Raw genomic sequence first — 115,343 nt, 5'->3', positions numbered from 1 at the left:
CTGAACCTTGCCTTGACGTTGAAGCAGGGCGGCAACCTGATTCTTCTCGATGAGCCAACCAACGACCTCGACGTGGAGACGTTGGGATCCCTGGAAAATGCCCTCCAGAAGTTCCCGGGTTGTGCCGTGGTGATCTCTCACGACCGTTGGTTCCTGGACCGTACGTGTACGCACATCCTTGCATGGGAAGGCAACGTGGAAGAGGGCCAGTGGTTCTGGTTCGAGGGCAACTTTGAGGATTATGAAAAGAACAAAGTTGAGCGTCTCGGTGCTGATGCCGCACGTCCATCTCGCGTCACACACCGTAAACTGACCCGCTAGTCATAGCGATTATGGCCGGTAGTGTACTGCGCTAGTTGATGCCCCTCGGTACTTGATGTGTGATCGGAAAACCGATTCACGAGTGCTGAGGGGCATCGTTGCACATAACACGTGTTACGAGGCTAACATTGTGCAACAGCACACACAGATGAAGAATGATGTGTGCTTTAACCTGATAGAAAACTTTGAGAAAGTAGAGCATGGCGGCAGAATCCACACAACAAGTCCATACAACTACAGTTCCCGTTCGGTGGACTGATTTCGACCGTTTCGGTCATGTGACAAATTCAGCGTATGTTGATTTAGCTCAAGAAGCGCGCACCAGGTGGGCGAATGATGAGTTTTTGGCGCAGGGGCACGATATTCCTGCGGTATTTGTTCGCCGAATTGAAGTGGACTATTTGCGTCCCATCATGCCCAGTACCGCTGAGGTGGAGGTTGAAACCTCCATTGTCCAGATCGGGACTACCTCGTTTACCACTCGTCAAAGTTTGAAGGACTGCGAGGGACACGTGTGCGCGGTTGTGCTCGCCGTGCAGGTAGCAGTGGATCTTAAGACTGCGCGTCCGCGTGAGATTGAGGCCCATGAGCTGCAGGTTCTTACCAAGATTGCAGAATCGGCGCGTTAATCAAGATGAACGAGAGTCTCAGTATTCCCGAAGGCCCGGCAACGGGAATAACGAGCCTGCTGCAGCGCGCTGTTGGCTTAGATAGACACGCTTATGCACGGCTGCAGCAGGTAGAAGACTGCGTGAACGTGTATGTGACTACTCCTTTTGGCGTGGTCGCATCGCGGAGAGTCAGGGGAGAAGCGTCGAGGGATGGCGCGGTTGTACTGGCTACTGACTTGCTGGCACGAGGGGAAGGCAAACCGCATGACGCCTCGTGGGCAGGTGCTCTTCCCCCATTAACGGGCTTTAAGCTTATCGACGAAATTCCCGTAGGTGTTGCCAGCGACCTTGCAGAAAAAGGACGTTCTTTGGCTCGACAGTTTTCCGGCCCGATGGGGCCGCCCGCGAGCCTGTTGGATCAAAAAGTTATGACGGTATCTAATGCAGATAATTCCGTGGAGATTTCGATGCGAATGATCTTTGCCTGCACCTCCTTGGGATTTATCCCTTCGGCTACCGCACCAGCGCATATACCGAGGCATCTCCGAGTATCCAGCACCGGACGGTGGGCACGCATTGATGCTCCGTACGGAACGGTTTATGAGTCTCAAGGACTTTCCCTGTTGCCGTAGGCGCTAAAGCAGTCGGATCGCTACGATTCCTATGAGCATTGCAACTACTCCGAGAATCTGCCGGATTCCACTGTGCCCACCACGGATGCGCTCAATTGCAATGCTTGAGATCATCATCCCGAGTAACGCTGCAACGACGGTAAGGCCCGTTCCGATCTTTGGCACCAATGCCGCGTTAGCAAAAACAAACAATGCCCCGAGGCTTCCTCCAAACCACATCCACCAGGGATGAGAAGACCCGAGGCGTTGTATCCGTGGACGCCACCGTAAAACGATGTTGAGCACAATAAGAGCTGCGGCTCCTACAGAGAATGACACGAGTGCCGCTGTTGCCGCCGAGTGAAGCACAGCGCCAAGCCTGCCGTTGATGGCTGACTGCATGGCGGTAAGCATGCCAAATGAAACGCCGGCAAGCCGCCAGATCCAGTGAATAAAGCTCCCCGATTGAGTCTCAGAACTTTTCGGTTTCCCCACGGTGGCGAGTACTCCGGCAAACACCAAGAGCGCTCCGACTACTCGGAGCGGGGTTATCGAGTTCTGCGGAGCGTCGAATAAGCCCCAATGATCGATGGCTAGCCCCATGAAGATTTGCCCTGAGATAGGCAAAACAACAGTTTGTACTGCGCCGAGCCGGGGGAACATGAAAATATTCGCGGTAAGGGCGATAACCCCCAAAAGCCCGCCAAGCCAAATCCACGCGGGGGCGTGATAAGCAGCTGAGACATTGGGAAGCTGGCCTGTGGCAGCTATGAGAGCTACCGCGAGGGTTAGCGTCCCCACGCAAAAGGAGATCATTGAGGAGGAAAACGGTGTTCCAGTGGATGCGCTGAGCCGAGTATTAACAACCGTTTGGATGGGGATAACCGCCCCGGCGGCGACACCAAGAAGAATCCACAACATGCGAAACTCGACTAAGAAGCGCGGTTGATGAGCATATCGGCTACGCGCTGCATATGATCCCACAGAGCAGCGCGATAGGCGGTAGGCAAAGTCTCTTCATCGAGGGTATCCAGCGCGGATTCCATGAGTAGTAGCCAGCGGTCTGCGGCGGCTTGGTCGATAGGGAAGTGCGCATGCCGCATACGAAGGCGCGGATGCCCACGATTCTCTGAGAACGTTTGAGGACCACCCCAGTATTGGACGAGGAACCAACGGAGTCGGTCTTCCGCACCCTCCCAATCGTCGTGCGGGTACATGGGGCCCAGGATGTCATCGGTGCGGACGAGCTCGTAGAAGCGGTGGACGAATGCACGGAATGTGGACTCGCCGCCCACAGCGTCGTAAAAGGATTGGGGAGTAGACATGGGACTTTCGTTTTCTGAGGGGGTGTTAGTCGGAGATGCGTCGCGAAGCCGCAATGCCTTCAGGATAAGGGGTATCAATGTTGTTGTGCTGGAGAGCAGTGAGGACACGCGCCGTTAGCTCTCGGGTGACATACCATTGTTGATCCGGGAGGGTTGTCACTCGGGCGCGGATCAGCATGTGGTCGAGCCCAATGGAATTAACACCATCGACGATAGGGGAGTCGAGGAGTACGTCGTTAATAGCCGGCTCTTGTGAAGCGGCGTTTACTGCGTCAGTGACAGCTTCAATGGCTGCGCTAGCGTTCTCGTCTAGTGCAACCGGAATATTGATGAGGGCCACGGCATATTCTTGACTGAAGTTACCGATCCTAAGAATTTCTCCGTTGCGGACAAACCACTGGGTGCCGTGAATATCGCGCAATGTTGTGAGTCGAAGGCTGACGTCTTCGACGGTTCCCACGATGTCTCCTACGTCGATAGTGTCGCCAACACCATATTGGTCCTCGATGAGCATAAAGACACCTGATAAGAAGTCTTTGACCAACGATTGCGCGCCAAAACCAAGAGCCACGCCGACGACGCCTGCTGATGCCACGATTGGGGTGACGTTGATCCCCAGGTACGTGAGGACAGCAAGGCACACCCACACCCACACCACGACAGAGACTGCAGAGCGTCCTACCGCTGCAAGTGTGAGCATCCGCGATTGTCTACGTTGTTCCTGAGTCGCGCTGAGGGCCTCAGAAGACTTGTTAGCGGTCTTTCCCCGCAGAGGTAGCACCGAAGAAATCTTCGAGGGCTTTTTGTTGATGTTGATGTGAGCCGCTTTGGTAATGGCTTTCCGCAGAAGCCAGTTTGCGATGAGACCGATAAGGATAGTGATCCCTATCTGGATCGGTTTGTCTATCAGCCATTCTTGGGTGTTTACGGATCCTAACCAAGAGGAGACCGACTCAGTCTGTTCTGTAGCGCTAAAGATTGTCATCGTTGCCCACCGTAGCAGCGCGCTGTGCACTAAAGCTTCGGGAGGGGAGGTTGTGTGTGGAATCCATGAGGAAACCCCCTCGAGGAGAATCCTCTATCCGCAGGAAGTACCAGTTAACGTCCTACGGATAGAGGCGAAACAAAACTAGCGTGCGTCTATTTCACGTAGGCGCAAGGCACGTTCTTGCTCAGACATCCCTTCAGACACCACCCGGCGAACACCAGCCGGCAAAGAGTCCTTGTTAAGGAACGCGTGGGCGTTTTCTACACCTTGCGCGGAAATATCCCAATAAGGATAGATTCCGGACAGCGTCACCAGCGCGACCTCAGAAGACATCTCAGCCCAGATCTTCTCTGCCAAGGCAAAAACTGCGGAGTTAAATTGCGCGAGGTATGGTCCAGATCCTGTGAAAGTAAGACCTTCGAGCTTATGGCGCAAGAAGAGGTTAGAAAGCGTGTTCTTTGTGTCGGTGACCTCATCAAAGATTTCGGCCTTAACATCAGCATCCGGTTGTGCTGCATATGCCCGCAACGCCGCAAGCTCACCGGCTGAAGAACGATCTATGCCTCGTAGTTTCTCTATGCTCTCGTGAACCGCTGTTCCGGTGATCTCACTATGGGCGATGAGCGCTGTGAGCGCCCACCAGCGCAGGTCAGAATCTACTGTGAGACCCGGAATCGAAGTAGAACCTTGCACAATCGCAGCAAATTCGGCGGCAACATCTTTGGTAATGCGTATTTTTGCCAGAGCTTGGACAAACGCCAGCTGTGCGTCAGAACCAGCCTGCGCGTTGCGAGCACCGACCAAGAGAGCGTCGGCAAGCATGTAGCGTCCGGTGCTATCCGCCCACGCAGGATCTACGTAGGACCGTACAGCCTTTGCAGCCTGGCTTAGGATGCGTTCAAGCACTGCAATTTCAGTCTCAAACTGGGCGCCACGTGCAACGAGCGTGACAAAGTCACGAGCGCGCATACTGCCGTCTCTTGTCATTTCCCATGCGGCGGACCAACACAGTGTGCGCGCCATGGGATCAGAGATTTTATCGATGTTGTTCACGATGAAATCCAATGAAGCTGGGTCCAGCTGCATCAAGCAATACGTGAGGTCGTCATCGTTGACCAGAATCAGGTCAGCTTGCGCAAGGCCGACCACTTCTGGAACCGGCGTGGATGTGCCTTCAACGTCAATCTCACATCGATGAGTTCTCTTCACCTGGCCGTCGATAAGCGAATAAAGCCCCACGGCGATCCGGTGGGTACGAAGCTCTCCTGCGCCGGGCGCTGCTCCACTTTGCTGAACGGCGAACTCGGAATAAACGCCATCCTTGACGGTAAAGGTGGGGGAAAGCTTGTTAATTCCAGTGGTCTTGAGCCATTGGTCGGCCCATTGGGAAAGATCGCGGCCGGAGGCCTCTTCAAAGGCTCCAAGCAGGTCATCAAAGGTCGCGTTAGCAAACGCGTGGTTGGCAAAGTGCTTACGAACACCCGCCAGGAAGGCATCTCGCCCCACAAAAGCCTGTAGCTGTTTGAGCACCGAAGAACCCTTGGCATAAGTAATGCCGTCGAAGTTCTGCTCAACGGTTTCAATATCGGAGGCGTCGGCTGTGATCGGATGCGTGGAGGGGAGTTGGTCTTGGTGGTAGGCCCATGACTTTTCCACATTGGCAAAAGTGACCCATGCGGTGGAGTATTCCGTTGCCTCGGCTTGAGAGATCGCCGCGGCCCACGTGGCAAAGGACTCGTTGAGCCAGAGGTCGCCCCACCACTTCATGGTGACAAGATCGCCAAACCACATGTGAGCCATCTCGTGCAGGATTGTGTCGCACCGACGCTCATAGCGGTATTTGGTGACCTTAGACGAAAAGACATACTCATCGCGGAAGGTCACCGCACCGGCGTTCTCCATGGCGCCCATGTTGAACTCCGGGACAAAGATCTGGTCATACTTGTAAAACGGGTACGCCATGCCAAAGTTCTTGTGATAGAACGTGAACCCTTGCTTGGTTTCCCTCAACAAGGTGTCCGCGTCTAAATACTGTGCCAATGATTTCCGGCAGTAGATGGACATTGGAATCTCTAGCGCTGTGGGCTGGTCTGCGGGAGTCTCCGGATGGTGCGTCAGCGCGCCAGACCAGGTGTCTGAGACCTCGTGATAATCACCGGCGCACAACGCGACCAGATACGTGGAAAGCTTGTAATCCACGTGTGCCCTATGGATAGCTTTGTCCGCGGCGGTTGTTATCTGGGTATGCGCGTTGGTGATTACTTTCCACGCTGTGGGTGCTGTGATAGTAAAAGCGTAGGTCGCCTTGAGATCTGGCTGGTCAAAGCACGCAAACATGCGTTTGGCATCAGCTGTTTCAAACTGCGTGTACAAGTAGACTCGCTGATCTTCTGGATCAATAAAGCGGTGAAGCCCCTGGCCTGTATGTGAATAGACGCATGAAGCGGTCACAGTAAGGGAATGCAGTCCTGGAGTTAGCCCTCGTAAAGCGAGTCCCTGGGTCTCATCGTAGCCGGAGGGGGTCAGCGGAACCGCTGCTGCTGTGATGTCTGTGCCGTCGAGAAGCACCTCTGCTACGGATGCTGCCCGCAGGTCAATAAAAGTATCCCCGGCTTCTTTTACCGTGAAAGACACTGTGGTGATAGAAGGAAACTCTTTATCCCCTTCAGTCAAGTCGAGAGCAATATCGTAATGATGCACGTCAAGGATACGGGAACGCTGCTCGGCTTCTGCTTGCGTGAGATTGATGGAAGACATGTGATTAAGGAGCTCCTTTAGCTTGGGATGATGCTAGCCAGAGGGCTAGACGCGAAAAGCTCTGTGGGTACTGCGTTTGATCTGTGGATTTACTTTACAACTGGATGCCACAGTGCAACCGGCTATTGGGCAAAGTCTTTTTTGCAGCAGGACAAACGCAGAAGGACAAGCATGGCGTGGAATGATCGCGTGGGGAGATGCGTTGAAAAGGGCAGTGTTGCGCACTTGAGGGAAGGTTAAGGGCCGAGAACTTCGAAGTGCGTTGGATGAGAAACTCGCATGATGGATTAAAGGAGACTTCTATGACCGAGCACGTGACATTCTGGTTCGACGTGAGCTGCCCCTTTTGTTGGGTGACCTCTCGGTGGATCAAAGAAGTGGAGCAGGTTCGCAACATTCACGTTGAATGGGTGCCGATGAGCCTTTCTGTTCTCAACGAAGGTCGAGACGAGCTGCCGGAAGACTACAAAGAGAAGATGAAGGCGAACTGGGGGCCAGCGCGAGTGTTCGCGGCAGTCGCCTCACAGCACCCCGATAAGCTTGATGAGCTCTATACAGTCATGGGAACTGAGATTCATAACAACGGTCAAGGCGGTAAGCAGGGCTTTGGCGCTTATGACGAGATCATTAAGTCTGCACTGTCCACGGTCGGATTGGATCCCACGTTGGCAGAAGTGGCTAACACTGAAACTTGGGATAAAGAATTGCGTGAATATCATCGCGGTGCCATGGAACTAGTGGGCAACGATGTGGGGACACCAGTGATCAAGCTGGGAGATTCTGCGTTCTTTGGTCCTGTTATCACGCGGATTCCGCGTGGGGAAGAAGCTGGGAAGCTTTTCGACGCCTCCATCGCACTAGGTTCCTATCCCTATTTCTTCGAGCTAAAGCGGTCGAGGACAGAGAGTCCTCGCTTTGACTAACCCCTGTATGAGGCTTTGTACGAGGTGCAGTGCGTCACATGTTTTTTAGTGGTGCACTCGTATGATCTGCGTGTGGTCTGCGTATGATCCCATCCAGCGACTCATATAACGATATATTTCCTTGTTAAGGCCTTAAGGGAAGTTAAGTAGCTAAGGGAAGAAGGTATGAGGTGATTTGTCCCCTTCTTAATGGGGTGCGGTGATGCGATACACTTTGAAACTATGCGCGTTTACCTCGGAGCGGACCATGCAGGGTTCGAAATGAAGAACATTATCGCGGAACACCTCAAGACCAAGGGACATGAGGTTATTGACTGCGGTGCACACACTTATGACGCCCAGGATGACTATCCGGCGTACTGTATTGAGGCTGCTAGCCGCGTGGTTAATGACCCTGGTTCACTCGGCATCGTGTTGGGTGGTTCGGGTAACGGCGAACAGATCGCCGCTAATAAAGTCAAGGGCGCTCGTTGCGCATTGGCATGGTCGGTGGAAACTGCCCGGCTGGCTCGTGAGCACAACAACGCCCAGCTGATCGGTTTGGGCGGCCGGATGCATTCTGAAGAAGAAGCACTCCAGATCGTTGACGCCTTTATTGAACAGGAGTGGAGCAAGGAGGAACGCCACCAGCGGCGCATCGATATCCTCTCCGAATACGAGCGCACAGGAATCGCCCCGGCGCTTCCGGAAGCTTAATTCTTCTCTAGCGCTACAGCTGTCTTTTTACAACTAACGATCCCTGATATCCGAGGCCTCTCTCCGGCCGTGATATCGGGGATTTTTTACTACGTGCAATCGATGAGGTGGAAAGCGATGACGAATATGCATAGCAACAGTCAGCCCATGCGGGCCCCAGTGGAAATCATCACTGCTCGGGAGGTTCCACTCGGGGGATTACGTGCGATGACCGTGCGTCGGACACTACCTCAGAAAAAACGGACGATGATCGGGGCATGGTGCTTTGTAGATCACTATGGCCCCGATGAGGTTTCTCGGACTGGAGGCATGGATGTGGCGCCGCACCCTCACACTGGTTTGCAGACCGTTAGCTGGTTGTTCCGTGGGGAAATAGAGCACCGCGACTCAGGCGGAAACGTTGGCACGGTGCGCCCTGGAGAGGTTAATTTAATGACTTCGGGAGCTGGAATTTGCCATTCGGAGGTATCTACACCAACCACAGAAACTCTCCACGGCGTCCAGCTCTGGATTGCGTTGCCGGATTCAGCCCGGAACATAGCGCCACGCTCCTTCGAACATTATTCTCCTGAACCTGTAGATCTAGGGGAGGGGCAGGCAACTGTTTTTCTTGGCGAGCTCTGCGGCATGAAAAGTCCAGTACAAACGTTTACCCCGCTGGTAGGAGCGGAAATACGTGTCAAGAAGAATTCTTCCCTCGCCATACCCCTCGATCCAGCTTTTGAGCATGGAGTGCTTGTCGACGCCGGAACGATCACGGTAGAAGACGTTGCTATTCCCCACGCGGCGCTTGCTTATGTAGGGGTTGGCACGGAACGCATCGTGATATCCAACCACAGCGATAGCGACGGCAGAGTACTGCTGATCGGTGGGCAGCCGTTTGCGGAAGAGATCGTTATGTGGTGGAACTTTGTAGGACGGTCGACCGAAGAGATCCGCAAGAGCAGAGATGATTGGCAAGCCCAAGAAGATCGTTTTGGCAAGGTCGTCGGGTATCAAGGCCATGGCGGAGTGAATGCTCGGGGCGAGGGGATCAACGCGCAGGGATTAGCGCGAATTGAAGCCCCCACGTTGCCCAACGTGACGCTACGGCCGCGGAGAAACCCGGCGCCGTATGCGCGGCCATAGGCAGGAATAGCAACAAACAAAAGTGAAGGTGCCTGTGCATGGAAGCACGGGCACCTTCACACTTTGCGGAGGGGCTTAGCGGCTAAAAATCGAAGTCAAAGTCGAATCCGCCGCCATCGCCACCGTCGCCGCCGAAGAAACCATCAAAGAATCCACCGTCATCGCCGGAATCTCCTCCGACGTCTCCTATGTCTCCGCCGCCATCGCCACCATTGGCTGCAAGGCCTTCTGTATAGCCCTTATCAAAACCGGACTCAAAGGCATGAGCGCTGTACCCGACGCCAGACATGCCGTTGAACAACGAGCTAAAGAGAAAAACGGATCCGGCAGTCCAGAGGCCACTACGCAACGCGCCCGCCCACCACGGCTCGGAATACCATCCGGCAGGAACCGGGCGGCCGGCAACCATTCCACCAGGGTAGTAATTCGGGGTATCGGGTGTGGCGTGAGGAGAGGCCGTGATTTGTTGGCCTTCGAAGTCGATGGTTCGGTTTTCGGTGACTTTTCCTGCTTGGCGTTGGCCTTCTAGCGGCGGTAGCTCAGGGCCAGCAGGTAGTCCCATGATCTCGCGGGCGGCATTCATATAGTGCAGGCCTTCTAGTGCAGACTCGCGTGCTAATTCTGCTTGGCGCACCGTCGTGGCCGTGCTGATTTGGGAAGATGCTGCGTTGTAGCGCTCTGAGGCGTCGGCAATGGCTTGTGTGGATGCTGCATCGGTGCCTGAGATCGTGAGTACTTGTGACCCTAGTCTTTCGATCCAACGGCGAGCTTCTGCGATTGAGTCTTGGAGATTGTCTGACTCGATTTGCCGGTTACTTTTATTGCCTCTGCTGAGGAAGAAGACGGCACCGCCGACAACGAGGACGACAAGTAATAACGCAATCATTGTGAATGCCTCCGTGGAAATTTGGGGACGTTAATTACTTTGACCAACGTTCCAAGGAAACAAAAAGTTCCTCAGCCTAACCTTGCGGATGGGGGCTGAGGAACGCGGGAAGAGAAACTTTGCGAGATGTGACTTTATACATCTGCGACGGGGTCTTCAGGTTCTGGGTCTTTCATAGCGTTGCGGGCATTGACCCATTCTTTGACTGCTTCGGAATCCCACAAAGTTAGACCATGGTGTTTAGCTACGGGGGAAGGGGCACGTCCTCGACCTGCGTAACTCGTAAAAGTGCCACGAGCCGTGCCCGAGAACTCTGCGCAGTCATTTGCGGTCCACAATTCGCGGCCGGTATCTGCGTCGATGATCTTCGGTTGCATGAAAACATAATAACTCACTAATCAATAATGTGTCTTTTGTGCAGGTTATCGGGCCTTGGTGTTGGGTAAAAGAGGGGTTTGAAGATTTTTGAGAGGTGAAAAACTTTAGAGAAATTATGTAGAAAAATTGGTTTTACTGACAGGCGGGAAAGGGTGGGTGGTGGTACGTGGAATTATGAAAGTTACGGGGAGATGCTGGGGTTTTGTTCTTATCGTGAAAGTCCGCTACTGTTATGCGCACAGCGTTCGACACGCTCAAACGCTAGTGGGAATGTCGTATAGTGGCTAATACCTCAGCCTTCCAAGCTGAAGACGCGGGTTCGATTCCCGTCATTCCCTCCACTTTTAAAAGCCGGTGGCCTTGATTCAAGGTTGCCGGCTTTTTGCGATGTTGTTTGAGTGGGGATTGTCGTTTTTGAGAACGCTGAAAAATTCGAGTGGCGGTTTTGTGTGGCGCATGGTCGCTAGCGTTCTCAAAAACGACAATTCTTGGCTTTTGTGGAGTGGGCGGGGGCAAGCGACGGCGGAAGACTGAAGCGCGAAAAATTTTCCTAACGTGTAGTAGTAATTTCCTCTTTTAGTGCCTTTGAACTGGCGTTTTGGGAAAAACCGATTCTATGGCGTAACTTTTTAGGGGCAGCTTGTACACTGCATGTACGAACTTGGTGCGGAGAATCCGTATTCCATGTTTGTATTGTGTGCGCGTTTGTTTGAAAGTTCGACAACGGGACGTGGCGCAGTTTGGTAGCGCACCTGCTTTGGGAGCAGGGGGTCGCAGGTTCAAATCCTGTCGTCCCGACGTAGATCCCTCCACTTGGTAAGGGTGGAGGGATTTTTTAAATTTATTGAGTACCCAACGATCAGGAGAATGGCTCGTGAAGAGTTCCGTCGAAAAGCTGAGCGACACCCGCGTCAAGCTCAACGTTGAGGTTCCTTTCGAGGAGCTGAAGTCTGAGATCGATCAGGCCTACAAGGCGTTGGCTCAGCAGATCAACATTCCAGGCTTCCGTCGTGGCAAAGCGCCGCGCCAGCTTATCGACGCCCGCATCGGTCGCGGACCGGTTTTGGAGCAGGTTGTCAACGACATGCTTCCTACCCGTTACCAGCAGGCCTGTGAAGAAAACGAGCTCGTGGTCTTGGGTCAGCCTGCTATCGATATCACAAAGATCGAAGACAACGACGTTGTTGAGTTCACTGCTGAGGTCGATGTTCGTCCAGAAATCACCGTCCCTGATTTTGCTGCCTTCAATGTAGAGGTTCCTGCACTCAAGGTTGATGAAGAAGCAGTCGACGCTGAGATTGATCGTTTGCGTGAGCGCTTCGGCGAGCTGAAGGACACCAAGCGCAAGCTGAAGACCAACGACTTTGCCACCATTGATCTTGCGGCTTCCGTTGACGGTGAGGCAATCGAAGAGGCTACAACCGAGGGTATGTCTTACCAGGTTGGTGCTGGCGATCTCATTGACGGCCTAGACACCGCTCTCCGCGGTCTCAAGACCGGTGAGTCCGCAGAATTCACCACCACTCTTCAGGCTGGCGAGTACGCTGGTAAAGAAGCAACTGTCACCGTAACTGTTCAGCAGACCAAGGAGCGCAAGCTTCCTGAAGTCGACGAAGAGTTCGTGCAGATGGCTTCCGAGTTTGACACCGTTGAGGAACTCCGCGAGTCCGTCACCGCACAGGTTGAGGAAAAGGCAAAGGCTGCACAGGCAACTGCTATTCGTGATGAAGTCTTGAAGGCGGCACTCGCAGAGTCCACATTCGAGCTTCCGGAAGGTGTTGTTAACGAGCAGGTTGAGGCTCAGCTGCACCAGCTGCTTGGCCAGCTCGCTCACGATGAGGCCGCTTTGAACGCTGCTCTTGAGGCACAGGGAACCACTCGCGAAGACTTCGACGCAGAGAACCGTAAGAACTCTGAAGAGGCAGTCCGTACTCAGCTGTTCCTCGACGCTCTTGCAGAGCAAGAAGCACCTGAGGTTTCTCAGCAGGAGCTGACCGATCATATCCTCTTCACTGCACAGAACTATGGCATGGAGCCAAACCAGTTTGTGATGCAGCTGCAGCAGTCCGGTCAGATCGCTAACTTGTTCTCTGATGTTCGCCGTGGCAAGGCTTTGGCAGCAGCTATCTGCCGTGTCTCCGTTAAGGACGAGGAAGGCAACGTAGTTGACCCGACTCAGTACTTCGGTGAGGAAGAAGCAGAAGCTTCCGAGGACGAGGCTAAGTAATAGGCTTATACACAAAAGGCCTCAATGAGATGCAACGCTCATTGAGGCCTTTTGCTATGCCGGGATAGAAGTTTTGTCGTTTTTGAGAACGCTAGAAAACTCGACGTGGGGTTTGTAGAACTCGACCCTGCTAGCGTTCTCAAAAACGACAACTGGGCAATACAACCGCGCAACAGGCTGTATCGCTGTGGGATAGTGGCTCTGCTTGTTAGTTTGTCCTACGCTGTGAGCGAACAGGTGCCATGGGAGGACTAATAGGCAGGTAACGTGGGTTGCATTCGATAGTCACGTGGCTGGCTAAAAATGAAAATCTGTAAGGAGTACTGGAATGAGTGACCAGATCCGCATGGCTCAGGGCAGCGCTGGCCTGAACCTGAGTGATTCCGTGTATGAGCGCCTCTTGCGCGAGCGAATTATCTTCCTTGGAACGCAAGTGGATGATGAAATCGCGAATAAGCTCTGCGCACAGATCTTGCTGCTGTCTGCTGAGGATCCGCACCGCGATATTTCCCTGTACATTAACTCGCCGGGTGGCTCTGTCACTGCCGGTATGGCCATTTATGACACGATGAAGTACTCGCCTTGCGATATCGCTACGTACGGCATGGGGCTTGCTGCTTCTATGGGGCAGTTCTTGCTCTCCGGTGGCACAAAGGGGAAGCGCTATGCTCTTCCTCACGCACGCATTATGATGCACCAGCCTTCAGCAGGTGTGGGCGGAACGGCAGCTGATATCGCTATTCAGGCTGAGCAGTTCGCGCAGACCAAGCGTGAGATGGCTGAGCTTATCGCAGAACACACCGGTCAGACTTTTGAGCAGATCACCAAGGATTCTGATCGTGACCGTTGGTTTACGGCTGCGCAGGCTAAAGAATATGGCATTGTCGACCACGTGATTGCGTCCGCTCAGGGTCCGCTTTCTAACTAAGGCAGGAGAATATACATGACTACTTCCGGAATGCAGATGCCCTCTGCTCGTTACGTGCTGCCTTCGTTTATCGAGCACTCTACTTATGGCACCAAGGAGACTAATCCTTACGCCAAGCTCTTTGAAGAGCGCATTATCTTCTTGGGCACGCAGGTGGATGATACCTCTGCCAATGACATCATGGCGCAGCTATTGGTGTTGGAGGGGCTTGATCCTGATCGTGACATCACGATGTACATCAACTCTCCAGGCGGCTCTTTTACCTCCCTGATGGCTATCTACGACACCATGCAGTACGTGCGTCCTGACGTGCGCACCGTCTGCTTGGGTCAGGCGGCGTCGGCAGCAGCGGTGCTGCTCGCTGCGGGCGCACCAGGTAAGCGTGCCTGCTTGCCTAACTCCCGTGTGCTGATTCACCAGCCTGCTACCCAGGGGACGCAGGGACAGGTCTCGGACCTGGAGATTCAGGCGAAAGAAATCGAGCGCATGCGTGCGCTGATGGAGCAGACCCTTTCGCGTCACACTGGTCGTACTCCTGAGCAGGTTCGCATTGATACTGACCGCGATAAGATTCTCACCGCACAAGAAGCCGTGGAATACGGCATCATTGACCAGGTTTTTGATTATCGCAAGCTCAACGGCTAGCAAGTTCTGGTCTTAAGGAAGTCCCCGCCGCACCCTAAATTATTGGTGCTGTGGGGACTTTGCCATAATCGGGAGAGTGATTACACCTGCTTGCGATGCGAGGGGACGTCGAGAAGCTAGCGGCGAGCCCGAGAAGACTGCTCTCCGCGTTTTAGTTATCGATAATTACGATTCTTTTACGTACAACATTGTGGACTATCTTGCGCGCTGCGGGGCTGCGGTCACGGTGATGCGTAACGACGCCCCCCTGGATATCAATCGCATCAGTAAGCAGGGCAGCACGTCCCCTGATGCCTTTGACGCGGTCGTGATTTCTCCGGGACCTGGCGCTCCCACTATTCCTTCAGACCTGGGAGTCTCTGCTGCAGCGTTGGAGCATTCGGAGGTTCCGGTACTGGGCGTATGCCTGGGTATGCAAGCGATGGCTTACGTTGAGGGCGGGAGGGTAGAAAAGGCGCCCGAGCCGGTCCACGGCAGGGAAGATACCATCTGGGTGACATCCACCGGCCCATTGTGGGAAAAAATCGCGGATTCTTTTACTGTGGTGCGCTACCACTCGCTCGTGGTCACGGACGTTCCCGACTCCATGCAAGTGACCGCGAGGAATGCTGAGGGTCTTGTTATGGCCCTAGAACACAGGACAAAACCATGGTGGGGAGTGCAATTTCACCCGGAGTCTATCGGTAGCGAATACGGCGAGCAGCTCATTGCTAACTTTGTGGGGATCGCGGAGCAGCGCGAGACTGGCCGTACCTCTCACGGCAGGTCTGTTGTGGTGCGTGAGTCAGCCGTCCCAGAGGGCGTAGGACCCGTTGACATTTTTGCTGCTCTCGGTGGACAGGGCGTGCTGGTGGAGTTCGAGGGTAAAAGCATCATTGCACCTCATGATGGTGGGAAGATAATTGATTCCCTCGATGCCTTGTCTCTGAGCATGGACGCATGCCCGCAGGTGCACGTTGAGAGCAACGATGGCGCGATCCCTGCGGCACTACCAGGATGGTTCGGCTACGTAGGCTATGAGGCGAACCATCCTGACTTTGGTCCGCAGGCACAGGCACAAGCTCCCGTACTCGGTGAAGCACTAAAAATGTTTTTTGCTGAGCGGATTGTGGTTATGGAACGAGGGCGTTTGCAGCTGGTAGCGCTTGTCTCACGCAATGATCGCGAGACACGGGAAGCCATAGACTGGTGTGACGCTGCGATGGCGCAGATACAAGCTGCGCCCCCCGTGGGGACTTTTGACCCTTCTGCGGTGGGGCGACTGCGAGTGCGGGAATCGCGACGAAAGTATCTGCACAGTATTGCTGAGATTCAAGAGCTCATTAGCCAAGGCGCAACGTATGAGGTGTGTTTGACCACCCAGCTAGAAGCCCCCATTGACGGTGCCTTTGACGCGCCTGCGGCATATCGACGCCTCACAGAGATCGCTCCAGCCCCCATGCGTTCGCTGCTTGTTCTAGGTGATACCCACGTAGTGAGCTCGTCACCGGAGCGATTTTTAAAGATGAGCCAAGGGGTGGTCTCTTCAGAGCCGATCAAAGGCACTCGCGCGCGGTGTCAAGACGAGAAAAAAGATGCCGACATGCGGCACGACTTGGCCACGAATAAGAAAGACCGTGCAGAAAACCTCATGATTGTGGATTTAGTGCGCAATGATCTTGCACATGTCTGCGAATACGGCAGCGTACGGGTAGACGAGTTGTGCCAAGTAAAGACTTTTTCCAGAGCACATCAGCTGGTCTCCACTGTCAGCGGGAAAGTGAGAGAGTCTGCAACCCCCGTGGATGTGATCCGCGCGGCTTTCCCCGGCGGCTCAATGACGGGTGCTCCCAAGTATAGGACGATGGAGATTATCGCTGAGCTGGAAGGACACCCACGCGGGGTCTATTCCGGGGCGGTCGGCTTCATCTCCGTGGACGGGAACATGGATCTGGCAATGACGATCCGTACCGCGGTCGTGCAGGAGCAGCGCCTGAGCTATGGGGTAGGGGGCGCCATTATCGCGTTATCGAACGCCGACGCAGAATGGGAGGAGATAGTCACAAAGTCTGCACCGTTGCTGAGCCTGGTTGCGCAGGGCTTTCCCCACGAAGAGCTTCTGGAATTTGACGGCGCCAGGCTCCAACCGGCACTCCACACGCAACCCCCGACGGTGATTGATTCCTTTTTGCTTGTCGACGGCCACGCCCGCGGCTTTGACTCCCATTGCCGGCGCTTCCGCGCCAGTTGTCTCGAGCTGCAGACAGCGCGAGAAGACGAGATCGATAGATTCTTAGCCGCCGTCAAGCGAGAGCTTCCTCTGCATGGGGAGTGGTTTCCTCGCTTGGAAAGCCTCCCCGGCGGCACGCTGCGCGTGCGGTTTAGGCCTGCGCCGAAGCGTCGAGAAGCTACGACGCTGACTACCGTTATGGTGCAGCCTGGGCAAACTCAACATCCGACGATAAAAGGGCCCGACCTGTCTGAACTGTTAAGGATCAAAAATGCAGTGCCCACCGACGATGCTGTGCTTGTTTCCCCACGGGGAGTACATGAGACGACCACTGCAGCACTCATGGCCTGGAAAGACAATGAACTCGTGTCCATGCAGGCAGAACGCTTAAGCTCAGTAACCGAGCGCATGGTCAAGGAGATTGCTCGGGAATTAGGGTATCGAGTGACCCAGAAAACGTATGACAGCTCAGCGCTTCGTGGAGCGGAGCTGTGGGTTGTCAACGCGTTGCACGGAATTTCTCGGGTGAGTGAGCTTGATGGTGAGCCAGTGCCGTGCGATACCCAACGACTAGCGCGATTCCGTCATATGCTGGCCGGCAAACAGCAGCCACTAATCAGAGAAAACTAAGGGATAATTCTGCTACGGTGGATTGTCTTGTGCCTTGGGGTAAAAAGGCGCTGGGCGCGTACGAGCCCGTTAGTTTGACGTACCCGCTAAAGTGAAGGACAGTCGATTACTAATCCGTTTGGCCGCTGACGGCTGGGAAGAATTGAGAGCTTCAACCTCACCATGACACGTATGCAAGAAAGCGCTGACCTGCTCAAATGCTCCTTCTGTGGAAAGAGTCAGAAGCAGGTAAAGAAGCTGATCGCGGGTGGCGGAGTTTATATCTGCGACGAATGTATCGAACTATGCAATGAGATCATCGAGGAAGAGCTCAGCACTGCTGCTGAGGAGAAGAAGGACGAGGGCACTAAGCTGCCGCGCCCTTCGGAGATTTCCGCGTTCCTTGATAAGTATGTGATTGGGCAAGACGACGCTAAACGAATCCTGTCTGTGGCGGTGTATAACCACTACAAACGGGTGCGTGCTGAAGAATCTCGTGTTCTGAGCACGCGTAAAAATAAAGACGACGAGACAGAGCTGCAAAAGTCCAACATTTTGATGCTTGGGCCAACGGGCTCCGGAAAGACGTATCTGGCACAGACCTTGGCTAGGCTTCTCGACGTCCCCTTCGCCATCGCAGACGCCACGTCACTGACCGAGGCCGGCTATGTGGGTGAAGACGTAGAGAATATTCTTTTGAAGTTGTTGCAGGCCGCAGAGTTTGATGTCCAGCGTGCGCAACGGGGAATTATCTATGTCGATGAGGTAGATAAGATTTCTCGGAAGTCTGATAACCCGTCTATTACGCGAGATGTGTCCGGTGAGGGCGTGCAGCAGGCATTGCTCAAGATTCTTGAGGGGACAGTGGCTTCCATCCCGCCACAGGGCGGGCGTAAGCACCCCAATCAAGATTTTATCCAGCTGGATACCTCAAACATTTTGTTTATCGTTGCAGGGGCATTTGCTGGGTTGGAAAAGGTTATCGAGGACCGTCGTGGCAAAAAAGGCATTGGTTTTGGTGCCGAGCTGACCACAAAAGAAGATATCGACGAGATCGACGTATTCAAAGAAGTCCTGCCAGAAGACCTAGTCAAGTTTGGGCTGATCCCAGAGTTTATTGGCCGGTTGCCGATCGTTGCCACCGTGGGGAATTTGGACCAAAGGTCTCTGGTCAAGGTGCTCACCGAGCCTAAAAATTCTCTGGTAAAGCAGTATCAGCGTCTTTTTGAGATGGATGGGGTGGCTCTGGAATTTGATGATGATGCCCTTGAGATCATTGCTGACCTGGCAATAGAGCGTGGCACCGGCGCACGCGGGCTGCGAGCCATCATGGAAGAACTTCTTGTCCCCGTTATGTACGATATTCCTGACCTAGAAGATGTGGGAGTGGTCACGGTGACGGCAGCATCGGTGCGAGGCGAAGAACCTCCGCAGATGTCTGAACAAGCTGGAGAAGAAAAGACTGCGTAAAAAAAGGATGAAAAAAGCGGTTCCACGGGATAGTGGAACCGCTTTTGAGATACTGATTATTTAAGAAAATGGGTCTGCGTCGACCTGGTAGGAGGCTTCCTCCATGTTGCGTGTGATCGAATCACTGGGGGCCGTCGACGTGAGGTAACTGACGTCATCAGAGCCTTTGAGGTTTGATGTGAGGAATGCCAAAACCGCGTCGACTGCCAGACGTGCCATACCTTGAGTGTTGTCCTCATCCATCATGTCTACGCTGTAGAGGTTGAGCGTAGTGGAGCGAGAATTGACTCGGAAAACCGCTAGCGAGGCGATGAGGGTGAACACATCCTGTGCGGAGATCCCAGGGCGGAACGCGCCGGCGTCTTGTCCCAGCATGAGCAATTTGTCTAGCTGAAGCATGATGGAAGACTGATCGGAGAGTGGGCTCGCCTCTGCGATTTTGCCAAAGTGATGCAGGTTTTCCATCTGCAAAATACGGATAGATTCTGGGTGCATGACATAGGTTCGGAAAACAGCTTCCACGACTTTGCGGACTCCATCGACAGGAACAGGAGTTTCTAGCTGCATTTCCTCCGCTGATGGCCTGAGCCTGCGGACTGCTTCTTCCAAACATCTGCGATAAAGACCCTTCTTATCACCAAAGTGATAATGGATCATTCGTTTAGACATCCCGGATTGCTTTGCGATTGCTTCAAGCTTGGCATCGGAGAAACCGAGTTCGGAGAACATCTCTAGAGCAATTGCAAGCACCGTCTGCGGGGAGACCTCTGGCGTATTATCTACCGACGTATTCTCGATGTGATCCACAGTGCCATTCACGATGTACTCCTATCTCGAACAATGACGTCGAGGACTGATGCATGGGCCGATTAATCCTCGCGAAATATATAGATAAATTAGTGATATTTTTAACTGTTTCCTCCATAAAGATGATCTGCCTTATGACAGTTTGAACGCAGAACGCAGGTTAACCTAGCGGTGGAAACGACAACTTTTAGGGGAAGTAAGAGAAAAACATTACCCCTCGTGGCTAAAGATAGTCGAAAAGTGCTGGGTTTCACTGTTAAAGACTATTCGGGGTTAACGTCTCTGGCTTTTTGGGGGTGTTTGAGATGTTTTATCCGCGTCCTTCTCGATGGTGCTCCAGCGCCGTTGTCGGCGAAACGTTGCTAAAAATGCACTTTCGGGGGTAAAGTAAACCGATTAAAAAGAGTGTTGAAATTCACATGTGATCATTGTCTTGTGTGGGTGACCTGCGTAAACGATGAGTCGACAGGAAAAAAAGTGGCATTGTCATTACTCTTGAGGGTGGTATTTGACGTAGTTCACAGCCGTGCAAAGTAAACGCTTAGTGCCACCGTGGGGTGGGTGCAGTCGTGCGGTGTGAGCGTCGAATAAAGCTAGGTTCTTTATTTGTAAGGAGTACAACTCACGATGAATCACGCTGTGAAGAAGATCGCTGTCACTGGTGCGGCTGGGCAGATTGCCTATTCTTTGCTGTGGCGTATCGCCAATGGCGATGTGTACGGCAAAGACACCCCAATTGAGCTTCAGCTTCTTGAGATCCCTCAGGCAATCGGTGGCGCTGAGGGTGTGGCAATGGAATTGCTTGACTCGGCCTTCCCACTTTTAAAGAACATCACCGTGACTGACTCCGCCGATGTTGCTTTTGATGGTACGAATGCTGCATTCCTTGTGGGCGCAAAGCCACGAGGAAAAGGGGAGGAGCGGGCTGCGCTGCTGACTGCTAACGGTAAGATCTTTGGCCCCCAGGGGGATGCTCTGAGCCGCAACGCCGCAGATGACATTCGCGTCTTGGTTGTAGGAAACCCTGCCAACACCAACGCTCTGATTGCACAGTCTGCTGCTAAAGACATTCCCGCTGACCGTTTCAATGCAATGATGCGCTTAGATCATAACCGCGGTATCTCCCAGCTTGCGGATAAGATTAACCGCGATAAGAACGGCATTGAGAACTTTGTTGTGTGGGGTAACCACTCGGCAGGTCAGTTCCCGGACATTGCTTATGCAACCGTGGACGGAGAAAAGCTGGCTGACTTGGTTGATGATGCATGGTACCGAGACGAGTTCATTCCTCGAGTGGCTAAGCGCGGCGCTGAGATCATTGAAGTTCGCGGAAAGTCTTCGGCAGCTTCGGCTGCGTCCTCGGCAATCGATCATATGCATGACTGGATCAATGGAACGGAAGGCCAGTGGCGTACGGCCGCTATCCCTTCGGATGGTTCCTATGGCGTCCCAGAGGGCCTTATCTTCGGTTTCCCGACTATCGCTGAAGGCGGCGAATGGAAGATCGTCGATGGCCTTGAGCTCTCGGACTTCCAGAAGGAAAGTATCGCTCGTAACGTGAAAGAGCTCGAAGAGGAGCGCGCGGCTGTTGCCGACTTGCTGAAGTAGCCCCTCTAAAAGCCTTATCCAAAATAATGCTCCCGACAGAGCCTTGTGTGGCTCTTGGATCGGGAGCATTTTTGGTTTTATAGATTCGGTGAATAAGGAGAGCGGGGAAGGTCCGAGAGCTACCTAAAAACCCCAGCGTGAAGTGTGCTTGGTGCTAACGCTAAGATGGTCGACGTGACTGCGAATAATGAGAATGCAAACCGCGCTGACCGCCTCCCCGCGAGCTGGGATCCCCAAGCTCATGAGCAGGAGCTTTATCAAAGCTGGGTGGATGCTGGCTACTTCACCGCTAACACCTCTAGCTCCAAGCCGCCGTTCTCTATTGTGCTTCCTCCGCCAAACGTAACTGGCCAGCTCCATATGGGCCATGCTTTGGACCATACGCTGATGGACTCCATCGCTCGACGCAAGAGGATGCAAGGCTTTGAAGTCTTGTGGCTGCCGGGTATGGATCACGCCGGAATCGCGACTCAGACCAAAGTCGAGGCCATGCTCAAGGAAAAAGAGGGCAAGAGCCGGTGGGACTATGACCGCGAAGAATTCATCGGCCATGTCTGGAACTGGAAAAACGAGTACGGCGGAACTATCGGTAAGCAGATGCGAGCTATCGGCGATTCCGTCGATTGGTCCCGCGAGCGCTTTACCCTTGATGAGGGCCTCTCGCGCGCAGTTCAAACTATTTTCAAGCAGATGTATGACCGCGGGATGATTTATCAGGCCAATCGCCTGGTCAACTGGTCACCGGTCCTGGAGACCGCTGTCTCCGACATTGAGGTCGTGTACAAGGATGTTGAAGGCGAGCTTGTCTCCATCCGGTATGGATCCCTGGATGATTCCGAGCCACACGTCATCGTTGCCACCACGCGCGTGGAGACCATGCTGGGTGACGTCGCAGTGGCTGTGCACCCAGAGGATGAGCGCTACAAGGACCTGGTAGGCACCTCGTTGCCACACCCGTTTATTGCGGATCGGCAGATGATCGTAGTCGCTGATGATTACGTTGACCCAGAGTTTGGTACCGGCGCAGTCAAGATCACTCCGGCGCATGACCCGAACGATTACGCGCTTGGTTTGCGCCACAACCTTGATATGCCAACCATTATGGACTCGACCGGCCATATCGCAGGTACGGGAACACAGTTTGATGGAATGGATCGGGCGGAGGCTCGCGTCAAGATCCGCGAGGCGCTTGCGGAGCAAGGGCGCATCGTTAAGGAAATTCGCCCGTATGTGCACTCGGTAGGGCATTCAGAGCGTTCGGGTGAAGCCATTGAGCCGCGTTTGTCCCTCCAGTGGTTTGTCAGCGTGGAAGAACTCGCCGCTATGGCTGGCGACGCCGTACGCCAAGGTGATACGGTCATCCACCCCAAGTCTGCAGAGCCGCGTTACTTTGAGTGGGTTGATGACATGCACGATTGGTGCATTTCGCGTCAGCTGTGGTGGGGTCATCGCATTCCGATTTGGTACGGACCTGAGGACGCCAACGGACAGCGAGACATCGTGTGTGTGGGGCCCGATGAGCAGGCGCCTGAGGGATACACGCAGGATCCTGACGTCCTGGACACCTGGTTTAGCTCGGCTTTGTGGCCGTTCTCCACGATGGGCTGGCCAGAAAAGACACCTGAGCTGGAAAAATTCTATCCAACCTCGGTTCTGGTTACTGCTTATGACATCTTGTTCTTCTGGGTTGCCCGCATGATGATGTTTGGCACTCTTGCTGCTGAGACCACCCCGGAGCTTCTTGGGGAAGGCCGCGATGGTCGTCCGCAGGTGCCGTTTACGGACCTCTTCCTGCACGGTCTTGTTCGCGACGAACACGGGCGCAAGATGAGTAAGTCTTTGGGCAACGGCATCGACCCCATGGACTGGGTGGAACGTTTTGGTGCTGATGCGTTGCGCTTTACTCTTGCCCGTGGCGCCAACCCCGGCGTCGATCTGCCCGTTGGTGAAGACTCCGCGCAGAGCTCCCGCAACTTTGCTACCAAGCTCTACAACGCCACCAAATTTGCGCTCATGAATGGCGCACGCATGGGCGAGCTTCCTGCCCGCGAGGAGCTGAGCGACGCCGACCGGTGGATCCTCGACCGCCTTGAGCAGGTCCGCGCGCAGGTAGATTCTTATTTTGATGCGTATCAGTTTGCTAAGGGAAATGAGGCCCTCTACCAGTTCACCTGGGGAGAGTTCTGCGACTGGTACCTGGAGTTTGCCAAGGTGCAGATTCCACGTGATATTGACTCCGCTACTCCGGAGGAGCGTCGTCGTGGCGAGAACACTCAGATCGTGCTGGGGCAGGTACTGGACGCTGTACTGCGTATGCTGCATCCCGCGATGCCGTTTGTCACGGAAGTCCTGTGGAAAGCTCTGACCGATGGCGAGTCCCTCAACGTAGCGGCATGGCCCACCGAGGCGGAAACAAACGGCGGCGCGCTTATCGACGCCACCGCTGCTCGTCGTATAGCTGATGTGGAGAAGCTCGTCACCGAGGTACGCCGCTTCCGCTCAGACCAGGGCGTCAAGCCGTCCCAGAAGGTGCCCGCACGCGTAGACTTTAGCGCTTGTGACCTGGGCGAGCAGGAGAGCATCGTGCGTTCCTTGGTTCGCCTTGAGACTCCTGCGGAGGACTTCGCGGCGTCGGCAAGCATTGAAGTGCGCTTGTCGCAGGCCACCGTTGTGGTTTCGCTGGATACCTCCGGAACCGTGGATAAGGTTGCTGAGCGTAAGCGCCTGGAGAAGGATTTGGCAGCGGCAACCAAGGAATTGGAGACCACAGCTAAGAAACTCGGCAACGAGGCATTCTTGTCCAAGGCGCCCGAGGCAGTGGTAGAGAAAATCCGCAACCGCCAGAAGATCGCAGAAGAAGAGGTGGCGCGCATCAACGCCCGCCTTGAGGAGCTGAACTAAGTGGTTGACCAGCAGCATTCACATGATGAGGGTGAGCTTGAGCGCACCATTGACGAGACTCTGCACGAGGAGCTTGCCACCCTTGGCATGGGGGAAGTGAAACTCAGCGAGGATGGGCTATCCCTCCCCATCGCCATGCACGCTGAAGCCAACGCGCCGGAATCTCGCGAGGTCACCCCGGAGGACCTTGCATCGCTGGCGCTGGTAGAGGCCGAGCTGGATCAACGGTGGTCGGAGGCCAAGATTGACCCGACGCTTGACCGGGTAGAACTCCTCATGGATCTGCTGGGAAACCCCGAGCGCGCATTCAATACGATTCACGTTGCGGGGACTAACGGAAAAACGTCGACAGTGCGCATGATTGAGGCACTCATGCGTGCTTTCCATCGTCGTACTGGGCGCACCACTAGCCCGCATTTGCAGCTGGTCACTGAGCGTATCGCGATTGACGGCGCGCCGATCCACCCGCGGGAATACGTGCGGATATGGGAAGAAATTAAACCGTATGTGGAGATGGTGGACGCTAAGTCGGAGGCATCCGACGGGCCTAAAATGAGCAAGTTTGAAGTGCTCACCGCCATGGCTTACGCGGCTTTTGCCGATGCGCCAGTAGACGTTGCTGTGGTTGAAGTCGGAATGGGCGGACGATGGGACGCCACGAATGTGATTAACGCCGATGTCGCTGTGGTCATGCCAGTAGGCCTCGATCACACAGACTTCCTGGGTGAAAGCATCGAGGAGATCGCCGCAGAAAAAGCGGGGATCATTAAATCTCGATGGGACGTTGATGATCTGCTCACGCCGCCGGACAACGTAGCGATCGTGGCGGAACAAGATCCCAAAGCCATGAACATAATCCTGGAACAAGCAGTGTCGGTGGATGCCTCGGTTGCTCGATCAGGCGCCGAGTTTGGTGTGATTGAGTCCACCATCGCCGTGGGCGGGCAGCAACTCAGTATCCGCGGACTCGGTGGTGACTACACCGATATTTTCCTGCCACTATCCGGGGAACATCAAGCCCGCAACGCAGCCTGCGCTTTGGCCGCAGTAGAAGCGTTTTTTGGCGCAGGAGCAGGCCGGCAACTAGACCAAGACACAGTGCGCGAAGGTTTTGCCTCAGTGCAGTCGCCTGGGCGCTTGGAAAGAGTGCGTACTGCGCCAACAGTCTTCATCGATGCTGCCCACAATCCACACGGTGCTGCGGCACTTGGGGTGGCATTGGACAGGGATTTCGATTTCTCACGACTCATTGGAGTTGTGGCCGTACTCAGCGATAAAGATTATCGCGGTGTACTGCGGTCGCTTGAACCCTATCTTTCGGAAATCGTGGTGACCACGAACTCCTCGCCACGCGCGCTCGATGCCGAGGAGCTTGCCGACGAAGCCCGAAACATTTTCGGCGAAGAACGCGTCCATGTGGCCTACAACCTGCCTGGTGCGGTCGAACTTGCCGTCGAACTGGCCGAGGATACCGATATTCAATCAGGTGCAGGCGTTATCATCACAGGTTCCGTTGTCACAGCGGGAGAGGCTCGAACCCTTTTTGGAAAGGAACCCGCATGACCCGCTCTTCCGATGAATCAATCGAATACGGGCCACTAGGCCCTGGGCACGAACCCGCCAAAGACCCGATGAAGGGGCTACGCGGCGTCATGGCCGGGACCATGATGATGCAAGCCATCTCCTTCTACCTTGTGCTTACCGTTATTTTGCGTGTTGATAACGGCATCCACTGGACCACCTTTAACTGGGTCTATGTCACCGCCGTGTCCACAGCGATGCTCATCTTGTCTTTCCTGCAGAAGAAACGCTGGGCTCTGAAAGCAAATATCGGCATCCAGGTGTTCGCGCTCGCAGGATTTGTTGTGCATATTTCCATGGGCATCATGGCCGTCATTTATATTGCCGTGTGGTGGTACCTGCTGTACCTGCGTAAGAATCTCATTGAGAGAATGAAGCGCGGGTTGCTCACCACCCAGCACCTTTAACCCCGTGGGGAAACCAAGCAGGTTTCTACTGCGGGGTTTTCTCCATCAATCCGATGGCAACCGCAAGGTCTTGCCAACTCATCCCCGTTCCTTTGAAAATACGTGGGCTGTGTGTCTCTGGATGGGCTGCGCCGGATACCAGCCCTCGGAGGTCAACCAGTCGCTCTGTGCTGAGGTGGCCTTCCTCAATAGCCATGATCACGTCACCGGCCTCACGCAGCGCAGTAGTAACATCTTCTACCACGACGAAGGCCTTCCGGAAGAGAGCTCCGGGAAGTTCGCGGGCGTCTGCTTCGTGGGATCCCATGGCCACGATAATGGCATGGTGTGGCACATCCGAGGCCTCAAATAACGGGGTGCGTGCAGACGTCGCGCACACGATGATGTCTGCAGATCGAACATCCGCCACATCGCCAGCACGGGCAGGGATGCCTTGTTCTTGCAGTTTCCCCACGGAGGAAGCAACCGAGGAGGGGGTCCGGCCGACGATTGCTACGTCGGAAAGCGTACATAGCGCGGCAAAGGCTTCTACATGCCCCAGGCCTTGGGGGCCGGTGCCAAAGACCACGAGGCGCCGAGGGCTGATGGACTCTTGGTCGGTCAATAATAATTCGGTGGCTAGGGCGGACACCGCTGGTGTGCGTAGGGTGGTGAGTGCTTGGCCGTCGATAAGGGCGCAGATCTGCAGGGTCTCTGGTTCCATCAACACGTAGGTTGCGTGGATGCGAGGGAGACCACGTTGCGCATTGTCGGGAGCAAGTGACGCGACCTTAGTGCCAGCCCAGCCGTCGATCACCGAGGGCATGACAAGGAGTTGACCGGCTGGTGCGGGAAGGACGAGGCGGGCTGGATCGTTGGCAGGATCAAAAGAAGTGCTGAGTGCACGTTTAAGTAAGCTGCGGGCTTTCTCCGGGGAGATAAGACGGTTAATGTCCGTGGCTGTAAAGGCACGGGGCTGGCTGGGGGAGTTGACCATGTTTTCTCCTTATAACGTGTGCACCATCTGCGGGAAATCTTTTTCTTAGAGCGTCAAAAGTACTTGGAATTGCCAGGAATTGGCTAGAGTGTGTTCCATGACTGAACGTACCCTGATTCTGATCAAGCCGGACGGCGTCGAGCGCGGTCTGGTCGGAGAAATCATCGCCCGTATCGAGCGCAAAGGCCTCAAACTCAGTGCATTGGATCTGCGCGTTGCAGACACTGAAACAGCTGAGAAGCACTACGCAGAGCATGCAGATAAGCCATTCTTTGGCGAGCTCGTTGAGTTCATCACCTCTGCTCCTCTGGTTGCTGGAGTCGTTGAGGGCCCGCGTGCCATCGAGGCGTGGCGTCAGCTCGCCGGCGGCACGGATCCTGTCTCCAAAGCTACGCCCGGCACCATCCGTGGGGATTTTGCCCTTGAGATGTCAGCCAACGTTGTCCACGGCTCTGATTCCCCTGAATCTGCTGAGCGTGAGATCGGTATTTGGTTCCCGAACCTCTAAAGCGCTGAGGAGTTCTTCAAGGCTTCTGAAAACAAGGAAACCGGCACACCGTGCCGGTTTTACGCATTTTTGGGTGCGGCCTTGGGGTGAGAATGTCGTTTTTGAGAACACAAGACAAAGTGCTCAGGGATTGTCCTGGGATTTTGTAGGCTTAGCCCGGCTGGCGTTCTCAAAAACGACAATGAAGACGAGAATGAGTTAGTGGGCGGTAAACGTGTGATTGCGTGAGGCCAGTGCGCAGCCGATGGGGGTGAGTTCTACGTACCAATCCTTTGGGTTGGTGGGGGATAACGCAGTAAAGGCGGTGATGATGCGGGCGTCGATGAGCGTGTGCACTGCGGGAGTGATGTCTTCCAGAGGAATGCCCGAGATTTTGGCTAAGCTGCCGAGCTGTGCGCGCGAGCCATCTGCGGCTCCGGCGGCGGCGAGAAGTTTCACGATCTGCACTTCCACGTGCCCGAGCGGGGGAAGGCTTGCAAGGGTTGTGGAGTCGACGTCCTTGCCGTGTTGCGCAATGAGAGCTTTGTCTTTAGACAAAGCATCTGTGCTGCCTAAGAAGAGGAACGGCGCAAGCGCTGTGCATAGAGCAAACGTGATAGCGGGGTGGAGATCTCGCAGGAGAGGCGAAACCCATATAGGAAGAACAATGAGGATCCCTAGTGTTCCACCGCGTAACGCTCGGTTAACGGCATTATCACTGACGTTGTCGATATGAATCCTGTGAAGCGTATAGCGTGGGTGCCTCAGGGCTTTGAATAGCAGCAGCGTCAGAAGAACTATGACTCCCACTGCCGAGAGCCATCGGCCGTAGATAAACAGGGTTGCTATCGCACCGACAGCGAGCGAACCCACCAGATAGTGCCACCACGGTGTGGCAGAAGGCGAGGTAGAGCAGGGCATAGAGTCACGTCCTACGCGGAGAAGAGGGGCTCTGTGGAAAATGCAGTCACGCTAATAGTGTAGAGCACTGCGCATGCGGCGACAGTGGATAGCATATGTGCTATGTAGGGGGATTGGGTCGTTTGGGGGACTGCCTCACCCATGTTTGGCTGATGGTGTGCCAGAATGAACAGCGTGGGTGTAATCGTTCGCTTCACCCGCGGTCGTGAGAGATGAATCGTGGGATGTCCGCGTATAGCAAGGCCGCGGTGTGTGAAACGCTGAGCTAGCCCCATAGAAGAACGAAGCTTTATAACTAAAAAATCGAGTCCCTGCATGTCTGTGCGGCGGCGACGGCCTGTGTGCTTGGCGGATAACGCTGGCAGGGCTGTCAGCGCCCGGATTGTGGCAGTGCGATGTCGAAGAGACATTTGAGGAGAAGATTCGTGGCTGAAGGAACCACAAAAAAGGCGCCTGCGCGCCGGGCAACACGAAAGACCGCCGAGAAGCCTGCGGCGCCGGAGATTGTGACGGTACCTATTGATCGTGATGCGATCGGTGAGCGGATTAGGGTGCATGCGCTCGCTAAATTAGCGTCGGTGAGTTCGCGCGAGCTCATCGCTACTCTTGCCACGCTAGGGCTGACCAAGGTTGCGCAGTCGACGCTGACCCGCGAAGAAGCGTTAAAGCTTCTCGACGCCCACCACATCGATACCTACTCAGCTGAAGAAAAGCTGCGCCATCGGGTGGAGAAGAACGTGGAGAATGAGATCCACCAGATTGAGGCAAAGGTCGAGCGCGAGCTTAACCCGGATGCTGAGGCCGCCAAGCTGGATGATCCGGAAGAATCCGAGAAATTGCGCCGGCGGATAGAAAAGAACGTGGAAAATGAGATCCACCAGATCGAGGAAAAGGTCGAGCGCGAGCTGCAAGACCGAGAGGCTGCACAAGCAGAATCTGCATCGGAGACTCCTGCAGATAGAGCAGTAGAAGATCTGGTTGTAGTGGTTACCGAAGACGAGGTAGCGGAGCTTCTTGCGGATATTGAGCCGGAGATTACACCTGCTCCCGCGTCGGAGCAGGCTGTCCCTGCTTTCCCCACACCGTTGTTCATCGCGCCGACCCCAGCAGAAGAATTGGAAACTCATGCCGACGAAGCCATAGAGGACGATGAGGAATCTGCACAGTCGCGCCGTCGTCGCCGTGGTCGCCGGGGTACTGGGAGGGGAAAGAAGACTGAGACTGAGGGTGTTTCTGTTGCCGAGGACTGCGAAGAATCGCTGGACGGCGGGGACACAGACGGCGAAGAACCCAAGGAACTGATCACCGAACCGGTAGCGATCAAGGGATCTACCCGCCTTGAGGCGCAGCGTCGCCGTCGCGCGGAAATGCGAGAGGAATCTCGCAATAAACGCCACATCGTTTCTGAGGCGGAGTTCTTGGCGCGCAGGGAATCTGTAAAACGCACCATGATTGTGCGCGAGCGTGAGCGCAGCGACCACCCCGGAGCGGTGACTCAGGTGGGTGTTCTGGAAGATGATCTGCTCGTCGAGCACTTTGTTACCAGCGATACGCAGTCGTCAATGATCGGCAACATATATCTGGGACGCGTTCAAAACGTGCTGCCGAGTATGGAGGCCGCGTTTATCGATATCGGAAAAGGCCGCAACGGAGTTCTCTACGCGGGCGAGGTGGACTGGCGTGCTGCCGGCTTGGGCGGCCGGGGACGTCGCATTGAGCAGGCCTTAAAATCTGGCGATCAGGTGCTTGTTCAGGTGTCCAAGGATCCTGCAGGACACAAGGGTGCGCGACTGACCACTCAAATTTCCTTCGCGGGACGTTATTTGGTGTACGTGCCCAACGGGCGTAGCGCGGGTATTTCTCGCAAGCTTCCCGCTACAGAGCGCAAGCGGTTGAAGAACATCCTCAAAGAGGTGGTGCCTAAAGATGGCGGAGCTATCATCCGCACTGCTGCGGAGAACGTTTCTGCAGAGGCTATTGCTGCGGATGTGAATCGACTGCACAAGCTGTGGAACCAGATTCAGGAGCTCACGGAGAAAGAGAAGAGCTCCAAGGGTGCTAAGCCGGTCACCATGTATGAAGAGCCCAACATGCTGGTGAAAGTGGTGCGTGATCTTTTCAACGAGGATTTCTCGGAGCTGATTGTCGACGGCGACCGCGCGTGGAATACCGTTCACGCTTATATTCAGTCGGTGGCCCCTGAACTGCATGATCGCCTGGTCAAGTTTGATCGTGAGGCGCATGATGGCCGCGATGCATTTGAAGTGCACCGCGTAGACGAGCAGCTGCATAAGGCGCTGTCGCGGAAGGTGTGGCTTCCTTCCGGTGGAACCTTGGTGATCGATCGTACGGAAGCGATGACGGTCATCGATGTGAACACCGGAAAATTCACTGGTGCTGGCGGTAACCTCGAAGAAACCGTGACGCGTAATAATCTTGAGGCTGCGGAAGAGATCGTCAGGCAGATGCGGCTGCGCGATCTTGGTGGCATGATCGTCGTGGACTTCATCGACATGGTGCTCTCCGAAAATCAGGATCTGGTACTGCGTCGACTCACCGAAGCGTTGGGGCGTGACCGGACACGTCACCAAATTTCTGAGGTGACGTCGTTAGGCCTTGTGCAAATGACTCGAAAGCGGCTTGGCACGGGCTTGCTGGAGACTTTTGCCACGGAATGTGAGCACTGTGAGGGTCGTGGCGTGATCATCCACGATGACCCGGTAGAGGCCGGCGTCTCGGATACCGCTATTGAGAAATCCTCGCGTGCCCGTTCTGGAAGAAAGAACGCAGCCCGCGATCGCGGGGTTGCCCACCAAGATCCGGCGCGGCACCCTGCAGCTGTAGCAATGCAGCATCATGAAGAGGACACCTCTGACGCTGATAACCGCACTAGCATCGATGATCTTGCAGCGGCTGTTGTGATTGATGACGCAGAGCTGGAGAAGGTCGTAGAGGCCGTGGCGGGTAGCGCTGAGGACACTACGCCAGCAGAGCCCACCAAAGAGAAAAAGGGGCGCAGGCGGCGTCGTGGCTTGCGTAACGCCAAGCGCAAGGACAAGGGTGCAACAGACGATGTTATGGGCATCGTTGACGCGGCTTTGGACCGGGCTTTTGAGGAAGATCCCGACGAGCCTTCGGGTGCCGATCATCTGCCGCTGGCGGACAACACACTGAGCCGCAGCACTACTGCCACCTATGAGGAAGCACTGGCTGCGTTCGAAGCTTCGCCACGGAGAAAGCGTGCGGTGCGTGGAAACTCCACATCGGATCATGCGCCGAAGCCAGAGGACTTTAAGCATATCGACGCCACCGTGGACCCTGAAGCAGAAGCGCCTGTAGATGAGGTCTCTGAGGAAACCTCTACGCGTAGCCGCCGTCGCTCACGTCGCGTTGCTAGGAAGCGTAACGACGCTCAGAAGGCTGTGGACACTACAGAGCAGCCAGATGTTGTTGATGATGCTGACTCGACAGACACCTCGACAGACACCGTGAAGGTAGATTCTCCACGGGGAAGGCGCGGGCGCCGACGTGCCGTGCGTAAGAAGCTCCAGGAAACAAGCCTCGACAACTCGACTAGCAGTGCTGCAGTAGAAGAATCGCCCGCGAGCGCTCGGAGGCGTCGGCGCGCGGTGCGTAAAGCTCTGGGGAAGTCCTCGGTGAAAACACCACGTAAGTCTGTTATCGGTGAGGAGTCTTCCGGCGTGTACGTGAAAGGTGAGGCTGGACTCGACGCGGGTGACGCATCATCTGCGGGTCGGGGACGTCGACGTGTGGCGCGTCGGGTGACCACGGCGGCAAAGAGAAACTAACGTATTTGTTTTTTCCGAGCTGTTAAGGGTAGTCTTTGACAGTCGGTGTTTTAAAGCGATCTACTATGCGCATGTCCTGCATCGAGAGACTGATATAGCACCTCAATCAATGCGGGGCGAGGTAGTACGCGTGAGTAGATGCTTTAGAACAGAAATGTAATCACGTAAGTCCAATTCAGATGCTTCATTATGATGCGTCTGAGCCGAGTATCAGATAAGGGGTAGCCCTCGTATGTACGCGATCGTCAAGACCGGCGGCAAGCAGTACAAGGTTGCCGAAGGTGACTTCGTCAAGGTCGAGAAGATCGAGGGTGAGCCGGGTTCGTCCGTGGCTCTCACCCCCGTCCTGCTCGTCGATGGCGCTAATGTGACCACAAAGGCAGCTGACCTCGCTAAGGTGAGCGTCAATGCTGAGATCGTCGAGCACACCAAAGGCCCGAAGATCAAGATCCTGAAGTACAAGAACAAGACCGGCTACAAGAAGCGCCAGGGTCACCGTCAGAAGCTGACCGTGGTCAAGGTCACCGGTATCAAGTAAGCCTCGCGGCTCGCATTTTCCTAAAGGAGGGAAAACCACATGGCACACAAGAAGGGCGCGTCTAGCTCCAGCAACGGTCGTGACTCTGAGGCAAAGCGCCTTGGTGTTAAGCGATTCGGTGGCCAGCAGGTCAACGCCGGCGAGATCCTCGTTCGCCAGCGTGGCACCAAGTTCCACCCAGGTGAGAACGTCGGTCGCGGTGGCGACGACACTCTGTTCGCACTGAAGGCTGGCGCTGTGGAGTTCATTACCAAGCGTAACCGTCGTATGGTCAACATCGTTGAGAACGAGACCGTAGACGCTTAAGTCTTAATATTTCTGGAGATGTTCAGATTATGTCTGGATACCGCCAGGAAAACAGATAAAGTGTGCAACTTTGCAACTTTGTCTTTGCCCGACTGCACCTGCTCCATGCACTGCGGTCGGGCGTTTTTCTTTTCCACCCCCCTGCGATGTCTTAAGCACTTGCTAGGATCGGTCTGCATAGGCTCGCTCCTAACGGCGATGCGTGCGGCGAGCTGGGGGCGTCGACAAGCTCACAGCATTGTGACTTAGCGGCGCGCATACACTTTGGACCTAATTTTAGGAAGGTACCCACTCATGGCACGATTCGTGGACCGAGTTGTTCTGCACCTTGAAGCCGGCGATGGCGGTAACGGATGTGCCTCAGTGCACCGCGAAAAGTTTAAGCCGCTTGGCGGCCCAGATGGCGGTAACGGTGGGCATGGTGGCGATATCGTGCTCGAAGTTTCCAACCAGGTGCACACCCTCCTTGATCTCCATTACCGCCCCAACCTCAAGGCAAAACGCGGTGCCAACGGCGCTGGCGACCACCGAAACGGTGCGCGCGGTGATGACCTCGTGCTTGAGGTGCCTGCAGGAACTGTGGTCCTTGCCCAGAATGGCGAGACTCTTGCGGATCTCACGTCCCCCGGTATGAAGTTCGTGGCGGCCAAGGGCGGCTTTGGTGGGCTCGGTAACGCGGCTTTGGCCTCGGCGGCGCGCAAGGCACCGGGCTTTGCCCTGAAGGGGGAGCCAGGCGAGGTCCACGATGTAATCCTAGAGCTTAAATCCATGGCAGACGTGGGCCTGGTGGGATTCCCCAGCGCGGGTAAGTCTTCATTGATTTCTGTGCTTTCTGCCGCAAAACCGAAGATCGGTGATTACCCATTTACCACCTTGCAGCCCAACCTTGGAGTGGTGGAGGTCGGACACGATACCTTTACCATCGCTGATGTCCCTGGTCTTATCCCCGGTGCCTCAGAGGGCAAAGGCCTAGGCTTGGACTTCCTGCGCCATATCGAGCGCACTGCGGTTCTTGCTCACGTGGTGGATGCAGCGACCATGGAGCCAGGGCGCGATCCGATTTCAGACATTGAAGCGCTGGAAACCGAGCTTGCTGCGTATCAATCTGCGCTGGATGATGACACAGGCTTGGGCGATCTGCGTGATCGTCCGCGTATCGTGATCCTGAATAAAGTGGACATACCGGATGCTCTAGAGCTGGCAGAATTCCTTAAAGAGGATATTGAAGAAAAATTCGGCTGGCCGGTGTTTATCATCTCTGCTGTGGCACGTAAGGGGCTGGACCCACTGCGCTATAAGCTGCTGGAGATTGTGCAAGAGGATCGTCGCAAGCGTCCGAAGCAGAAGTATGAAGAGCGCATCGTGGTGCGTCCTCAGGCCGTGGACTCTCGTAAAAAGAAGAAGGACTTTGAGATTATCGAGGATCCTGACGTGGAGAACGGCTATGTTGTGCTGGGCGAGAAGCCCGAGCGCTGGATTATCCAGACGGACTTTGAAAACGATGAGGCCGTGGGCTATCTGGCGGACCGTCTCGCTCGCATGGGCGTAGAAGACGAACTGTTCAAAAAAGGCGCACGGCCCGGCTGCACCGTCAGCATCGGCGAGGTGTCTTTTGAATGGGAGCCAACCACTGCCGCTGGTGTAGAGGTGACTATGTCCGGACGCGGAACAGACATGCGCTTGGACAAGAACACCCGTATGTCCGCGTCCGAGCGCAAGCGTGCTTCGCAGGTGCGTCGTGGTCTTATCGATGAGTTCGACTTTGGTGAGGGGCAGGAAGTCACCCGTGAGTCCGCTAACCGCGACAGGTGGCAGGGCTAGCGTTCTGCTGTTCTAACGCCAAGGGGAATCAGATGTGCGATTCCCCACGGGCTACACTAGATCCTCATGGAGAATAGCCACGATCCCCTTGGTACTGCGGAACTTACCGGAATTGGTTTAGCAAGTTCGCCATACACTGGCGCCACCAGTTCCCTGGGCTTCCCGGAGCTGCCAGCTGAGGTTGCTGACTCACCGGCGTACGGCCACGATTCGCCTGTGCGCGATCGTATTCGTGAGGCGCGCCGCATCGTGGTAAAAATCGGAAGTTCCTCGTTGACAGACGAGAATTTTCAAGTCGATCCAGTGCGCATCGATAAGCTTGTCGACGCCCTCCAAGCCCGTATGGAGCGAGGTTCCGACGTCATCGTCGTATCCTCAGGCTCCATAGCCGCGGGCATGGGCCCCCTAGGCCTTACACAACGCCCCACCGACTTGGCCACCAAACAGGCGGCCGCCTCCGTGGGGCAGGTATATCTTGCGCACTCGTGGGGAACCTCTTTTGGTAGGTACGGGCGTTCTATCGGCCAAGTCCTGCTTACTGCCTCTGACGCGGGGCGTCGCGATCGTGCCCGCAACGCGCAGCGCACCATCAATAGGCTCCTCCAGCTAGGGACTGTGCCCGTGGTCAACGAGAACGACACCGTGGCAACCACCGGTATGCACTTTGGCGATAATGACCGACTCTCTGCTCTCGTGGCCCATCTCACCTGCGCGGACGCGCTGATCCTCCTTTCGGACGTCAACGGCCTCTACGACCGCAACCCCATAGACCCCGATGCGCGTTTTATCCATGAGATTCATGACGGCAATGATCTCAAAGATGTGGTTGCTGGCGATGGAGGCCGGGTAGGAACGGGCGGCATGGCGGCGAAGGTTACGGCCGCACGCCTTGCCTCCCGTGGGGGAATTCCGGTCTTGCTCACCTCTGCGGACAGCATCGGTGCGGCATTAGATTCTGCTCGCGTGGGAACGGTGTTTGATCCCAAGGAGGATCGGCTTTCCGCCTGGAAATTCTGGGTGCTCTATACCGCCGACGTGGCGGGGATTTTGCGTATCGACGCAGGCGCCGTGGAGGCCGTCACCGTGGGCGGAAAATCACTGCTTGCCGTGGGTATCACAGACGTTGAAGGCGATTTCCAAGCAGGGGAGATCGTGGAGATCCATGGGCCCGAGGGGGAAGTCGTGGGCCGGGGAGAGGTCTCCGTTGACTCCACTACGCTTGCTGCGCTGAAGGGCCGGCCCATGTCTAGCTTCCCCCGTGGGCAGCAACGCGCCGTGGTGCATGCGGACTATCTCTCTAACTACGCGACGCGTGCGTAAAGGTGGCGGGGGACGTCGATAAGCGTGAAGCACAGAGAACTATAAGCCGGCGAGGACCTGCGTAGTGAGGATTTTTGCGATCATTGCGACCGGGTAGATGAGCGACTAACCCAGCGCGACGCGAGGATCAAAGCCGGTACGCGAGTTGGCAAAAGCCAAGACGGCCGGTTGCGTCTGCACGCCAGCGATATAGCCGGCTAATTTGGTGCCTCCCATGCCGAACATCCAGCGCATCACCACGTACACGGAGGCGGCTAGGAGAGAGGTCAGGATGAAACCGAGGGCTAAAATGCTGAGCCACTCACCGGAACTGAAGGCATGAATGATTTGGCCGCCGGCTACGGTGCCTGCTTGGGCTAGGAAGATGAGCAGACCAAACTCAGAGAGCACGATGGTGGCTGTGTATGGCAGCGTTGTGATTACTGAGCCGATTCGGCCGATCTTTCCTAGGATGAGTCCCACGATGAGCGTGCCCGCTGCCGCGCCGATATGGAATGTAGAGCCGCCACCGGTGGGGATAGGAATGCCTCCTAGCAGCAGGCCGGCCACCATGCCCAAACCTAAAATGACTGGGTTGATATCGCTGAGCCCGCCTGCGGAGTCGCCAAAGAATTTGGTGATCTGCGGCATCTTCTTGGTGGGGGCGACCACGCGGACCCTGTCGCCTTCTTGGAGGACTAGATCGGCTTGGGCGATCATGTCTACGTCCCCGCGGCGCACACGAGAAATAGTGGCGTGGTAGTCGTCGGTTAGGTTCAATGACGCTATAGTGCGCCCGGCGATCTTGGGGTCAGAGATCGTAATGCGGCGGAAGTCTAGCTGAGAGCGGTCTTGTATCAGCGAGCGGGTGGAATCGCGGCCCAGAAGTGTTGCGGCATGGTTGATGTCTTTGCGTGGACCCACAACGGTAATCAGGTCGCCTTTGAGGAGTACACGTTCGGGGGCTGCATGTTGGACTGGTTGGTCACCGCTTTTTACACGGGAGAATGCTACTTTGTTGTCTACCAGGGTAAGAATGTCTTGAATCGTTGGTTTATCAGTGCGATCGACCACCACTGTTTGATTATCCAGAGGAGAAGGTGCGTCCCTATCAGTGCGCGAGTAGCGCAGTGCAAAGAGCACCGCGATCATCATTCCTACGACGCCATACAGATAGGACACGGAGTATCCCACTGTTGTGAGGGCGGGTTCTCCCGATGCCGAGCTGGCAGCAGCGAGGGAAGGCGTATTTGTCAGCGCGCCCGCGTACGTGCCGGCTACAACGGCTATGTCTAGATGGAAAAGATGGACACCTACGCCGTAGGCCACAGCGGCGACTGCGCCAAAAAGGCCCACGGTTGCCAGCAGTGGCACGAGAAAGTTTTTCACGCTGTGGAAGAAACTCGGCCCAGCGGTGATACCGATATTGAAGGCAAACAAAGCAAGCCCGAAGTGCCCAATATCGCTAGGTAAAGCCAACTGCACTCCATAGCGGGTGGCGACGGCAGAGAAGACGATGGCGCAAAACAGCACACCCGCTGCACCAAGTCCGATGGCACGTAGTTTGATACGGCCAAGCGCCATGCCTAGCCCGCACAGTAAAAAGACGAGAACTACTGGATGGTCAGCCAAATAGTGAAAAAGACTGGACACAGCAGCGTACCCCTTAGCGATTCAAATGATGTATCACCAATCATGGTACCGGCTGTGAAGCAACTTTTAAGGGTTTTTGAACAACGATCAATTGGACTCGTTGTGAGTTCATCTCCCGAGTCTCACGATATGCGTGGAAACGGCCGCACCGATACAAATAAAGACAAACCACATCACAGGCTTGTCAATGAGAAACGCTGACACCAATAAACCTGTCCACATGAGCGTGAGCGTGCGTGCCTTGTGTGGGGTGGTCATCTTCCCCTCATAGTAGTTGCTGAGGTAGGGGCCAAACCATCTGTGATTGAGCAACCAGTGGTGGAAACGTTCAGAGCTTCGTGCAAAGAAGAAAGCAGCTGCTAACAGAAAAGGAGTCGTGGGAAGTACCGGTAGGAAGACCCCGAGCATTCCAAGCGCCACGCACAGCATCCCTAACGTAAGCAGAACAAATTTCACAAAATGTGATTGTAGCGGAGAACACGGAAAAATTTTTAGGGGAAGCTAAGTTCCGGGGCGGGGGCTATCTGTTGGATCGTCTGTCGGAGACTGCCAAGAGGAGACGCGGCGGGAAACTCCCCACGGGGAATAAAAGCGTACCTTGTGTGGCAAGACACAAAGTGACAGATCCGCGACAAGAAAGGCAGCAACCGATGAAGTTTGTCATGTACCCGGAGATCTGGGAGAAGGCTACTGACCAGCTGGAAGCCGCTGGGCATACCCGAGTGGAAGATCTGAAAGAGGCGGACTTCCTTGTTTTTAATGGGACAGGTCGGCAGTTTCCGGAATTGCCCGCGGGCTTGAAGTTTGTGCAGGTGGCATTCGCCGGCGTCGATGGGCTCGCAGAGGCGGGAGTGCTTACCCCGCAAGTGCGGTGGGCAAACGCAGCTGGTCTCTATGCGGATTCAGTCGCTGAGTCCACACTCACCATGTTGTTGTCGGTGCTGCACCATATCCCGGCAGTGGTGCGGGCACAGACGTGGGGCATAAGGAAGCTGCCGGATGAGAAGACCAATTGGCTCTACGACAATAAGACCCTGGTTGTGGTGGGTGCGGGAGGGATTGCGCGCCGCCTGTTTGAACTTGTGTCTGGTTTTGGGCTGCACACGATTGCTGTTAACCGTTCGGGGCGGCCGGTGGAACAAGCCGACGAGACGGTGGACTATAAGGAGCTGGACCGGGTACTTGGCGTTGCGGATTATGTGGTGCTTCTTGCGCCTTTGACCTCCGAGACCCGTGGCATGGTGGATGCGCGAGCCCTAGAGAAGATGAAGCCGGAGGCTGTGTTGGTAAACGTGGGACGCGGCGGCCTCGTGGTTACGGAGGACCTTGTTCATGCGCTACAACAGGGCACCATAGCCGGAGCGGCCCTTGACGTTACAGATCCAGAACCGCTGCCCGATGGGCATCCGTTGTGGTCAATGGACAATGTTCTTGTTACCCCGCATGTGGCAAACACGAAGGATCGCATGCGTGCGCTCAGCGGCGAATTATTCGTGGCCAATGCTCGGGCGTTTGAAGCGGGGGAGACGATGCCTACGGAAGTGGATGTGGCGGCGGGATATTAGCAGGCAGTCCGGCGCTGCACACGACGCTTAGCTGTGACGTTGGGTACGGTAATACGTTATGACCAACGCAGATATCCGCAGCATCGAGCGTGACGACGTCCTAGCCAAGGCGCGCGCAGCACATGCCGTTTCCCCACGGGTGGCACGTTTACGTAGCTCACAGAAAAACGTGATCCTTCTTGCCGCCGCTGAGGCCCTCTGTGCCCACATCCCGACGATTCTTTCGGCGAATGCCCGCGACGTGGAGGCAGGACGCGCTCACGGGATGAGCGAGTCGCTCATTGATCGTCTGAGTCTGGATGAGGGGCGTATTACTGCTATGGCTGATGGGCTGCGTCAGGTCGCGTCCCTGGCAGACCCCGTGGGCAATGTCGTGGATGGTCGCGTCATGCCTAACGGTATCCAGATGCGTCAGGTGCGCATCCCTTTGGGCGTTATGGGCATGGTGTATGAGGCTCGCCCTAACGTGACGGTGGACGCCTTTGGTTTGGCGTTGAAGTCGGGAAACGTGGCGCTGCTACGCGGTTCCAAATCGGCCCGTTACTCCAATGCTGCCCTGGTGAGCGTGCTCCAAGACGTGCTGGTTTCTCATGATGTTCCTGCGGAGGCCGTGCAGTTGCTGCCCTGTGATACCCACGAGAGCGTGCAGGATCTGATCACTGCGCGTGGGCTTGTCGACGTCGTCATTCCACGGGGCGGCGCAGGTCTTATCCAAGCGGTGGTCACGGGAGCCACGGTTCCCACAATCGAGACTGGAACAGGAAACTGTCATTTCTATATTGATAGAGACGTCGCTGATATAGATCAGGCCATTGAGATGCTGATCAACGGCAAAACACGGCGTTGCTCGGTGTGCAATGCAACAGAGACTGTCTTGATCGACGGTGCGCTGTCGGTAGAAACGCAGCGGAAGGTGATCGAGGCCCTGCAACAGGCTGGGGTAACGGTGCATGGGGACGTCGACACGCTAGGGCAGCTGGGCGTTAGTAACATCGTGCAGGTGGAAGAGGCAGATTGGGCCGAGGAGTACCTTTCCATGGACATCGCCGCGCGCATCGTTGATGGCATCGATGGCGCGCTTGACCATATCCGAACCTATTCCACGGGGCACACCGAGGCGATCGCTACCGGAAACATCGTCACCGCGCAGCGTTTTGCAGATGAAGTAGATGCGGCAGCAGTCATGATCAATGCTTCCACGGCGTTTACAGACGGCGAGCAGTACGGGATGGGAGCAGAGATTGGAATCTCTACCCAAAAACTGCATGCCCGCGGGCCGATGGCACTGCCGGAGTTGACCACCACCAAATGGATCCTGCAGGGGACCGGCCAAACGCGCCCCTAGTCGGAACGTCATCAGAAGAAGCAGGAAGGATACGGCCATGACCGTCATCGAGCATCCGCGCCGGGTAGGGGTCATGGGAGGCACCTTTGACCCGATTCACCATGGTCACCTGGTGGCGGCCAGCGAGGTAGCCGCTAGATTTGATCTGGATCTGGTGGTGTTTGTCCCCACGGGAACATCCTGGCAGAAGGCAGAATGCGAGGTGTCGCATGCCGAGGATCGCTATCTGATGACGGTGATTGCCACCGCCTCTAACCCGCGGTTTAGCGTGAGTCGGGTAGACATTGATAGGCCAGGGGCAACTTATACCGTTGACACCCTGAAAGATCTGCAAGAGCAATATCCGGATGCGGAACTGTTTTTTATCACCGGTGCGGACGCTTTAGGTAACATTCTCACATGGAAAAACTGGGAGCAGGTTCTTGAGCTTGCCACGTTTGTGGGGGTCACGCGCCCCGGATACGTGCTTAAAGAGGACATGCTGCCACTGAAGTATCAAGAGCGTGTTGAGCTCATTGAGATTCCGGCCATGGCTATTTCTTCTACAGGGTGCAGGCGCCGTGCGCGTGAAGGCTTACCCGTGTGGTATCTGGTACCCGATGGAGTTGTGCAATACATAGCAAAACGCCGCTTGTATCATCCCGGTGGGGCGGACACATACCGTGACCCAACTCCGAAACCACGAACCAGTTAGCCAATCATGGCTATTACATGGAACAATTAGGCTCGATTTAGGAAAGGACCCCCTGTGACCGCAACCCAAGACACTATTCGCTTGGCTTCCAGTGCAGCACTTGCTGCAGATGAGAAACAAGCAACCAACATCGCAGTGATTGACGTCTCCGATGTCATGGCGATCAGTGAGGTATTTGTACTGGCTTCCGCAGACAATGAGCGCCAAGTGCGTGCCATCGTCGAGGAGATCGAGGACGTTCTCACTGCAGAAGGACACGAGCCAAAGCGTCGTGAAGGAAACCGCGAAAACCGCTGGGTACTTCTGGACTACGGCATGCTCGTGGTTCACGTCCAGCGCAACACCGAACGCGACTTCTACGGGCTTGATCGCCTCTACCAAGACTGCCCGCTTATTGAGGTCGAAGGTGTAGAGACGATGAGTCGTCCCGAAGAATGGGCCGATGACATCGATGTACGCAACGTAGAGTCTCTCGACGAGATCCCCCTCGCCGGTGAGGAACCCGCCGAAGAGGAGTTCTAGTCCCATGACCCGCCGTCTCATCCTGCTCCGCCACGGACAGACTGAATACAACGCGACGCGTCGCATGCAGGGGCACCTCGATACTGTGCTTTCCGATGCCGGTTGGTCGCAGGCTGAAGCGGCGGCGGACTTCCTAGCTACACTTCCCATCGGAAAAATCATTTCCTCGGATCTTGCGCGCGCTCGCGACACGGCTGCCGTGGTGGGCAAGCGTCTCGGCATCGACGTGACCACCGACCCTCGGCTTCGGGAAACTGATCTGGGAGAATGGCAAGCCAAAACTATCGACGAGGTGGATACCGATTATCCCGGTGCGCGCGCTATTTGGCGTCACGACGCCACCTGGGCGCCTCCCCGTGGGGAATCTCGACTTGATGTGGCACACCGGGCGCGCCCCGTTGTCGACGAGCTCATGCAGGACTACCACGAGTGGGATGATACAAGCGTGCTCATCGTGGCCCACGGTGGGACAATCAGCGCGTTGACCTGTCACCTCCTAGGCCTGGAGGTCGGCCAATACCCGATATTTTCGGGCCTGAATAACACCTGCTGGGCGCAGCTCACAGCACGCCCTGAGTTCAAAGACCCGCATACCGCGAGCCAAGAGGCGGAAGAAAAGGCCTATGCTTCCCAGCTGACAGCCCGTTTTACCCCAGAGACCGCAGCGCGTGCGCAATGGTATCTCGACGGCTGGAACATGGGCGTGAGCCTCGGGCGCATCAACGTTACTCCTTCATCACAACCGCAGTAGGGGGGTTGGTCGATGCCAGTCAGAATTATTACTGACTCCTCGTCTGGGCTGCCGCAAGACGTGATAGAGGAGTTGGGGATCACCGTCCTTGACCTCCACATCCTTCGTGGGGAATCAGAGGTATCAACGTCGGGGCTCACAGCCCTGGAGCTTGCCGCTGCCTACGCACGCCAACTGGAACGTGGTGGCGATGACGGCGTGGTTGCTCTGCATCTTTCTAAAGAGCTTTCTGCTACCTGGTCGGCTGCCGTTGCTGCTTCCGGCGTTTTCGATGGATTAGTCCGTGTGATCGATACCGGAACCGTTGGCATGGCCGTGGGCGCTGCTGCTATGGCTGCTGCCCGCATTGCTCTCGACGGAGCCTCTCTGGATGAATGTGAGGCCTTGGCGCGGGACACGCTCACGCGTTCTGAGACATGGCTTTACCTGCACCGAGTAGATGAGCTGCGCAAGTCGGGGCGTATTTCTGCAGCCACCGCAGTGGTATCTGCTGCGCTGGCTACCAAGCCCATTATGAAATTGCACAATGGGAAAATTGAGTTAGCGGTAAAAACGCGTACGCAGTCGAAGGCCTTTGCCAAGCTATCGTCTGTCATCGTGGAGCGCTGCGCAGACTATCCGGCGTTCGTGGCGATTCAGCACGCCGATGCAGAAGAAGCAGCACACAGCCTGGCAGAACAGCTGAGATTAGCTCTGCCTAGTGGGTCGAGTTTTATGATTACCACGCTCGATCGCAGCGTAGTGGTTCACTGTGGTGCAGGGGCTTTAGGGATTTCCGTTGTCTTCTCTGAGCATTCCACCCCGGCAGAAGACACAGATGATTCCGAACCTAATAAAAACTAAGCACACTGCATAGCGCCCCACGGAGTTATCCACAGCGAGAGCAGGTGGTGAGGGATTATCCACAGGCAGAGGCGCTTCTCACGCTAGACAGTGGCAGCCCGTAGCCCTCGGAGCTTAACGTGACCCCATGAAGCGGGTGCAGAAAAAGGCTATGGGGAGGCTGCGCGAACTCACACGTCCAACGGGGACTGAAGACGTGATGGACGTGGATTTTCCTCACGGGGTTCGATGGGAGATCAGTAAAAAGCACGCAGTGATATGGGCGATCATTCTGATCGTTGCGGTAGGGGCGATAACGTTGGCTCGTGGTGGGGGATCCACGGCTACAGACAAAGCTCTTAGACCTGCGGATCTTGCTGCAGATACCCGTATCCAACAACAAAGTGCGACCACGACAGCCGAGACGACGGTCGTGGTCGCAGTGGTTGGGGCGGTGGAAAAATCAGGGCTTTATACTCTGCCGGCCGGGGCACGCGTCGCTGACGCTCTCCGGTTGGCCACACCATACCCTGACTCGGATGTGCGTTCCTTGAATCAGGCACAAAAGCTTGTCGACGGCACCCAAATCACCGTTCCCGGCGCCGGCGAACTGCACGCCACGGTAGCGCCCGATGCGGTTGGGGCACCTGCGCAGGAAAATGGGAAAACATCTCTGAATAGTGCAACGGCAGAGCAACTGGCTCAGCTTCCCGGGGTCGGCGGGAAAACCGCCGAGGCGATCATCGCGCACCGCCAACGGATCGGTGGGTTTAAAGACATTGGCCAGTTGAAAGACGTGAAGGGGATAGGGCCCAGGAAATTTGAGGCTTTATCGGGGAACGTGATGTTATGACTGAGCTTCGGCTAGTTCCCACTGCAGTCGTGGCGTGGTTATGCACATTAGCTGTTCTGTGGAGCCGAACCCCGTGGTGGGGGTTAGCCATAGCAGCTATAGGTGCTGCAGTGGTGGTGCGCTGGGATCGTGGGCAGGCGATTGCTGTGGGAATTGGCGGGACGTCGATAAGCATAGGGTGCTGGCTGCGGGCCGTCGCGGCAGATACTGCCCAGTTTGGTAGGGAAATCACTGCAAGGGTGAGCACTACTGTGCAAGAAGTGCGTTCCGGGTGGCTGTTTCGCGCGCACGTTCCGGGGTTTCCCGAACCTATTCCAGTGCTGCTGCGAAAGCCAGTGGCGGGATTAACTCCGGGAACGGACATAACCATGACAGGCACAGCAACAACGAGCCGTTCTGTGGGGTTGGGGCGGACGTTTTTCTTTGCCGACGACATCACAGTGACGCATGGCCCAGATGGAATACATGCGATAAGTGCCCTTTTACGTACGCGTTTTAATGAGCGCGTGGCGGCGCTCGCTGATTCGCCATCGCAGGGCCTGATACCCGCCATGGTGATGGGGGATACATCGCTGCAAACCTTGGAAGAAAAACAGGAGTATATTGCGACAGGCCTTGCACACCTTTCCGCGGTGAGCGGGGGAAACGTTACTATTCTGACCACCACCGTTATGTCGCTTTTGGCAGTATGCGGTTGTAGTCCGCGTGTCCGCAGATGGGTTGCAGGCAGTGCGCTTATGGCTTTTGTCTGCGTTGTTGGCCCAGAACCTTCTGTGTTAAGGGCCTCCGTCATGGGTGGCGTGGGGCTTATTGCGGCGATGAACGCGTCAAGAACCCCACCGATTCATGCCCTGTGTCTTGCTATAGTCTGCCTCCTCCTCTGGGATCCCGGGCTAGCGGCGCACTATGGTTTCGCTCTTTCCGTAGGGGCGACCGCTGGAATTATCACTCTGTACCCCCTGATCTACCGGCCTTTGGCGCGCGCTAGTCTCCAGCGACAACGACCACAAGTGCATATCCCCGACATTATTGTGCGGTCGATAGCGGTTGCGATCGCCGCAGAACTCGTGACGGTTCCACTCGTAGCCATGATGGCGGGTCGCATTTCTGTGGTGTCTGTCCCCGCTAACGTTATCGCCGCACCCGTCGTGCCTCTCATTACCGTGATCGGGCTTGCAACCGTTGCACTCGTGTGGATTCCTCCCCTCGATTGGCCAGCGATTCAGCTTCTTGATCTGCTCGCCAGCTGGATCGGACTGGTTGCCCGCACCTGCTCCTCCTGGCGAGGATCAACGTTAGGTGTGCCCCTGCCAGAATCCACGCTGCTTGGCACCTGCTGGGTGATCGTGGTGGCGCTATGGGCTCTGCTGGCTTTCCAATCTCACAAGGCATGGCCGCTAGGCATTGCGTTACTCGTTGTCGGCCCTCTTATGGTGTACACCCCACGCGAAGTCGATTACCGCACCTTAAGAATCGTCGTGGTGGAAACCTCCGCCGATGCTGAGGCCGCCCCCACCGATGTTGATCTGATCCTGGTCAAAGAAAAAACGAAACCACACAAACGGCCCGTGATGCGTCGCGACGGCACGCCTGTCCTCTTTCCCCACGGGGACGGAAACGTGGCTTTGCTTATCGACGGCACCCAGAAAGCCTCCGACGGACGCTTCTGAGTAACAGCGCCCGGCTCTGTGGCACTATTGTCTGCGTGGGTACAACAGTGGGACCGGTCCATCTTGTTCTAGGCGACGACGAATTTCTAGCCGAACGCGCACGTCTGCGCATCATTGACAGCATCAAAGCTCAAGCCGGCGACGACATCACCGTGTCTTCTCTCCGGGCTGGCGAAGTTAACCAATCGGAACTCATCGACTTATTGAGCCCCTCCCTGTTTGGAGAGGACCGAATCATCGTGCTGAACAAAGCCGAAGAAGCCGGTAAAGAACCAACCCAGCTCATCCTCTCTGCAGCCGTCGACCCCGGTCCTGGTATTTATCTCATAATTGTGCACTCCGGCGGTGGTCGACAAAAAGCGACGATCCCCAAATTCAAAAAGATTGCTGAGGTTCATGAGGCCAACAAACTCAAACCCAGTGAACGCATCCCGTGGGTAAACGCGGAGTTTCGTGCACACGGAATTCGCCCCACTCCTGACGTCGTTCATGCTCTCTTAGAAGGCGTGGGCTCTAATCTACGAGAACTGGCATCCGCAATTAGCCAGCTGATAGCGGATAACAATGGCGAGATAACCGCCGCGAAGGTCCGTGACTACTACGTAGGAGTTGCCGAAGTCTCCGGTTTCGACGTGGCAGACCTGGCATGCTCAGGACAAACGCAGCGAGCAGTGGCAAGCGCGCGCCGGGCACTGCAATTGGGGGTTAGCCCTGTGGCGCTGGCGGCGGCATTGAGCTACAAGATCAGTGGAATCGCAAGGCTCTATTCCACTCGTGGACGGATTGATTCTGCGGGGCTTGCTCGACAATTGGGTATGGCGCCTTTTGTGGTTGAAAAGACGGCTAAAGTCGCGCGCGCATGGAATGGCGATGCGATTAGTCAAGCGGTCATCCTCATGGCTGACCTTGATGCGAGCCTCAAAGGACATGGTCCCAACGGGACCCTAGGTGGTGACCCGGATTTTGAAATAGAGAATGCAATCCGGCGCATCTCTGAGCTCGCCCGCTAAAGTATTGACCGTGAATGACAAATCTGTACCCGAAGACGTCCAAGAACTAGCATCCAAGCTTTTCGACATGGCCCGCAACGGCGATACCACCAATCTCGCCGCCTACATCGACAACGGTGTAGACCCCAACCTTACTAACCAAGACGGCAACAGCCTGCTGATGCTCGCTGCATACGCCGGGCACCATGAGACTCTCGACGCCCTCATCTCCCGTGGGGCAAACGTCAACCAGCTCAATGGCCGTGGGCAGTCTCCTCTTGCAGGTGCTGTATTCAAACAGGATATGACTGTGGTGGAAAAGCTACTCAACGCCGGTGCATTTCCCCACGAAGGACATCCGAATGCCATCGACACCGCCCGGATGTTCGGATTAGACGAGCTAGCCGCCACGCTTTCTAGCCATGGAGCTTAGCCAGCTCGGGACCTTGGTGCTCATCAGCCTCGTTGGCATGGTGACACCTGGCCCCGATATCTTTTTTGTTACCCGTCTGGCTACTAAGTCACGTCGACACGCGTATGCCGCAGTGTGCGGCATTACGATTGGCGTCACGATATGGCTTACGTTGACCGTGTTTGGCGCGACTGCATTATTGACGGCCTATCCCGCTATTTTGAGCACGATTCAGTTGGTAGGTGGCCTGTGGATTTTGTGGATGGGAAGCCGGTTGCTGTTGTCGGCGCGGGCGCAGTTTCGTGATGGTGGGGTTACGGTGGCCGCGAATCTTGACTCCCTCGTGGGGACTCCGGCGAGTTGTCTCCGACAGGGATTTTTCACAAATTTGTCTAACCCCAAGATTGTTCTCTATCTTGCGGCGATTATTGCGCCGTTTCTTCCCTCCGAACCGAGCATCGGTACGGCGCTGTTGGTCATCGTGACACTGGTGTTGTGCACCTTCGGTGGTTTTATGCTTTTAGCTACCGTGATTAGCACTAACGCGATGCGGGTGAAGCTTCTCAAGGCTGGCCCGTGGATAGATCTGGGCGCTGGCCTTTTCTTTATTTTCGCGGGCTGCGGTTTGGTTTTTACCGGAGCAACCTCGTTGTTCTAACCAACGCAGCGCATCGTCTTCTGTGTTTCCCCACGAGTAAGCGCCCGGTACCGTGAAGCAAAAACTTCAGATACCGGGCGCCTATTCGTGCGTAAAACTTAAGCCATCTTGTTCAGCGCGTGAGCCATGTTGGACTTCTTGTTTGCCGCGTTGTTGCGGTGGAAGACGCCCTTGGTCACGGACTTGTCCAGTGCGCGGGATGCGACGCGAAGCTGGGTCTCAGCTGCGGTCTTGTCGCCGGCAGCGACAGCCTCACGGAACTTGCGGATCTCGGTGCGAACAGCGGAACGGATGGTCTTGTTGCGCAGACGAGCCTTCTCGTTGGTGAGAACGCGCTTTTTCTGGGACTTGATGTTTGCCATGGCAATACCTCTTAATTTTCTGTTGAGCCTTTTGTTGGACTGCAGTGAGCTGGCACGCGAAGCGTGCTAGCCGATCTGTTCTCGCTATGAAAGCGGACCCAAGGTCCTGACCGCCTTGCGGGAACATCCACCAAAAGAGCATTAATGGACAACGAGCGGAAATCTTACCAGCTCGCGGAGAAGGGAACAAACCTTTTGACTGCAGCCCAAGGGAATGGCTACTGGAACGGTGGTGCAGAGGAAGCTACGTCGGGCAGCATAAAGGATATAAGGAATATAAGGATGGCAGTTATAGGTTTTCCGTGTTATTCCCAGCCAAATTCCCCACGAAGGCGGTTGGCGATGCGCTCAAAGCGCCTAGACGGCATGACCGCTCCTGAACGTCGAATATCGGCTTCTGGCACGGAGACGACTTTGTCTAGTCGTACCCAGCTTTGCCGCCCGGCTTCATCCCAGGGGCCGGCGCCGATGTCGAGCCAGTGGTCGTCGTTGTTGTGCGTTGGGTTGGGGGAGATGAGTAGGCCGAGAACTTTGGGTCCATGGCGCCCTACGACCACGATGGAGCGTTCGCGGAGTTTCTTAGGGGAGCTGTCGCTGGGGGCCCAGAACCATACGACCTCACCGGGGTCGACTTGTCCGTCCATGTTGGGGGCATAGAAGATGGTGCGCGCACATTCGCCGGAGGGGCGTACTTTGCAGGAGACGATGTCCATCCGGTGGAAGCGTCGGTGCTCGTGGTCGAGTCCAATTCGGTCGTTCAGTCTGTTGAGGCCGCGATCGAGTGGAATATCGGATTCGCGCGTGAGTATGGCGGCGAGTTTGCTTAGCCAGCGCATCTTCACTAGGTCTTTCATGCCCATGCTCCCATACCCTAGCCCTCACGTAGTGAGTTTGCATGTGTTGGGGACTTTTGCGGGGGCTGGCGCGTTGCGCTTTTGTGTGTGGGGGGCTGCTGAGATGCTAATGCTGCATTGTTCGAGTGTGGCGTGGGTCGGGTAGTGTTAGGGAGAATTCACAAGGAAAGGTACGAGTAGTAACGCCCATGGCCGACAAATTCGCGGAGACGACGTTTACGGATCCCTCGCAGATTCGAAACTTCTGCATCATCGCTCACATTGACCACGGTAAGTCCACCTTGGCGGACCGCATCTTGCAGCTGTCCAATGTTGTCGACGCCCGTGACATGCGTGACCAGTATCTGGACAACATGGATATCGAGCGCGAGCGTGGCATCACCATCAAGGCGCAGAACGTGCGCCTGCCGTGGATTCCTCGTTCTGGCCCGTTTGCCGATCAGCAGATCGTCATGCAGATGATCGACACTCCCGGCCACGTGGACTTTACCTACGAGGTCTCCCGCGCGCTTGAGGCCTGCGAGGGTGCGATTTTGCTTGTCGACGCCGCCCAGGGGATCGAAGCCCAAACGCTTGCGAACCTCTATCTAGCTATGGAAAAAGACCTGGAAATCATTCCAGTCTTGAACAAGATAGACCTGCCTGCTGCCGACCCCGAAAAGTACTCGCTGGAGATAGCCAACATCATTGGTTGCGAGCCCGAGGACGTTTTGCGGGTTTCCGGTAAGACCGGTGAAGGTGTAGCAGAGCTCTTGGACAAGGTTGCCGAGCTAGTTCCGGCCCCCACTACTGATTTTGGCTCGGAAGCACCCGCCCGTGCGATGATTTTCGACTCGGTCTATGACACCTACCGGGGCGTTGTTACGTACATCCGTATGATCGACGGCAAGCTGACCCCGCGCCAAAAGATCCAGATGATGTCTACCGGCGCAGTCCACGAACTGCTGGAAATCGGCATCGTTTCCCCCACACCTAAGAAATGCAAAGGTCTGGGCCCCGGCGAGGTGGGGTACCTGATCACCGGTGTGAAGGACGTGCGCCAATCCAAGGTGGGCGACACCGTTACGTGGGCCGTCCACGGGGCAGAAGAACCGCTGCAGGGGTATGAAGAACCGCGCCCCATGGTCTACTCCGGCCTTTTCCCGATTTCCCAGGCTGATTTCCCAGACCTGCGCGATGCTCTGGAAAAACTGCAGCTTAACGACGCCTCCCTTACCTATGAGCCCGAAACCTCCGTGGCTCTGGGCTTTGGCTTCCGGTGCGGCTTCCTCGGGCTTCTTCACATGGAGATCACGCGTGATCGGCTGCAGCGTGAGTTTGATCTTGACCTGATCTCCACGGCACCGTCGGTAAATTACCGTGTGGTCGCTGAAGACGGCGCAGAAACCCGTGTTCATAACCCTTCGGATTGGCCTGGCGGAAAGCTGCGTGAGGTTTATGAACCGATCGTGAAGACCACCATCATTGTTCCTTCAGATTTCGTGGGCACCACCATGGAGCTGTGCCAGACTAAGCGCGGAATCATGGGCGGCATGGATTATCTCTCCGAAGATCGCGTGGAGCTGCGCTACACCATGCCGTTGGGCGAGATCATCTTTGACTTCTTTGATCAGCTCAAGTCTCGCACTAAGGGCTACGCCTCCCTCAACTACGAGGAAGCAGGGGAGCAGATGGCAGACCTGGTCAAGGTAGACATCCTCTTGCAAGGCGAGCCGGTCGACGCATTTTCCGCCATCGTTCACCGAGATAATGCTCAGTGGTATGGCAACAAGATGACCAAGAAGCTCAAGGAGCTTATCCCTCGCCAGCAATTTGAGGTCCCCGTGCAGGCAGCAATTGGCTCCAAAGTGATCGCCCGCGAGAACATCCGTGCCCTGCGTAAGGACGTCCTCGCCAAGTGCTACGGCGGCGATATTTCCCGTAAGCGCAAGCTGCTGGAGAAGCAGAAAGCTGGTAAGAAGCGCATGAAGAACATCGGTTCGGTGTCTGTGCCTCAAGAAGCCTTCGTGGCAGCTTTGTCCACGGATGAGGGCTAAACACCGCTTGTAACACACACGAGTTCTCCCGATACATACCCCCTTGTGTCGGGAGAACTCGTTTATTATTCCCCACGGGGATAGTTTTTGAATCTATGGACATAGGATCACTAGCGGAATGGGCGGGAGCTTTGAGCGGCCTCGCGGCGCTGTTCGTCGCGGTTCAGGCGAATCGGCAGTCGAGAAAATCTGAGAAGTATGCTCGAGAGACGGAAAGCTTGAGCGTTGAGCTCAATAGGCAGATTCGTGAGGAACAACGGCAAACCGAGCTTGCTATGCACAAGCGTGAGCAAGAGCGGGATCACCGAGACATGGAACGCGATCGTCGTCTGATCGCAGGGGGATTACAGGCCTGGTGGGCTTACCGTGATCAACAAGACACGTGCCAGCAGTGGGGCGTTGTCGTATCTAATGAAGGCTCGCAGGTGTCGATCTTCTACAACGTACAAATCGACGTGGAGGTGCAGGGGATCACCACCCGGCCTTTGTGCATAAAAGTACTTCCACCAGGTCGTTATTTTGCTATCAATAGGTTTGAGCAGGGGTGGGAGCTTCCGGAGGAATGTGGGCCTTCGCAAACACACGCGCTGTTATCGAGCACTAGGCATCAAGTAGTGAGGATCAGCTTTCAGGATTCCTTGGGAAAGCGCTGGGTGTGGAATCCTCAGGAAGGTTTGAATCCGGGTTAGGAGCACACCTGCGTCTGCGCTAAGCTAGCCGGCGACAGAACTATTGAAAAGCGAATTACGTTCAATAGCGTCGGTGCGCCGTTGACGGGTCGCGCCGGGAAATAACCGCCCAGGCCCGTGAGGAGTAGACCGTGGAACGCGACCCCGCTGATCCGATTGTTAGTGTACGGGGTCTCACCATAGCAACAGCGTCTGGTGCGGTGCTGGTGAGCGTGGATAAGCTGGATATTTTTCTTGGCGATAAAGTTGCGATCACTGGTCGCAGCGGCTCAGGAAAAACTATGTTGTTGCGTGCGCTGTGTGGGGCGACTACGCCGGGGATTGTGGTCACAGGTGAGATGACGCGTGCGCGACGCACGGCTCTGATCATGCAGGATTCTTTGGGCTCGCTTAACCCACTGGTGCGCTGCGATAAGCAGGTGCGGCTCATGGCAACGTCCAAGCAGGTGGCAGAGCAGGCTTTGGCTAGCTGCGGTATCACCGGCGAGCTGGGGCATCGCTACCCATTGGAGTTATCGGGTGGTCAGCGCCAGCGCGTGGCGATCGCGGGAGCCCTTGCGTCGCACCCTGAGCTTTTGCTTGCCGACGAGCCAACCTCAGCACTCGATCCCATAGCCACCCTCGCTGTGATCGATGCACTGGAGGCATTCCACGAGGCCACAGGCGGTGCAGTAGTGATCTCCACTCATTCGCCGGGAGTGGCTAAGCGACTAGGCACCCGGCAGCTGCACGTTGCCGATGGAAAGGTAACACAGCTATGACCAGACGCGTTCTTGTAAAATTTTGCGAGGCTACCGTGGCTGGGCGCGTCGAAAAGCTATCTTTTGAGGTGAATGCAGGCGCGAAACTCGGAGTCATTGGGCCCTCGGGCGCCGGCAAAACCACGCTGATTTCCCTCATCACACAAATGATCGCCCCGGATTCCGGCAGTGTGAGCGTCGACGCGGCAGTGGTGGGATACATTCCTCAAGATCCTGGGTCCTCGTTGTGCCCACGGATGACAGTGGCCGAGTGCATCATCGAGCCGCAAGTGATTCGGCTTTGTGGGCAGGAGGGGAGCGCGGAAAAATTCAACCACCTCCGTGGGGAAATACCCGGTCTTTTGCAGGCGCTTGGTTTGGACCCGGCGGTAGCACAACGCAAGCCCAGGCAGCTCTCTGGTGGGCAGCGGCAACGCGTGGCGATCGCCCGTGCACTGCTGGGATCCCCTGAGCTCGTGATTGCAGACGAGGCGTTTTCAGCCTTGGACGGCGAGACCGCGCGTCTATTGCAGGCGCTGCTTGTGGAATCCGATGCAACAGTTATCTTTGTCTCCCACAATGTTGCTGCGCTGCGTGCCACGTGCAGTCAGCTTCTTGTGATGATCGGCGGAACGGTGCGCTACGCCGGGCCAGCCGATCACGTAAAAACAACCGACCCTGAAGTACAGGTATTTCTCCGCGCGGCTTTGGAGCTTGAACAGTGAAATTAACCAATCTTCCCATCCATATCTCCACACTGCTTGTCACCCAGATGCTCTTTAACATCGGCTTTTACTTAGTGGTCCCGTTTATCGCAGTTCAACTCTCAGAAAACCTTGGGGCTGCAGGCGCCGTGGTTGGCCTGGTTCTGGGGATTCGTACATTTAGCCAACAAGGGCTGTTCTTCCTAGGCGGCGGGCTTGCAGACACATGGGGTGCTGGTCCCATTTTGCTGGTGGGTGTTGCCATCCGAGTGTTGGGTTTTATCACCGTGGGCATGGCGACGGGCGTGGGCTCAATGACGCTCGGCGTGGTGCTCATTGGTTTCGCAGCAGCATTGTTCTCCCCGGCAGTGGAATCCATTTTTGCCTCTGAAGGCTTCACCCTGGAAAAACAGGGTGTGATTACACGTGCACGGTTGTTTGCCCTAGACGCGTCCTATTCCCGGGTGGGTTCGCTCACAGGGCCTTTGCTGGGAGCATTGCTGATCCCCCTAGGATTTTCCACGGTCTCGTTTGCCGGCGCCGCCATCTTTGCTGGCATCTTTGTGATGCACGCGTTGCTATGGCGCCGGTGGAACAAAAACACAATTCCCCACGGGGAGAGTGCGCCTTTGGGGATGGTCGCAGTATGGGCGAGCGTGATCACCAACAAGAAGTTCGTGGTCTTTGCGATTTTATATTCCACGTATCTGCTCGCATACAACCAGCAGTATCTTTCGCTGCCGGTGGAGCTTCGGCGCGCTACTGGCTCGGATAGCTCACTGGGCTGGTTTTTTGCTGGCGCTGCGATTTTTGTGATCGCGCTGCAAACGAGCGTGACCCGCTGGGCTGAAAAACAGCCTGCCAAGGTGGTCTTAGGTGGCGGCTTTGGGCTCATGGCTGCGAGCTTTGCTGTGGTTGGTGTGGCCGCCGGGATAGATATACACGGTTGGGCAGCGTACCTGCCAGCCGTGATCATGATGGTGCTGCTGCATACCGGAATCATGATCGCGGTCCCGATAGCCCGAGATCTTGTTGGCGACCTAGCCGGCAACGAGAACCTGGGCTCTTACTACGGATTCCTCAACAGCTTCGGTGGCCTGGCAGTTCTGCTGGGGTCTGTGGCCGTAGGGGCGACGCTGGACAAAGCGGAAATCACGCAGCCGGCGGCTGCAATCCCGTGGCTGACTATGACTGCACTGCTTGCCGTCTCGGCGGTGGGGCTTGCCAAACTTAAAGAACAAAAGAAAGTAGACGTTCAACAATGAAAATGAAGAAACTCGGATTGGCAGTTGCCACCCTGACCGTTGCCGCGACTCTGTCTGGCTGTTTCACCAACTCAGGCTCTGACTCTGCCGACGGACAAACCTTGCGCGTTGCCCTGCAGTTCAAGCCCGTCGCTGATTTCTCTCCGTTCTCGGACGATTCTGTGCTTAACCTGCGCATGGGCGTCGCGGAGACCCTGGTCACTCTTGACCAGAACGCCAAGATCAAGCCAGTACTTGCTGAGAAGTGGGAGATGAAAGACGACCGCACTGCCGTGCTTAGCCTGCGCCAGGGCGTGACATTCCACGATGGAAGCAAACTCGATGCAAAAGCGGTGAAGAATGCTCTCGACCACGCTCTTTCCGCAGCTACTCGACCAAAGGGCCTGGGCAAAGCAGACCTGAAAGTCGAGGCCACCGGCGAGCATGAGGTGACTGTCACGTCGCCTAAGGCTGACCCCATCTTGGTTCAGCGTTTCTCCGACCCCGGCACCGCTATCCTCGCCGAGGCCGCATATAAGGGGGAGAATCCCGACCCATTTGCCCACGGGACAGGGCCCTTCAAGCTGGTCAAGAAAGAAACCGACGGTTCCGTCACCGCTGAGGCCTTTGGCGACTACTGGAACGGCAAGCCCAAGACCTCCGCTCTAAAAGTCTCCTTCATCGAAGACGGCGCAGCTCGCGCCAATGCCTTCCGCGCTGGTGACCTCGACGTGGTCAAGGGTGTCCCCGTGGTCTCGCTGCCAGAGCTTTCCGACGCCCACATCACCGACGTCCATCTCCCACGCGCCGTGCTGCTGCACCTCAATGCTGAAAAGGGAGTGTTTGCAGACGCCCACCTGCGTGCTGCTGTGGCGGGCGCCATCAAGACCGAGCCTATCGTGGAGAAAATCTACGAGGGTAAAGCCAACAAGACGCAAGGCTCTCTCTTCAACCAGGACACCGAATGGGCTGCAGCTCAGAAGGCTAAACCGCTTGCATCGGAGGCACCTAAGGCCGACGCGAATCTCGGAGCAGGCAAGACTGTTCGCCTAGCCACCTGGGACTCTCGCGCCGAGCTCCCCGAAACTGCGAATCTCATTGCCGACCAGCTTCGTGCTTTGGGCTTTAACGTGGAGATCACGGTTGCCGACTACGGTTCCCTGGAAAAGCAGCTTCTCGACGGCTCCTTTGATGCCGTCATCGGCTCCCGCAACTATATGTTTGGTGCCGGTGACCCCCTCGCATTCCTAGAGACCGATTTCTCCTGCGAGGGTGCCTACAACCTGTCGCGCCTCTGCGACCCGAAGATCGACAAAGACATTGCTGACGCTAAGGGCGAAAAAGACCTCAACACCCGCCTCCAGAGCGCCGCATCCATCGGTGCAGACGTGGTCTCCACCGGCGCCGTCGTTCCGCTGGCCCACGAGCAGCTGCTGATCGCTTCCAAAAACGTAGAGGGTCTGTCCACCGACCCCATGGAACGTTCCCTGATCACAGAAAAGACGGAACTTTCCGCTAAGAAGTAACCCACATGAGATCGACTCGCCTTCGCGCACGCACGCTCACCACGGTGGGCATTGCCGTAACCACATATCTGCTAGCCCTCGTAGCCACCGCCTTATTGCCGTGGTTCACGGGGCGCGAGCCGGCCTTTGCCGTTCTCCGAGCCCGCGAACGCGAACGCGAGGCAACTCCCGAGTTGCTGCAAGCGATTCGGGATGAATTCGATCTTCCGCAGACTCCGTGGGAATCTGTGTCGCGGTGGTTTGCTGGCCTCTTCCGTGGGGAATTTGGGGTTTCGTGGACCAACCCTGCGCAGGACGCATGGCAGCAGGCCACTCACGGATTAGGAATTACAGCCACCCTCACTTTTGTCTCCACGATGCTGTGTTTGGCGGTGGCCCTCATGATCGTGGGGCCACGCCTGGCCGGGGCCGCTCGCGGTAAAAGCGCTGGGGTGGCAGCGCCCCAAGTGTTGGCAGCGCTGGCGGCGCTTCCAGACTTTGTTGTCGCTGTGATCGTGTTGTGGTTTTTTGCCTTGACTCTGCACGTGCTACCCGTGGGCGGATGGTCGTCGCCGGCACATATGGTGTTGCCGTCGTTAGCCCTGGGAGTATGCGCTGGCGGTGTCTATGGGCGAGTCCTATTGATTTCCGCTGATTCCGCGATGCAAGAAACCTGGGTGGAGTCCTGGCGGATTAATGGCGTGGCGTCTTCTCGTATTGTCCGCCAGCTACTGTGGCGTTCATGGGTGCCCACGATTCCTCTGCTCACCCTTTTCTTTGCTGGCACTCTTGCGAGCACCGCAGCCGTTGAGGTCACCTTTAATATTCCTGGTTTTGGCCGCACCGTGGTGGACTCCGCACTAAATTCCGATCTTCCTGTGCTGCAAGCTGCGGTGTTTGTGGTGCTTGTTGTCGGCGCAGTGAGCGGCATCGTGGCGAATGGGCTGCGTCGCTTCATCTTGCGACGTCTGGAAAGCGACGTGGCTGGGGTGTCGTTAAGCACAGGCGTGAACGCAGGGACCAGCGCGATGTTCGATCGCATCAGCCTTGTTGTGGCGTTGCTTCCGCTTATCGCAGTGGGCGTAGGCGTTGTACGTAGCGGTGCGATTAACACCGACGATCGCTTTGCTGGGTATTCCCTCAGCCATCCGCTGGGAGCGGATCAGCTCGGCCGCGACATCTGGGCCAGGCTTGCCGACGGCTTTGCCTATTCCGTAGGAGTCGCCATCGCAGTGACCGCCGCCTGTGCGCTCATCGGGCTGATCGCTGGGCATGTGGGGTCGTGGATGCTGCACATCGGAGATGCTCTCAACGCTTTTCCTGCCGTCCTCCTCGGCCTCATTCTGGCAGGTGTCCTGGGTCCTTCCACCACCACGGCTGCAGTTGCAGTGCTAGCCGTTGGATGGATTCCGCTGGCCGCTCACTGTGCAGCGGTGGTGCAAGAAGCCAAAGCCAGCGGGCATTATCGTTTCGCCGCGACGATGGGAGCCACCCGCTGGCATCTGCTGCGTCACCATGTTGTGCCGTGGACTGCGCCGGCAGTAATCCGCCACTCCGTGGGGAGAATAGCTCACAATGCGATCTCGCTGGCGGCGTTGGGATACTTAGGCGTGGGGGCCAGCGTCGGAAGCCCTGATTGGGGCGTGATCCTGGAAGAATCTACGCGTTATCTAGAACGAGCTCCGTGGATGGCGTTGGGGCCGATGGTGTGCCTCGTGTGTTTGGGAGTTGTGGCGGCTGTGGCAACCGATACTTTTGAGCGGAAGCGGTGATCACACGCCTTTATCCGCTGTCTGCCCATGAATGCGCGCAAAAAGCTCGGCAGAAGAGGGCGCGTTGAGGACGGCACTGTTGTGCCCGTTTTCCAGGACGATGACGCGATCGGCGGAAGCCGCAATGTCGAGATCATGGGTGACCATGACTAAAGATGTGCCTGCCGACGTGACCCCGCGGAGCAGGTCCATCACGGTGTTCCTACCCACTGACAAGCTTATCTACGCAACATTGTCGCTTTTGAGAACGCTAAAAATTGCGTCCTGGGGTTTTGTAGGGTGCGTACGCGCTAGCGTTCTCAAAAGCGACAAACAGGTGAGGGGAAGAGGATGGAACTCGGCAAAGGGGAGGAGAACGCTGCGCAGTTTCCCCACGGGGGTAAAGCTGAATTTTAAAAAATCGCAGCAAATCCCTATTTATTCAAAATAGACAGAATTGTCTTTAAAATCCTTGTAGTTCTAGACGGATAGGTCTAGCGTGTGTGGGGTACGCAACCCAGACCAAAGGAATATCCCCTCATGATTGCAACAGGTCTTCTCCTTGGCGCAGTGCTCGGCGTTGTTTTGCAGCGTGGTCGCTTCTGTGTCACTGGAATGCTCAGAGATATTTATCTTTTAAAAACGTGGCGTGGCTTTGTTGCGCTTCTTATTGTGATTTCCGTGCACGCGGTGGGCTTATCGGGGCTACGCACGCTCGGTGTTATTACCACTCCAGTGGATGCGTTCGCGCCTCTTGCCGTTGTTATAGGTGGCTTTATTTTCGGTATCGGCATCGTGTTGGCCGGTGGTTGTGCCTCCGGGACGTGGTATCGCTCAGGAGAAGGATTGGTTGGATCCTGGTTTGCGCTGCTCTTCTACGGCATATCGGCTGCTGCGATGAAGACCGGAATTCTCCACGGGGGAGCGGCCTGGCTCAAAGGATTTACCATAAACGCAACCACCATCCCTGATACGTTTGGGCTCTCCCCGTGGTGGTTCGCGATTGGGCTTTCGCTGCTTACGGCATATTCGGTGTGGTATTACCGCAGCAAAGACGGGGCGAACGTGGCCACGTTGGGGCGCACTGGATGGAAGCGCCCGCTGAGTCTGAACACGGCTGGTCTCCTCGTGGGGATTCTCGGGGTGATTGCATGGCCGCTGTCGGCTGTTACTGGGCGTAACGACGGCCTCGGCATCACCACCCCAACAGCACACTTGACCAGCTGGCTCACCACGGGCGACGCAAAATTCCTGAATTGGGGGACGCTGCTTGTTGTGGGAATCCTTGTAGGGTCGTTTGCCTCAGCAAAGGCCACGGGTGAGTTTCGGGTGCGGGTGCCGGATGCGACAACCTCGATACGCTCGATCGCAGGTGGCACGCTCATGGGCATAGGCGCGGCGCTTGCCGGCGGATGCACCGTGGGCAATGGTATGGTACAGACCAGTCTGTTTAGTTATCAGGGGTGGGTAGCGCTGCTGTTCATCGGTCTAGGTGTTGCCGCTGCTGCGAAGATATGGCTCAAGCCTACGCAGAAAACTCGTGTGAACAGCGCCTTTGAGGTGGCGCCGGCGGGGGTGAAGGTGGGCGTCGATAAGCAAGGATTGCGCGCAGTCGCACCGGGCACATACGTGATAGACACGCTGGGCGCGGTGTGCCCGTTCCCGCTTATCGACGCAAAAACCGCCATCAACCAGCTCAGCGACGGGGAAGCGCTCGTCATTGACTTCGACTGCACCCAAGCCACCGAAACCATTCCACGCTGGGCCGCCGACGACGGCCACGCCGTCACCGATTTCCATGAGGTCGGCAGCGCCGGATGGCAGATCACCGTGGTGAAACACGGCGCCCTCCTGCGCACCTAACCCAGATATTCCCCACGGGGGCCAAACAGCGCGCTGCCTACCCGCACGCTCGTTGCGCCCTCCTCGATTGCCCATTCAAAGTCGCCGGACATGCCCATCGATAATTCGGTTGCGGTGGGAAAGTCCGGCTGGAGGGTATCGCGAAGCTCACGCAGCTGCACAAATGACGACCTCACAATGGCTTCCTCGGGGGAATTCTGAGCCATCGTCATCAGCCCGCGTACGTGGAGGCGGTCATAGTCGGCTAGCTGCCCTAAAAACTCCGCAGCCTCGGCCGGAGCAATGCCGCCTTTCTGTACCTCCCCGGAGGTATTGACCTGTACAAATACTTCTAACGTGCGGTCTGCGGACTCTAGCCTTCGCTGCAACGCCTCCGCCAGACGTATCGAATCCAACGCATGGAACTCCTGCGCCCACGCCGCCACTTCCTTGGCCTTATTGCGCTGCAGCCGGCCAATCGCGCACCACGTCACTCCCGACACCTCGCTGGCCTTAGCCGAAAGCTCCTGCGGCCTATTTTCTCCCAGCACCGTCATCCCGGCAGCCACTGCATCTCGTACGGTTTCCACCGGGTGAGTCTTGGTCACCGCGATAAGACGGACCTCTGCGGCGTCGCGGCCGGCGCGCTCGGCAGAATTGGCGATTCTTTCCAGGACGGCCTCGTGGGCGAGGCGGAGAGCTTCCACGTTTTCCATGCCCCAATCCTATCGTGGGGAAAAAGAGATCTCGGTGCACAGGTACGGGCAGGTGCGAGTCATGCGCGGGTGCGGTTTAAGGCGCACGGCGAGGAATAGGGTGCCTGCGAATACGATGGGTGCCATGAAGACTCGTTACCTTGGATGCACAGTTTATGAACACACCCTGGAGGTCCCTTGGGATCCGCAGAATCCGGAACTGGGAACGTTTGAGCTTTTTGCTCGCGAGTTGGTGCCCGCTGGAGGAGAACACTATCCGGCCTTTTTGTATCTCCAAGGAGGTCCCGGTTTTCCGGCCCCACGCCCGATTTCGATCAGCGGCGTGATTAAGGAAGCGTTGAAGACACATCGCGTGGTTCTTTTAGATCAACGCGGAACCGGTCGTTCGCATCGCATCGATTGCGACACCCTTGGCACGGACGCAGACAAACTGCACCTTTTGCGCCAAGAATTCATCGTCCATGACGCCGAGGCATTGCGTAAAGCTTTGGGAATCTCCGCATGGACTCTGTATGGGCAAAGCTTCGGCGGATTCTGCATTACTTCTTATCTTTCCCTTTACCCAGAATCGGTTGCCGAATCATATATCACCGGTGGTCTTCCAGCCCTTGAAGCCCACGTGGACGATGTGTATCGCGCCACCTACGCAGCCATCGCCCGCCGCAGCGAGGAATTCTATAGCCAATTCCCATGGGCCGAAGCGCGCATCAGGGAAATCTGCCATCACCTTGATAACTCCGACGAGAAACTCCCCACGGGGGAGCGGCTTAGCTCAAGAAGATTCCGCACCATTGGCATTGACCTCGGCCGGTCGGCGGGGTTCTATTCTTTGGCGTATCTCCTTGAGAGTCCGTTTCAGAGAAACGGAGAGAAGAAACTTAAGACTGATGTCCTGGCAGAAATCGGTGCAAAAGTAAGTTTTGCGAGTGCCCCGCTCTACGCCGCGATCCACGAGTCAATTTATGGCGGGATTGGCGGTCCGCAGACGGCGTGGTCCGCCCACCGCCTCCGTGGGGAAATAGAGGGGTTTGCGCAGGATGCGGATCCACGGTCCAATGAGAAGTTTTATCTCACAGGCGAGCACATTTATCCGTGGCATTTTGAGGAGGATCCGGCCCTGGTTCCGTTTGCTCAGGCTGCGCAGGGCTTGGCCATGCGTCGGTGGGATGCGTCACCGTATCGCCCGGAAGCGCTGGCGCAGAGCCCCGTCGCAGCCGCGTGCGTGTACGTCGATGATGCGTTTGTGCCTTATGAGTATTCGCTGCACACCGCAGATAAGCTTTGCGACGCCCGCCTCCACATCACCAACCAGTATCAGCACGACGGCATCCACTGGGCCGGCGAGGAAATCCTGGCGCTTCTCAAAAGCAAGGTTGCGGATCACTAATGTGAGCCACGTGGTTTACACTCATTCTCATGAATAATCCCGTTGTTCTTTCCGCCCACGAAGTCGAGGCGTTTGATCAGCTGGCCCACGTGGTAGGAGGGCTTAACTATTCTGAGGAACACATTCTTGATCCCAGTGTGTTGCTGTATATAACGTCATCCTAAGTGGGGGATCGCCGCCAAGAGTTGCTTGGTGTATTCGGCCTTGGGGTTGGCAAACACCTCGTCCACAGGGCCGGCCTCCACGATACGACCTTCGTGCATCACAACCACAGACGAGCACACGGAGCGGATCACGTTGAGGTCGTGGGAGACAAACAAGAGGGTGAGATGGCGCTCGTGAACCAGCCGGTCTATGAGGGCGAGGACCTTCTTTCTTACTGAGACGTCGAGGGCTGAGACGGGTTCGTCGGCAAGCAGAATATCCGGCGACGCAATCAGCGCGCGAGCTATAGAAATGCGCTGGCGCTGCCCGCCCGAGAACTCGTGGGGAAAACGGTCGAGAATCTCCCCACTGAGGCCGACTTCTTCTAAAACCTCAACGATGCGCTCGTCGCTGGCACGCGGGAGCGGCTCGGCGACGATCTCGCGGATGGTCATGCGGGGGTCCAGAGACCGCATGGGGTCTTGAAAGACCATCTTTTTGGTGCCGGAGACAGAGATGCTGCCTGACGTGGGGCGTATGAGTCCCGCGATCATCTTCAGCAGCGTTGTCTTTCCCGAGCCCGAGCCGCCCACGATGCCGACTCTTTCCCCACGGGAGACGTAGAGATCAATGCCATCGACTGCTTTGTGATGGCGATAATGCTTCTCGACGCCCCGCGCCCGCACCATGGACTCATCAGTAATCATGGCGGGGCGGGCTGGAGGAAGCTGGGAGGCGTCGATAAGCATGCGCGTATAAGAGTGCGCAGGGGAGTGGAGAACCTGCTCTACGGTTCCTTCCTCGATGACTGCGCCGCCTTGCATCACCAGAATGCGTTGGCACGTGGCGGCCACCAGCCCCAGATCATGAGTGATAAACAGCAGGCCAGTTCCGCGCTCGGCGACCAGGCGCAAGATTAGGTCGACGATCGCCTTTTGAGAAGTCACGTCTAACGCAGTTGTTGGCTCATCGCACATCAATACGTCGGGGTCATGGGCCAGGGCCATGGCGATCAATACGCGCTGGCGCTGCCCGCCCGAGAGCTCGTGGGGAAAACGCTTGCCGAGTGCAGGGTCGAGTTCCACGCTCGACAGCAGTTCCGTAACCTTCCCCCGTGGGGAAACAGAATGAACTTTGAGCACCTGAGCGATCTGCTTATCCACTCGCATGAGCGGGTCGAGAGCCGTCATGGGTTCCTGGAACACCATGGCAATTTTGCGACCCCGGATACGGCACATCGCTTTCTCCGACAGCGCCGTGAGTTCTTGTCCGTCGAGTTGAATGGAACCTGACGCGTTAATGAGCCGCATGATGGACAGTGCAGTCATCGTTTTGCCGGAGCCGGATTCTCCGATCAGCCCGACGCGCTCGCCATGGTCGACTGCCAGAGCCACATCCTTCAGGATTCCCGCAGCAGTGAGATTGCGGACTTGGAGAAGCGTCATGATGAAGACTCCTTAGAAAAACCTGCGGTACGGCGAGTGGAACGGGGGTCGGTGAGATCGCGGAGGCCGTCGCCAAGCAAATTAAAGCCCAAAACGGTCAGCGCGATAGCAAGGCCCGGCCATACTGCCAGCAGCGGCGCGGTGGCCAGCGACGATTGCGCAGACTGCAGCATTCGGCCCCAGCTGGGATCCGGCGGCGGAGTGCCAAGGCCTAGGAAGCTCAGGCCGGCTTCGGCAAGAATGGCGAGGGCAAAAGCCACCGACGCCTGCACCACCACCACACTCAAAATGTTGGGGATCACGTGGCGCACTGCAATACTCAATTCCCCACGGGAGGCGTCGCGGGCTGCAGCAACATAATCCTGCGCCATCACCTGCATCGTCGCCGCGCGCGCCACACGAGCAAAAGCCGGAATATTGGCCACTCCAATAGCCATCATCGCGGTCAACGTGGTGGCCGAAAACATCGCGGTGGCCACAATCGCCAGAAGCAGACCTGGAAACGCAAGCAGCAGATCTGCGCCGCGCATGATCACCGAATCTATCCAGCCGCGCCTCATACCTGCCCACACACCGAGCGGCACCCCCACGAGCGCTGCCACAGACACCGCGACAATCCCCACGAGGAGCGTGATACGAGATCCCACCATCACCTGCGACAACACATCCCTGCCATAGCGATCCGTGCCCAAAAGATGGCTTATCGACGGCCCCTCCAACCGCGACCCCGGCATAACCCGGAGCGGATCATAAGGCGTCCACACTAAGGAAACCAACGCAAGAACAGCAACGACGATAACGATCCCCAGCCCGATCTTGCCGCCGAGCGAAAAACGACTACTACGCATGAACCTAGGCCTCCCTTCGAGTGCGCGGGTCCACCACAACATAAGCCATATCCACGATCGCGTTGACCACGATGGCAAGGACAACGAGGATCATCACGATCGTCTGCACCGTGGGCAAATCGCGGTTTGTTACAGCGGTGAGCAGCAGGCTGCCCAGACCCAGAATAACAAAAACCCGTTCAATAACAACCGCACCCACCAACAAGGACGTGAGCTGCAAACCGGTTACTGTCAGAACTGGCAGGGCCGCATTGCGTAATCCGTGGCTGCGCAAGGCCTGCCATGAGCTCAACCCAATAGCGCGTGCGGTGCGCATGAAATCTTCGCGCATCACATCCATGACAGCTGCCCGCACATATCGAGTCATAATCGCAGCCTGAACAATCCCAAGGGACACCACCGGCAGCACAAGGCGCACCAGAAAACCGCTGAAATCCTCATCGGGCACCGACCAACCGTTGGTGGGCAACCAACGCAAGCGAACTGCAAAAAAAGAAATGAACAGTATCGCAGCAAGGAAACTCGGAACCGCAATTCCAACCTGGCTGAGCGCGGAGATAAGGATGCCGTCGATATGGCTTGAGCGCCTAGCCGCCCACAACCCCAAAGGGACAGCGAGCATAAGGGCGAACAGCATCGATAGAACAACGAGAATCAGACTGACCTGAAGCCGATCCGCGACGATGGGCGAAATATCCGTCGAGCTGGTCAACGAAGTCCCAAATTCCCCACGGAGGAGGCCACCGATCCACGACACATACTGCTCCCACAGCGGCTTATCGATCCCCATCGTCGCACTTAGCTTTGCGACGGCCTCCGGCGTCGCAGTCACCCCGAGCGCCACCTCTGCCGGGTTCCCTGGAACAATCCGAAGCGCGACAAAAATGACCACGCTGGCAATAAACAACGTAAGCGCGTACTTAGCTGCGCCTCGTGCAAGTTTCGCCGCAATCACTAGTGCGTTACCTTCCTTGGTTCTTCTTTCGCGATAGCAGCCAGCAAGAGGCCGTCGCCCACAGCGTTGACGGGAACTCCGCTGACGTTCTTCGCCGTCACCACAATGTTGGGAAGATTGAACAAGTTATCGGCCGCGGCCTGATCCAAGATCCGCGTGACTGCCTTTTTCATCGTGGGGACATAGTCGGCTTCATTCACGGTGTCCGCTTGGGCGATGAGCTCTTGAACTTTTTTGTCGTCGTAACCCAGGTAATACTTTGGGTTAGCAAAAATATTGGGAATATCGCGGGCCTCGGTGTGGGCAATCACCGACATGTCGTAGTCATGGCCCTTATAGACTTTGGCCAACCACACGGACGGAAATTCGGTGGATTCGATGCTCACGTCGAAGCCGATGTCTCGAAGCTGCGAGTACAAAATCTCAGAAGCCGTGGCAGCATAGGGTAACGACGGCACCGAAATAGTTATTTTGGTCCCCGTCGCCCCGGACTCATTCATTAACTGGCGCGCGCGGTCAGGATCAAACGGATACTGCTCCGTCTTCTGATACCACGGATCCGTCGGCGGCACCGGCGCGCCCCCGGTGTCAATCCCGTAGCCCTCCCACGTGGTATCAATGATTGCCTGCCTATCGACGCCAAACATCACCGCCTGCCGGACGCGAAGATCATTGAACGGCGCCCGCGCATGATTCATCGTGAGCAGCACCTCACCGTTGGTCGTGCCCACGTTGACATTGAGGTCACCATCGCGCTGTATGGACTCCAAGAGCTCAGGAGACTGCAAACCGATAACAGCGTCAACGTCTCCGGAACGCACAGCATTAGTCAGAGAAATCGCATCCGCGAAATAGCGCAGCACAGCCCGCTTATTCTTGGGAGATTCACCCCAATATTCCCCACGGGAGGTGAAGGATAGCGACGTTCCCACCGCCCAGTTATCCACCTCATAAGGTCCGGTGCCCACCGGCTTAGTGGCCAAGTCCGACACCCCCCGTGGCGACATCATCGCACCAATCAACGTGCCCATCGACCACAACCAGGTGTTTGAGCGATGCGCGAGCGTGACTTCGAGGGTGTGGGTATCGATAACCCGGGTGTTGGTCACCTTGGACATTTGGGCTTTCAAGCCATTAGTCCAGGCGTCGGAAAGCACTCGATCGATGGAAAACTTTGCAGTGTCCGCTGTGAAAGCGTCGCCGTTGGAGAAGCGAACGCCCTCGCGAAGGTGAAACACATACTGTGTGCCGTCCTCCGACACCTCCCATGATGACGCAAGCAACGGCTCCACCTCACCACGTTGATTAACCCGAACCAGACCCTCATACACATTGCCCATCAGTGCCTGAGGAATGGCAGCGCCAGAGGTAGTAGTGAAATCGAGGGAGCTGGGGGGTGCCGTCAACCCAAGAGTCACACTGTGATCGTTGGACTCATGCACCAACGAATTTTGCGACGCCGCCGAACCAGCAGAGCACGCACTCAAACCAAAGATCGCCAAAGTCATCATCGCGACCGCGCGCCGGGGGAAAGAGAACATGACAAGCAGACTAACCCGTGAATGCATGAGGGCAAACTTGTTTTTAGCGGGGGTGCCTCCCGTGGGGAAAATGGAGCACAATCTACAATTATGGAGAGCATTTTCCGTGGGTTCTTTGTGATTTTCCTTGTGATCGGTTTAGGCGCTGTCCTCGGCAAGAAAAACGTATTAGGCAAAGGCGCCGCCGCTTCGCTAGGGAACTTTGTCTACGTTGTTGCCACCCCAGCGCTATTGTTCGACAAAATCATGCACTCCGAGCTCTCCGCGATTGTGTCGAGCAGCTTTATAGTCGTGTGCGTCAGCGCTACGGGCATTGCGTTTCTCTCCTTCAGCATCAGCACTGTGCTTCTGCGCCGCCGCATCGACGACGCCATAATCGGGGCACTGGCGGCAAGCTATGCAAATGGCGGCAATCTTGGAATCCCCATCGCTACCTATGTGCTTGACGACGCCACCCTCGTCATCCCGCTCATGCTCTTCCAAATTGCTTTCTACGCGCCGCTAGCCATGACCTGGCTAGATTTTCTCCACAACAAAAAGGAGACCAAACTCCTGGGGAATCTCGTACGGGCGCCGCTGTGCAACACAATGTTCCTTGCATCAATAACCGGCCTAACGATTGCAGCCGCCGGACTGCACATGCCCGCAGTCCTTGCCCAACCAATCCATCTGCTTGGCGAATCCTCCGTGCCGCTGGCGTTGATCCTCTTTGGGATGTCCCTATCCACCACTTTCCCCCGTGGGGAAACAAAGGTGATGGACACCATCGTGGCGTGCGGGCTTAAGAACTTTGCGCACCCCACATTGGCGTGGGGAATTGCTTCGGCGATGGGGCTGACGGGCCGGGCCCTGCTTGTCGCGACGTTCCTGGGTGCGCTGCCTACCGCACAAAATGTGTATGCGTATGCGTTGAGGCATGGAACGTCGGAAAGCTTGGCCAGAAACAGCGGCGTTATAAGCACTCTCGTCTCTTTGCCGGTGCTCATCGCAATCATGTCTTTGTTGGGATAAACCTGTGAAGAAACTATGATGTGCTTGATGTCGATAACAGTGAGAACTTCCTACCGCGCTTTGGCCCAATCAAAGGCCACGATCACGTGCGTGCTTTTTGTGATTCTCATGACGAGCCTTCTTGGTGTGCTCCTCGTCGCGCATCACAACGCAACAGGAACCATGCGAATGCTCTACGCCGCCTCCGCCGTTGCGCCTGCCGTGGGGATTATCAGCGCTCTGGCTTCGCTCGGGGCCTTCTTTGCCCGACGACGCCGCCCCATTCTCACGATCAGCGACAAAGTGCACGTAACCCATTCCGGGGCGACCTTTCCCCTCGAGGATCTTGCCCATATCCGGATCTGGAGTGATGCAAAAACTAGCTTTCTTACGATGCTGCCGACCAATGCCATCCAACAAAGAAGAAGCGAAAAACTCTACACAGTCGAATTTCCCGCAGGAGCGACGCCGAGGCCCTACGAAATAGCTGATGTACTGGGGCAGAGGAATGATGGGGTTGTGGTTGATAAAGTCGGCCTGCTTCCCCCGTGGGGAAATGAAGTTCGAAATCCCCCACGAAATTAGTAACGTGTGACCGGTACCTGTAGGACTACCGGAAATGTTTGTCTCATGAATTCCCCGATTTCTTCGGAGCCAATATCGCAAAGAAAGCCCTTTTTAGGACTTAAGACTGATCCCTTTATCTTTCTCGTATCACTAGGTTTTGTCACGGTGTTCGTCATCGGGACGATCGCTCTAGGAAGCGCTGCGCGAGACTCCTTTACCCGAGTAGCCCAAGGACTCCTTACCGGAACGGGATGGCTTTACATCGGTGGTGTGAGCTTTATTTTCCTTTTCTTGGTTGGAGTGTTCATCTCACGGTTTGGTCGGTTGCGCCTTGGCGATGACAACGATGAACCCGAGCATGGCCTTATTGCCTGGTTTTGCATGCTTTTCGCAGGTGGAGTAGGTGCGGTACTAATGTTCTGGGGCGTGGCTGAGCCGCTGAACCACGCAGTTAACGTCCCACGACAGGATGCAGAGCCGCTATCGGAGAAAGCGATAACTGAAGCGTTTGCTTTCACTTTCTACCATTTCGGTATTCATATGTGGGCTATTTTTGCTTTGCCTGGACTTGCACTCGGCTATTTCATTTACAAGCGCAAGCTTCCCCCACGGGTGAGTTCTGTATTCGCGCCGATTCTGGGCTCACGTATCTATGACATCCCCGGAAAGCTTATCGACGCCCTCTCCATCATCGCAACGACCTTCGGCATCGCAGTCTCTGTTGGTTTAGGCGTACTGCAAATCAACTCTGGACTCCAACGCCTGTGGGGTTTACCAGAAGTAAGTTGGGCGCAGTTGCTTATCATTTTGATCATCACAGCAATTGCATGCGTGTCCGTTGCCTCTGGGCTGGAGAAGGGCATCAAAATTCTGTCGAATGTCAACATTGCACTCGCTGTGCTGCTGATGCTTTTTGTCTTAGTTTCTGGCCCGACACTGACGCTGTTACGTTTTGCCACTGAGTCATTCGGAATTTACGCTAAAGCGCTTCCTGACATGATGTTTTGGGCTGACTCTTACGGAGATAATCCAGGATGGCAGGGAAAATGGACCGTGTTCTATTGGGCATGGACGATCTGTTGGTCTCCCTACGTGGGGATGTTCGTAGCACGTATCTCCCGTGGGCGAACTGTCCGTGAGTACATTGGTGGGGTGCTAGCCTTACCTGCTATTTTCTCTGTGATCTGGTTCGCGGTTTTTGGACGCGCAGGAATAGAAATTGAGTTAAATGAGCCAGGCAAGTTATCTGGTCCCGTCGTTCACGATGGGAATGTTCCCTTTGCTCTGTTTGGGTTTTTCCAAGAATATCCTTGGACAAGTGCTGTATCGACGTTGGCTCTTGTAATTGTGGTGATTTTCTTTATTACGTCTATTGATTCCGCCGGCATGGTGAACGACATGTTTTCTACCGGAGAAGAAGAAGTATCGCCCGTAGGTTATAGAATTCTGTGGGTAGTGGCTATTGGCGCTGTTGCAGGCGCGCTATTGATTGTTTCTCCTTCTTCAGGCATAGCGACGCTCCAAGAAGTCGTAATTATTGTTGCCTTCCCGTTTTTTATTACGCAGTTCATCATGATGTATTCACTGATGAAAGGGATGATGGACGATTCAGCTGCGGAGCGAAGAATTCAGACTCGTCAGTGGCGGAAGACAGATACTGCGGAGAAGCTAGAAGCACATGAGGCTATGCCTGCTCCGGGGTACGACGAAGACGGCAATGAGTTGCCTGTTGTTTCATTGGCACACGATGAGGACGGGAACATTGTTATTCCAGGAAGCGTAGTCATCGAAGGAGATCTCGGGATTACCGGTGATGTTGTCGATGATCAAGAAAATACTGCGGGAGTTAAAATCGTAGAGCATTCCCGGCCCCAGCCTAAGGAGAACTGGGAGTAATTTCCCCACGGGAGAAGTGGCGAAGTGCCCACATCCTGGCTGATTTGTTAGCTAAAGGATGCTGGTTAAATTGCAGAGGTGCCTCGGGGTCGGGTGGTTGCCAGCCAACACGCCCGGTCGTGGGGCATTTTGCGTAGTGTCCATTGCGATGCTTGCCGAGGATGTGATCGTCGTCGTTTTGCGCATTATGAGAACCACATACCATGGCTAAATTTTCCAGGTTTGTGTTTCCTCCGTGTTTCCATGCGTCAATGTGATGGCATTGTGCTCGAAAAGCTGCACGACTGCAGGAAGGATCAGTGCAAAGAAGCTGGTCGGCGGTAAGGATGATGCGTTGTTTTGTGTTTGCTAAGCGTTGGGTTCGAAAGAGGTCAACAGGTTCGGCGTTTTCGTCGTATAGCACGGCATAGCCAAAATCAGCGAGAAGATGATTAGCAAGTTCGGCGGCTTTGATTGTGGCCCCGTCAATGGTGACTAGTTCGCTGCCGCCATTATTTTTCCAACCGTCCGCAGGCAAGAGGATAAGGCCTTCGCGAAGAGCGTTGCCGTCGGGGGAGCGGGAGTCGTCGTGAAGCAAAGTGCCAGTGATAGCATCAGCGAGTGTTTGTTGGCTTGATACGGTTGTGCTTTTAAAACGGCGTGCGTAGTCAACCATGCGGGATTCGATTGCGGTCATGAGTTCTTCGGGGAGAGATAAGAATAAATACCGCATATTGTTGGCGTCTGGGGCATGGGAGAAACGTGCGTAGCGCAGCGCGTGGGAATGTGAAGCAGAAGCGCTGTTTTCTTCCTGGAGGCGAATGTCGGCGTGCTGCTTCAGGACTGTAAACGGGTGTTTGCACGCGAATAATAGGAGCTCAACTCGAAACGCTTCTTGGTTATCAGGGTCGCGTAGGCGTGAGACTTTTGTGTTGATCAGTGCGATTGTGTCTAGCCCTAGATTTCCTTGTCGAGCAATAGCCAGGGCTTCTTCTCGCATAGCTTTGTCTCTCGTGGGGCCAAACAGAGCTTTTGCAGTTTTGATGTATCTGCCCATAGTCGTGGGATCAATGCCAAAAAGCGCAGAAAGCTCCACCTTTGCCCGAGGTTTTTGGGAGACCGAAAAGATATATTCAGCTAATGCAACTCCGTTTGCGGCTAAAAACTCGAGGCATTCCTTGACGTTCATGTCTTGGAAACTAAAAGGTGAAGGTGTCAAAATCTAGGGACGAGCGATAATGCTGTGGATAACTTGTTTTTCGAGAGGGAAGTAACCGGAGTTATCCACAGGCGTGGGCCAGGATATTTACCTCACTAAGTCCATGTGTTACCGAGCTCTTCCACAGCTCGTAGCTGGTTGTCCCACGAAGAAGCGCGGAATAAGAGCATCAGCTCATCGGCATTTGCACGTGCAACAAATTGCTGCAAATAATCCGTCACTGTTTGGGTCGTGCCGATAGCGCTGAAACGCAGCATTTCGCGGACGTTATCTCCGGCGTGAGTGTTGGCTAATGCGTCCAGTTGAGAATCGCTAAGAGATTCCCCACGGGGTGAGATTGAGCGAAGGGTGCTGCGGAAGACCTCATCAAACTCTTCGTGGGCTTTTTGCATAGTTTCTGCCCACGTGACGTTTACTCCAGCGATTACATACGGTTTATCTAGATGCGCTGAAGGGCGAAATTCCCCACGATAGGTGCGAATTGCCTCATCGAGATACTTGGGAGCGAAATGAGACGCAAAGGCGTATGGAAGACCCATTTCTGCGGCAAGGCGGGCACCAAATAATGACGAGCCCAAAATATAGAGAGGTACTTGTGTTCCGGCTCCAGGGATTGCGCGAATGCCTGGAATTGGAGATTGGTCTGAGAGATAACCCTGGAGCTCGGCCACATCGTGGGGAAATGAGTTCGCGGCGTGAGGTGAGCGTCGAAGGGCTTTGCCAACTGTGTTTTGATCCGTCCCCGGAGCGCGTCCGAGGCCTAAATCTATGCGTCCGGGGTGGAGCTCAGCGAGGGTGCCAAATTGTTCGGCCACAACATAGGGCGAGTGGTTAGGCAACATGATTCCGCCAGCGCCGAGTCGGATGCGATCGGTGTGGTTGGCGACGTGGGCGATAAGGATCGCAGGTGCCGACGAAGCGATCGTCGGCACATTGTGGTGTTCGGCGTACCAAATGCGCGAAAACCCCAGCCGCTCTGCGGCACGAGCCAGTTGTACTGATCTAGTGAAACTTTTTCGTGCTGTTTCCCCACGGGGGATCGTGGCGAAGTCAAGGATTGAGAGCGGTACTGGGGTTTTCATATGGGAATTAGCTTCTTCGCGTGTAGTCGATTATTCCGCCGATTGCGAGGAACGTGAAGGCGGGGAGTAGCCAGGCGAGGCTGACGTCGTGAAGCGGGGCCCAGCTGACGAGGCTTTCTGCTGCGGTGATGCCTTGAGCACCCAGGGTGGTAAGTGCTGACCAGATGGTGACTGCCCAGACTGGGAGTCGGAAACCCCACAGGAGTTTCAGTTTCCCCACGGAGAGTTCGAGGATGGTGAGTGCTACCAAGGTAATCGCCACCGGATAGATGAAGGTGATGAGCGGGGCTGCGATACTCAGAACTTTAGAGAGACCCATGCTGCCTACAAAGAAGGAGATCAGTGAGAAGATCACTAGCCATGCTTTGTACGAGATGCCGGGGAGCAGACGGTTAAAGAATTCGCTTGTGGCTGCGAGTAGGCCTACTGCTGTGGTCATGCAGGCAAGCAGGACGATGAGTCCGAAGACGACCTGGCCGGGAGTTCCCATGGTGAGTCGTGCTGCACCAGAGAGCAGAGATGCACCATCTTGGTAGCTTTGGCCATCGGGCATGATACGCCCCACGTAGCCGAGTCCAAGGTAGATGATTGCGAGCAACGCAGATGCTATCAGCGAAGCAATGATGGCTGGTTTGACGAGCGCTTTGCCTTCGTGGCCGCTCTTATATTTGAGCGAAGAAATAACGAGGATGCCGAATGCAAGCGCGGCGAGTGAGTCCATCGTCATGTAGCCCTCGAGGAGGCCGGTGGTCAGTGGCGCGGTGGCGTATTTTTCCGTGGCAGGAGAGACGTCGCTGCGCAGGTTGGCGATAGCCAGCACCACTAACACAGCCAGCAAGACCAGGAGCGCGGGAGTGAGGAATTTACCGAGTTTGTCCACGATCCCCGTGGGGTTAAGTGCCAGGAGTAACGCCACGGCGAAGAATAATGCGTTGAACCCCACGGAAGCGAGAGTGGAATCTTGCTCAAGTACGGGCTGGACGATCATCGAGTAGCTCACAGCGCTTGTACGCGGTATTGCGTAGAAAGCGCCGATGGAGAGATAGACGATGACGGCAAATGAGATATTGAACCAGTTTCCAGCGCGGACGCCGAGATCCCGGATGTCGCTTCCCGACATTGTCATTGCAATGATGGTGACGGCGGGTAGCGCTACGCCTCCGAGAAGGAAGCCAATGATTGCTGGCGTGAAATTTTCGCCAGAGCTCGTGCCGAGGACCGGCGGGAAAATGAGATTTCCAGCGCCGAAGAACATCGAGAAGAGCATGAGCGCAGTCGCGACGATAGCGCCGGTGGTGAGCTTACTTTCCTTCGTAGGGAGCGTCATGATATGGATCATCCTTCTTATCTAATGGATGATCCATACCCTACAACCTCTTTTCCCACATGGTGGAATCCTAGTATCAAAAAAGGGGTAATCTGGGATGTAAGTCACAATTTTATGGGGCTTTACCTTTGCAGTATTACGCCATTACGCCTGGAAACCGAATTTTTTCAGTTTCTCCTTGTTTGCCTCACTGGCATCGGATGTCAACGCGAGTAGTTCGGCGTAGATACCGCCGGAATGTGCGAGCTCTGCGGGGGAGCCGATTTCGTCGACAGTGCCGTCGCGAAGCGTGATGATGGTGTCCACATCCGCAATCGTGGAGAGCCTGTGGGCAATGATGATCGTGGTGCGTCCCACCATGAGCTGTTCAAGTCCTGCCTGAACCGCGATCTCTGACTTTGTATCCAGCGCGGAGGTGGCTTCATCGAGAACTAGTACGGGAGCGTCTTTGAGCATTGCGCGGGCGACTGCGATTCTTTGCTTTTGGCCGCCGGAGAGGCGCAGTCCGCGCTCGCCAATCAGTGTGTCGTACCCGTGGGGAAATGCGCTAATAAAGTCATGTGCATTTGCACGCTTTGCGACGTCCACCACTTCCTCCAACGTCGCATCGGGACGGGAATACGCAATATTTTCTCTAATTGTCCCGGAGAAGAGGCTCGATTCTTGGAAGACCACACCGACCGATGCTCGTAGTTGCTCTGAAGACAATTCGGAGACATCTTCACCACATACCGATAAACGGCCTGCGCTCGGCTGGTAAAGGCCGAGCAGCAAGTTAACGATTGTCGATTTACCGCCGCCCGATTCCCCCACGAGGGCAATGCGCTGCCCTTGATCGGCCGCAAAGGACACGGCGTTGAGGACCTGTTCGCCTTCGTTGTAGGAGAAGGACACATTTGAGAACTTAACCACCGGTTGCTCTCCCCGTGGGGAAAGTGGCGGGATGGTGTTGTCATGAAGGACTGGTTCGTCGGAGGCTGTTGTGGCAGCTGCGATGTCGGGATTGACGGTCGCTTCGAGGTCCTTTTCCATGACCTCGAAGTAATCTTTAGACCCGGCGATGGCGCGCTGCGTTGTGTCTACGACCCAGCTCATCATTGTCATGGGCATGCGGGCCATGTTGACGAGTTGGATGAGCAAAACCATATCGCCGAGGGAGAAGTGTCCGTGGAGAGTTCTGTAGAAGAGAACGAGGTAAATTCCGAAGAAAATAACGTTCATTGCGCCGCTGCGGAGGGCGTCCATGAAGTGCCAGAAGGTTGATTGCTTGCGAGTGAACTCAACGGTTTTGGCGTATTTGTGGCTAAAACCTTTGAGCTCGCGAACCTCAGCGACAAAGCTTTTGACTACTTTGACTTGGCTTACGACTTCGGCGAAGCGTCCGCCTGCGAGATCGACTTGTTCATTCTTTTGTCCCTCGATAACTTGCCATTTTTTACTGGTCAATGATGTCAGCCACATGTAGACGGGGATGATGATGGCTAGAAGGACTGCCAGTGGCCAGTAGTAGCTTGCAGAAATGCCCAGCACTGCCACCACGGTGATGATCATGGGGAAGAAGTTGTTGGACATTGCTTGCAGCGCTTGAGTGATTGATGTGATAGAGCGGTCGAGGCGCGCGATTATTGTGCCGGTGACTTGGTCGTCAAAATATCGCTGGGGCATGCCTAGAAGCTTGGCAAAGTAGCGCGTGGACAAGATTTGCCGCAGCCGTGCGGCCATTACATCGCCGATATAGCCTCCGACATTTGTAAACGCAGTGTTCGCGAGTTGTGTGACGAGCAATGCAATGGCAAGCCAAATGACGTGCGGAGTAGCTTTTTCGACGCTCATCTCGCCGTTTACTGCAGAAACGATAGTGTCGGTGGCGTCTTTGATGATGAAGGGGGTGGCTAGCGCGAGTATGGCAACAAATACTGCGGAGAGGATAACCCCCAGGTAAAAGGGCCAAAGGGCGGAAGCGCTGCGGAGGATTCTAAGAATGGATCGCACGGGTAGGGTGACTGCTCTCTGAATAAAATGGCTGGTTGGGGGACGATTAATGCTCTCATATCGTCTCCGTTGTTAAAATTGTGGGAAGTTGTTCGTTATTCGTCGTAAGCGTGAGGATATTTGATGCGTATTTCCCGATCTCAGCTTGTTGCTGGTGCCATGGTGGGCGTCGCAACGCTAACTTTAAGCGCTTGTGGTGGTGATGACGTATCAACGAACGTCTCGGTTACTCCAACGACGACGACACCCGTTCAATTCCAGCCCAAGCAAGTTGCGCCAATCAAGGTTGATCATATCAATGCTCCCGAGACTGATCCGGGCCTGAATGTGAAGTGGGAAATCCTTGGTACCAGCGCTAATAGTCAGGGGTCGGGTTCGGTGATCTATGTGAAGGTTACTAACCTTAATGATCTTGCACTGCCCAAAGATGCATTCCCTGCTCCTACCTTGCGTGTGAGTGGGGCGGATATGTCGCAAGTAGACGCCGGCACGGTGGGGCTGGATCTGCCGCTGGGTGCTGGTGCGTCGACCAATCTGCAGTACGCATTCAATACGTCCTATGGCACGCTTTACGACGCCACCTTCCAGATCGGCAACGCAATTTTTGAAGGAAATCTCAATAGTATTTAGTAATATATTATATTTCTCTTGGTTTACACTCCCCCGTTTGGGTGGAGTGTATTTTTTGTAGGGAACGGGAAAATATGCCTTTTAGCTGTGTTTTTTAGATGCCTAAAGGTTAATTATTCAAATAGCGGAACCGACTAGGGTCCTTCTGTAGTCTAAATAATCTGAGTACGGCTGTTGCGGGTTTCCACAAGGAGGCCGGTGGCCGGCGGACCGCACAAGTTACACCGTGGTGACCGCCTCCGGGCAGCGCCCTCACTCTGAGTTGGAGGACCTCAGGGTGACAGCGCGAAGGGGGAGTCCGACATGGGCATAGGGGGTTTTCTCATGCACTGGCTAAACCTTGGGACTGATTCGCAGCAGTCGTACTCTTTCATGCGTCGATGTTTATTGCTACTAACGTTCATGATTATCTGTGCGCTCACGTTCACTGCATGTGCACGGAATACTGTTAAAGAATCTGTAGCGGCGCTCCACACCAATCCAACAACTCCAACAACGGAAAATGCGCATCCGGATTTTCCTGAAGTCATGGAACCGAATCCAGCAGACCCCAATTTCTCATTTTTTGACCCGTGTACGGATGTGCCGGTGGAAATTTATGAGCGGGCTGGGATCGTTGCTTCGGGGTCACGTTCCCCGCAGCTAAAAGGCTATAAAAGATCGTATTGTCATTATAGGTTTAAAGTCACGCCTGATCCTGCTGCTGTACTCCAAATAGGTGCGGACGTTCTTACACGCTTAGATGTCAATAAAGGTAACGACATCCTGCTTGATATTAAGAACATTAAAGGAGCTCCGGATGGGGTTTATTTCACTTCTGCGAAATTAGGGGGAGAAGATTATGAGTGCACTGCAATAATGCCAACAGCTCGAGGTCGAATTTGGGTTTCCCATTTATTTTTTGGAGCTGGAGACTTCACTCAAGAAGATGCTTGCCCTAAAGCATGGGAAATATTAAAAGAAATAACAAGGGGGATCTAAAAAATGGATATACAGGTAAACAAGGTTTTGTTAGATCGACTTTGTCAGGAGCTAAAGGAAATAACTTTAGTTGCGGGAGAAATTAAGAGTCATCTAGCAAAAGCCAATATTTCTGGTGCGTATTCTCCGCTTATCGGGCTTGATCAGATCGGAGCAAATCACGGGATCGTGCTTAAAGGGGGAGCTGGGTCGGCGTCCACAGTGTTGCAATCGATGACGCAGCAGATCGGCTGGCTACACGATGCGCTCCGCGCAAGCCATGGGGCATTGACTGGGCAGGAAGATCATGCTCGTCGAGGAATAGATATTGCAGATGAAGGTGGTTCTGTAGGGGGTGAGACAGTCCGTTTCCCCACGAGACCAGAGACAGCTTATGAAGATTTCTCTTTTTCGCATCCGATAGTCGTACAGCCAGCGACAATGGATGCTCTTGTCCAAGGGTTAGCAGCTACCCAAGAACAAGAGGTGTTTTTCGGGATGCAAAGCTGGTCAGATATGTCTCGATTGGCTTTAGAAGTTGCGATGCGCCTTCGTAAAGTGGCAACAGATTTGGCTGAGGGAAATAAGGGTCAGGTGATTGATCGGGCTGTTGAGCGGATCAACGAGGTAGCTCAGACCAGCGAGATTTTCTCTGGCAACGCGAAAGTCATGGCGGGGGAAGTTTCTAAGCTTATTGGTATTAAAACAATGCTGTGGTTGGAAGCTGCAACGGCGAATTCAGGCATCAAAGCCATAACAGATCCTGCTGCGAGAGTGGCGTCGGAAAGAGCAGCTCTTTTACATTTCCAACAGAAACTTCAACGTATCGTCGATCGTTCAGTGCCGGACATCCGCAACTTGATGAACATGAATACTTCTACTGCGGGTGGTGGGGGCGGAACTGAAATCGGGATGGATGATATTGCCGGTAACGGGAGAGCCTCTACAGCTGGACTTGGCGCGACAGGAATTAATGCGGGAGGTCGCGTCGATACGCAAAGTACGCATTTTGCATCGCCGTCGTTTGAATCTGTGCATGATGCTCAGCGCCAGTTAGAAAAAGTAGGGGCAGACAGCGTGGGAACACACATGGCGCATGCGACAGGTTTTCCCCACGAGGCACCTCGATTTGGAGCTGCTCACACCATCCCGCATGCGGTCGGGGGTGCGACTACAAACAATGGATTGAATGCGTTAGGTTTGCCACTTGCGGGTATGAACGCGCATAAGAGTGGGACACCGGGTACATCGCGTTTCGCCGTGGGTGGAAAGAACCACATTCCCCATGGCATCCATCACACTGGAGACTCTTTACGCCAGACCGGAGCCAGACACCAGTGGGCGGGGCATGCAATGCACGGCGAATCTCCTGGCAGCGTCACCCGCCAAAACCAAGCAGGAGGCCGCATGATGTCAATGATGGCAACGCCAACCGGCATATCGCAGGGCAATAAGCGCGGAAAAATTAAGTCAGTGACGAGTTCGGTTGAAGCCGATAAAAATATTGCCGCTCTTATAGGAGAACGCGATGCCGTAGTCCCTGGAGTCATCGGGAGCTGGGTGAGGCAATAAGATTTTGGCCCGGGAGCGGATAATGTGGGAGGAATGAACGACGTCGATCTCGTCGTGCTTGTCGACGCACAAGGTAACCCGACCGGCACCGCTCCCAAATCTACAGTCCATACCCACGATACGCCTCTTCACCTGGCATTTTCCTGCTACGTCCTGGGCCCTGATGGAAAAATCTTGGTGACTCGGCGAGCACTGAGCAAAAAAACGTGGCCAGGCGTGTGGACTAATTCAGCCTGCGGGCATTTACTTCCCAACGAAACATCAGCTGAAGCCGCCATTCGTAGGGTTCCCCACGAGATCGGTCTCTCCCGTGGGGAACTAAAGAATTTGGAGTGCGTTTTGCCAGATTTTCGGTACCGAGCAATTGATTCTCAGGGAACCGTTGAGTGGGAAATCTGCCCTGTTTTTATCGCGTACATTGATGATCCTCTTCTTTTGCAACCTAGACCAGACGAGATAGATTCACTGGCGTGGATGAAACCCGAAGACCTTTTTAATGCCGTGGACGCCGCGCCTTTCGCCTTTAGTCCCTGGATGGTGGAACAACTTGAGCATGAAGAATTACGGCACAAACTAATCGGCACATAGTTCGTCAGTTTTTTACAACGGCACCTGCCTCACGATGGGCGGTGCCGTTTTGTATGCGCTTTTATAACAAGAACAGAACTGAAGGCTCGGTAAGCGGATTGCTTTCGCCGTCAGTATTTGAAACGGGATGGAGCTCTCAGAATGCGAACTAGGCCGAGTGAAGGATTATCTGATCCGTGGGGATTACTTACTCAAATTCCCCACGGAGGGGGTCAGTAAGCAGCTGGGCACCCGCCCCATCAACACAGATCCCCAGCCCGCTGGCACCTTTGCGATACCGAGGCCAATCCGGCGTAGCGCCGCGGGCGAAGGCCAGAAGTATCCCCCGTGGGGAATCTGGCTGGTTGTCTCTGGAATGAAAGAGGAGACTGAGGTCGCTGCAGTGGGTGGCTTCGTGATTGTTTGAGCTGGTGTAATGGATGTACCAGGTGTCGCCGTATGTGCGTTTGAGCGTTTGCTTGACCCAGCGGTGGATGAGCGAAGCTCCGGTGAGAGCGCGAAAAAAGTCGGGTTGAGTGGATTTTTGTTGAATGTAGTCGGCTGTGGCCCCCATATGCCGGGCGATGCGCGGGCGCAGCGGGTGTAGCCATGATGCTGCATCGGCTTGTTGTGCGGCGGGCAGTTGGTAGAGCTCGCGATCGGTGGAACTGACGATGATGGGGATTGCTGTGAGTTCGTTGGCGTCGTAGTCCCAGGGGCCTAGCGCCAAATCGGTGGGGAAGTAGCGTTTATAGCGTTTGTAGCCTTTGTCGAGGTGTTTGCGACGTAACTCTTCAAGTCCGGATTGAGTGATTGGTGCGGATAGTGCCCATCGGAGGGTTGCTTTGCGGCGTTTCATTTCCCCACGGGGGAAGCTTGGCGACGCCGCCCACACCCGCCGAAACATCCCTCGATAGTGGTCGCGCCGGGCGAGCCAGAGTGCGATTCCAGCCCCTGCGGATTGACCGAAGAGGGTGACATTGGTGGGGTCGCCGCCAAAGTCCTCGATGTGGGTTTGAATCCATTCGAGGGCGAGTGCACAGTCGTCGATGCCTCGGTAGTGGTGCGGGGCGTCGTCGTGAAAGCGTGCAAAGCCCTGGATACCGAGTCGGTAGTCGATGCTGACCACGATGACTCCGGCTTGTGCTGGCTCGGCGCCGTCGAAGGAGGTTTCGTTGCGGGAACCGGAGTCGTATCCGCCGCCGTGGATCACCGCTAGAACAGGAAGATCATTGAACTTTGCGGCATGAGCCGGGGCTGTGACGGTGAGGTGAAGCTGTGTGCGCAGATTGTTGTGGGCTGCGGGATTTGCACTCTCCGTGGGGGAATACACGTGAAGTGCGGGGGCAAATTCGCTGGTGAGCGCTCCATAGACGATGGGGTCATAGGTCGCCACGCTGCCATTGGTGTATTGGCGGACCGTGCCGGTGAAGGTACCGCCGGGGCAGGTAATGAGCTGCGAAGATGCGCTTTCAGACATAGCGGTTACTTTAGCAACTACGATTGTGATCTATGACGTTACCTGTATCGAATCCTTTGCTAAAAGAGTCCTCGCTGCCGTACCAGCTTCCGCCATTCCGAGATATTTCAGTGGAGCATTTCCTCCCGGCATTTGAGGCAGCGCTGGCCACGCATGACCGAGAAATCGCACAGATAGCAGACAACCCAGAATCTCCGTCGTGGGAAAACACGGTGGAAGCGCTGGAACGCAGCGGGCGAGATTTAGAGCGCGTGGCGTCGGTGTTTTTTAATCTTCATACGACTGACTCTTCTGAAGCCATGGATGAGATCGCGGCTCGGGTCGCTCCTTTGCTGGCTGAGCATTCGGATGCGATCTATCTGAATTCTGCGTTGTTCGCACGTCTAGAAGCGGTCGTGGCGCCGGAAGACGCCGAGTCGAAGCGCCTGCATGCGCATCTGCTCAGGACGTTTCGTCGACACGGCGCAGGTTTAGATGAGTCCGACATGGCGCGGTTACGAGAGATTAATGCTCGCTTGTCCGTGCTTGCCGACGCCTTTGGCCGCAACCTACTCGCCGATACCAAAGCACTTGCCGTCCAGTTTCCCCACGGGGAGGAATTGGAGGGGCTGAGCCCCGGGCGCCTCGCCTCGGCAGCCGCGGATGCCCAGTCGGCCGGCGTGGACGGGTTTGTCATCCCACTTGAACTTCCCACTGTGCAAGCGGAGCAGGGCAGCCTTGCCCGCCATGAGGCGCGGGCGCGGTTGTATGAGGCGTCGCAACGCAGGGGCGCTGAGTCGAATGCGGGCATTGTGGTGGAGACCGTGCAGCTGCGGGCGGAGCGGGCTGCGCTATTGGGCTATGAGACTCATGCCGACTATGTGATTGCGGAGGAAACAGCGGGGTCGGCTGCGGCTGCGCGAGATTTGCTGTTTGATCTGGCTCCGGCAGCGGCGGCGAATGCGCGTGGTGAGTACAAGCTGCTCGATGAAGCCTCCCGTGGGGAATCCGAGGAGTGGGTGCAGGAATCGACGATGGATGGGGCGGATTGGCCTTATTGGGAGTCGAAGGTGCGCGCTCGTGATTTCGCTTTAGACGAAGAGGAACTATCGCAGTATTTTCCGTTGCAACAGGTGCTACGCGACGGAGTCTTCTACGCAGCTAACCGACTGTATGGAATTACAGTAATTCCGCGCTTGGATATGGAGGGCTATGCGGAAGGCGTTGACGTGTGGGAGGTCAAAGATGCAAACGGTGAGGGCATTGGTCTGTTTTTGACGGACTATTTTGGGCGGCCGTCGAAACGCGGTGGCGCGTGGATGAGCAGTTTTATGGATCAGTCGGATTTGCTGGGAACCAAGCCCGTCGTGGTGAACGTGATGGGTATTACCAAGCCGGCAGACGGTTCTGACGCTCTGCTCAGCATCGATTCTCTGCGGACGGTGTTCCACGAATTTGGCCACGCATTACATGGTCTGCTGTCTCAGGTGCGTTATCCCACGTTCTCGGGGACTAATGTTCCGCGAGATTATGTTGAGTTCCCTTCTCAAATTAATGAAAACTGGGCGTTTGATCCCGCCATTTTGAAGAATTTTGCGCGCCACGTGGACACTGGTGAGGTCATCCCGGACGAACTGGTTGCTGCGATTGGAAAGGCTCGTCAGTTTGGGCAGGGATTCGCCACAACGGAGTACCTGTCGGCTGCCGTTATCGATCTCGCATGGCATTCATTGACCAAGAAAGAAGCGGCGCAGCTGTCCTCGGAGGACATCGCAGAATTTGAACGCAAGGCTTTGGAAGAAGCGGGATTAGACGTAGAGCACGTTGAACCTCGGTATAAGTCCACCTACTTTAACCATATTTTTGCTGGTGGATATTCAGCGGGGTATTACTCCTACTTGTGGGCAGAGGCGCTGGATGCCGATGGTTTTGACTGGTTCACTGAGCAGGGAGCCGCAGGCGTGGCGGCGTCGGAAAGTGCTGCCAGAGACGCGGGGCAAAAGTTCCGCGATCTCGTGTTGTCGCGCGGCGGTGCGGATGACTTCACCACGGCATTCGAGTCGTTGCGGGGCCGTGCTAAAGATGTTGGGCCGTTGTTGCGTCGTCGTGGCTTAGCCGGGGCGGTGCAATAACGAGTGATGGAACATGTGACGGGCTTTCTTGACTCGGTGAGTCAGTTTTTAACGTCAGCGCCTTTGTGGCTGCAGGCACCACTCGTTTTGATCGTTGTGGTGCCGGTGTGCGGCGTGCTGGCTTTAGCGTGGCTTCGGCTTATCGACGTCCTGGGCGCCCGCATTCTTCGCATCCTCACGGTTGTGCGGGCTAGAGTAGAAGCTCGAATGAGGTCAACTAAGTAACTGAGGGGCTTGCACGTCCCGCCTATATGGAAAGTGTGAATAATGGCTAATCCAGAGGAGCTGCGTAAACGGGACCAGCAGCTTCCGCGTAGAAAGCGGAAGTATCCACAGTCTCGGGTAACTCAGGCTTTATACCTGCTTATTGCGTTAGTCGTGATCGCCTGGTTAGTCAGCCTGATATAGGCCGTGCGCAAAGGCCCATTTCCCCGTGGGGAAATGGGCCTTTATTCGTGCGTTGTTAGCGCTTGTTTCTCTTTGATGCTTCCGCTACTGCTTGGAATAAGGGAAGATCAGCGATGTCTTCAATAGTGAGGGCTTGGGTATTGCCATCGCACAGTGGGATACACCAGTTGGGATACATGTCGGAGGTTGTGCCGGGCTGGTTTTGAGCTCGACGGTCGCCGACAAGATCCACGAGAGCGGTGCACGTGAGCGCAGAAGGTGTGCTGGCTAGGAACTTGTGGATAGCCGGTAGAAGGGTGTCTGCAGTACCGCGCTCTTCCCGCGTAAGCCCCTGGAAAGTTTCTGGCACCGTGTCGCCGGAGAAGGCGCCGGAATTTTTGATTTCGTCGAGAATCTCGCTTTGCCAACGAATATCTTGTTCGTGTTCTTGCTCCGGATCGACGGTGAGAATACCGAGATCTTTACGCAACTCGATGTGTTCGCCGGCAAGGAGCCCCGCGGTGGGGGGAAGGTCGTGCGTGGTCACAGAGGTGAGTGCGAGTTCGCGGTACTCATTTTGGTGCCTCGGCCCTCCCATGGGGGAACTTTCGAACCAGAGCACCGACGTGCCCATGATGCCGCGTTGTGCGAGGAATTCTTGAACCCACGGTTCATACGTTCCGAGGTCTTCACCGATGACTACTGCGCCGGCACGCTCGGCTTCGAGCGCTAGAACTCCAACCAGGGCGTTGTGGTCATAGTTGACGTACGCTCCGGTGGCAGGGGACTGCATGCGAGGGATCCAGAAGAGCCGGAAAAGCCCCAGAATGTGGTCTACGCGGATGCCACCAGCGTGCCGTAGGACAGTGCGAAGCAGATCGCGCCACGGCACGTAGCCGGCCTCGGCGAGACGGTCGGGGTGCCATGGTGGCTGAGACCAGTCTTGCCCTTGCTGGTTGTAGTTATCTGGTGGAGCGCCAACGGATGCACGCGGTGCTAGGGAATCTGCGAGACTTTGGGCGTCGGCACCGCCGGGGTGGATCCCCACGGCGAGGTCGGCGATGATTCCGATGCTCATGCCGGCGTCGATAGCAGCAGATTGTGCTGCGCCCAGTTGCTGGTCACAGATCCACTGAAGCCACATGTAGAATTCTGCAGCATCCTCGGGCGTCGGTATCGCAGCATGGGAGCTGGACTCCGTGAGATGGGCGATTTCTTGGTGTGCACACCACAGAGCGAAGTCGTAAAGGCCGTCACCTTCAGAGGCTACAAAGTCGCGGAAGTCCTGTTCACGAGCGGGATCGCGCTCGGCCTCAAAAATCGCATGAAGTACTTGGAGCTTTGCGTCGTAAATCGGGTTTCGTTCGATTTTGTCGCTGGAATGGTTGAGAGTTTTAAACGTAGAAGAAATCTCCGCGATTTCCTCTTGCAGCTCGTCGCTGAGACTGAGGTGCTCGGGTATGTCCTCGATGCGAATATAGATGGGATTGATAAAGCGTCGCGTGGTGGGCAGATAAGGGGAGTCCTCGACGGGTGGAAAAGGCTCGGCTGCGTGCATCGGGTTGACCAGGATGTAGTCTGCCCCGGCTTTGTTGGCCACGACTTTAGCCAGTTCGCCGAGGTCATGAAAGTCTCCCATTCCCCACGAGTCGTTGCTGCGTACAGAGTAGAGCTGAGCCATCACTCCGGTAGCCGGATTATCCACAAATGTGCGTGCTGTGGAGAGTTGCTGCGGAGTAATGATGAGGAAACAGCTGGCAGTGAGTGTGTCGGAGGTTAGCGTGATGGTGTGCCAACCGAGCGGAAGATCATTGGGGATCTGGAAGGAGGCCTCACCCCAGGTGATGCCGTCGACAGTGCGCGGTGGCGTCCAGTTTTCAACTTGGGTGACGTCGGCTGCGACTGAGCCGTCTTCCAGCGTAATCGTGATGTCCGCGGGGGCACCGTCATGGACGTGCACGTTGAAGACGTAAGGGTCTCCTTGCGTTGCGACGACGCAACGGGGCAGCGGACGCGTGCCTTCTTCGTCGTGACGCTTCTGAAGAGCGGTACGGATCTGTTCCTCGCTCGGCATAGGTGCGTCGAGCGGCATATGATCGTTCGGACTGTCCTCGGGCTCATTTCCAAAGCGAACGCCCAACGCACGAAGTGTTTTTACCAGCGTATCTTCGCTGACTTCGGTTACTTCGCCGCCGAATCCGGTAAATGACCAAGAAACTGCATGTGCTGCTGCGAGTTCGCGCAGCGAATCTGTATAACCCACGAGACTTTATTCTGCCATTGCGGCTACCTCTCTGTCCCGTAGTCCGTAGTTTAATTTGGAACACGTCTACCCCAGTGATGACTCTGGGCGCATAAAGGCTGTAAATTCAAAGTCTATCAACGGATGTGAGTAAAACATCAGGTTTTGCGATGCACCGGCCCCGTGGGGAACTGCGGCGCATGGTGCACGCTGGCAATGCACGATCAAAACAAATGAGGTGTTGAGAAAGTGGTTCAAGAGTCGACCACCGAGGCCATATACGAGGTAGGCGAAAATGAAACCTGCCTAACTGCGTTGCTGGATACGGCTAAAGCGCGTCCTTTTGGAGTGATGTACACCCGGCCGAAAAACTACGAGTGGGTCAACGTCACGTCCAAAGAGTTCGTGGAAGAAGTCTATGAAGTTGCCAAAGGCCTCATCAACGCAGGCGTGCAGCAAGGGGATCGAGTGGCTTTGCTCTCGGAGACCCGCTACGAGTGGTCTCTGCTGGACTTTGCCATTTGGGCTGCTGGTGCCGTGTCGGTTCCGATCTACGGATCATCGTCGATTAGCCAAATCGAGTGGATCATCGAAGACTCTGGAGCAGTCTTTGCCATCACCGAAACCCGCGAGCACACGGAATTGATGAAGAACCTGGTTCTGGGCGCGGATGGGAAACCAGCATTGAGTGGTTCGCCGTCGCAGTTGCGAAGGATCCTTGAGATTAATTCGTCAGCAGTGACAACGCTCAAGTTTGAAGGGCGTTCCGTTGAGGACTCTGAGGTAAACGAGCGCATTGCTCATACCAAGGGCTCAGACCTTGCGTCGCTGGTTTATACATCTGGAACTACGGGCCGCCCCAAAGGCTGCCGACTCACTCATTCAAACTGGCTCTCAGAAGTGCGCGCGCTTCTGACCAACGACATCGGAGCTATCGCAATCCCCGGTTCGCGCGTTTTGACGTTCTTGCCACTAGCTCACGTTTTGGCTCGCGCAGTCTCCTTGGCTATGGCCATTGGCGGAGCCACCCAGTCGCATTGGTCTGATTTCTCCACGATCGCAGTGGAGTTCCAGCGTGCTCGGCCAAATCTGATTTTGGGTGTGCCGCGTGTCTTTGAAAAAGTTCGGAATGGCGCTGCTGCTAATGCTCAGGCCGATGGGCCACTCAAGGCCGCAATCTTCCATCAAGCAGAGCTGACTGCGCAAGAATACTCACGGGCACTCGACACCGCAGAAGGGCCAAGCCGGGCTCTTACCCTTAAGCACAAGACCTTTGACAAGTTGGTGTACTCAAAGATTCGCGCAGCGATGGGTAATGCAGTGAAATACTGCATCTCGGGTGGTTCTGCGATGAGCCCAGATTTGATGCACTTTTTCCGAGGCATTGGCGTCCCGATTTATGAAGGCTATGGTTTGACCGAAACCACCGCTGCCGCCACCGTGGACTTTGCTAATCAGAAGATTGGGACGGTTGGGCCGCCCGTTGGAGGTGCGTCGATACGCATTAACGACGACGGCGAGATTCTGGTGAAAGGATCCACCCTTTTCGACGGATACTGGAAGAATGATGAAGCCACCGAATCCTCAATGGAAAATGGTTGGTTTAACACCGGAGATCTTGGCGAAATCCTCGATTCCGGCCATCTCATCATCACTGGCCGGAAGAAGGATCTGATTGTTACTGCAGGTGGAAAGAATGTTTCACCGGGTCCTCTGGAAGACAAACTGCGTTCGCATCCGCTTATCAGTCAAGCGATGGTGGTCGGAGACGGAAAACCATTTATTGGCTTGCTTGTGACACTTGACGACGACGCCCTGAAACGCTGGAAACTCAATCGAAACATTCCGGAAGGACGCTCGATCCGCGAACTGGCACAGGACCCAGTCTTAAGGGCTGAGATTCAAGACGCGATCAACGACGCCAACTCTACGGTTTCCCACGCGGAGTCCATTAAGAAGTTCTATATCTTGGATCGTGATCTCACCGAGGAAGACAACGAGCTCACGCCCACCATGAAAGTGAAACGCAACGTGGTGGCGCGTCGGTACTCTGACGAGATCGATGCGTTATACACCAAGCGCTAGACGCGTTTTTCGCCCCCTTTTTCCTTGTGCCTTCAGGGAAGAAGGGGCGTTTTTTATTTCTTCCGCTTATTTTGTCGTTTTTGAGAACACTAGAAATTCCGTCCTGGTGTTTTACAGCGCGTGCGCCGGCTAGCGTTCTCAAAAACGACAATGACTCCCCGCCGAGAGGAGAAAGAAGTCTCTTTTCCCCACGGGATTTTGGTTCTGTTCGGCGGGGCGCCACCGCTTTCATCGATTCCTGTTTTAAAGTCATCACTCGTAACGCATCGCTGCTACTGGGTTCCCTCAGATGTCTAGCAGCAGCGATGATGACGGATGTCTATATATGCCTGGGAAGGGGGTCAGCTGAATGCAAGTTTTTGATGCTACGCTGCGTCATCGTGAGCTGACCCAAGAGATTTTTAATATTGGCGATGAGGTTGCAACCTACATCGAGAATCTCGCTGAGGCCATCGCGGATTGGGATGCAGAGCTGGTTGATGATTGCGTCGCCGAGCTGGAAGAGATCTTTGAAGATGCGCGCCGGGATTCCCGGGCCGTAGTTCGGGAGCTTGTCGGCCTGCGTCAGGCGCTGACATCGGGATTGGCTTCGGGGACTGTGGCGGCGTCGGCTGCTATGGAGGATGCGGTCGATCGTCCGGTTGTGCTCAACGCGGAGTCTTTGCGGGAGAGGTTCCCGATTCAGAATTCTCCTGTTATCGTTCGTGAGCTTTCGCAAGCTTTGGAAGCGCGAACTGACTTGGTGGGCGAGTACCTTGCTCACATTGTGTCGTGGGAATTGTTGGAGACGGAAAAAGCGGCGCGAGATTTGGATGCGCTTAATTTGCCGATGCTGTATTCCCGTACGGCTGAGATCGTGTTTGCAGCAGCGCGAGCATGGACTGAAGCCGTGGCGACGGAACACCCGGGGTACACACGAACAATGCGTGGTGCGCAGCCGCCGGCGTTTCTCAATGAGCGCGCGCGTATCGACGCCGTCGTGGCTAGGGTCATCGCTAAGCGTGCGGGATCCGGCGAGTATGTTGGCTAGATCATGAGCCAAAAAGATACGCCTTTTGGGGTGTACGTCCATGTGCCGTTTTGTTCTTCTCGTTGTGGGTACTGTGACTTCAATACGTACACACCCGGCGAGCTAGGGAGTTCTGCTTCTCCGGAAAGCTATCTGGATGCTCTAGAAATAGAGCTGGCCTTAGCCGCGCAGATTCGGGCAGATTCGGGTGATACTAGACAAGCCAGTACGGTTTTTGTCGGCGGTGGTACTCCGTCGATGCTTGGGGCCGCTGGCCTGGATCGTTTGTTGCGCGCCGTACGTAATTCCACAGGTATAGCACCTGGCGCAGAAGTGACTACGGAGTCAAACCCGGAATCGACTAGTCCTGAGTTTTTTGATGCCTTGCTGAACTCGGGCTTTACCCGGATCTCTCTGGGTATGCAATCGGCTTCTTCGAGTGTGCTGAAAGTGCTCGAACGCAAGCACACCCCTGGAAGAGCCTTTTCTGCGGCTAAAGAAGCACTCTCCGCTGGTTTTCAGCATGTCAATCTCGACATGATTTATGGAACCCCCACAGAAACAGATGAGGATGTTCGTGAGACTCTCGCTCGCGTCGTAGACACGGGCGTGGACCATGTGAGTGCGTATTCGCTGATCGTGGAGGATGGTACGGCGATGGCTCGTAAAGTGCGCCGTGGGGAATTACCGCCTCCTGATGAAGACACATATGCGGATCGTTATTGGATGATCGATCAGGCCCTACGCCAGGAAGGCTTCTCTTGGTACGAGGTGTCTAACTGGGCACGTGAGGGTGGCGAGTGCCAACATAATATGGGGTACTGGCGCGATGGGGATTGGTGGGGTGCGGGCCCTGGCGCGCATTCGCATATTGCGCAACGCCGTTTCCATAACATTAAGCATCCAGCTCGCTATGCCCAGGCCCTCCTAGGCGGAGAATTGCCGGTCAAGGAAGAAGAGACCTTGAGCGACGTTGAACGGCATGAGGAGAAAATCATGCTGGGCTTGCGTCTTAAAGAAGGCGTGAGTATTTCGGAGTTCTCTGCCGGTGAGTTGTCTGTGATCGAGGCGCGGGTTCAGCAAGGGCTGCTGCGCGTTGAAGCGGGGCGGGTGCGGGTGACGTCGAAAAGCAGGCTCTTGGCGGACGGGATTATCGCCGACATCTTGGTTGCAGACTGATACCCGCCGGGGCAACAGTTAAGCTGGTGTGCGGTAATGGCGAGTCGAGGCATCCACGAGGAGGGAAACCACCATGGCGGGATCTACTGAAAAACGCAGACGTGAAGTACTTCGCGCGATAGTGGCGGACTACATTCAGTCTCAGGAACCTGTGGGATCAAAGGCGCTGTTAGAGCGGCATAATCTCAACGTCAGCTCGGCTACCATCCGCAATGATATGGCTGTGCTGGAGTCTGAAGGGTTTATCATCCAGCAGCACGCAAGCTCAGGGCGGATCCCCACGGAAAAGGCATACCGTGCGTTCGTGGATTCCTTGAGCGACATTAAACCCATGTCGGCAGCGGAGCGACGTGCCATCTTAAATTTCCTTGAAGGCGGGGTGGACCTTGAGGACGTTTTGCGCCGTTCCGTGCAATTGCTGAGCCAGTTGACGCGTCAAGCATCAGTGATCCAGCTGCCTAATCTTAAGGTTTCTCGGGTTAAACACTGCGAAGTTGTGCTGCTGAGCCCTGTGCGGCTTTTGCTTGTTCTCATCACTGATAATGGGCGAGTAGAGCAGCGCAACGTGGAACTCGATCAGGTATGCGAGCAGGAGCACGTTCTGAAGCTTCGCGACGTCCTCAACCGGGCCTTAGACGGTAAAACCCTCAGTGATGCCTCTGTTTCTTTGGCAGAACTTGCAGACCCCACGAATACGGACATCTTAGTATCACCGGAAATCCAACCGATGGTGCTCAGATGCGCAACCGTGCTCATTGAGACTTTGGTGGAACAGCCGAATGATCGTCTTATCCTTGCTGGGGCATCTAACCTCACCCGGATCGCCCGCGACTTGCCCGCGGCGTTGCCTTCCATGCTGGAGGCGTTGGAAGAACAAGTAGTGGTGCTGAAGCTGCTCACCAACGTTCAAGACCTAGGCCACGTGAGCGTTTTGATCGGCCGGGAGAATGAAGACGAACAACTACGTGGGACATCGGTCGTGACTACCGGCTATGGTGCACAGGGAGAAACCCTAGGTGGCTTGGGGGTAGTGGGCCCCACGTTCATGGATTATTCCGGAACGATGTCCAAGGTCTACGCGGTGGCTCAATATGTATCGAGGGTCTTGAGCGGAGAATAATCCCCGTGGGGCGGTTTCTCTTTTCAGTACCGTTCGCCGCTAGCGAATTAGGAGCCCTAGTTTTCCCTCCTTAGCGTGCGCATCGTTATCATTGTTGTTTCGGTCCTTTCAGTTCATATCATGGTGTTTGCGCTGTTGTTTTAGATAGCCAGATGTGAATGCCAAGAAAATGATTGAGCTTGGCTGGGTTGGATATTTCTCAAAAAATAGCTGAAGGAAGAATTCTTTTACTGTGGCTCGTGACTATTACGCAATCCTTGGCGTCGAACGTGACGCCACTGATAACGAGATTAAGAAGGCATACCGCAAGCTTGCGCGTAAGTACCACCCGGACGTTAACGGGTCGGACGAGGCCGCGGAGAAATTCAGCGAGCTCTCAATCGCCCAAGAAGTGTTGCTAGACCCCGACAAGCGCCGCATTGTGGACATGGGTGGAGACCCCATGGAGCAAGGCGATGGCGGAGGCTATGGCGCCGGCGGCTTTGGCGGTGGTGGCCTGGGCGACATCTTTGAGGCATTTTTTGGCGGTGCGGGTGCGTCGCGTGGCCCTCGCTCACGTGTTCAGCCAGGGAATGATGCCCTCCTTCGTTCCTCGTTGACGTTGGAAGAAGCATTTTCTGGCGTGAAGAAGCCCATCACCATTGATACTGCCATTCTGTGCGATCTGTGCGAGGGAACAGGCTCCAAAACCAAAGCAAAGCCGAACCCATGTGGTCACTGTGGTGGAACAGGTGAGATTCAGCAGGTCCAACGCTCCTTCTTGGGCAACGTGATGACTTCTGCCCCCTGCCCTGTGTGCCAGGGAACCGGCGAAGTTATTCCTGATCCCTGCGATAAATGCGCAGGCGACGGTCGTGTGAAAGCACAGCGCGACCTCGTGGTTAATGTTCCAGCAGGCATTTCTGATGGCATGCGTATTCGCATGGCGGGCCAAGGTGAGGTGGGCCACGGTGGTGGACCTGCGGGCGATCTCTATGTGGAGATTCATATTCGGCCGCATGCCGTGTTCCAGCGAGAAGGAAATGACTTACATCTGACGGTTCATGTTCCTATGGTCGATGCCGCTTTGGGCGCTGAGATCAACGTGGAATCTCTGGACGGGAAAACCGTGGAGTTTACTATACCTGCAGGTACACAGCCTGCTGAGCGTATTGTTGTGGAAGGTAAAGGCATGCCACAGCTACGCAACACAGGCAACGGAAATATGATTGCCCACGTTGATGTGACTGTGCCTACGGCGTTGGATGAGACGTCGAGAAGCTTGCTCACCCAGTTGCGTGAACACCGCGATGAGGTTTCAAAAGTCTCGCACGCCGAGGACGGCGAGGAGTCGCTGTTTGGCCGTATACGTAATAAGTTCCGCAGATAATGTGAGGAATTAACCTAATGTCGCTGCCTACCTTTGTGTACGACCTTGACTCTGTCCTCCAAGGCCAGCGCCCCCACCTTCCCCACGTGGGGGAGGCCGTTCGCTTGGACGGTGCTGAGGGACGCCATGCTGTGAGCGTGAAGCGCATTGTTGTCGGGGAGCGCATCAAGCTTATCGACGCCCACGGTGCCCACGTTGAAGCGCTCGTAACGGAAACGTCTGGGAAAGACAAGCTCACAGCGCGCGTTGAATCTAGCGGCGTGCAAGAGGCTGCGACTCCATCCGTCACGGTTTTCCAGGCGATTCCTAAGTCGGAGCGTTCGGAATTGGCTGTTGATTTGCTTACCCAGGGTGGAGCGGATGCGATAGTCCCGTGGGAAGCCCAGCGGTGCGTTGCCAAATGGACGGGCGCTAAACGCGAGAAAAGCGTACACAAGTGGCGGGCGGCTGCGGTTGCGGCGGCCAAACAGTCACGGCGTTCTGCTATACCGACGATTGACTCTCCCGTCACTACATCGGAGTTGGCGCGGCGGCTGGCAACAGAGGGCTTTGACATGGTTGTGATGCTGCATGAGGATGCACAGCAGCCTTTTGCGGCTCTTCCGCTGCGTGAGGCCGCCTCGATTGCCTTGATTATTGGGCCTGAGGGCGGCATCGGCCAAGAGGAGGCCGCCGAGTTGCAAGCCGCCGGGGCGCTATTGACCAAGCTGGGGCCTGAAGTTCTGCGAACCGCCTCGGCTGGAATCGTCGCGCTCGCGGCAATCGGCGCACTGACTTCGCGCTGGTAGAATCCAGTACAGACAGATAACAACTAGAGATAGGTTGAATCAACATAGTGGCTAGTGAGCAACAAACCGTGCGGGTCCGCAGAGATGCTGGCATCATCACCAAAACTGTTGAACTAGATGAGCAGCACTCACAGACGGTGCTCGGGGTCACCGACGAGAACCTGAAAGTACTAGAGAATCAGCTCGACTGCTCCATCTTTGTTCGTGGTACTCAGGTCACGCTCACAGGCCCCGATTATGAGGTCGCTCGTGCAGTCAAAGTGCTCAAAGAACTGCAATCTATCGCTAGACGGGGGCACGTGATTAGCCCGGCCTCCGTGAAACATGCCATAGGAATTGTGACGGTCGAGGCTCCCCAATCAGTGTCACAGGTACTTGCAAGCGACATCATTGCGCGCCGCGGAAAAGTGATTCGGGCAAAGACGCTAGGGCAGAAGCACTATGTCGATGCTATAGACGACAACACTATTGTCTTTGGTCTGGGGCCGGCGGGTTCTGGAAAGACTTACCTTGCTATGGCCAAGGCCGTCCAAGCGCTGCAAACCAAACAGGTCAGCCGCATCATCCTCACGCGTCCTGCGGTGGAAGCGGGGGAGAAGCTTGGATTTCTTCCCGGAACGCTCAACGAGAAGATCGACCCATATTTGCGCCCGCTCCATGACGCACTAAGAGACATGGTTGATCCAGAGATCATTCCGAAGCTCATGGAAGCCGGCATTGTTGAGGTCGCCCCTCTCGCTTACATGCGAGGCCGTACGCTCAACGACGCTTTTGTGATTCTCGACGAGGCACAGAATACGACTGCGGCTCAGATGAAGATGTTCCTGACACGTCTGGGCTTTGGGTCGAAGATGGTGGTTACCGGAGACATCACTCAGGTAGACCTCCCGGGAGGCCAAAAATCGGGCCTGAGACTGGTACGCGATATCCTTCGTGGCGTGGAAGACGTGGATTTCTGCGAGCTTACGTCAGCGGATGTGGTCAGACATCAGCTGGTGGGACGCATCGTAGAAGCCTACGACGACTATGAAGAAAACCTGGAGCGCGCGGCGCGGGCGCGTCGAGAAGCAGAAAGCGAGAGCTAAGTGAGCATCGAAGTCGTTAATGAATCAGGTTTCGACGGGGTGAATGAGGAAGCTCTTATCGACGTAGCCACGTTTGTTTTGGGAGAGATGGATGTGCATCCAGATGCGGAGGCCACTATCTCTGTCGTCGATGTTCCCACCATGAGTGACCTTCATGTGCGCTGGATGGACATTGAAGGCCCTACGGACGTGATGAGTTTTCCTATGGATGAGCTGACCCCCGGGATGGGGCGTCCTGACGCAGAGACCCCCGGTCCAGCCTTGCTTGGAGACATTATCCTCTGCCCGGATTTTGCGATGAAGCAGGCAGAGAAAGCCGGACATGATCTCGGGCATGAGCTCGCATTGCTCACCACTCACGGGTGTCTGCATCTTTTGGGCTACGACCATATTGAGCCTGCAGACGAGCAGACGATGTTTTCTCTGCAAAATGAGCTGCTCTCCGACTGGTATGCGTTCTGTGAAAAGCGCGGTGTGGAGTTTCAGCCAAAGCCTTCCAACGCTGGGGCATTCCCCACAGCAGCAGAACGGGCTGAACTGGATAAACAGGTGCCCGGTGGTGGTATACCCGCTATCGGAGAGCCACGATGACCCCCCTCATATGCGGGGTTGCGACTCTAGGGGCGCTTCTTCTCTCCGGTTTTTTGGGCGCGGTGGAAGCCGCTGTCAGCTCAATCTCTGTGGCGCGGGTTGAGCAGATCAACAAAGACACGGAGTCACGTGCTTCGCGCACATTATTGCATGTGCTGGACAACCGTGCCGAACACATCAACCTCCTTGTTTTATTGCGCACGCTTCTCGACGTCACCGCGGCTGCCTTCGCGGCACTGTTAGCCATTGACCTCATTGAATCAAGCGCGTGGGCTCTGACCGCAGCGATTGTGGGGGTATCGCTTATCACGTTTACTGTCATCGGGGTGTTCTCCCGGACCGTAGGCCGAAAGAACCCCTATACAGTCTCCTTATCCTCCGCATGGTTACTTAGAGCGCTATCTACAGTCTTGGGGCCGATCCCGAGGCTGCTCATTAAGATCGGCAATATCATTGCGCCCGGCCCGGGGTTCCAAGACGGACCGTATTCCACCGAGGTGGAGTTGCGCGAAATGGTCGATATAGCCCAGGAACATGGGGTCGTGGAAATTGAGGAACGGCGGATGATCCAATCCGTTTTTGACCTTGCTTCTACCACAGCTCGCTCAGTCATGGTTCCCCGTACAGATATGGTATGGATCGAATCTGGAAAGACCGCAGGGCAAGCAACGAGCCTGTGCGTGAGATCAGGCTTCTCTCGGATTCCCGTGATCGGCGATACCGTCGATGACATCATAGGGGTGGTCTTTCTTAAAGACCTCGTGCAAAGAACGTACTATTCCACGGACGGCGGGCGCAGCGTTACCGTCGACGAGGTCATGCGTCCAGCGACTTTTGTCCCAGACTCTAAAAACCTTGACACTTTGCTGCATGAGATGCAGCGCGACCGTAACCATATCGCCATGCTTGTCGACGAGTTCGGTGGAATCGCCGGCCTGGTATCCATCGAAGATATCTTGGAAGAAATCGTCGGTGAAATCGCGGATGAATACGACGACCGAGAAATCGCCCCGATTGAGCGTCTTGATAACGAGTCTTTACCTACGTATCGCGTAGTCTCACGCCTTTCCTTAGAAGACCTGATGGAAACCATCAAGGATGACCTCGGCAGAGAGATCGAGTTCTCTGAAGACATCCGTGATCAGGTGGACACAGTGGGTGGCCTTATTGCCTATGAAATGGGCCGTGTGCCCCTTCCCGGGTCTGTAGTAAGCACGAGCGCAATCCAACTACGCGCAGAAGGCGGACGGGATCGTCGTGGGCGGATTCAAGTAAGGTCTGTGGTCGTCTCAGTTTTGCCAGAAGATCCAGGTGTGGAATCACCCTGACACGCCACGCGGGGGTACAACAAGTTTTGTAATCTGTTGCGCTACGCGCATGATTAAACACATGAATATCCTCTCCATCCAGTCTCATGTCTCGTACGGCCACGTGGGGAACTCGGCCGCCGTTTTCCCGCTACAGCGCATCGGTCACGAAGTCTGGCCCGTCCACACGGTGAACTTTTCCAATCACACTGGCTACGGCGAATGGGGAGGCGAATTGATCCCCGCAGCACAGGCTAAAAGCGTTATCGATGGCGTTGCTGCCCGCGGGGCTTTTCCCCACATTGATGCGGTGCTCTCTGGCTATCAAGGTGGCTCGGATATCGCAGACGTGATCATTGACACCGTTGCACAGATTAAAGCTGCCAACCCTGATGCTCTTTATGCGTGTGATCCTGTGATGGGAAATGCCAAATCGGGTTGCTTTGTTTCAGAGCTCATCCCGCCACTTCTGCGCGACCGTGTAGTACCCGTCGCAGACATCATTACCCCCAACCAATTCGAGTTGGAGTACCTCACCAAGGTCCCCGCACATGACCTGGACTCCACGCTAGAAGCCGTTGCCGCCGCCCGCGCCATGGGGCCCAATACCGTGTTGGTAACCTCGGTGCGCAGGCCAGAAACTCCTGCCGACGCCATCGAGATGCTCGCCGTCGATGACAAAGGTGCATGGCTCGTTCAGACCCCATTCCTGGACTTTAAACGCAATGGCTCAGGTGACGTCACCGCTGCCTTGTTCACAGGTCACTACATCCGAGACCATGACGCTGCCTCGGCATTAGCCCGCACCGCATCGTCTGTCTTTGATCTTATTGAGACCACCTATCGCTCAGGCTCACGCGAGCTGCAATTGATTGAGGCTCAAGAGGCTTATGCGAATCCTCGGATGCAGTTCACCGTGGAACAAGTCGGATAACCCGTGGGGAATTACGCCGCGTAGTGTAAGAACGCTTGCCCCATGGCTTACTATGGGGAGAGATTAACTTTGGATTTCCCCACGTAGAAGGAGACAGGTGAGTTTCACCGAGACCCCCGAAGGATTCCGTTCGGGATTCATCAGCTTTGTTGGCCGACCTAACACAGGCAAGTCGACGTTGACCAATGCTCTGGTCGGCGAGAAAATCGCGATTACGGCTAACCAGCCAGAGACCACCCGCCATCCTATCCGCGGTATTGTGCATCGCCCCGACGCACAGATCATCGTGGTGGATACCCCAGGTTTGCACCGACCCCGGACTCTCCTCGGTGAACGCCTTAATGAGGTGGTCAAGGACACCTATGCCGATATGGATTTAATCGGCTTGACCATTCCAGCCGATGAGAAAATCGGTCCGGGTGATCGTTGGATCCTTGACGCCGTGAAAAAGGTTGCCCCCAAGACTCCGATCTTGGGCATTGTCACAAAGGCAGACAAAGTGTCTCGGGATCAGGTCGCGGTACAGCTGATGGCGCTTCACGAGCTGCTGGGAGGGGAGAGCGAGGTCGTCCCAGTCTCGGCCGTCACAGGCGAGCAACGCGATGTGCTTCTCGACGTCATCACAGGGCTACTACCTGAAGGCCCAAAGTTCTATCCAGATGACCATGTGACTGATGATGACACAGAGACCCGCATCGCGGAGCTTATTCGCGAAGCGGCTCTGGCAGGCCTCAAGGATGAGCTTCCGCACTCTGTTGCCGTTCAGATAGATGAGATTCTGCCCAATGAGGAACGCGAGGATGTCTTAGACGTCCATGCAGTGATTTATGTGGAAAGGCCAGGACAAAAGTCGATCATCATTGGTAAAGATGGACGACGACTCGGTCGCATTATCCATAACGCTCGACCGGAAGTCATCAAGATTCTGGGACAGAACGTCTTCCTTGATCTGCGTATCAAGGTCTTAAAGAATTGGCAGCAAGACCCCAAGCAGTTGGGACGACTAGGCTTCTAGTGCGCCGAGACAGCTATCGGGAACGGGCCTTGGTGGTTCGTACTTACGATTTTGGGGAGGCCGACCGCATCGTTGTTCTCCTCACCCGTGGCCGAGGCATTGTCCGCGCCGTAGCCAAAGGAGTGCGACGGGCGAAAAGTCGTTTCGGCTCGCGTTTACAGCCTTTTGTTGAGCTTGATGTTCAACTCTATGTCGGAAGAACGCTTGATTCGATTACCTCAGCGGATACAGTGGCATACTTTGGTTCGCAGCTTATCGACGACCCCACCCGCTACGCCGCAGCCTGTGTCGTCTTAGAATCCGTGGAAAAGATGTCCATCGGGGCAGAGCCCCAGCTCTTTGACCTCGCAGTGGAAGCATTGCGAGGCTTGCAGACCACAGAACAACCACTGTATGACTTAGATGCCTTCTTGTTGCAGGCCATGAACTTCGCTGGATGGGCACCTAGCCTTTTCGACTGCGCTCAGTGTGGTACCTCCGGCCCACATCATGCTTTTCACCCCGTCGCAGGGGGAGCGGTATGTGTGCACTGCAGGCCGCCGGGAGCCGTGGAAGTTGATCCTGAGACGCTGCATATGATGTGGCTGATGGCTGGAGGATTCCGAGAATCGGCCCTTTCCGTGGGGAATCAGGAGAGATTTCTCCAGGCGCATCGGCTCGTGCGTTCGTATCTTTATTTTCACCTTGAGCGAGGGCTGGCAAGCCTCAATGTTTTGGATCAGGTGTGATGATGGCAGAATATAGGCCGTGAATCAGCTACCTGCGCCGCCAAATATTCCTGCGGAATTTCTTCCTCGTCACATTGCTCTTGTCATGGATGGCAATGGGCGCTGGGCTACCCAGCGAGGTTTGAAACGAACTGAGGGACACAAGCGGGGTGAGGCTGTCTTGTTGGAGATGGTCGAGGCCTGCCTTGCTATGGGAGTTCCCTACTTGTCTGCGTATGCATTTTCTACAGAGAATTGGCGGCGTTCCACAGATGAGGTGCGCTTCCTCATGGGGTTTAACCGGGATGTTTTGCAGCGGCAAAAAGAACGGTTGCACGAGCTTGGGGTGCGGATCCGATGGGCGGGGCGTCGTCCGCGTCTGTGGCGCAGCGTGATCAAAGAACTGGAATCGGCAGAAGAGCTGACCAAGAACAACACGAATATGACGCTCGCGATGTGCGTGAATTATGGCGGTCGCGCGGAAATTGTGGATGCAGCCAGGGAGATTGCAAGGCTCGCTGCCTACGGGGAGCTGCGACCACAAGACATTACGGAAGCATCATTCTCGCAGTTTCTCGACGAACCAGATATGCCCGACGTCGATCTTTTCTTGCGGCCGTCGGGAGAAAAGCGCACCTCGAATTTCCTGCTCTGGCAGTCGGCTTATGCTGAGATGGTTTATCAAAATAAATTATTCCCGGACTACACTGCGAATGACCTGTATTGTGCTGTGGAGGAATATGCCCGCAGGGACCGTCGGTTTGGAGGAACCAAGTGACAATCGACTCCACGCAGCCTACGGCTAAGCAGCTGAGAAAATGGCGCCAGTATTTGGCCAATGAGCGTGCCGAGGCCGCCGTGTACCGGGAACTCGCCAAACGAAAAGATGGCGAGGAACGAGAGATTCTTCTTTCTATCGCTGAGGCAGAGGCTCGCCATGAGCAACATTGGCGTGATTTGTTGGGCGATGACGTCGGCATGCCGCAGCGCCCAGATCGTTCAACACGGACCTTGGCTTTTCTTGCGGAGCATTTTGGCTCGGTATTTGCTCTTGCTTTGATGCAATCTGCAGAACAACGAAGCCCCTACGCGGATGATGAGGACGCCACAGCGCAGATGAAAGCCGATGAGGCTATTCACGCTGAGATTGTGCGTGGTTTGGCAGCGCGTGGCCGGGAACAAATGAGTGGCAATTTCCGTGCCGCAATTTTCGGAGCCAATGATGGACTTGTCTCTAATCTGGCTCTCGTTCTTGGCGTGATGGCCTCAGGGGTGAGCTCGCATATTGTGCTGCTTACTGGAATATCTGGCCTATTATCTGGTGCTTTGTCGATGGGGGCCGGCGAGTATATTTCAGTGAAGAGCCAAAACGAGCTTCTCGACGCCTCCTCGCCGCATCCCGGAACTAAATCAGTTATTCCGCAGCTCGACGTGGATGCCAATGAGTTAGCCCTCGTTTATAGAGCGAGAGGCATGAACCATGAAGAAGCAGAAAATAAGGCTGCTGAGGTATTCAGGGTGCTCGAGGCCCAAGGAAACACAGGAAACGTGCCAGAAAAGTATTTTGGCGAGTTGCATGACTCCAAGGATCTCTCAAACAATGGAGCATGGTCCGCGGCGGTATCTAGTTTCCTGTGTTTTGGAGCGGGAGCTTTGGTGCCGATTGTGCCATTTTTCTTTGGTCTTTCCAGCGCAGCAGCAGGCATAACTGCCTTGGTACTGGTGGGAATTGCGTTGATGGCAACCGGTGGTATCACGGGGATTCTATCCGGAAAACCACCGCTGAAGCGAGCATTGAGGCAGCTGGCGGTTGGTTTTATTGCAGCAGCCGTTACCTATGCTTTAGGAAAGCTTTTTGGCGTGGCCTTAGGCTAAAACGCCATAAGCAGCGCCAAATAAAAAGTGACCCTCATAATCCGGATTATGAGGGTCACTTTTTGTATTTTATTAAGCGCTGAGCTTGCATTTCTGGCAGAGTCCGTAGATTTCTGCGTCATGTCCTGTGAGTTCAAATCCGTGAGCAGCCGCGATCTCTTTGGCCCATTTCTCCACGGGGCCTCCGTCGATTTCTACGGTTTTGCCACAATGCGCACAGACGAGGTGATGGTGGTGGTCGTTGCTGAGACAATGGCGGTATAGGGTCTCGCCGTTGGACATATGGAGGACGTCGACAGCTTCAATATCTGAAAGCGATTGGAGCGTGCGGTAGACCGTGGTGAGGCCAACTTTGAGGTCTCGCTTTGTAAGCTCTTGGTGAATGGCTTTGGCTGAGGCAAAGTAATCAAGGTCTTTGAGGACGCTGACAACGGCGGTCCGTTGGCGAGTACTACGTACCCCTAGCTTGGGTACGTTTCGGTCGATAGCGCGATTCATATCTTGTCTTCCTTTCTCGGTGAGAACCGAGAGCGAAAAGCGGAATGCTTTTGGGCATGCACCCGCGGGTGGTGTGGCAGTTGTGGGAGGACAGCCAGGGCACATATTAAGGACTGGAAATGCCTGCTGGCTGCATTGGCGTTGTCAATAAGCTGTGAATTTTTCCTCCTAATGACAATATAGTCCATGTGGGGGATCTTTCATATTCGTGCACTAATGAAAAAAGCCAGTCTAAGGCCCTTAAAGAAGGACCTTAGACTGGCTTTAGTCGTCGGTTTGCTACGCCGACTGCTTATCAATGGCTATTTTTTCAAAAAGCCTAAGCGTTTGTTCCACAATGAGCATGGCTTCAGGTTGAAGCAAGCGATAGATGATCTGACGACCACGACGCTCGCTAGTAATTAACCCTGATTTCTTCAAAACTCGTAAGTGTTGACTAATCAAGGGCTGGCTGCACTTAAGCGCATCCACAAGTTCGAATACAAAATGATCGCGCTCCGCCAAGAGTCCAAGAATCTGGAGACGAAGAGGTGAATCAAAGGACCCAAACAACGATGCCACTCCCACGTAATCGAGGGATGGATCAAACGGCTGACCTACGCCAATGGCACGAGGGGTCTGCGCGTTGATCTGATCCGACGATGAAGCTATGAAAGTGGAAAGCCGCGGGCTACTGTCCATTTCCGCCTAACCTTCCTAATGTTCCAATTCTGATTTTTTCGTTTCATCTTGAGGGGATTGTGATGAACGAAACCTCAGAAAAAACCTATGTAGCAGTTATGCGACCTATGGTTCAACTATGCCACATTGTTTTTCCAACCTAAATTGCTTCACCCTAATTGGGTAGTGCAGTTGATTGACCAAATCGATTTTTTGCTGCATAGGGGAGCATCAAACTGGACGTGAGCAAGATGAATTAAATGGGTCAGACTGGCGGAAACTTCAAAAGAAGACGCAGATTTGCAGCCTGGCATGGTTCTGCAAAACGTATTGCAGGAGCGGGGGAGGCTACGGTGTTGCATAGAGAGTTTTTTTCAGGGTTTACTAGTTGGAGTATCGATGTTTTTGAGCGTCGATAAGCCATGCCGGCTAGCCGTACTGGGTACAAAGCCATTGTGCCTAGGATCTATTTAAAGGAGTTGTTCAACCTCGTGGCTCAGAACAATGTCATCGACACCGTCGTCAATCTGTGTAAGCGACGTGGACTCGTTTACCCCTGTGGTGAGATTTACGGTGGAACGCGATCTGCATGGGACTACGGTCCGTTGGGCACAGAGCTCAAGGAGAACATTAAGAAGCAATGGTGGCGCACCTTTGTGCAAGGGCGTGCGGATGTGGTCGGTCTAGACTCTTCCATCATTCTTCCGCGTCAGGTGTGGAATGCATCCGGACACGTTGCAACCTTTACTGACCCTCTGGTGGAGTCTCTACACACTCACAAGCGCTACCGCGCAGACCACTTGCTTGAAGCCTATGAGGCAAAGCACGGACATGCCCCAGAAAATGGTTTGGCAGATGTGCCAGATCCAGAGACCGGGCAGCCCGGCAACTGGACTGAGCCGCAAATGTTCTCTGGCCTGATGAAGACTTTCCTGGGGCCTGTGGACAACGAGCAGGGATTGCACTACCTGCGTCCTGAGACTGCGCAGGGCATCTTTGTTAACTTCAAGAATGTGATGACCACCGCGCGTATGAAACCGCCGTTTGGTATCGCACAGGTGGGCAAGTCCTTCCGCAATGAGATCACTCCGGGAAACTTCATCTTCCGTACTCGTGAGTTTGAACAGATGGAGATCGAGTATTTCGTCCCAGAGGATCAAGCAGACGAGAAATTCCGTGAGTGGGTTGAGGCCTGTTGGAATTGGTTTGTGGACCTGGGTATTAACCCGGAGAATATGCGTCAGTTTGATGTACCGGAAGAAGAGCGTGCGCACTACTCCAAGGGCACCATCGACATGGAGTATAAGTTCGGCTTCCAGGGCAACCCCTGGGGCGAGCTCATGGGTGTGGCTAACCGCACAGACTACGATCTTGGCTGCCACATCAAGGAATCTGGTGAGGATCTAAGCTACTTCGACCAAGCGACCGGCGAGCGTTATGTCCCATGGGTTATCGAGCCTTCCTTCGGTCTGACTCGTGCGTTGATGGCCTTCTTGGTGGATGCATATTGCGAGGATGAGGCTCCCAACGCTAAGGGTGGCGTCGATAAGCGCGTAGTGCTCAAGCTGGATCCGCGTCTGTCGCCGGTGAAGGTAGCGGTTCTTCCGTTGTCTAAGAAAGACACGCTGACGCCTGTGGCGGAAGACGTTGCCGCCAAGCTGCGTAAGTTCTGGAATGTTGATTATGACACCTCTGGAGCGATTGGACGCCGCTATCGTCGTCAGGACGAGATCGGTACCCCGTTCTGCGTTACCGTCGACTTTGACACTCTTGAGGACAACGCGGTGACCGTTCGTGAGCGTGACACGATGTCCCAAGAGCGCGTAGCCCTTGATCAGCTTGAGTCCTACCTCGCAGCTCGTCTGCTTGGCTGCTAGCCTCATCTCTTAGATTCCCAGTTCACTACCGCTTATAAGGATTGAGTTCAATGGATTACACAGCTTGGGGAAACCGGGCTAAAGGCACCGTAGAGCTTCTCGACGACGCCAACAACACCCTAGCCACCTTCCCCGCAGATAACTGTGAGTCTGAGCACGTGAACGTCCGCGGAGTGGACTGGGTAGTGAGTCGATCGAAACAGCAGATCACAGCTCAGTTGCCTGACGGGAGCGCTTTTGTAGCGGATGCTTCACCAAAGGGCTTTGGTCGTGCCAAAGCTATCGATATTGATGCTGCTGGCCGTAAAATGCGCGCAATCAATGAAGACAAAAACGACTGGGTCTATGTAGACGCAGATCCAGAGGAGACCAAGCTAGGACAGTTCTCCGGGGGCAACAACGGTGTTCGGAAGAGCTATACCGAGTTCGAGCCAGCTAGCGCTTTGACCAACGATCAGAAGGCCTTCCTCTCCCTCGTCACGCGGACGGTCTTGGAAGCAAAATTAAGCAGCTTTACCTTGATGCTTATTGCTTTCCTGATCCTGCTGATTCCTGTGGTCATACTCTCGCTCCTCTGATCAGCTCAAAGCGCCTCCCATGAACAAAGCGTTATGGAAGAACGATGTTCTTTTCGACGACACCGGGGAGGCGCTTGCGCATGTACGCCACGATCGCGTGGTGCTTGCACATTCCCAGATTCAGGTGAGCATAGAGCGAAGATTCCCCACGGGGATAGTGGTACGCGGGGAGTCGTCGTCTGGCCAAAGATACATGCTTACAAACGCAGGACTGAGTGTGCACAGGCTGAAAGCACACTGTGGTGAAGCGTTATATCGTCTTGATCGGTCGTCAGCGCTAAGCACTCATCGGAAGATAATCCGTGCGGGTGAGACGATCGGGACACTCGCATTTTCGCGTACTGGTACCGGCCAGATTGCCGTAGAACAACGGCTCCCTACTGAATTCCTTGCCTTTTTAAGCTACGCGTGCAGGCTTATCGACGCCCCACGCGAGGTGCGAAGCTAGGGCCCACTCGTAATAAAAATCACGAGTGGGCCCTAGACGTAGCGTGCTTAGAAGGCGCCTCCACGGAAGCCTCCGCCGCCTCCGCCGGAGAAACCGCCACCCCCGCCACCAAAGCCTCCAAAACCGCCGCCGAAGCCGCCTCGGCGTCCATTGGAAAGAATCTCATTAAGCACCATTCCTGCGACGAGCGCGCCCGTACCGCCTGAGCTGTTGTTGTTGCGCTGCTGATAGCGGTCTACGTCGCGTTGAGCTTTTTCGAGAGCAGACCTCGCAGAGGCACCAGCCTGTCGAGCATGGTTCGTGGCGATGCGAAGGTCCTGTCCCTGTGCTTGCTGCGCGAGCGCGATGAGCCGTTGGGCGTCGGCAAGCTTTGTGCGGGCTTCTGCGCCGATCACTCGACCACGGGTACTAATGAAGTCTTGTGCGGCTTGGATGCTTGCAGAAGCAGCACTGAACTGCTGGTTGAACAGCTGTAGTTGCCGTGCGTGATCTGTCGTGGTCTTACGAACGATATCAAGCTGGTCATCAAGATGGGTGTCTGCATCGGTGAGCGTGGACCACGTGCCGAGGGGATCTGTGGCGCCTTGAGATTGCGCTTGACGCACTGCTTCACGCGCATGCGCAACAGCGTTGTCTAAAGAGTCCCAGTCTACTTGGGTGCCCTGCTGCATGCCCTGTTCCCGCAGCTGAGTGGCCTCAGCGATCTCATCGTCGATTTCTGCGATCAGTGCGGGGATCCCAGTTTGGGCGGTTACGATGGTGGACTCTGCGCGTTCGATTGCGGCGATCAGTTTCTCAGCATTAGCCAGAGCATTTTCGGCGCCTCGAATCGCATCCACCATGCCGCTTTGTTCACCGGCGGGACGGTTTTGTATTTCCCCCGCAGCATCGAGGCAACGTTCTGCCTCGGTGACACTAACCTTAGCCATCTCGGTGTTGTGCTCGATCGAAGCGACCATTGTCGGGGAATACTTCGCTTTTAGCTCGCTTAGTGTCTGCTCTGCGGCGGGGATACGGGCACGTATATCAACGGTTGATTGCGTGAGTTTAAGGATCTGCTGGGGAGCATTGACCAAGAGGTTGCGCAGCTCAGCAAAATTAGCTGCTTCGGCATCGAGTGCAGCATCGGCGGTGCCACAGCTGGAAATGATCTCGATCAAAAGGGAGCGTCGCTCGAGTTCATCAATGGTGGATGCAGTGTCTAGTTGGTGTTTGAGCTGGAAAGCTCGTTGCAACGTGGTGGTGGACTCATTCATAGCGCGGTTAAAACTTCTGGTGCGCTCTGCGCCGAATTCAGCTACCGCGATGCTGAGTTCCTCTTTACCTCTTTGGATCGACTCATCGGTACTTACCAGTTCTTCGTGCGCGAGTGTCTCAAGAGCCGGCGTGGGAAGCTGAGACAGGCTAGCGGCATCCCCTGGTTCAATGGCGCGTCCTTGCTCGAGAACAGCTTGGTCGTCGGCCTTGCGCTTGCGCCGTGACCATACCCAGAGGCCTCCTCCTGCGCCGGCAAGACCCACGGCCCCGGCGCCGAGCCATGCCACGGATTGTCCACTGGTGTTTGTGGAAGCGCCACCGCTAGAACTAGCACCGGACGACGTATTGTTTGCATTGGCTATAAGCGCCAGTGCGGAACCCGCCCAATCTTGCTGCTGAAGCTTGTCGTAGGCAGCGTTATACATATTATCGAGTGGCTTCTTAGGCCACTGATCTCCAGCATTGACCCCAAACTCACGGCTGTCTAGAGCCACCGCATAGACAGCAACATTGCCTCCGCCGCTAGAATTCACTGCTTTTTTAGTCCATGCTTCAGGCGTTAAGCCATCAAAGGTATGAACAAAGACGACCCTAATCTGCCTGCGATGAGCTTTTTGAAAGTCAGAGATAGCAGCAGAGATTTCTTTCATCTGCGCCTTGGTAAGGGTTCCTGTGGTGTCTGTAACCGGCTGGGTATATTTTTGCGGCGCTTCAGCATGCACGTGAACGTGTTCCGCGGCTGCTAGTGGAGTCATCAACGCTAGCGAGCCTATCCCTAATAGTGGCGTTAAAAGTAGAGCGCTGCCGCAGGCGGCAGCAGCGGAGCGTCGGACTGATGGACCCCAAGTGGTTTTCACGCGCGTGTGCATGAGAGCCAGTTTAGTCGTCTTAGCTCACATTGTGCTCTGAACCGCGTGGCTTGCGAGCTAGAAAACCAAAGGGTGAGGGATGCGAAGAGAGATTATGGAAAGACCTCGTGCCAAGACCATATTTCTATTTTTGGCGTGGATCTGTTGGTCATCCCAAGCTTTTTGGCAGACTAGGTTCTATGAACACCAGACTTCCGGGAAAGCGCTTCCTGCGCCGCATTCATGGTGGCAGTAACGCAACACAGCATCCTCAGCGTCCTCATTCGCGGAAAAAGGCGTTGTGTTCGCTGGGGTGTCTTCTTGGTGTAGCGGCGTTGCCGTCGATTGCGATGGCGATCCGTGGCCGGATTCGTCCAAAAAATAAGCGGGGGCGCTTTGGATCAATCGTGGTTCTTGGGACAGCGCAATACGATGGTGTGCCGTCACGGCAGTTTGCGGCCCGTTTACAGTGGGCCGCAGATCAATGGGCGACAACGCGAGTACAAAAGGTGATTACGGTGGGTGGGAAGCTGCCCGGTGATCGTTTTACAGAGGCTCATGTTGGGCGTGAATATCTGTTAAAGGCGCACGTCGATTCGGATCTTTTGGTTGAAGTTCCCCACGGTAATGACACCTGGAGTTCCCTCAAAGCCGTTCAAGAGGTTGTCAAAGAGCCCGTTCTCATCGTGACGGACCCCAACCATGCGCTGCGATCTGAGCTTATTGCTCGATTGCAGGGGATGAAGGCGGTTGCATCGCCGACTCCGTACAGTCCTACCCGCTTTCCTTCTAAGCCGTGGTGGCTTACATTTCTTCATGAAAACGGAGGCTTGCTGGTGGTGGCAGTGTCTGCGTTGTTCGGTCGGTCTGTGTCAGTTGAAGTGGAGGCTAGGTTGAGAGACCTTCAAGCCAAAGCGCGGCCGTCGAGACGCGCCAGGATTCGATTCTTACAAGAAACGCGGAAGAGATAAAGATGTATGAGTATTCGCTGGAGGATGCCGCTCGTCGGTGTGTAGAGCCTGGAAAGAAAAGCCAGATGCTACACCATAATGATGAGCGAGGGCCCTTTGCTCGGGACCGCGCGCGAGTGCTGCATTCGGCTGCGCTGCGCCGCCTGGCGGATAAAACTCAGGTGGTGGGTCCGCGAGACGGGGATACTCCGCGTACTCGTCTGACGCATTCTTTGGAAGTCGCTCAGATCGCGCGGGGGATAGGAGCTGGTCTGGGGCTTAACCCCGATCTCTGCGAGATGGCAGGTCTTACTCATGACATCGGGCATCCGCCGTATGGACACAACGGGGAGACTGCGCTTAATGAAATAGCCACGGAGTGCGGTGGGTTTGAAGGAAATGCCCAAACATTGCGAATCCTGACCAAGCTTGAGCCCAAAATCTTATCTCTCCAAGGAGAATCTTTTGGCTTAAACCTTACTCGTGCGTCATTGGACGCCGCGTGCAAATACCCGCGTACAAAAACCAATCCTGATGGCAGCGTTAATCGGAAATACGGGTGTTATGACGAGGACCGTGAGATTCTCGATTGGATTAGGCACGGACATAGCGACCAGACACCTCCAGTGGAAGCACAAGCCATGGATTTTTCTGATGACATCGCTTATTCGGTACATGACGTTGAGGATGGGATCGTCTCTGGTCGCGTCAACCTCAGCGTGTTATGGGATTTTGTGGAGCTTGCCGAGCTCGCGGAAAAAGGCGCGCGCGCATTCGGCGGTGACCCCGCCGCGCTTATCGACGCCGCCGACCGTCTACGTGACCTCCCCGTTGTCGCTGCCGCTGCGGATTTCTCTGGTACTCTCAGGGGCTTTACCACGCTTAAATCCATGACCTCTGAGCTGGTGGGACGATATATCGGAGCGGTCATTGAAGCATCCCGTAGCGGCAATACTGAGAAGCATCCTTTAGGGCGTGGCACCGGGAGAATCGTTATACCTGCTGATGTCATGGCGGAGGTGACCCTGCTTAAAACAATCGCTGTCCTCTATGTGATGGATGCTCCCGCTCACTTGAGTCGGCAAGACCGGCAACGCGAGCGCATCTATCGGGTGTTTGAGTATTTAACTGCCGGCGGATGCGGAGCTTTGGACCCTATGTTCCGGACCTGGTGGGAGCAAGCGAACACCCCAGCTGAACAGCAGCGTGTGATTATTGATCAGATTGCTTCGATGACCGAATCCAGGTTGGAGCGGATGGCTAAACAATCCGCTGATCTTGCAGGATTTTTTGGTTAATTTCCCTGGGTGATAGCCACAGTAACGCGCTCAGAAACCAAAGCTGCGAGGAGCGAGGTAGCCTCCTGCGTTGGCATGTGCCATCCAGCGCAGTGGATTCGGGTGACGCGGAATTCGCGCAGCATATCCACAAAAGCGTCGATAGTGCGAGGTGGTTTACGATCAGGCGTGTAGAGCTGGGATGCAGCCTGCTCGTAGAGTGCCTTCCGGCTGTGAACGTTATGAACACGAATGGTGTTGTGATTATTCGGCATCAGGGATCTCACAGAAGCTTTCGTAGTGATCGTCGGTGTAGTACCACGTGTCTGGATCGCGTTGGGAACCACCGCCGGTGATAACGCGGCGCTCGCCACGGTGACGTAACCCAGGCGTGTCCACTGTGTATTCGCGGTAATAGTTACGAGATTGGCGAGGGAGAAGACCTTCATAGTTGCCAAATCTCACGCCGTCATTATCTGGATAAGGGAAGGGACCACCCGAAAGAATTGTGGTGATGGTTTCTTCGGCTTCTTTGGGGAGCGAGTCCACGGTACAAGAGCGCAGACCAGAGTCTGGCACAACGGTGTTTTTAGCAGAGGTGTTTTTAGCCGGAGCAGCTGTGCGTTCTTGAGCCTGAGAAGCAGCAGACGTGGACACTGGAGTGCGACTACTGTCGTTTTTCCCCACGGAGGAATCATGCGAGGACAGATTTAATCCCAGTGCCCCCGCAACAATCGCGATGAGCACCCCTGCGATCGCGGTGGGAAGAGCTTTTTTAGGGGACGGTGAAGAAGCAGGCATGGACTTATTCTGTCATGTCGTTGGATTGGATTGCGGGAGGCGTCGGCAAGCTTTTACGCGCTTTTGCATTATCAGCCGTAGAGAGCGGGGAAAAATTGTTGTGAACAGTGCAAACGTCGCTACCAGCGGCGATGCGGTAGCATGAGGCGCATGTGTGGAATCGTAGGATTTGTTGGCACTCCCAGTGCGTCTGGGCGTGAATATTATGCTCTTGAAGTGGTTCTTGAAGGGATGCGGCGGCTCGAATATCGTGGGTACGATTCTGCGGGAGTAGCGGTCCTTGCAAATGGGGAGATCAACTTCCGCAAGAAAGCGGGCAAGGTTTCGGCCCTGGAACAGGAACTGGACAAGAGCCCAATGCCTGATTCCGTGCTTGGTATTGGACACACTCGTTGGGCGACTCACGGTGGCCCAACAGACGCGAACGCCCACCCGCATGTGGTGGACAACGGTCGATTGGCCGTAGTTCACAACGGAATCATTGAGAATTTCGCTGAGCTGAAAAGCGAGCTCGTAGCACAAGGTCACAACTTTGTTTCGGATACGGACACCGAAGTAGCAGCAGTGTTGTTGGGCAGTATCCTGGCGGGCGATGCACAGGGCGACCTCACACGGGCAATGCAGTTGACCTGTACACGTCTGGAAGGCGCGTTCACGCTTTTGGCCATCCACGCTGATAGCCCTGATCGTATTGTGGCTGCGCGTCGTAACTCGCCGCTGGTCATCGGCCTGGGCGAAGGTGAGAACTTCTTGGGGTCGGATGTCTCTGGTTTCATCGACTACACCAAGAATGCCGTGGAGATGGACAACGATCAGATTGTAACCATCACGCCGAACTCTTACGCGATTACTGACTTCAGTGGCACCCCGGCAGAGGGCAAGCCATTTACCGTGGAGTGGGATGCGGCAGCGGCGGAAAAAGGCGGCTATCAGTTCTTCATGGAGAAGGAGATTCACGAGCAGCCGGCAGCTATCCGCGATACCCTCATGGGGCGTTTCGACGAAAACGGCAAGCTCACCCTCGACGAAGTGCGCATCGAGGAGTCGCTGTTGCGCAGCGTAGACAAGATTATCGTTATTGCCTGCGGCACCGCCGCATACGCGGGACACGTGGCACGCTACGCAATCGAGCATTGGTGCCGCATTCCGACCGAGGTGGAATTGGCCCATGAGTTCCGCTACCGGGACCCGATTGTCAACGAAAAGACACTGGTCGTGGCGCTATCTCAGTCTGGTGAGACAATGGATACGCTCATGGCCGTACGCCATGCTCGGGAACAAGGCGCCAAGGTCATAGCGATCTGTAACACCCACGGTTCATCCATCCCCCGGGAATCGGACGCTTCGCTGTACACTCACGCGGGCCCCGAGATAGCAGTGGCTTCCACAAAGGCCTTCCTAGCTCAGATCACCGCTACCTACCTCCTAGGGCTGTACCTAGCGCAGCTGCGGGGCAATATGTTTGCGGATGAAGTTAACGCAGTGGTAGCTGAACTGCGCGCAATTCCAGAGAAGGTCGAGGAGGTGCTGGGGAAGGAAGACGATGTGAAAGCCCTGGCACAAGACCTGAAAGATGTGAAGTCGGTGCTCTTCCTTGGGCGCCATGTGGGCTTCCCCGTAGCGTTGGAAGGCGCACTCAAGCTGAAGGAACTCGCATACCTTCACGCAGAGGGATTCGCTGCTGGTGAGCTCAAACATGGTCCTATCGCGCTTATTGAGGAAGGTCAGCCCGTTTTTGTGGTTGTTCCTTCCCCACGGGGACGCGACTCCCTGCATGCGAAGATCGTTTCCAATATCCAAGAGATTCGCGCACGCGGTGCAATCACAATTGTCATCGCCGAGGAAGGGGATACCGCCGTGGAGGCCTACGCCAACCACATCATCCGCATCCCTCAGTCACCGACCCTGATGCAGCCACTGCTAGCCACGGTGCCTCTGCAGATTTTTGCTTGCGCAGTCGCCGCGGCAAAAGGTTTTGACGTGGATCAGCCGCGCAACCTGGCCAAGTCAGTGACCGTGGAATAAACCGGAGGGATAACTCACCGGAATACTCCGGTTGTGCGTCGTTGGCCTTATCGCGCCTGTGACAAGCTCTGCCCAGCTACGAAATTCTTTTTCGAGCTGGGCATTGTGCTGCTCAGATGGTTTCCCGTTTGGATAGACCGCTAATGTAGTGGCTATGGCAAAGGGACGGATACCGGACAGTGATATTCAGGCGATCAGGGAGCGCACACCCATCGAAGAGATCGTGGGGGAGTACGTACAGCTCAAGCCAGCCGGAGCGGATTCTCTGAAAGGTCTGTCCCCCTTTAAGGAGGAAAAAACTCCGTCCTTCCACGTCCGTCCTAACCACGGGTATTTCCACTGCTTTTCCACCGGCAAAGGCGGCGATGTATTCAGCTTTCTCATGGAGATGGAACACCTCACCTTCCCCGAGGCCGTAGAAGCCTGTGCAGAGAAGATCCACTATCAGATCAATTACCAGGGCGGCACTACCGGTGCGCGCCGGGAAGAGCCGGGAACGCGTCGTCGTCTTATTGAGGCGAATAAGGCGGCTCATGCCTTTTATCGGGAGCAACTAGAGACCCCTGAGGCTGCCACTGCGCGTCAGTTCCTGCTGGACAGAGGGTTTTCCCAGCAGCATATTTATGCGTTTGAATGTGGATATGCACCCGATGGCTGGGACATTCTTACAAAACATTTGCTGCGCAAGGGCTTTGATTTTAAAGAACTTGAGGCCGCGGGGTTATCCACAATGGGCCGACGTGGGCCAATCGATAGGTTCCATCGTCGTTTGTTGTGGCCGATCAAGAGCGTCTCTGGCGACGTCATTGGGTTCGGGGCGCGCAAGCTTTTCGACGACGACAAGCTAGGCAAATACATGAACACCCCCGAAACCTTGTTGTATAAAAAATCCAAGGTTCTTTTCGGCTTGGATAACGCTAAGAAAGATATCGCGCAGAATCACCAAGCCGTGGTGGTAGAAGGCTATACCGATGTTATGGCTATGCATGCGGCCGGCATCACTACGGCTGTTGCAGCATGTGGTACCGCCTTTGGCGAGGAACACCTCCAAATCTTGCGGCGCTATATGCTCGATGACTCCTACTTTGCCGGCTCTCTCATCTACACCTTTGATGGCGATGAAGCCGGGCAGAAGGCCGCTATGAGGGCGTTTGAGGGCGATCAGAAGTTCACGGGTCAATCCTATGTGGCGGTGGCTCCTGATGGAATGGACCCGTGCGATCTGCGCCTGCGCAAAGGAGATGCTGCCGTCCGCGACTTGGTCGCCCATCGAGTGCCCATGTTCGAGTTCATTATTCGGACGCTTATAGCCGGATACTCTCTCGACTCTGTTGAAGGGCGGCTCCAAGCCTTAAGGCGCGCAGTGCCCATCGTCGCGGATATCAAAGATCAAGCGCTCAAAACCGAATATGCGCGCTTGCTCTCCGGCTGGGTAGGCTGGCCCGACCCCAACGAGGTTATCCAACAGGTACGCGTTGCAGAGCGTCGTCCAAGGAACGCCCCAAAGCCAAAGCGAGCCACCCGATTTGATGCGAACAACGACCCGGCTGCGGGCGTAGCCACCACACTTATGGTGTTGCCAGATCGTAAAGATCCGCGGTTATGGCCGCAGCGAGAAGCTTTGAAACTCGCACTTCAGTATCCACAAGTGGCTGGTCAGCACTTTGACGACCTGCCAGATGATGCGTTTAGCAACGAAGCGTATGCGGCGCTCAATTCCGCTATTGCTCAAGCGGGTGGATGCGCGCACACAGATGAGGGGCCGGCGTGGCTTGCCGCAGTATCCGATCGTGTTCATGACCTCGTGGGGAAATCGCTAGTGTCGGAGCTGGCCGTGGAACCAGTTCACATAGAAACCGAAGAAGAAGTGGAAAACGGTTTACTCAAGCACATAGACAAGACTCTTTCCCGGCTGCAAGAGCAACGTGTAGGAAACCAGATTGCCCTGCTGAAAGGGAAGCTTCAACGGATGCGTCCGAGCGATGATGAAGTGACATATAACTCAATGTTCGCTGAGCTGGTGGCTTTGGAGCAGTCTCGTCGCGAGTTGCTCAAGAGAGTTTTCCAATAAAAATAGAACCACGGCATAAGCGATTAACAACGCCTATGCCGTGGTTTTACTAGGAGGTTTTAGGAAGCGAACGTGACAGGAACCTCGGCCACGTCGCGGAATCCCTCAGTGTGATCGCCAAAGACCTTCAACACGCATTTATCTGTCTTGCAGTCTACGCCTTGGCCCGTAGATGCTGCGTGGAGAGTGACAGTAGCTGTTCCGTCTGCGTTGAGAGGGGTAGTGCCCATTCCGCCGGATTTAATCCACGCCTGTGCAGTTGTGTCAGAGTGCTGTCCAGTGCACAGTGGGGCAGGGGCGCCGTGAGGGGCAGCTGTGCTGCAGATAGCTGCGTAGTAGCCGGCTTGCGGGTTAAGTCCGCTGACATTGAGGGTAATTTCTTGTCCCTCAACAAGGTTCTGAGTAGCGGAAGCTACGATGGCGGCTTCCTGATCAGAGCCAGAAGCTTGTGCAGAAGTAGATGCTGCAGCGCTTTCCGTCGAATGATCATGAGCTTGCGACTTCGGGGCAGCTGCTGACGTTGCCGTGTCGACTTTCTTCTGCGAATCGTTCTCGTTCGGTGGGGAACAAGCAGCAAGAGCCGTGCCAAGCAGCAAGACGCCTGCTGCCGCGGTGAGGGAACGTTTGAAGTTGCGAGTCATAGGGCTTTTAACCTTTCGGTTTCGATTATGAGCGGGCTTCAAGTACCGCAGTCTATATCAAGGATAGGCTAAACTTCTATGAGTGGGGTGGGCTAGTCGCGATCTGGTTCCAGGACGGTTGATCCGTCTGCTTGCTTTAAATTTTTTACTTCTTTCATTCGTGGTTGCGGATCTAGTTTATTAGCGATGGCTTTGCGGGTTACCTCCACGGCTTTTTGAGTCACGGGCGAGGAAACTGCCGCTTGATAACCCTTTTTGATTTGCTCATAACGCCTACGACCGGCTTTTGTGCCAAAGACGTATCCGGCAGCAGCGCCAACCACAAATTGGATCATTGATTTTCTTCCTACTCACTTCGTCTTAGTGCGAACACTGATCACCTGTAATGCTTGGTGTCCACCCTACCTAAGAACTCTGAGAGTAAACGCCAACTATCCCCGTGGGGAACGGTGGGAATGGGAAGATGTCGTTTTTGAG

At 55.4% G+C, this 115,343-nt stretch carries 104 protein-coding genes, 2 tRNA genes and 2 pseudogenes (1 of these 108 only partly in view); 75 read left to right on the top strand and 33 right to left on the bottom strand.

Going from position 1 to position 115,343, the window contains the following annotated elements; translation table 11 throughout:
- The 3 genes from ettA to CKV68_RS03890 form a co-directional block, all read left to right on the top strand.
- On the top strand, positions 1 to 321 hold the end of the coding sequence (ettA, locus tag CKV68_RS03900; RefSeq protein ID WP_013912122.1) for an energy-dependent translational throttle protein EttA. Its footprint begins 1,350 nt before the window's first position; only the last 321 of its 1,671 coding nucleotides appear in the window; its start codon lies beyond the left edge, outside the window; it ends in the stop codon at positions 319 to 321.
- Positions 322 to 521: 200 nt separating this feature from the next.
- Positions 522 to 950, top strand: a complete 429-nt coding sequence (locus CKV68_RS03895) for an acyl-CoA thioesterase (RefSeq protein ID WP_013912121.1) — start codon at positions 522 to 524, stop codon at positions 948 to 950.
- A gap of 5 nt (positions 951 to 955) precedes the next feature.
- Positions 956 to 1,564 (top strand): hypothetical protein, encoded by a 609-nt coding sequence (locus CKV68_RS03890; protein WP_013912120.1) that lies wholly within the window; start codon positions 956 to 958, stop codon positions 1,562 to 1,564.
- A gap of 3 nt (positions 1,565 to 1,567) precedes the next feature.
- On the opposite strand, the gene CKV68_RS03885 is transcribed toward CKV68_RS03890, so the two are convergent.
- The 4 genes from CKV68_RS03885 to pepN form a co-directional block, all read right to left on the bottom strand.
- Complete coding sequence (locus CKV68_RS03885; RefSeq protein ID WP_013912119.1) at positions 1,568 to 2,464, bottom strand: DMT family transporter; 897 nt, start codon at positions 2,462 to 2,464, stop codon at positions 1,568 to 1,570.
- Between the two features lie 11 nt (positions 2,465 to 2,475).
- A complete protein-coding gene (locus CKV68_RS03880) occupies positions 2,476 to 2,868 on the bottom strand; it encodes a globin (RefSeq protein ID WP_014526129.1) in 393 nt (130 codons plus the stop codon).
- 25 nt (positions 2,869 to 2,893) lie between these two features.
- Positions 2,894 to 3,853, bottom strand: coding sequence for a mechanosensitive ion channel family protein (locus CKV68_RS03875; protein WP_013912117.1), 960 nt, complete (start codon positions 3,851 to 3,853; stop codon positions 2,894 to 2,896).
- Between the two features lie 144 nt (positions 3,854 to 3,997).
- Positions 3,998 to 6,613, bottom strand: a complete 2,616-nt coding sequence (pepN, locus tag CKV68_RS03870) for an aminopeptidase N (protein ID WP_095075627.1) — start codon at positions 6,611 to 6,613, stop codon at positions 3,998 to 4,000.
- Positions 6,614 to 6,915: 302 nt separating this feature from the next.
- Here pepN and CKV68_RS03860 point away from each other — a divergent pair, with 302 nt between their 5' ends.
- The 3 genes from CKV68_RS03860 to CKV68_RS03850 all read left to right on the top strand — a co-directional run bounded on the left by CKV68_RS03860 (position 6,916) and on the right by CKV68_RS03850 (position 9,360).
- Entirely contained in the window at positions 6,916 to 7,536 is a 621-nt protein-coding gene (locus tag CKV68_RS03860; protein WP_095075626.1) for a mycothiol-dependent nitroreductase Rv2466c family protein, read from the top strand.
- Between the two features lie 222 nt (positions 7,537 to 7,758).
- On the top strand, positions 7,759 to 8,232 hold the full coding sequence (locus CKV68_RS03855) for a ribose-5-phosphate isomerase (RefSeq protein WP_014836691.1): 474 nt from the start codon (positions 7,759 to 7,761) through the stop codon (positions 8,230 to 8,232).
- A gap of 117 nt (positions 8,233 to 8,349) precedes the next feature.
- Positions 8,350 to 9,360: a pirin family protein gene (locus CKV68_RS03850; protein ID WP_038619118.1), complete on the top strand. Its 1,011-nt coding sequence runs from the start codon at positions 8,350 to 8,352 to the stop codon at positions 9,358 to 9,360.
- A gap of 82 nt (positions 9,361 to 9,442) precedes the next feature.
- On the opposite strand, the gene CKV68_RS03845 is transcribed toward CKV68_RS03850, so the two are convergent.
- The gene (locus tag CKV68_RS03845; protein ID WP_095075625.1) at positions 9,443 to 10,246 is read right to left on the bottom strand and encodes a hypothetical protein; all 804 of its coding nucleotides are present in this window, start codon (positions 10,244 to 10,246) and stop codon (positions 9,443 to 9,445) included.
- 134 nt (positions 10,247 to 10,380) lie between these two features.
- Positions 10,381 to 10,623: a helix-turn-helix transcriptional regulator gene (locus CKV68_RS03840; RefSeq protein ID WP_013912111.1), complete on the bottom strand. Its 243-nt coding sequence runs from the start codon at positions 10,621 to 10,623 to the stop codon at positions 10,381 to 10,383.
- A gap of 267 nt (positions 10,624 to 10,890) precedes the next feature.
- On the opposite strand from CKV68_RS03840, the gene CKV68_RS03835 reads away from it, so the two are divergent.
- The 7 genes from CKV68_RS03835 to clpX all read left to right on the top strand — a co-directional run bounded on the left by CKV68_RS03835 (position 10,891) and on the right by clpX (position 18,712).
- Positions 10,891 to 10,965 (top strand) — tRNA-Gly (locus CKV68_RS03835).
- 383 nt (positions 10,966 to 11,348) lie between these two features.
- Positions 11,349 to 11,422, top strand: a tRNA-Pro gene (locus CKV68_RS03830).
- Between the two features lie 76 nt (positions 11,423 to 11,498).
- On the top strand, positions 11,499 to 12,851 hold the full coding sequence (gene tig / locus CKV68_RS03825; RefSeq protein WP_095075624.1) for a trigger factor: 1,353 nt from the start codon (positions 11,499 to 11,501) through the stop codon (positions 12,849 to 12,851).
- Between the two features lie 328 nt (positions 12,852 to 13,179).
- The gene (locus CKV68_RS03820; RefSeq protein WP_013912109.1) at positions 13,180 to 13,779 is read left to right on the top strand and encodes an ATP-dependent Clp protease proteolytic subunit; all 600 of its coding nucleotides are present in this window, start codon (positions 13,180 to 13,182) and stop codon (positions 13,777 to 13,779) included.
- Between the two features lie 15 nt (positions 13,780 to 13,794).
- Entirely contained in the window at positions 13,795 to 14,424 is a 630-nt protein-coding gene (locus CKV68_RS03815) for an ATP-dependent Clp protease proteolytic subunit (protein ID WP_013912108.1), read from the top strand.
- Between the two features lie 76 nt (positions 14,425 to 14,500).
- Entirely contained in the window at positions 14,501 to 17,263 is a 2,763-nt protein-coding gene (pabB, locus tag CKV68_RS03810; RefSeq protein ID WP_095075623.1) for an aminodeoxychorismate synthase component I, read from the top strand.
- Positions 17,264 to 17,425: 162 nt separating this feature from the next.
- Positions 17,426 to 18,712 carry an ATP-dependent Clp protease ATP-binding subunit ClpX gene (gene clpX / locus CKV68_RS03805; protein ID WP_095075622.1) on the top strand — a complete coding sequence of 429 codons (1,287 nt, stop codon included), beginning with the start codon at positions 17,426 to 17,428 and terminating at the stop codon, positions 18,710 to 18,712.
- Positions 18,713 to 18,772: 60 nt separating this feature from the next.
- Here the strand turns inward: clpX and CKV68_RS03800 are convergent, their stop codons facing one another.
- The gene (locus CKV68_RS03800) at positions 18,773 to 19,531 is read right to left on the bottom strand and encodes a TetR/AcrR family transcriptional regulator (protein WP_013912104.1); all 759 of its coding nucleotides are present in this window, start codon (positions 19,529 to 19,531) and stop codon (positions 18,773 to 18,775) included.
- A gap of 615 nt (positions 19,532 to 20,146) precedes the next feature.
- Between CKV68_RS03800 and CKV68_RS03795 the strand changes: the two genes are divergently transcribed.
- From CKV68_RS03795 to CKV68_RS03780, 4 genes are all read left to right on the top strand, one after another.
- Positions 20,147 to 21,127: a malate dehydrogenase gene (locus CKV68_RS03795; RefSeq protein ID WP_013912103.1), complete on the top strand. Its 981-nt coding sequence runs from the start codon at positions 20,147 to 20,149 to the stop codon at positions 21,125 to 21,127.
- 165 nt (positions 21,128 to 21,292) lie between these two features.
- Positions 21,293 to 24,028: a valine--tRNA ligase gene (locus tag CKV68_RS03790; protein ID WP_014526123.1), complete on the top strand. Its 2,736-nt coding sequence runs from the start codon at positions 21,293 to 21,295 to the stop codon at positions 24,026 to 24,028.
- Positions 24,029 to 25,591 carry a bifunctional tetrahydrofolate synthase/dihydrofolate synthase gene (folC, locus tag CKV68_RS03785; RefSeq protein ID WP_014526122.1) on the top strand — a complete coding sequence of 521 codons (1,563 nt, stop codon included), beginning with the start codon at positions 24,029 to 24,031 and terminating at the stop codon, positions 25,589 to 25,591.
- On the top strand, positions 25,588 to 26,016 hold the full coding sequence (locus tag CKV68_RS03780) for a DUF4233 domain-containing protein (RefSeq protein WP_013912100.1): 429 nt from the start codon (positions 25,588 to 25,590) through the stop codon (positions 26,014 to 26,016). Before folC ends, CKV68_RS03780 begins: the two co-directional genes overlap by 4 nt.
- Before the next feature lie 25 nt (positions 26,017 to 26,041).
- On the opposite strand, the gene CKV68_RS03775 is transcribed toward CKV68_RS03780, so the two are convergent.
- The gene (locus tag CKV68_RS03775; protein WP_014526121.1) at positions 26,042 to 26,992 is read right to left on the bottom strand and encodes an ornithine cyclodeaminase family protein; all 951 of its coding nucleotides are present in this window, start codon (positions 26,990 to 26,992) and stop codon (positions 26,042 to 26,044) included.
- Between the two features lie 97 nt (positions 26,993 to 27,089).
- Here CKV68_RS03775 and ndk point away from each other — a divergent pair, with 97 nt between their 5' ends.
- Positions 27,090 to 27,500: a nucleoside-diphosphate kinase gene (gene ndk / locus CKV68_RS03770; RefSeq protein WP_029974871.1), complete on the top strand. Its 411-nt coding sequence runs from the start codon at positions 27,090 to 27,092 to the stop codon at positions 27,498 to 27,500.
- A 198-nt stretch (positions 27,501 to 27,698) separates the two neighbouring features.
- On the opposite strand, the gene CKV68_RS03765 is transcribed toward ndk, so the two are convergent.
- Entirely contained in the window at positions 27,699 to 28,400 is a 702-nt protein-coding gene (locus CKV68_RS03765) for a hypothetical protein (RefSeq protein ID WP_014526119.1), read from the bottom strand.
- A gap of 11 nt (positions 28,401 to 28,411) precedes the next feature.
- Entirely contained in the window at positions 28,412 to 28,810 is a 399-nt protein-coding gene (locus CKV68_RS03760) for a hypothetical protein (RefSeq protein ID WP_041479238.1), read from the bottom strand.
- A 15-nt stretch (positions 28,811 to 28,825) separates the two neighbouring features.
- Between CKV68_RS03760 and CKV68_RS03755 the strand changes: the two genes are divergently transcribed.
- The 5 genes from CKV68_RS03755 to proB all read left to right on the top strand — a co-directional run bounded on the left by CKV68_RS03755 (position 28,826) and on the right by proB (position 36,194).
- A complete protein-coding gene (locus CKV68_RS03755; protein WP_014526118.1) occupies positions 28,826 to 32,209 on the top strand; it encodes a translation initiation factor IF-2 N-terminal domain-containing protein in 3,384 nt (1,127 codons plus the stop codon).
- A 232-nt stretch (positions 32,210 to 32,441) separates the two neighbouring features.
- Positions 32,442 to 32,747 (top strand): 50S ribosomal protein L21, encoded by a 306-nt coding sequence (gene rplU, locus CKV68_RS03750; protein ID WP_013912095.1) that lies wholly within the window; start codon positions 32,442 to 32,444, stop codon positions 32,745 to 32,747.
- A 39-nt stretch (positions 32,748 to 32,786) separates the two neighbouring features.
- On the top strand, positions 32,787 to 33,053 hold the full coding sequence (gene rpmA / locus CKV68_RS03745; RefSeq protein ID WP_013242446.1) for a 50S ribosomal protein L27: 267 nt from the start codon (positions 32,787 to 32,789) through the stop codon (positions 33,051 to 33,053).
- A 294-nt stretch (positions 33,054 to 33,347) separates the two neighbouring features.
- Positions 33,348 to 34,874, top strand: a complete 1,527-nt coding sequence (gene obgE / locus CKV68_RS03735) for a GTPase ObgE (RefSeq protein ID WP_013912094.1) — start codon at positions 33,348 to 33,350, stop codon at positions 34,872 to 34,874.
- 66 nt (positions 34,875 to 34,940) lie between these two features.
- A complete protein-coding gene (gene proB, locus CKV68_RS03730) occupies positions 34,941 to 36,194 on the top strand; it encodes a glutamate 5-kinase (RefSeq protein ID WP_013912093.1) in 1,254 nt (417 codons plus the stop codon).
- A gap of 39 nt (positions 36,195 to 36,233) precedes the next feature.
- On the opposite strand, the pseudogene CKV68_RS03725 reads toward proB, so the two are convergent.
- Together CKV68_RS03725 and CKV68_RS03720 are read right to left on the bottom strand one after the other, a co-directional pair.
- A pseudogene (locus CKV68_RS03725) lies at positions 36,234 to 37,826 on the bottom strand (aspartate:alanine exchanger family transporter).
- A 108-nt stretch (positions 37,827 to 37,934) separates the two neighbouring features.
- The gene (locus CKV68_RS03720; protein ID WP_029974879.1) at positions 37,935 to 38,282 is read right to left on the bottom strand and encodes a YbaN family protein; all 348 of its coding nucleotides are present in this window, start codon (positions 38,280 to 38,282) and stop codon (positions 37,935 to 37,937) included.
- A gap of 194 nt (positions 38,283 to 38,476) precedes the next feature.
- On the opposite strand from CKV68_RS03720, the gene CKV68_RS03715 reads away from it, so the two are divergent.
- The 11 genes from CKV68_RS03715 to CKV68_RS03665 all read left to right on the top strand — a co-directional run bounded on the left by CKV68_RS03715 (position 38,477) and on the right by CKV68_RS03665 (position 48,107).
- The gene (locus CKV68_RS03715) at positions 38,477 to 39,391 is read left to right on the top strand and encodes a D-isomer specific 2-hydroxyacid dehydrogenase family protein (protein ID WP_029974881.1); all 915 of its coding nucleotides are present in this window, start codon (positions 38,477 to 38,479) and stop codon (positions 39,389 to 39,391) included.
- 58 nt (positions 39,392 to 39,449) lie between these two features.
- A complete protein-coding gene (locus CKV68_RS03710; protein ID WP_095075621.1) occupies positions 39,450 to 40,736 on the top strand; it encodes a glutamate-5-semialdehyde dehydrogenase in 1,287 nt (428 codons plus the stop codon).
- A 37-nt stretch (positions 40,737 to 40,773) separates the two neighbouring features.
- Positions 40,774 to 41,430: a nicotinate-nucleotide adenylyltransferase gene (gene nadD / locus CKV68_RS03705; RefSeq protein ID WP_013912088.1), complete on the top strand. Its 657-nt coding sequence runs from the start codon at positions 40,774 to 40,776 to the stop codon at positions 41,428 to 41,430.
- Between the two features lie 54 nt (positions 41,431 to 41,484).
- Positions 41,485 to 41,952: a ribosome silencing factor gene (gene rsfS, locus CKV68_RS03700; protein ID WP_014526115.1), complete on the top strand. Its 468-nt coding sequence runs from the start codon at positions 41,485 to 41,487 to the stop codon at positions 41,950 to 41,952.
- A 4-nt stretch (positions 41,953 to 41,956) separates the two neighbouring features.
- Positions 41,957 to 42,703, top strand: a complete 747-nt coding sequence (locus tag CKV68_RS03695; protein WP_095075620.1) for a histidine phosphatase family protein — start codon at positions 41,957 to 41,959, stop codon at positions 42,701 to 42,703.
- A gap of 12 nt (positions 42,704 to 42,715) precedes the next feature.
- The gene (locus tag CKV68_RS03690) at positions 42,716 to 43,546 is read left to right on the top strand and encodes a DegV family protein (RefSeq protein WP_095075619.1); all 831 of its coding nucleotides are present in this window, start codon (positions 42,716 to 42,718) and stop codon (positions 43,544 to 43,546) included.
- A gap of 151 nt (positions 43,547 to 43,697) precedes the next feature.
- Positions 43,698 to 44,378: a ComEA family DNA-binding protein gene (locus CKV68_RS11480; RefSeq protein WP_095076223.1), complete on the top strand. Its 681-nt coding sequence runs from the start codon at positions 43,698 to 43,700 to the stop codon at positions 44,376 to 44,378.
- Complete coding sequence (locus tag CKV68_RS03680) at positions 44,375 to 46,048, top strand: ComEC/Rec2 family competence protein (protein WP_095075618.1); 1,674 nt, start codon at positions 44,375 to 44,377, stop codon at positions 46,046 to 46,048. The genes CKV68_RS11480 and CKV68_RS03680 overlap by 4 nt, the downstream gene beginning before the upstream one ends.
- A 47-nt stretch (positions 46,049 to 46,095) precedes the next feature.
- The gene (gene holA, locus CKV68_RS03675; protein ID WP_014526110.1) at positions 46,096 to 47,058 is read left to right on the top strand and encodes a DNA polymerase III subunit delta; all 963 of its coding nucleotides are present in this window, start codon (positions 46,096 to 46,098) and stop codon (positions 47,056 to 47,058) included.
- Between the two features lie 10 nt (positions 47,059 to 47,068).
- Positions 47,069 to 47,470, top strand: a complete 402-nt coding sequence (locus CKV68_RS03670) for an ankyrin repeat domain-containing protein (protein WP_029974890.1) — start codon at positions 47,069 to 47,071, stop codon at positions 47,468 to 47,470.
- On the top strand, positions 47,460 to 48,107 hold the full coding sequence (locus CKV68_RS03665) for a LysE family translocator (protein ID WP_013912080.1): 648 nt from the start codon (positions 47,460 to 47,462) through the stop codon (positions 48,105 to 48,107). The genes CKV68_RS03670 and CKV68_RS03665 overlap by 11 nt, the downstream gene beginning before the upstream one ends.
- A 98-nt stretch (positions 48,108 to 48,205) precedes the next feature.
- On the opposite strand, the gene rpsT is transcribed toward CKV68_RS03665, so the two are convergent.
- Together rpsT and CKV68_RS03655 are read right to left on the bottom strand one after the other, a co-directional pair.
- Complete coding sequence (rpsT, locus tag CKV68_RS03660; RefSeq protein WP_013242430.1) at positions 48,206 to 48,469, bottom strand: 30S ribosomal protein S20; 264 nt, start codon at positions 48,467 to 48,469, stop codon at positions 48,206 to 48,208.
- Between the two features lie 305 nt (positions 48,470 to 48,774).
- On the bottom strand, positions 48,775 to 49,329 hold the full coding sequence (locus CKV68_RS03655; protein WP_013912079.1) for a type II toxin-antitoxin system PemK/MazF family toxin: 555 nt from the start codon (positions 49,327 to 49,329) through the stop codon (positions 48,775 to 48,777).
- A 182-nt stretch (positions 49,330 to 49,511) separates the two neighbouring features.
- Between CKV68_RS03655 and lepA the strand changes: the two genes are divergently transcribed.
- The 7 genes from lepA (at position 49,512) to CKV68_RS03620 (ending at position 58,013) form a co-directional block, all read left to right on the top strand.
- Positions 49,512 to 51,359, top strand: coding sequence for a translation elongation factor 4 (gene lepA, locus CKV68_RS03650; RefSeq protein WP_013912078.1), 1,848 nt, complete (start codon positions 49,512 to 49,514; stop codon positions 51,357 to 51,359).
- 95 nt (positions 51,360 to 51,454) lie between these two features.
- A complete protein-coding gene (locus CKV68_RS03645; protein WP_095075617.1) occupies positions 51,455 to 52,048 on the top strand; it encodes a hypothetical protein in 594 nt (197 codons plus the stop codon).
- A 131-nt stretch (positions 52,049 to 52,179) separates the two neighbouring features.
- Positions 52,180 to 52,809: an ATP-binding cassette domain-containing protein gene (locus CKV68_RS03640; RefSeq protein ID WP_029974895.1), complete on the top strand. Its 630-nt coding sequence runs from the start codon at positions 52,180 to 52,182 to the stop codon at positions 52,807 to 52,809.
- Positions 52,806 to 53,513, top strand: coding sequence for an ATP-binding cassette domain-containing protein (locus CKV68_RS03635; protein WP_095075616.1), 708 nt, complete (start codon positions 52,806 to 52,808; stop codon positions 53,511 to 53,513). The genes CKV68_RS03640 and CKV68_RS03635 overlap by 4 nt, the downstream gene beginning before the upstream one ends.
- Positions 53,510 to 54,757 (top strand): MFS transporter, encoded by a 1,248-nt coding sequence (locus CKV68_RS03630; RefSeq protein WP_013912013.1) that lies wholly within the window; start codon positions 53,510 to 53,512, stop codon positions 54,755 to 54,757. Before CKV68_RS03635 ends, CKV68_RS03630 begins: the two co-directional genes overlap by 4 nt.
- A complete protein-coding gene (locus CKV68_RS03625; RefSeq protein ID WP_095075615.1) occupies positions 54,754 to 56,262 on the top strand; it encodes an ABC transporter substrate-binding protein in 1,509 nt (502 codons plus the stop codon). Before CKV68_RS03630 ends, CKV68_RS03625 begins: the two co-directional genes overlap by 4 nt.
- A 5-nt stretch (positions 56,263 to 56,267) precedes the next feature.
- Entirely contained in the window at positions 56,268 to 58,013 is a 1,746-nt protein-coding gene (locus CKV68_RS03620) for an ABC transporter permease subunit (protein WP_095075614.1), read from the top strand.
- On the opposite strand, the pseudogene CKV68_RS11230 reads toward CKV68_RS03620, so the two are convergent.
- A pseudogene (locus CKV68_RS11230) lies at positions 58,014 to 58,175 on the bottom strand (ABC transporter ATP-binding protein); the annotation flags it as partial.
- A 357-nt stretch (positions 58,176 to 58,532) separates the two neighbouring features.
- Here CKV68_RS11230 and CKV68_RS03610 point away from each other — a divergent pair.
- Positions 58,533 to 59,855: a YeeE/YedE thiosulfate transporter family protein gene (locus tag CKV68_RS03610; protein ID WP_095075613.1), complete on the top strand. Its 1,323-nt coding sequence runs from the start codon at positions 58,533 to 58,535 to the stop codon at positions 59,853 to 59,855.
- Here CKV68_RS03610 and CKV68_RS03605 read toward each other — a convergent pair.
- Positions 59,852 to 60,550 (bottom strand): YggS family pyridoxal phosphate-dependent enzyme, encoded by a 699-nt coding sequence (locus CKV68_RS03605; protein WP_013912008.1) that lies wholly within the window; start codon positions 60,548 to 60,550, stop codon positions 59,852 to 59,854. The genes CKV68_RS03610 and CKV68_RS03605 overlap by 4 nt on opposite strands.
- Before the next feature lie 115 nt (positions 60,551 to 60,665).
- On the opposite strand from CKV68_RS03605, the gene CKV68_RS03600 reads away from it, so the two are divergent.
- Both CKV68_RS03600 and CKV68_RS11415 read left to right on the top strand, forming a co-directional pair.
- Complete coding sequence (locus CKV68_RS03600; RefSeq protein WP_095075612.1) at positions 60,666 to 61,937, top strand: alpha/beta fold hydrolase; 1,272 nt, start codon at positions 60,666 to 60,668, stop codon at positions 61,935 to 61,937.
- A gap of 29 nt (positions 61,938 to 61,966) precedes the next feature.
- Complete coding sequence (locus CKV68_RS11415) at positions 61,967 to 62,101, top strand: hypothetical protein (RefSeq protein WP_256219704.1); 135 nt, start codon at positions 61,967 to 61,969, stop codon at positions 62,099 to 62,101.
- Here the strand turns inward: CKV68_RS11415 and CKV68_RS03595 are convergent.
- From CKV68_RS03595 to CKV68_RS03580, 4 genes are read right to left on the bottom strand one after another with little or no spacing between them, the layout of a single operon-like run.
- On the bottom strand, positions 62,093 to 63,526 hold the full coding sequence (locus CKV68_RS03595) for an ATP-binding cassette domain-containing protein (RefSeq protein WP_095075611.1): 1,434 nt from the start codon (positions 63,524 to 63,526) through the stop codon (positions 62,093 to 62,095). The genes CKV68_RS11415 and CKV68_RS03595 overlap by 9 nt on opposite strands.
- The gene (locus CKV68_RS03590) at positions 63,523 to 64,374 is read right to left on the bottom strand and encodes an ABC transporter permease (protein ID WP_095075610.1); all 852 of its coding nucleotides are present in this window, start codon (positions 64,372 to 64,374) and stop codon (positions 63,523 to 63,525) included. Before CKV68_RS03590 ends, CKV68_RS03595 begins: the two co-directional genes overlap by 4 nt.
- Positions 64,375 to 64,378: 4 nt before the next feature.
- Entirely contained in the window at positions 64,379 to 65,329 is a 951-nt protein-coding gene (locus CKV68_RS03585) for an ABC transporter permease (RefSeq protein WP_095075609.1), read from the bottom strand.
- Positions 65,329 to 66,870 (bottom strand): ABC transporter substrate-binding protein, encoded by a 1,542-nt coding sequence (locus CKV68_RS03580; RefSeq protein WP_095076222.1) that lies wholly within the window; start codon positions 66,868 to 66,870, stop codon positions 65,329 to 65,331. The genes CKV68_RS03585 and CKV68_RS03580 overlap by 1 nt, the downstream gene beginning before the upstream one ends.
- A 90-nt stretch (positions 66,871 to 66,960) precedes the next feature.
- On the opposite strand from CKV68_RS03580, the gene CKV68_RS03575 reads away from it, so the two are divergent.
- Genes CKV68_RS03575 through CKV68_RS03565 form a run of 3 tightly spaced genes read left to right on the top strand, consistent with a single transcriptional unit; the run spans position 66,961 to position 70,323 of the window.
- Positions 66,961 to 67,881, top strand: a complete 921-nt coding sequence (locus tag CKV68_RS03575) for an AEC family transporter (RefSeq protein WP_095076221.1) — start codon at positions 66,961 to 66,963, stop codon at positions 67,879 to 67,881.
- A gap of 15 nt (positions 67,882 to 67,896) precedes the next feature.
- On the top strand, positions 67,897 to 68,445 hold the full coding sequence (locus CKV68_RS11335) for a hypothetical protein (protein WP_095075608.1): 549 nt from the start codon (positions 67,897 to 67,899) through the stop codon (positions 68,443 to 68,445).
- A 45-nt stretch (positions 68,446 to 68,490) separates the two neighbouring features.
- Positions 68,491 to 70,323, top strand: a complete 1,833-nt coding sequence (locus tag CKV68_RS03565) for a BCCT family transporter (protein WP_029974914.1) — start codon at positions 68,491 to 68,493, stop codon at positions 70,321 to 70,323.
- Here the strand turns inward: CKV68_RS03565 and CKV68_RS03560 are convergent.
- The 4 genes from CKV68_RS03560 to CKV68_RS03545 all read right to left on the bottom strand — a co-directional run bounded on the left by CKV68_RS03560 (position 70,304) and on the right by CKV68_RS03545 (position 75,922).
- A complete protein-coding gene (locus tag CKV68_RS03560; protein ID WP_095075607.1) occupies positions 70,304 to 71,491 on the bottom strand; it encodes an HNH endonuclease signature motif containing protein in 1,188 nt (395 codons plus the stop codon). The genes CKV68_RS03565 and CKV68_RS03560 overlap by 20 nt on opposite strands.
- Positions 71,492 to 71,616: 125 nt before the next feature.
- A complete protein-coding gene (locus CKV68_RS03555; protein WP_095075606.1) occupies positions 71,617 to 72,603 on the bottom strand; it encodes an LLM class flavin-dependent oxidoreductase in 987 nt (328 codons plus the stop codon).
- A gap of 7 nt (positions 72,604 to 72,610) precedes the next feature.
- Positions 72,611 to 73,930, bottom strand: a complete 1,320-nt coding sequence (gene brnQ / locus CKV68_RS03550) for a branched-chain amino acid transport system II carrier protein (RefSeq protein WP_029974918.1) — start codon at positions 73,928 to 73,930, stop codon at positions 72,611 to 72,613.
- A gap of 144 nt (positions 73,931 to 74,074) precedes the next feature.
- Positions 74,075 to 75,922, bottom strand: coding sequence for an ABC transporter ATP-binding protein (locus CKV68_RS03545; protein WP_014836667.1), 1,848 nt, complete (start codon positions 75,920 to 75,922; stop codon positions 74,075 to 74,077).
- A gap of 123 nt (positions 75,923 to 76,045) precedes the next feature.
- On the opposite strand from CKV68_RS03545, the gene CKV68_RS03540 reads away from it, so the two are divergent.
- The 4 genes from CKV68_RS03540 (at position 76,046) to idi (ending at position 79,672) form a co-directional block, all read left to right on the top strand.
- Positions 76,046 to 76,552 carry a hypothetical protein gene (locus tag CKV68_RS03540; RefSeq protein WP_014526087.1) on the top strand — a complete coding sequence of 169 codons (507 nt, stop codon included), beginning with the start codon at positions 76,046 to 76,048 and terminating at the stop codon, positions 76,550 to 76,552.
- Between the two features lie 303 nt (positions 76,553 to 76,855).
- On the top strand, positions 76,856 to 77,533 hold the full coding sequence (locus CKV68_RS03535; protein ID WP_095075605.1) for a DUF3558 family protein: 678 nt from the start codon (positions 76,856 to 76,858) through the stop codon (positions 77,531 to 77,533).
- Positions 77,534 to 77,536: 3 nt separating this feature from the next.
- A complete protein-coding gene (locus CKV68_RS03530; RefSeq protein ID WP_095075604.1) occupies positions 77,537 to 79,084 on the top strand; it encodes a hypothetical protein in 1,548 nt (515 codons plus the stop codon).
- Positions 79,085 to 79,117: 33 nt separating this feature from the next.
- On the top strand, positions 79,118 to 79,672 hold the full coding sequence (gene idi / locus CKV68_RS03525) for an isopentenyl-diphosphate Delta-isomerase (RefSeq protein ID WP_029974929.1): 555 nt from the start codon (positions 79,118 to 79,120) through the stop codon (positions 79,670 to 79,672).
- Positions 79,673 to 79,859: 187 nt separating this feature from the next.
- Here the strand turns inward: idi and CKV68_RS03520 are convergent, their stop codons facing one another.
- A complete protein-coding gene (locus tag CKV68_RS03520) occupies positions 79,860 to 81,131 on the bottom strand; it encodes a carboxylesterase family protein (RefSeq protein ID WP_095075603.1) in 1,272 nt (423 codons plus the stop codon).
- A 32-nt stretch (positions 81,132 to 81,163) separates the two neighbouring features.
- Between CKV68_RS03520 and CKV68_RS03515 the strand changes: the two genes are divergently transcribed.
- The 3 genes from CKV68_RS03515 to CKV68_RS03505 are packed head-to-tail and all read left to right on the top strand — an operon-like array spanning position 81,164 to position 83,650.
- On the top strand, positions 81,164 to 83,242 hold the full coding sequence (locus CKV68_RS03515) for a M3 family metallopeptidase (protein ID WP_095075602.1): 2,079 nt from the start codon (positions 81,164 to 81,166) through the stop codon (positions 83,240 to 83,242).
- 6 nt (positions 83,243 to 83,248) lie between these two features.
- Complete coding sequence (locus CKV68_RS03510; protein ID WP_013911989.1) at positions 83,249 to 83,467, top strand: hypothetical protein; 219 nt, start codon at positions 83,249 to 83,251, stop codon at positions 83,465 to 83,467.
- 42 nt (positions 83,468 to 83,509) lie between these two features.
- On the top strand, positions 83,510 to 83,650 hold the full coding sequence (locus CKV68_RS03505) for a hypothetical protein (protein WP_013242396.1): 141 nt from the start codon (positions 83,510 to 83,512) through the stop codon (positions 83,648 to 83,650).
- A gap of 55 nt (positions 83,651 to 83,705) precedes the next feature.
- Here the strand turns inward: CKV68_RS03505 and malQ are convergent, their stop codons facing one another.
- Positions 83,706 to 85,892 (bottom strand): 4-alpha-glucanotransferase, encoded by a 2,187-nt coding sequence (gene malQ, locus CKV68_RS03500; RefSeq protein WP_095075601.1) that lies wholly within the window; start codon positions 85,890 to 85,892, stop codon positions 83,706 to 83,708.
- A gap of 228 nt (positions 85,893 to 86,120) precedes the next feature.
- Here malQ and CKV68_RS03495 point away from each other — a divergent pair, with 228 nt between their 5' ends.
- The 14 genes from CKV68_RS03495 (at position 86,121) to CKV68_RS03430 (ending at position 100,935) form a co-directional block, all read left to right on the top strand.
- Positions 86,121 to 87,956: an AMP-dependent synthetase/ligase gene (locus CKV68_RS03495; RefSeq protein ID WP_013911987.1), complete on the top strand. Its 1,836-nt coding sequence runs from the start codon at positions 86,121 to 86,123 to the stop codon at positions 87,954 to 87,956.
- Positions 87,957 to 88,305: 349 nt separating this feature from the next.
- Positions 88,306 to 88,986 (top strand): hypothetical protein, encoded by a 681-nt coding sequence (locus tag CKV68_RS03490; RefSeq protein WP_013911986.1) that lies wholly within the window; start codon positions 88,306 to 88,308, stop codon positions 88,984 to 88,986.
- Positions 88,987 to 88,989: 3 nt separating this feature from the next.
- Positions 88,990 to 90,144 carry a radical SAM family heme chaperone HemW gene (gene hemW, locus CKV68_RS03485; protein WP_095075600.1) on the top strand — a complete coding sequence of 385 codons (1,155 nt, stop codon included), beginning with the start codon at positions 88,990 to 88,992 and terminating at the stop codon, positions 90,142 to 90,144.
- A 73-nt stretch (positions 90,145 to 90,217) separates the two neighbouring features.
- A complete protein-coding gene (gene hrcA, locus CKV68_RS03480; protein ID WP_013911984.1) occupies positions 90,218 to 91,264 on the top strand; it encodes a heat-inducible transcriptional repressor HrcA in 1,047 nt (348 codons plus the stop codon).
- 232 nt (positions 91,265 to 91,496) lie between these two features.
- The gene (dnaJ, locus tag CKV68_RS03475; protein WP_095075599.1) at positions 91,497 to 92,633 is read left to right on the top strand and encodes a molecular chaperone DnaJ; all 1,137 of its coding nucleotides are present in this window, start codon (positions 91,497 to 91,499) and stop codon (positions 92,631 to 92,633) included.
- A 17-nt stretch (positions 92,634 to 92,650) separates the two neighbouring features.
- On the top strand, positions 92,651 to 93,421 hold the full coding sequence (locus CKV68_RS03470; protein WP_095075598.1) for a 16S rRNA (uracil(1498)-N(3))-methyltransferase: 771 nt from the start codon (positions 92,651 to 92,653) through the stop codon (positions 93,419 to 93,421).
- Between the two features lie 47 nt (positions 93,422 to 93,468).
- Positions 93,469 to 94,506, top strand: a complete 1,038-nt coding sequence (locus CKV68_RS03465) for a PhoH family protein (protein WP_013911981.1) — start codon at positions 93,469 to 93,471, stop codon at positions 94,504 to 94,506.
- Entirely contained in the window at positions 94,507 to 95,097 is a 591-nt protein-coding gene (gene ybeY, locus CKV68_RS03460; protein WP_013911980.1) for an rRNA maturation RNase YbeY, read from the top strand.
- Positions 95,094 to 96,425 carry a hemolysin family protein gene (locus tag CKV68_RS03455; RefSeq protein ID WP_013911979.1) on the top strand — a complete coding sequence of 444 codons (1,332 nt, stop codon included), beginning with the start codon at positions 95,094 to 95,096 and terminating at the stop codon, positions 96,423 to 96,425. Before ybeY ends, CKV68_RS03455 begins: the two co-directional genes overlap by 4 nt.
- 61 nt (positions 96,426 to 96,486) lie before the next feature.
- Positions 96,487 to 97,338 (top strand): pyridoxal kinase PdxY, encoded by an 852-nt coding sequence (pdxY, locus tag CKV68_RS03450; RefSeq protein ID WP_014836657.1) that lies wholly within the window; start codon positions 96,487 to 96,489, stop codon positions 97,336 to 97,338.
- A 97-nt stretch (positions 97,339 to 97,435) separates the two neighbouring features.
- Positions 97,436 to 98,353 (top strand): GTPase Era, encoded by a 918-nt coding sequence (era, locus tag CKV68_RS03445; RefSeq protein ID WP_013911977.1) that lies wholly within the window; start codon positions 97,436 to 97,438, stop codon positions 98,351 to 98,353.
- Entirely contained in the window at positions 98,353 to 99,081 is a 729-nt protein-coding gene (gene recO, locus CKV68_RS03440; RefSeq protein ID WP_014526077.1) for a DNA repair protein RecO, read from the top strand. Before era ends, recO begins: the two co-directional genes overlap by 1 nt.
- Positions 99,082 to 99,166: 85 nt before the next feature.
- A complete protein-coding gene (locus CKV68_RS03435) occupies positions 99,167 to 99,838 on the top strand; it encodes an isoprenyl transferase (protein ID WP_231910471.1) in 672 nt (223 codons plus the stop codon).
- Positions 99,835 to 100,935: a VIT1/CCC1 transporter family protein gene (locus CKV68_RS03430; protein WP_013911974.1), complete on the top strand. Its 1,101-nt coding sequence runs from the start codon at positions 99,835 to 99,837 to the stop codon at positions 100,933 to 100,935. The genes CKV68_RS03435 and CKV68_RS03430 overlap by 4 nt, the downstream gene beginning before the upstream one ends.
- Before the next feature lie 72 nt (positions 100,936 to 101,007).
- Here CKV68_RS03430 and CKV68_RS03425 read toward each other — a convergent pair whose 3' ends face one another.
- Together CKV68_RS03425 and CKV68_RS03420 are read right to left on the bottom strand one after the other, a co-directional pair.
- Positions 101,008 to 101,433, bottom strand: a complete 426-nt coding sequence (locus CKV68_RS03425; RefSeq protein WP_013911973.1) for a Fur family transcriptional regulator — start codon at positions 101,431 to 101,433, stop codon at positions 101,008 to 101,010.
- A 279-nt stretch (positions 101,434 to 101,712) separates the two neighbouring features.
- Positions 101,713 to 102,114, bottom strand: a complete 402-nt coding sequence (locus CKV68_RS03420; protein ID WP_013911972.1) for an ArsR/SmtB family transcription factor — start codon at positions 102,112 to 102,114, stop codon at positions 101,713 to 101,715.
- A 470-nt stretch (positions 102,115 to 102,584) separates the two neighbouring features.
- Between CKV68_RS03420 and CKV68_RS03410 the strand changes: the two genes are divergently transcribed.
- Genes CKV68_RS03410 through CKV68_RS03400 form a run of 3 tightly spaced genes read left to right on the top strand, consistent with a single transcriptional unit; the run spans position 102,585 to position 104,996 of the window.
- A complete protein-coding gene (locus CKV68_RS03410; RefSeq protein WP_014836655.1) occupies positions 102,585 to 103,970 on the top strand; it encodes a glycine--tRNA ligase in 1,386 nt (461 codons plus the stop codon).
- A gap of 50 nt (positions 103,971 to 104,020) precedes the next feature.
- Positions 104,021 to 104,548 carry a hypothetical protein gene (locus CKV68_RS03405; RefSeq protein WP_013911970.1) on the top strand — a complete coding sequence of 176 codons (528 nt, stop codon included), beginning with the start codon at positions 104,021 to 104,023 and terminating at the stop codon, positions 104,546 to 104,548.
- 19 nt (positions 104,549 to 104,567) lie between these two features.
- Entirely contained in the window at positions 104,568 to 104,996 is a 429-nt protein-coding gene (locus CKV68_RS03400) for a hypothetical protein (protein WP_038622174.1), read from the top strand.
- A gap of 47 nt (positions 104,997 to 105,043) precedes the next feature.
- Here CKV68_RS03400 and CKV68_RS03395 read toward each other — a convergent pair whose 3' ends face one another.
- Positions 105,044 to 107,122, bottom strand: coding sequence for a TPM domain-containing protein (locus tag CKV68_RS03395; protein ID WP_095075596.1), 2,079 nt, complete (start codon positions 107,120 to 107,122; stop codon positions 105,044 to 105,046).
- Between the two features lie 179 nt (positions 107,123 to 107,301).
- Between CKV68_RS03395 and CKV68_RS03390 the strand changes: the two genes are divergently transcribed.
- Together CKV68_RS03390 and CKV68_RS03385 are read left to right on the top strand one after the other, a co-directional pair.
- Entirely contained in the window at positions 107,302 to 108,072 is a 771-nt protein-coding gene (locus CKV68_RS03390; RefSeq protein ID WP_029975687.1) for a YdcF family protein, read from the top strand.
- A 2-nt stretch (positions 108,073 to 108,074) separates the two neighbouring features.
- Positions 108,075 to 109,349, top strand: a complete 1,275-nt coding sequence (locus CKV68_RS03385) for a deoxyguanosinetriphosphate triphosphohydrolase (RefSeq protein WP_038622165.1) — start codon at positions 108,075 to 108,077, stop codon at positions 109,347 to 109,349.
- Here the strand turns inward: CKV68_RS03385 and CKV68_RS03380 are convergent.
- Positions 109,346 to 109,603 carry a hypothetical protein gene (locus CKV68_RS03380; RefSeq protein ID WP_014836652.1) on the bottom strand — a complete coding sequence of 86 codons (258 nt, stop codon included), beginning with the start codon at positions 109,601 to 109,603 and terminating at the stop codon, positions 109,346 to 109,348. The two genes, CKV68_RS03385 and CKV68_RS03380, sit on opposite strands and share 4 nt — an antisense overlap.
- Entirely contained in the window at positions 109,593 to 110,129 is a 537-nt protein-coding gene (locus tag CKV68_RS03375; protein WP_013911964.1) for a guanyl-specific ribonuclease, read from the bottom strand. The genes CKV68_RS03380 and CKV68_RS03375 overlap by 11 nt, the downstream gene beginning before the upstream one ends.
- Positions 110,130 to 110,279: 150 nt before the next feature.
- On the opposite strand from CKV68_RS03375, the gene glmS reads away from it, so the two are divergent.
- Positions 110,280 to 112,154, top strand: a complete 1,875-nt coding sequence (gene glmS / locus CKV68_RS03370; RefSeq protein WP_029975544.1) for a glutamine--fructose-6-phosphate transaminase (isomerizing) — start codon at positions 110,280 to 110,282, stop codon at positions 112,152 to 112,154.
- A gap of 154 nt (positions 112,155 to 112,308) precedes the next feature.
- Positions 112,309 to 114,225, top strand: coding sequence for a DNA primase (gene dnaG, locus CKV68_RS03365; RefSeq protein WP_167376958.1), 1,917 nt, complete (start codon positions 112,309 to 112,311; stop codon positions 114,223 to 114,225).
- Positions 114,226 to 114,284: 59 nt separating this feature from the next.
- On the opposite strand, the gene CKV68_RS03360 is transcribed toward dnaG, so the two are convergent.
- Together CKV68_RS03360 and CKV68_RS03355 are read right to left on the bottom strand one after the other, a co-directional pair.
- Positions 114,285 to 114,866, bottom strand: coding sequence for a hypothetical protein (locus tag CKV68_RS03360; protein ID WP_014526067.1), 582 nt, complete (start codon positions 114,864 to 114,866; stop codon positions 114,285 to 114,287).
- 92 nt (positions 114,867 to 114,958) lie between these two features.
- Positions 114,959 to 115,201, bottom strand: a complete 243-nt coding sequence (locus tag CKV68_RS03355; RefSeq protein WP_013911960.1) for a hypothetical protein — start codon at positions 115,199 to 115,201, stop codon at positions 114,959 to 114,961.
- Positions 115,202 to 115,343: the final 142 nt, after the last annotated feature.

This window comes from Corynebacterium ulcerans (assembly GCF_900187135.1).
In the GTDB taxonomy this organism is placed as follows: domain Bacteria; phylum Actinomycetota; class Actinomycetes; order Mycobacteriales; family Mycobacteriaceae; genus Corynebacterium; species Corynebacterium ulcerans.
The sequence above is the reverse complement of the archived record's forward strand: the minus strand, read 5'-3'. Positions and strand labels throughout refer to the sequence as shown.

What these genes read in the sequence shown, in the direction of transcription:
- CKV68_RS03895 (WP_013912121.1), top strand. Translation starts at nt 522, where the DNA reads ATGGCGGCAGAATCCACACAACAAGTCCATACAACTACAGTTCCCGTT.
- CKV68_RS03890 (WP_013912120.1), top strand. Translation starts at nt 956, where the DNA reads ATGAACGAGAGTCTCAGTATTCCCGAAGGCCCGGCAACGGGAATAACG.
- CKV68_RS03885 (WP_013912119.1), bottom strand. Translation starts at nt 2,464, where the DNA reads ATGTTGTGGATTCTTCTTGGTGTCGCCGCCGGGGCGGTTATCCCCATC.
- CKV68_RS03880 (WP_014526129.1), bottom strand. Translation starts at nt 2,868, where the DNA reads ATGTCTACTCCCCAATCCTTTTACGACGCTGTGGGCGGCGAGTCCACA.
- CKV68_RS03875 (WP_013912117.1), bottom strand. Translation starts at nt 3,853, where the DNA reads ATGACAATCTTTAGCGCTACAGAACAGACTGAGTCGGTCTCCTCTTGG.
- pepN (WP_095075627.1), bottom strand. Translation starts at nt 6,613, where the DNA reads ATGTCTTCCATCAATCTCACGCAAGCAGAAGCCGAGCAGCGTTCCCGT.
- CKV68_RS03860 (WP_095075626.1), top strand. Translation starts at nt 6,916, where the DNA reads ATGACCGAGCACGTGACATTCTGGTTCGACGTGAGCTGCCCCTTTTGT.
- CKV68_RS03855 (WP_014836691.1), top strand. Translation starts at nt 7,759, where the DNA reads ATGCGCGTTTACCTCGGAGCGGACCATGCAGGGTTCGAAATGAAGAAC.
- CKV68_RS03850 (WP_038619118.1), top strand. Translation starts at nt 8,350, where the DNA reads ATGACGAATATGCATAGCAACAGTCAGCCCATGCGGGCCCCAGTGGAA.
- CKV68_RS03845 (WP_095075625.1), bottom strand. Translation starts at nt 10,246, where the DNA reads ATGATTGCGTTATTACTTGTCGTCCTCGTTGTCGGCGGTGCCGTCTTC.
- CKV68_RS03840 (WP_013912111.1), bottom strand. Translation starts at nt 10,623, where the DNA reads ATGCAACCGAAGATCATCGACGCAGATACCGGCCGCGAATTGTGGACC.
- CKV68_RS03820 (WP_013912109.1), top strand. Translation starts at nt 13,180, where the DNA reads ATGAGTGACCAGATCCGCATGGCTCAGGGCAGCGCTGGCCTGAACCTG.
- CKV68_RS03815 (WP_013912108.1), top strand. Translation starts at nt 13,795, where the DNA reads ATGACTACTTCCGGAATGCAGATGCCCTCTGCTCGTTACGTGCTGCCT.
- clpX (WP_095075622.1), top strand. Translation starts at nt 17,426, where the DNA reads ATGACACGTATGCAAGAAAGCGCTGACCTGCTCAAATGCTCCTTCTGT.
- CKV68_RS03795 (WP_013912103.1), top strand. Translation starts at nt 20,147, where the DNA reads ATGAATCACGCTGTGAAGAAGATCGCTGTCACTGGTGCGGCTGGGCAG.
- CKV68_RS03790 (WP_014526123.1), top strand. Translation starts at nt 21,293, where the DNA reads ATGGTCGACGTGACTGCGAATAATGAGAATGCAAACCGCGCTGACCGC.
- CKV68_RS03780 (WP_013912100.1), top strand. Translation starts at nt 25,588, where the DNA reads ATGACCCGCTCTTCCGATGAATCAATCGAATACGGGCCACTAGGCCCT.
- CKV68_RS03775 (WP_014526121.1), bottom strand. Translation starts at nt 26,992, where the DNA reads ATGGTCAACTCCCCCAGCCAGCCCCGTGCCTTTACAGCCACGGACATT.
- ndk (WP_029974871.1), top strand. Translation starts at nt 27,090, where the DNA reads ATGACTGAACGTACCCTGATTCTGATCAAGCCGGACGGCGTCGAGCGC.
- CKV68_RS03765 (WP_014526119.1), bottom strand. Translation starts at nt 28,400, where the DNA reads ATGCCCTGCTCTACCTCGCCTTCTGCCACACCGTGGTGGCACTATCTG.
- CKV68_RS03760 (WP_041479238.1), bottom strand. Translation starts at nt 28,810, where the DNA reads ATGTCTCTTCGACATCGCACTGCCACAATCCGGGCGCTGACAGCCCTG.
- rplU (WP_013912095.1), top strand. Translation starts at nt 32,442, where the DNA reads ATGTACGCGATCGTCAAGACCGGCGGCAAGCAGTACAAGGTTGCCGAA.
- rpmA (WP_013242446.1), top strand. Translation starts at nt 32,787, where the DNA reads ATGGCACACAAGAAGGGCGCGTCTAGCTCCAGCAACGGTCGTGACTCT.
- obgE (WP_013912094.1), top strand. Translation starts at nt 33,348, where the DNA reads ATGGCACGATTCGTGGACCGAGTTGTTCTGCACCTTGAAGCCGGCGAT.
- proB (WP_013912093.1), top strand. Translation starts at nt 34,941, where the DNA reads ATGGAGAATAGCCACGATCCCCTTGGTACTGCGGAACTTACCGGAATT.
- CKV68_RS03715 (WP_029974881.1), top strand. Translation starts at nt 38,477, where the DNA reads ATGAAGTTTGTCATGTACCCGGAGATCTGGGAGAAGGCTACTGACCAG.
- CKV68_RS03710 (WP_095075621.1), top strand. Translation starts at nt 39,450, where the DNA reads ATGACCAACGCAGATATCCGCAGCATCGAGCGTGACGACGTCCTAGCC.
- nadD (WP_013912088.1), top strand. Translation starts at nt 40,774, where the DNA reads ATGACCGTCATCGAGCATCCGCGCCGGGTAGGGGTCATGGGAGGCACC.
- CKV68_RS03695 (WP_095075620.1), top strand. Translation starts at nt 41,957, where the DNA reads ATGACCCGCCGTCTCATCCTGCTCCGCCACGGACAGACTGAATACAAC.
- CKV68_RS03690 (WP_095075619.1), top strand. Translation starts at nt 42,716, where the DNA reads ATGCCAGTCAGAATTATTACTGACTCCTCGTCTGGGCTGCCGCAAGAC.
- CKV68_RS11480 (WP_095076223.1), top strand. Translation starts at nt 43,698, where the DNA reads ATGGGGAGGCTGCGCGAACTCACACGTCCAACGGGGACTGAAGACGTG.
- CKV68_RS03680 (WP_095075618.1), top strand. Translation starts at nt 44,375, where the DNA reads ATGACTGAGCTTCGGCTAGTTCCCACTGCAGTCGTGGCGTGGTTATGC.
- CKV68_RS03665 (WP_013912080.1), top strand. Translation starts at nt 47,460, where the DNA reads ATGGAGCTTAGCCAGCTCGGGACCTTGGTGCTCATCAGCCTCGTTGGC.
- rpsT (WP_013242430.1), bottom strand. Translation starts at nt 48,469, where the DNA reads ATGGCAAACATCAAGTCCCAGAAAAAGCGCGTTCTCACCAACGAGAAG.
- CKV68_RS03655 (WP_013912079.1), bottom strand. Translation starts at nt 49,329, where the DNA reads ATGGGCATGAAAGACCTAGTGAAGATGCGCTGGCTAAGCAAACTCGCC.
- lepA (WP_013912078.1), top strand. Translation starts at nt 49,512, where the DNA reads ATGGCCGACAAATTCGCGGAGACGACGTTTACGGATCCCTCGCAGATT.
- CKV68_RS03645 (WP_095075617.1), top strand. Translation starts at nt 51,455, where the DNA reads ATGGACATAGGATCACTAGCGGAATGGGCGGGAGCTTTGAGCGGCCTC.
- CKV68_RS03635 (WP_095075616.1), top strand. Translation starts at nt 52,806, where the DNA reads ATGACCAGACGCGTTCTTGTAAAATTTTGCGAGGCTACCGTGGCTGGG.
- CKV68_RS03625 (WP_095075615.1), top strand. Translation starts at nt 54,754, where the DNA reads ATGAAAATGAAGAAACTCGGATTGGCAGTTGCCACCCTGACCGTTGCC.
- CKV68_RS03620 (WP_095075614.1), top strand. Translation starts at nt 56,268, where the DNA reads ATGAGATCGACTCGCCTTCGCGCACGCACGCTCACCACGGTGGGCATT.
- CKV68_RS03610 (WP_095075613.1), top strand. Translation starts at nt 58,533, where the DNA reads ATGATTGCAACAGGTCTTCTCCTTGGCGCAGTGCTCGGCGTTGTTTTG.
- CKV68_RS03605 (WP_013912008.1), bottom strand. Translation starts at nt 60,550, where the DNA reads ATGGAAAACGTGGAAGCTCTCCGCCTCGCCCACGAGGCCGTCCTGGAA.
- CKV68_RS03600 (WP_095075612.1), top strand. Translation starts at nt 60,666, where the DNA reads ATGGGTGCCATGAAGACTCGTTACCTTGGATGCACAGTTTATGAACAC.
- CKV68_RS11415 (WP_256219704.1), top strand. Translation starts at nt 61,967, where the DNA reads ATGAATAATCCCGTTGTTCTTTCCGCCCACGAAGTCGAGGCGTTTGAT.
- CKV68_RS03595 (WP_095075611.1), bottom strand. Translation starts at nt 63,526, where the DNA reads ATGACGCTTCTCCAAGTCCGCAATCTCACTGCTGCGGGAATCCTGAAG.
- CKV68_RS03590 (WP_095075610.1), bottom strand. Translation starts at nt 64,374, where the DNA reads ATGCGTAGTAGTCGTTTTTCGCTCGGCGGCAAGATCGGGCTGGGGATC.
- CKV68_RS03580 (WP_095076222.1), bottom strand. Translation starts at nt 66,870, where the DNA reads ATGTTCTCTTTCCCCCGGCGCGCGGTCGCGATGATGACTTTGGCGATC.
- CKV68_RS03575 (WP_095076221.1), top strand. Translation starts at nt 66,961, where the DNA reads ATGGAGAGCATTTTCCGTGGGTTCTTTGTGATTTTCCTTGTGATCGGT.
- CKV68_RS11335 (WP_095075608.1), top strand. Translation starts at nt 67,897, where the DNA reads ATGATGTGCTTGATGTCGATAACAGTGAGAACTTCCTACCGCGCTTTG.
- CKV68_RS03565 (WP_029974914.1), top strand. Translation starts at nt 68,491, where the DNA reads ATGAATTCCCCGATTTCTTCGGAGCCAATATCGCAAAGAAAGCCCTTT.
- CKV68_RS03560 (WP_095075607.1), bottom strand. Translation starts at nt 71,491, where the DNA reads ATGAACGTCAAGGAATGCCTCGAGTTTTTAGCCGCAAACGGAGTTGCA.
- CKV68_RS03555 (WP_095075606.1), bottom strand. Translation starts at nt 72,603, where the DNA reads ATGAAAACCCCAGTACCGCTCTCAATCCTTGACTTCGCCACGATCCCC.
- brnQ (WP_029974918.1), bottom strand. Translation starts at nt 73,930, where the DNA reads ATGACGCTCCCTACGAAGGAAAGTAAGCTCACCACCGGCGCTATCGTC.
- CKV68_RS03540 (WP_014526087.1), top strand. Translation starts at nt 76,046, where the DNA reads ATGCGTATTTCCCGATCTCAGCTTGTTGCTGGTGCCATGGTGGGCGTC.
- CKV68_RS03535 (WP_095075605.1), top strand. Translation starts at nt 76,856, where the DNA reads ATGGGCATAGGGGGTTTTCTCATGCACTGGCTAAACCTTGGGACTGAT.
- CKV68_RS03530 (WP_095075604.1), top strand. Translation starts at nt 77,537, where the DNA reads ATGGATATACAGGTAAACAAGGTTTTGTTAGATCGACTTTGTCAGGAG.
- idi (WP_029974929.1), top strand. Translation starts at nt 79,118, where the DNA reads ATGAACGACGTCGATCTCGTCGTGCTTGTCGACGCACAAGGTAACCCG.
- CKV68_RS03520 (WP_095075603.1), bottom strand. Translation starts at nt 81,131, where the DNA reads ATGTCTGAAAGCGCATCTTCGCAGCTCATTACCTGCCCCGGCGGTACC.
- CKV68_RS03515 (WP_095075602.1), top strand. Translation starts at nt 81,164, where the DNA reads ATGACGTTACCTGTATCGAATCCTTTGCTAAAAGAGTCCTCGCTGCCG.
- CKV68_RS03510 (WP_013911989.1), top strand. Translation starts at nt 83,249, where the DNA reads ATGGAACATGTGACGGGCTTTCTTGACTCGGTGAGTCAGTTTTTAACG.
- CKV68_RS03505 (WP_013242396.1), top strand. Translation starts at nt 83,510, where the DNA reads ATGGCTAATCCAGAGGAGCTGCGTAAACGGGACCAGCAGCTTCCGCGT.
- CKV68_RS03490 (WP_013911986.1), top strand. Translation starts at nt 88,306, where the DNA reads ATGCAAGTTTTTGATGCTACGCTGCGTCATCGTGAGCTGACCCAAGAG.
- hemW (WP_095075600.1), top strand. Translation starts at nt 88,990, where the DNA reads ATGAGCCAAAAAGATACGCCTTTTGGGGTGTACGTCCATGTGCCGTTT.
- hrcA (WP_013911984.1), top strand. Translation starts at nt 90,218, where the DNA reads ATGGCGGGATCTACTGAAAAACGCAGACGTGAAGTACTTCGCGCGATA.
- CKV68_RS03470 (WP_095075598.1), top strand. Translation starts at nt 92,651, where the DNA reads ATGTCGCTGCCTACCTTTGTGTACGACCTTGACTCTGTCCTCCAAGGC.
- CKV68_RS03455 (WP_013911979.1), top strand. Translation starts at nt 95,094, where the DNA reads ATGACCCCCCTCATATGCGGGGTTGCGACTCTAGGGGCGCTTCTTCTC.
- pdxY (WP_014836657.1), top strand. Translation starts at nt 96,487, where the DNA reads ATGAATATCCTCTCCATCCAGTCTCATGTCTCGTACGGCCACGTGGGG.
- CKV68_RS03435 (WP_231910471.1), top strand. Translation starts at nt 99,167, where the DNA reads ATGGATGGCAATGGGCGCTGGGCTACCCAGCGAGGTTTGAAACGAACT.
- CKV68_RS03425 (WP_013911973.1), bottom strand. Translation starts at nt 101,433, where the DNA reads ATGAATCGCGCTATCGACCGAAACGTACCCAAGCTAGGGGTACGTAGT.
- CKV68_RS03420 (WP_013911972.1), bottom strand. Translation starts at nt 102,114, where the DNA reads ATGGACAGTAGCCCGCGGCTTTCCACTTTCATAGCTTCATCGTCGGAT.
- CKV68_RS03405 (WP_013911970.1), top strand. Translation starts at nt 104,021, where the DNA reads ATGGATTACACAGCTTGGGGAAACCGGGCTAAAGGCACCGTAGAGCTT.
- CKV68_RS03400 (WP_038622174.1), top strand. Translation starts at nt 104,568, where the DNA reads ATGAACAAAGCGTTATGGAAGAACGATGTTCTTTTCGACGACACCGGG.
- CKV68_RS03395 (WP_095075596.1), bottom strand. Translation starts at nt 107,122, where the DNA reads ATGCACACGCGCGTGAAAACCACTTGGGGTCCATCAGTCCGACGCTCC.
- CKV68_RS03390 (WP_029975687.1), top strand. Translation starts at nt 107,302, where the DNA reads ATGAACACCAGACTTCCGGGAAAGCGCTTCCTGCGCCGCATTCATGGT.
- CKV68_RS03385 (WP_038622165.1), top strand. Translation starts at nt 108,075, where the DNA reads ATGTATGAGTATTCGCTGGAGGATGCCGCTCGTCGGTGTGTAGAGCCT.
- CKV68_RS03380 (WP_014836652.1), bottom strand. Translation starts at nt 109,603, where the DNA reads ATGCCGAATAATCACAACACCATTCGTGTTCATAACGTTCACAGCCGG.
- CKV68_RS03375 (WP_013911964.1), bottom strand. Translation starts at nt 110,129, where the DNA reads ATGCCTGCTTCTTCACCGTCCCCTAAAAAAGCTCTTCCCACCGCGATC.
- glmS (WP_029975544.1), top strand. Translation starts at nt 110,280, where the DNA reads ATGTGTGGAATCGTAGGATTTGTTGGCACTCCCAGTGCGTCTGGGCGT.
- dnaG (WP_167376958.1), top strand. Translation starts at nt 112,309, where the DNA reads ATGGCAAAGGGACGGATACCGGACAGTGATATTCAGGCGATCAGGGAG.
- CKV68_RS03360 (WP_014526067.1), bottom strand. Translation starts at nt 114,866, where the DNA reads ATGACTCGCAACTTCAAACGTTCCCTCACCGCGGCAGCAGGCGTCTTG.
- CKV68_RS03355 (WP_013911960.1), bottom strand. Translation starts at nt 115,201, where the DNA reads ATGATCCAATTTGTGGTTGGCGCTGCTGCCGGATACGTCTTTGGCACA.